This is a genomic window from Streptomyces jeddahensis (genome assembly GCF_001642995.1).
Taxonomy (GTDB): Bacteria; Actinomycetota; Actinomycetes; order Streptomycetales; family Streptomycetaceae; genus Streptomyces; species Streptomyces jeddahensis.
This window is the reverse complement of sequence record NZ_LOHS01000058.1, coordinates 1-106,521: the sequence shown is the minus strand read 5'-3', so window position 1 is coordinate 106,521 and position 106,521 is coordinate 1. Positions and strand designations below refer to the sequence as shown.

The following is a 106,521-nucleotide window of genomic DNA, read 5'->3' as shown; positions in this document are numbered from 1 at the left end:
TTGACTGGTACTAATAGGCCGAGGGCTTGTCCTCAGTTGCTCGCGTCCACTGTGTTGGTTCTGAAACCACGAACAACCAATGCCACGGTGTGTGGCCTGCCTGGTTGAGAGTTTCATAGTGTTTCGGTGGTCATAGCGTGAGGGAAACGCCCGGTTACATTCCGAACCCGGAAGCTAAGCCTCACAGCGCCGATGGTACTGCAGGGGGGACCCTGTGGGAGAGTAGGACGCCGCCGAACAATCTTTGAGTGAGCTGGTCCCCCGACTTCGGTCGGGGGACCAGCTCCTTTTTGTTTTGCGTCATCTTGCGTTCACGTTGCGCGGTCAGCATCGCCCCATGGGGACAGTTGGATTGCTGAGGGCCGCGGGCATCGGACCCGGTGACGAGGTCGTGGTGCCGGCGTTCGGGAACGTCGAAGTGGCCGAGGCCGTGGTCCTGGCCGGAGCCGTACCTGTCTTCGGTGACATAGACCCGGTTACGTACTGCCTCGATCCCGCCGCCGTTGCGGCCGTCATATCGCACCGTACGGCGGCGGTCGTCGTCGTCCATCGCTTCGGGCGGCCCGCTGACGTCGACGCTATGCGGAGCCTCGGTCAGCGGCACGGTCTTCTCGTGCTGGAGCACAGCGAGTTGGACGCGCCACTGAGTGACGGGGTGGCGCAGCGGCGATCGCATGCCGCCTACCTCGACCAGCGCCTCAGCGGAGTCGTAACGCCCATCGGCAGTGAGCGGCACACCTATCAGCAGTACGTCGTCCGGGTTCCCGGAAACGGGCGGCCTGACCGGGACGCGTTCGCACGAGCCATACGCGCCAGGGGAGTTGACGGCCGAGTGCCCGTCAAGACGCCTCTGCACCGCATTCCCGGATTCCGGCGTGATGTGTGTCTGCCGGAGACCGAGCGGGCTGCCGACGAGACTCTGGCACTGCCCGTCGACGCCTCTCTTTCGCGGCGCGAGATGCACCGGATCGTCTCGGCCTGCAATGCGCTCGGCGGTCTGCTGCAGCCTGCGTTCTGAGGCCGTGGGCGTCGGTTCGGAGCACACGTGAGTTCGGGGTATGATTTATTTCGTTGCCGCGCGGGAAACCGCGTAAGGCGGCCGGCCCCTATAGCTCAGTCGGCAGAGCGTCTCCATGGTAAGGAGAAGGTCAACGGTTCGATTCCGTTTGGGGGCTCCACAGAACAAGGCCTCCGCCCATCGGGCGGAGGCCTTTTTGTTTCCCAGCCGGGGCTCAGTCCTTGTGAAGGCCCGGTACCCGCATCGCCAGAATCGCCATGTCATCCGAGGGCGCGTCTGACGCGAAGCGCTCCACGGCGCGCATGATGCGGGCGGCGACCGCCCCGGCCGTGAGGCCCGTGCAGGTGGTCAGGACGTCTGTGAGGCCGTCGTCGCCGAGCATGCGCGAGCCTTCGCGGCGCTCCGTGACGCCGTCGGTCACGCACAGCAGGACATCGCCCGGGTCGAGGACGACCGTCTGCTCGTACAGCTCCAGATCCTCCATGACGCCAAGGAGCGGTTGCGGTTCGGCAGCGGGTTCCACGGTGCCGTCCTGGCGAAGGCGGAGCGGCAGAGGGTGGCCGGCACAGACGACCTTCAGGACGGCCGAGCCGTCCTCCTGGGGCCACAACTCGCCGTACAGGAGCGTCAGAAAGCGGCTGCGGGCGCCCTCGTCGAGGATCGCGGCGTTGAGACGTTCCAGGACGGCAGGTCCGCCGAAGCCCTCGCGTGCCAGCAGGCGCAGGGCGTGCCGGGCCAGGCCCGTGACGGCCGCCGCCTCCGGTCCCGTGCCGCAGACGTCGCCGATCGCGAAGCCGTACGCGCCGTCGCGGATGGGGAACAGGTCGTAGAAGTCGCCGCCGACCTCGTTGCCCTCGCCGGCCGCGCGGTAGATGACCTCGACCTCGACGCCCGGTACGTGGGGGAGCTCCGGCGGGAGCAGACTGCGCTGGAGGGACTGGCTGATCGCCGTGCGCTCCGAGTACAGGCGGGCGTTGTCGAGGGCGAGGGCGGCCCTGCGGGAGAGGTCCTCGGCGAGTTCGAGGATCTCCTGGCGGAAGTGTTCGTCGGAGGGCTTGCCGAGCGTCAGCATGCCGATGACGCGGTTGCGGGCCACCAGCGGCAGGACGACGGTCTCTCCGCCGACCGCGGACGCGGTCGCCAGCGTCGTACCGATGCCGGAGCTCACGCTGGCCGGCTCGCCCAGGCCCAGGCTGCGCATCGAGGTGCGCAGCGCCGCCTCGTGGGCGGCCTCGGTGGGGGTGTTCCACACGCGTGCGCCCGGTGTCGGGACCGGGTCGGGCGGGGCGATGCGCGACAGGAGCGCCTTGAGGCCGTCGATGCGCTCCTCGTCCTCGTGCAGGACGTACGAGAGGTACGGCTCGGATGACTGGTCGGCGATCGTGTAGACCGCGCACCACGTGGCGAGGGTCGGGACCGTCATCTGGGCCATGAGCGCCAGGGTCTGGTCGCGGTCCAGGGTGCCCGCGAGGAGGTCGGAGGCCTCTACGAGGAAGGACAGGGAGCCGCGGCGCAGCCTCTCCAGCTCGCCCAGGCGCGCGGACTCCACGGCCAGGGCGATGCGGTCGGCTGCGAACTGCAGGCGCAGGGCCTCCTCGTTGGAGTACCGGTCGGGCGCTTCCGCCGCTACGCCGAGGGAGCCCGTGAGGCGCCCCTCGACCTTCAGCGGGACCGTGACGACGGAGCGCATGCCCGTGCCGTTGAGGAGCGGCACGGCGCCGGGGACGTCCGCGAGGTCTTCATGGACGGACGGCATGCGTGCCGAACCGTAACGGCCGGGCCCGGCCTCGACGGGGACGCGGGCGAAGCGCTGGCGGGCCGACGGCAGGCCCGTGGAGGCGCGGACCTCCAGCTCCGTCTCGTCGTCGGTGGCCAGCAGGAGGAACGCGGCGTCGCCGTCGAGCATGTCCCGGGCGCGCTCCACCGTGCGCTGCAGGAGCCCGTCCAGGTCGTCCGGTGCGGGTGAGCCGATGAACACCTCGAAAGGGTCCGCGGCATGGCCTTCGGTCAGATGTGCGGGGTCCGGGTGGGCGGGGCCACGCAGCGGGGTCTGCAGGACGGCGCGCTCGTGGTCGCGTACGAGAAGGCAGACGGTGGACGGGTCGCCGTCGGTGTCGCGGACCCGTAGATGCGAGGCGTAGACAGGCGTCACGCGGCCGTCGGCGCCGCGGATGCCGTAACTGCCCTCCCAGCGGGAGAGTTGGAGGGCCTCGGCGATCCCGGTGCTGGTGCCGGGGGTGTGCGGCCAGGCCGCGAAATCCGTGAGGGGCTTGCCGGTGACCTGCTCCGCGGCGTACCCGAAGAGTTCCTCGGCGTCCTCGTTCCAGGCGGTGACGGTGGTGGTGCGGTCGATCTGGATGACCGCGACCCGAACGCGGCCGTCGGCCAGCGGCAGCAGGTCGGTGGGGAGCGAGGGGCTGGCGGTATGGATGCCCACCGGGCGTTCCGGAAGGTCGAGTTGGAACCAGACCTGTTTGTGCGTGGCGGTGTACTCGACGCCCCAGCGGGAGGCGAGGGCCGCGCACAGCTGCAGTCCCCTGCCGCCCTCGCGGTCAGGGCTGCCCATCGTCGCGAGCGACTGCTGGAGAGGAATCTCACGCTCCGGGTAGCGGTCGGCGACTTCGATGCGTGCGCCGTCGTCGGTGCGAAGACAGAGGACCTCCGCGGCGGTGCCGGCGTGCACCACGGCATTGGTGACCAGTTCGCTGGTGAGGACCACCGCGTCGTCGACGATGTCGGTGAACCCCCATCCCTGGAGGGTGTCGCGGACGAAGGAGCGGGCAGTCGCTACAGAACGCCCGACGGGGTCGAAGGTGGCAGCCGCGCGCGCGGTGATCACAGAACTCCTCGTCCGAGTGTCGACGCCCAGGTCTCCTGTGGTCATACTGAGGCCGCCCCTCCGTTTTGCCCGTTCGTTCCGGCCACCAGCCCAGGCCGGGCGGACCGGGGTGGTTGGACAGCCGCATGCAAGGTTACTTACCTTCACCGTCCATGCGGATGCCGGTCGCGGTGTTTCCGCCCGGAGGGTGTGCGGACGGTGTGCGAAGCTGCCGAACTGTTATGGCCTGGTTCCGGCATGGTGAAACACTGGGCAGGCTTGAAGAGACAGCCCGGCAAGAGGTCGACCCCTGCGGGAGGGACACAGTGGAGTCTGGCGCAGCGACGCGGAGCACTAAGACGCGCGCGAAAGGCGGACAGTCCCTGAACAAGCAGCGCACACCACGCAACGGGACCACCGCGGTGGACACCGCGGCTCTCAACCGGCTCCTCGCGGCGCTGGTGTCGATGCGGGACGGTAACTTCCGCAAACGGCTCACGGTCTCGGGTGACGGCGTGATGTCCGAGATCGCGGCGGTTTTCAACGAAGTCGCCGACCGGAACCTCCATCTGACGGGAGAGCTCTCCCGGGTGCGCCGCGTCGTCGGCCGTGAGGGAAAGCTCACAGAGCGCCTCGAGGTGGGCGCCTGTGAGGGGTCCTGGGCGGCGGCGATCGACGCGTCGAACGCGCTCGTGGACGACCTCGTACGGCCCGTGTCCGAGGTCGGCCGGGTGCTGTCCGCGGTGGCGGAGGGCGACCTCCAGCAGCGCATGGAGCTGCGCTCACAGGGGCCGGAGGGCAGCGGACATCCGCTGCGCGGCGAGTTCCTGAAGGTCGGGCGCACCGTCAACAACCTCGTGGACCAGCTGTCCACGTTCACCGACGAGGTCACGCGCGTCGCCAGCGAGGTCGGTACGGAGGGCAAGCTGGGCGGGCAGGCCCGGGTGCGCGGTATGTCCGGTTCGTGGAAGGACCTCACGGATTCGGTCAACACCATGGCGTACCGGCTGACGGCGCAGGTGCGTGACATTGCTCTCGTGACGACCGCGGTCGCGAAGGGTGATCTGTCGCGCAAGGTGACCGTCCATGTCGCCGGCGAGATGCTCGAACTGAAGAACACCGTCAACACGATGGTGGACCAGCTGTCGTCCTTCTCCTCCGAGGTGACCCGTGTCGCGCGCGAGGTGGGCACGGAGGGCGAGCTCGGCGGGCAGGCGCAGGTGCCTGGTGTGGCGGGCGTGTGGAAGGACCTCACCGATTCGGTGAACCTCATGGCCGGCAATCTCACCGCGCAGGTGCGGGGGATCGCTCAGGTCACCACGGCCGTCGCCAACGGCGACCTGTCGCAGAAGGTCACGGTCAGCGCGCGTGGCGAGGTCGCACAGCTGGCCGAGACCATCAACCAGATGACCGCGACGCTGCGCACGTTCGCCGACGAGGTCACGCGCGTGGCGAACGAGGTCGGCGCGGAGGGGCGGCTCGGCGGCCAGGCGAACGTGCCGGGCGCGGCGGGTACGTGGAAGGACCTCACCGACTCGGTGAACACGGTCTTCCGCAACCTCACCACTCAGGTGCGCAACATCGCCCAGGTGACGACGGCGGTGGCGAACGGCGACCTGTCGCAGAAGGTCACCGTCGACGTCTCCGGCGAGATGCTCCAGCTGAAGAACACCGTGAACACGATGGTGGACCAGCTCTCGAGTTTCGCCGACCAGGTCACGCGTATGGCGCGCGAGGTGGGCACCGAGGGCCGGCTGGGCGGTCAGGCCCGCGTGGACGGCGTCAGCGGCACCTGGAAGGAGCTGACGGACTCCGTCAACTTCATGGCGGGGAACCTGACGTCGCAGGTGCGGCAGATCGCGCAGGTCACCACGGCGGTGGCGCGCGGTGACCTGTCGCAGAAGATCGACGTGGACGCGCGCGGCGAGATCCTGGAGCTGAAGAACACCATCAACACGATGGTCGACCAGCTGTCCGCGTTCGCCGACCAGGTGACCCGGGTGGCCCGTGAGGTGGGTACGGAGGGCCGGCTCGGCGGTCAGGCCCAGGTGCCCGGCGTCGCAGGCGTGTGGCGTGATCTCACGGACTCCGTGAACGGCATGGCCGGCAACCTCACCGCGCAGGTCCGCAACATCGCGCAGGTCGCGACGGCGGTGGCGCGCGGTGACCTGTCGCAGAAGATCGACGTGGACGCGCGCGGCGAGATCCTGGAGCTGAAGAACACCCTCAACACGATGGTGGACCAGCTGTCGAACTTCGCCGAGCAGGTCACGCGCGTGGCGCGCGAGGTGGGTACGGAGGGTATCCTCGGCGGCCAGGCCGAGGTGAAGGGTGTCTCCGGCACCTGGAAGGACCTCACGCAGTCCGTGAACGGCATGGCGAACAACCTCACCATGCAGGTGCGCAACATCGCCGAGGTCACGACCGCGGTCGCGCGCGGCGACCTGTCGAAGAAGATCACCGTCGACGCCAAGGGCGAGATCCTCGAACTCGTCACCACCGTCAACACGATGGTCGACCAGCTGTCGAACTTCGCCGAGCAGGTGACCCGGGTGGCCCGCGAGGTGGGCACCGAGGGCCAGCTGGGCGGCCAGGCCCGGGTGCCCGGCGTCACGGGCATCTGGAAGGACCTCAGCGACAACGTCAACCTGATGGCCAACAACCTGACCACCCAGGTGCGCCAGATCTCCCAGGTCACCACGGCGGTGGCGAACGGCGACCTCACCAAGAAGGTCACGGTCGAGGCGAGTGGCGAGGTCGCCCAGCTCGCGGACACCGTCAACACGATGGTGAAGACGCTGGGTTCGTTTGCGGACGAGGTCACGCGCGTGGCGCGCGAGGTGGGCACGGACGGCATCCTCGGCGGCCAGGCGCGCGTGCCGGGCGTGTCCGGAACGTGGAAGGACCTCACCGAGTCCGTGAACTCGATGGCGTCCAACCTGACGGGCCAGGTCCGCAACATCGCGATGGTGACCACCGCCATCGCGAAGGGCGATCTGACGAAGAAGATCGACATCGATGCCCGCGGTGAGATCCTCGAACTGAAGACCACCATCAACACGATGGTCGACCAGCTCTCCAGCTTCGCCGAGCAGGTCACCCTGGTGGCCCGCGAGGTGGGTACGGAAGGCCAGTTGGGCGGCCAGGCACGCGTGCGTGACGTCGATGGAACCTGGCGCGACCTCACCGAGTCCGTGAACGAGATGGCCGGCAACCTGACCCGTCAGGTGCGCGCCATCGCGGCCGTGGCCACCGCGGTGACCCGCGGCGACCTCAACCTCAAGATCGACGTCGACGCGGCCGGCGAGATCCAGGTCCTGCAGGACAACATCAACACGATGATCGCGAACCTGCGCGACACCACCCTCGCCAACAAGGAACAGGACTGGCTGAAGGGCAACCTGGCCCGTATCTCGGGTCTGATGCAGGGACGCCGCGACCTCGAGGACGTCGCCTCGCTCATCATGAGCGAGCTGACGCCGGTGGTCTCCGCGCAGCACGGCGCGTTCTTCGTGGCGATGCCCATGGACGACGGCAAAGATCTGGGCGCCGCGACCCAGGAGGACGCGTACGAGCTGCGCATGCTGGGCAGTTACGGCTACTCGATGGGCTCCATGCCGACCTCCTTCCGGCCCGGCGAGACCCTGATCGGCACCGCGGCCAAGGAGAAGCGGACGATCCTGGTGGAGAACGTCCCGCCCGGCTATCTGAAGATCGCCTCCGGGCTCGGGGACGCGCCGCCCGCGCATGTCATCGTGCTGCCGGTGCTCTTCGAAGGAACGGTCCTCGGTGTGATCGAGCTGGCGTCGTTCCAGCCGTTCACGCAGATCCAGAAGGACTTCCTCAACCAGATCGCCGAGATGATCGCGACGAGCGTCAACACCATCAGCGTCAACCAGAAGACCGAGTTGCTGCTCAAGCAGTCGCAGGAGCTCACCGAGCAGCTCCGGCTGCGCTCGGAGGAACTGGAGCAGCGGCAGAAGGCACTTCAGGCCTCCAACGCCGAACTGGAGGAGAAGGCCGAGCTGCTGGCTCGTCAGAACCGCGACATCGAGGTCAAGAACACCGAGATCGAGGAGGCGCGCCAGGTCCTCGAGGAGCGTGCCGAGCAGCTCGCGGTCTCGATGCGCTACAAGAGCGAGTTCCTGGCGAACATGTCGCACGAGCTGCGCACGCCGCTCAACTCGCTGCTGATCCTGGCCAAGCTGCTCGCGGACAACGCCGAGGGCAATCTCTCCCCGAAGCAGGTCGAGTTCGCGGAGACCATCCACGGCGCCGGTTCGGATCTGCTGCAGCTGATCAACGACATCCTCGACCTGTCGAAGGTCGAGGCCGGAAAGATGGACGTCTCTCCGACGCGTATCGCGCTCGTCCAGCTCGTGGACTACGTGGAGGCGACGTTCCGGCCGCTCACCGCGGAGAAGGGTCTCGACTTCTCCGTACGCGTCTCGCCGGAGCTGCCCGCGACGCTGCACACGGATGAGCAGCGGCTGCTGCAGGTCCTGCGCAACCTGCTGTCCAACGCGGTGAAGTTCACCGACTCGGGAGCCGTCGAGCTGATGATCCGTCCGGCCGGCAACGACGTGCCCATCGCCATCCGGGAGCAGCTGCTCGAGGCGGGGTCGCTGCGTGATGCGGACGCCGATCTGATCGCGTTCTCCGTCGCCGACACCGGCATCGGCATCGCGGCCAGCAAGATGCGTGTGATCTTCGAGGCGTTCAAGCAGGCCGACGGCACGACGAGCCGCAAGTACGGCGGTACGGGCCTCGGGCTGTCCATCAGCCGGGAGATCGCGCGGCTGCTGGGCGGCGAGATCCACGCCCAGAGCGAGCCGGGACGCGGCTCGACGTTCACGCTCTATCTGCCGCTGTACCCGACCGAACTGCCGCCGCAGGGCTACCCGCAGCTCGCTCCGGTGATCGAGCCGGGCGACACGGCGGCGTCCGTGCGCGAGCTGACGGCCTCCGCGGCCGAGACGCCCGCCGAGGTCAAGTCGTACCGCGACACGCAGAACGGGCCCGCAGCGATGTTCAGGCGTCGGCGCCGGGCTGTGGCGGCCGCCGACCAGCGGGCCGCCCTGCCGGGCCAGTCGGCGGCGCAGGACGGCTGGGCGGGCGGCGCCGGACAGGAGCCGACGCCCCAGGAGCACCGCGGCCTGCAGTTCGACGGCGAGAAGGTGCTGATCGTCGACGACGACATCCGCAACGTCTTCGCCCTGACCAGCGTCCTGGAGCAGAACGGACTGTCCGTGCTGTACGCGGAGAACGGCCGCGAAGGCATCGAAGTCCTGGAGCAGCACGACGATGTGACGGTCGTACTGATGGACATCATGATGCCCGAGATGGACGGATATGCGACGACGACGGCGATCCGCAGGATGCCCCAGTTCGCCGGACTGCCGATCATCGCGCTCACCGCGAAGGCCATGAAGGGCGACCGGGAGAAGGCCATCGAGTCCGGGGCTTCCGACTATGTGACGAAGCCGGTCGATCCGGACCATCTGCTCTCCGTGATGGAGCAGTGGATGCGCGAGGAGTGACCGGGTGGCGGACGGGCGCTGTCCACTTGCTGACTGACTGTGCCCGAGGTCGTGTAGAAGTGCGGGATTCGGGGAACCTTCTGGTCCCCCACCGCGTTTCTGCTACGTGCACAGTGACATCGCGGTGACAGGGTGTGGCGACAGGCGGGGTGCGGCTACCATGACCGGCACAAGGGCGGACGGCGCTAGGGAGTCGTCCCCTGGGGCGGCGCCCGGTGCACTGCCGGGACGAGGAGGGCGGGCCATGGTGCAGAAGGCCAAGATCCTCCTGGTCGATGACCGGCCGGAGAATCTGCTGGCGCTGGAGGCCATCCTCTCTGCGCTCGATCAGACGCTGGTGCGGGCATCGTCCGGGGAGGAAGCGCTCAAAGCACTGCTCACGGACGATTTCGCGGTCATTCTGCTGGATGTTCAGATGCCGGGCATGGACGGTTTCGAAACCGCCGCGCACATCAAGCGGCGGGAACGGACCCGGGACATCCCGATCATCTTCCTCACCGCCATCAACCACGGCCCGCACCACACCTTCCGGGGCTATGCGGCGGGCGCGGTGGACTACATCTCCAAGCCGTTCGACCCCTGGGTGCTGCGCGCCAAGGTCTCGGTGTTCGTCGAGCTCTACATGAAGAACTGTCAACTGCGGGAGCAGGCCGCCCTGCTCAGGCTCCAGCTCGAGGGCGGCGGCAAGTCCGCGGTCGGCGACGCCAAGGAACCCGCCGGACTGCTGGCCGAGCTCTCCGCGCGGCTCGCGGCCGTCGAGGAGCAGGCCGAAGCGCTGTCGAAGCAGCTCGACGACGACTCCGCGGACGCGGCAGCGGTGGCTACCGCCGCCCATCTCGAACGCAAACTGACCGGCCTGCGCAGGGCCCTGGACGCCCTCGAGCCGGGCACGGGGACGGGCGCGCCGTCGCTGCCTTCGCAGAACTGAGCCCTCTGGGACGCGTACCGAACCCCTGAGGGGCCGTCAGGTCACCGCCGCACCATGGGCGACACGAACGGGTGAAGCGGTGGGCACACGTGTCCCCTGGGGTCCCCGACGGTAACCTCACACCCATGGCCTCACGTCAGTCCGCAGCCAAGAAGTCGCCCGCGAAGAAGGCGGCAGCTCCGACGAAAGCTGCGGCGAAGAAGGCCCCTGCGAAGAAGTCGCCCGCCAAGAAGACGGCAGCGAAGCGGGCGCCCGCGAAGAAGGCGGCAGCCAAGCCCGCGCCGAAGCCGGCCCCCAGTCCGACCGGGGGCGTGTACCGGCTCGCGCGCGCCCTGTGGCTGGGCGTCGCACACGCCGTGGGAGCGATGTTCCGCGGCATAGGGCGTGGCGCGAAGGGGCTCGACCCGGCGCACCGCAAGGACGGCCTCGCGCTCCTCCTGCTCGGCATCGCGCTGATCGTCGCCGCCGGCACCTGGTCGAACCTGCGCGGTCCGGTCGGCGACCTCGTCGAGCTCCTTGTGACCGGCGCCTTCGGCCGTCTCGACCTGCTCGTGCCGATACTGCTCGCCGGTATCGCCGTACGCCTCATCCGGCACCCTGAGAAGCCCGAGGCGAACGGACGCATCGTGATCGGCCTGTCCGCGCTCGTCGTCGGCGTGCTCGGACAGGTCCACATGGCCTGCGGCGCGCCGGGGCGCGGCGACGGAAGCGCGGCCATAAGGGACGCCGGCGGGCTCATCGGATGGGCCGCGTCGACCCCGCTGATCTACACCATGGGCGAGGTCCTCGCCCTCCCGCTGCTCATCCTGCTGACGGTCTTCGGTCTGCTCGTCGTCACGGCCACACCCGTCAACGCCATCCCGCAGCGCCTGCGGCTGCTCGGCACGAAGCTCGGGGTCATCCAGCCGGCGGCCGAGGACGGCGCGTACGGATCCGAGGACGACGAACGGTACGACGACCAGTGGCGCCAGGCCCTGCCCACCCGCTCCCGGCGGCGCGGGCCGTCCTCCCCGGAGGCGTACGACCCGGAGCAGGCGGAGGAGGAGGCCCTGTCGTCCAGGCGGCGCAGGCCGCGCAGGGCCCCGGTGCAGCCCGCACTGGACCGGCCCATGGATGCCGTCGATGTGGCCGCGGCCGCGGCGGCCGCGCTCGACGGTGCCGTCCTGCACGGTCTGCCGCCCTCGCCGCTGGTCGCCGACCTCACGCAGGGTGTCGCGGCGGACCGGGCCGAGCGCGAGCAGTCCGTGCCGGTACCGAACGCACGTACCAAGGATGCCGAGCGGGACGCTGCCAAGGCCTCGGTGAAGGACGCGGCTCAGAGCGGTGCCGCGCAGGCGGCCGAACGCCTGTCCGCCGTGCCCGACCTGACCAAGGCCGCTCCCGAGGCGCCGCGCGAGCTGCCGCCCCGCGCCGAACAGCTCCAGCTCTCCGGCGACATCACGTACGCGCTGCCCTCGCTGGACCTGCTCGAGCGCGGCGGGCCCGGCAAGGCGCGCAGCGCCGCCAACGACGCGGTCGTCGCCTCGCTCACCCAGGTGTTCTCCGAGTTCAAGGTCGACGCCGCCGTCACCGGCTTCACGCGCGGCCCGACGGTCACGCGCTACGAGGTCGAGCTCGGCCCCGCCGTGAAGGTCGAGCGGATCACGGCTCTGACCAAGAACATCGCGTACGCAGTGGCCAGCCCGGATGTGCGGATCATCTCGCCGATCCCCGGCAAGTCCGCGGTCGGCATCGAGATCCCCAACACCGACCGTGAGATGGTCAACCTCGGTGACGTGCTGCGCCTCGCGGACGCCGCCGAGGACGACCACCCGATGCTGGTCGCGCTCGGCAAGGACGTCGAGGGCGGCTATGTGATGGCGAACCTCGCGAAGATGCCGCATGTTCTCGTGGCCGGTGCGACCGGTTCCGGAAAGTCGTCCTGCATCAACTGCCTCATCACCTCGGTCATGGTGCGTGCGACGCCCGAGGACGTCCGGATGGTCCTGGTCGACCCCAAGCGCGTCGAGCTCACCGCGTACGAGGGCATCCCGCACCTCATCACGCCGATCATCACCAACCCCAAGCGGGCCGCCGAGGCGCTGCAGTGGGTCGTGCGCGAGATGGACCTGCGCTACGACGACCTCGCGGCCTTCGGGTTCCGGCACATCGACGACTTCAACCAGGCCGTCCGCAACGGCAAGGTGAAGCTGCCCGAGGGCAGCGAGCGCGAGCTGCAGCCGTACCCGTATCTGCTGGTCATCGTCGACGAGCTCGCGGACCTGATGATGGTGGCGCCGCGCGACGTCGAGGACGCGATCGTGCGCATCACGCAGCTCGCGCGCGCCGCCGGCATCCATCTCGTGCTGGCGACCCAGCGGCCCTCGGTCGACGTCGTCACCGGCCTCATCAAGGCGAACGTGCCGTCGCGGCTCGCCTTCGCCACCTCCTCGCTCGCTGACAGCCGCGTCATCCTCGACCAGCCGGGCGCCGAGAAGCTCATCGGCAAGGGCGACGGGCTGTTCCTGCCGATGGGCGCGAACAAGCCGACGCGTATGCAGGGCGCCTTCGTGACCGAGGAGGAGGTCGCGGCCGTCGTCCAGCACTGCAAGGACCAGATGGCGCCGGTCTTCCGCGACGACGTCACCGTCGGCAGCAAGCAGAAGAAGGAGATCGACGAGGACATCGGCGACGACCTGGACCTGCTGTGCCAGGCCGCGGAACTCGTGGTCTCCACGCAGTTCGGGTCCACCTCCATGCTCCAGCGCAAGCTGCGCGTCGGCTTTGCAAAGGCGGGCCGGCTGATGGACCTGATGGAGTCACGGAACATCGTCGGGCCCAGCGAGGGGTCCAAGGCGCGTGACGTTCTTGTGAAGCCGGATGAGCTGGACGGAGTGCTCGCGGTGATCCGTGGGGAAGCTCAACCGTAGGACGACAGAAAACGTCAATCGCAGGACGACGGAAAGCAACCGTTTCCCTTCCGCATACGTCAAGTTGAGGAAGGGAAGGCACCATGTCCCACCATCGGCATGTCGGTCCATGCTGTTGGCGTACAAACGGCGACCGCCCGGTTGCCCCACCCTTTTGTACCCCCCCTAGACTGAACATCCAGCAGGTGGCTACACGCTCGAAAGGCGCCCCCGTGTCCATCGGCAACTCCCCACACGACGACCGCCCGTCGGAAGACGACCGCCTGTTCGCAGACGAACGTCCCTCCATCGGCCGGATCCTCCAGCAGGCGCGCATCGACGCCGGACAGACCATCGAAGAAGTCAGTACTGTCACGCGGGTGCGCGTCCCGATCGTGCATGCGATCGAACAGGACGACTTCACCCGCTGCGGCGGCGATGTGTACGCGCGCGGCCACATCAAGACGCTGGCGCGTGCGGTCGGCATCGATCCGGCGCCGCTCCTCGAGCAGTACGCGGCCGAGCACGGCGCGCGGCCCGCTCCGACCCCGGCCGCACCGATGTTCGAGGCTGAGCGCATCCGGCCCGAGCCGCGCCGCCCCAACTGGACGGCGGCCATGGTCGCCGCGATCGTCGCCGTGATCGGCTTCGTCGGATTCACGCTGTTCAGCGGTGGGGACAGCGAGGGCGGGTCGACGCACGTCGCCGAGGGATCGACGGCGGGCAGCGGCAAGCCGACGCCCAAGCCCAGCCCCACCAAGACCGAGGAGACCAAGCCCGACCCGTCGGACAGTGCGATCGCGGCGGCGCCCGCGGACAAGGTCACGGTCATGGTGAGCGCGGCCGGCGGCCGCAGCTGGATCTCCGCCAAGGATGCCAACGGGCGGCTGCTGTTCGACGGAACTCTGGAGCAGGGGCAGACGAAGACCTTCGAGGACAAGCAGCAGATCGACCTCGTACTGGGCAACGCGGGCGCGATCCAGCTCGCCGTGAACGGCAAGCCCATCGAAGACAAGTTCGAAGCCGGACAGGTCGAGCGGCTGACGTACACGAAGGGCGACCCCGAGGCCGGGTGAGCAGCGGGCGGCGGGAGGGCGACCATCGGGCGATCTTGAGGTAACCCTCCCGGCGGGGGCTGTCGGCGGGACGAAGTAGTCTGGGGTCCATGCCCGAACGCCGCACCGTCGCCCTAGTCACGCTTGGCTGCGCCCGTAACGAGGTGGACTCGGAGGAGCTCGCAGGCCGCTTGGAGGCGGACGGCTGGGAGCTCGTCGAGGACGCCGCGGAAGCGGACGTGGCCGTGGTCAACACCTGTGGTTTCGTGGAGGCCGCGAAGAAGGACTCCGTGGACGCCCTCCTCGAGGCCAACGACCTCAAGGACCATGGCCGCACCCAGGCGGTGGTGGCGGTCGGCTGCATGGCCGAGCGGTATGGCAAAGAGCTCGCCGAGGCGCTGCCCGAGGCGGACGGCGTGCTCGGCTTCGACGACTACGCCGACATCTCCGACCGCCTCCAGACCATCCTGAGCGGCGGCATCCACGCCGCGCACACCCCGCGCGACCGGCGCAAGCTGCTGCCGATCACCCCGGCGGAGCGGCAGTCCGCCTCCGGTGTGGCACTTCCCGGGCACGGCGAGTCCACCGAGGTCCCGGACCTCCCTGAGGGTGTGGCTCCAGCCTCCGGGCCGCGGGCGCCCCTGCGGAGGCGGCTCGGCGGTGCGAGCCCCGTCGCCTCGGTGAAGCTCGCCTCCGGCTGCGACCGACGCTGCTCGTTCTGCGCCATCCCGTCGTTTCGCGGATCGTTCATCTCGCGGCGCCCCTCCGACGTGCTGGGCGAGACGCGCTGGCTCGCCGAGCAGGGCGTCAAGGAGATCATGCTGGTCTCCGAGAACAACACCTCGTACGGCAAGGACCTCGGCGACATCCGGCTCCTGGAGACGCTCCTGCCCGAGCTCGCCGCCGTGGACGGGATCGAGCGTGTCCGCGTCAGCTATCTGCAGCCCGCCGAGATGCGGCCCGGGCTGATCGACGTGCTCACCTCCACGGAGAAGGTCGCGCCCTACTTCGATCTCTCCTTCCAGCACTCCGCGCCCGGCGTGCTGCGCGCCATGCGGCGCTTCGGCGACACCGACCGGTTCCTGGACCTGCTCGACCAGATCCGCGCCAAGGCCCCGGCGGCCGGTGTACGGTCCAATTTCATCGTGGGCTTCCCCGGTGAGACCGAGGACGACCTGGCGGAGCTGGAGCGGTTCCTCATGGGCGCCCGGCTGGATGCGATCGGTGTCTTCGGGTACTCCGACGAGGAGGGCACGGAAGCGGCGACGTACGAGAACAAGCTGGACGAGGACGTCGTCGCCGAGCGGCTCGCGCACATCTCGCGGCTCGCGGAGGAGCTGACCTCGCAGCGGGCCGAGGAGCGCATGGGTGAGACCCTCGAGGTGCTCGTCGAGTCCGTCGACGGCGAGGAGGGCGTGGTCGGCCGGGCGGCGCACCAGGCGCCCGAGACCGACGGCCAGGTGGTGTTCACGAGCGGCGAAGGCCTGCGCGTCGGACTTATGGTCGAGGCGAAGGTGGTCGGCACCGAGGGTGTCGATCTGGTCGCCGAGCCGCTGCAGGGCTCTCGCGCGTGTACCGAGGAGGCGGGCAGATGACCGGAGTGCCGGCGTCCGCGGCAGGCGGCTCCGGCGCACCGGGCGCTCAGGGGACGAAGCCGGTGCGCGGTGGAAAGCTGGGCGCCGCGGCCGTCAACGAGGCCAGCATCTGGAACATCGCCAACCTCCTCACCATGGCCCGGCTGCTGCTGGTGCCCGCGTTTGTGATGCTCATGCTCGCCGGCGGCGGATACGACCCCGCGTGGCGGTCCCTCGCCTGGGCGAGCTTCGCCATCGCCATGATCACCGACCTGTTCGACGGCCATCTGGCTCGGACGTACAACCTCGTCACGGACTTCGGGAAGATCGCCGACCCCATCGCCGACAAGGCGATCATGGGTGCGGCTCTGATCTGCCTCTCGGGCCTGGGCGATCTGCCTTGGTGGGTCACCGGGGTGATCCTCGGGCGCGAGCTGGGGATCACGCTGCTGCGCTTCTGGGTCATTCGGTACGGGGTGATCCCGGCCAGCCGCGGCGGCAAACTCAAGACACTGACCCAGGGCGTCGCCGTCGGGATGTACATCCTGGCTCTGACCGGGCCGCTCGCCACGCTGCGGTTCTGGGTGATGGCCGCGGCGGTCGCGCTCACCGTGGGGACCGGCCTTGACTATGTGAAACAGGCCGTGGTCCTGCGGCGACGCGGAAAGGCGGCAGAGGGGGAGACGGCAGAGCGGGGAGCGGCCGAGCGGGAGACGGCGGAGTCCTCCGTGGGCGATGACCGTGCCCCGGGCGAGGGCTCCCCGGACGACCGTTCCCTGGACGACGGCTCCGCCGACCGCGCCGTTGACGAGCGCGCGGGGGCCAGACGGGCGGCGGATGACAGGTCGGGGCGCGAGGGGTCCGAGGAGTCCGAGGAGTCCGAGCGGTGACCACCGCGGCTGCCGAAGTGGTGCGGCTACTGAGGGTGAGGGGCGAGACGCTCGCCATCGCCGAGTCGCTCACCGGCGGCCTGGTCGCGGCGCAGGTCACGGGAACACCCGGGGCCTCCAAGGCGTTCAGAGGGTCGGTGACCGCGTACGCCACGGATCTCAAGCAGAAGCTGCTGGGCGTCGACGGCGCCCGATTGGCCGAGTGCGGAGCTGTGGATCCCGAGGTGGCCCTGCAGATGGCGGCCGGCGTGCGCGATGCGCTCGGTGCGGACTGGGGCATCGCGACGACCGGCGTTGCCGGGCCCGAACCGCAGGACGGTAAATCTGTCGGTACGGTTTATGTGGCGGTTCGCGGACCCGTCGGCAGCGGCAAAGTGGCCGCACTGCGATTGAACGGCGACCGCGCGGAAATCCGTATGGAGAGTGTACGGAGCGTACTGGCGATGTTGCTCGAGCAGCTCGTCGGCGAACAATCCGGGAATGCGCGGGCACAGGATACGGAAGAGAACGGGGGGACTTGATGTTTGCAGCCCTGAGTGAACACGACATCGCTCCCCGCACGGCCGCGGCGCAAGGCGGTACGGTGGGGCGTGAAGGATGCGGCTACACGGTCCGAGGAGGGAGCCACCGATGATTCTGCTCCGTCGCCTGCTGGGTGACGTGCTGCGTCGGCAGCGCCAACGCCAGGGCCGTACTCTGCGCGAAGTCTCCTCGTCCGCCCGAGTCTCACTCGGCTATCTCTCCGAGGTGGAGCGGGGGCAGAAGGAGGCTTCCTCCGAGCTGCTCTCCGCCATCTGCGACGCGCTTGACGTACGGATGTCCGAGCTCATGCGCGAGGTGAGCGACGAGCTCGCCCTCGCTGAGCTGGCCGAGTCTGCAGCAGTCAGCGAGCCGGTGCGCGCACCGGTACGCCCGATGCTCAACTCCGTCTCGGTGACCGGTGTGCCACCGGAACGGGTGACGATCAAGGCGCCGGCGGAGGCAGTGGACGTCGTCGCCGCGTGACGCTCACGCTTGTGTGGAAGCCCCGGCCGGGGCTGTTCGGGAGTTCGTCCCGGATGTGCTTCTCGGCCGGGGCTTTCGCTGTATGGGGGCGTCAGGGTCCTGATTCGGCAGCATCAGAGATCTGTTCTGATGTGACCTAATTCATCCGCTTATGCCATGGTTGTGGCAGCTGGGTCTTTGTGGCCGCTGCTCCTGGTGGAGTAGCGGTCATTCGGAAACTCGGGGATTCCGCGCATGTGCCGGTCCGGACCTGAACGTACGCGCAGCCGTGCGATCGGTGAGTTCAGCGAGACGCTCCAGATACCCGAGATATGGAGGAATTTCGGATGTACTCCGTGAAGAGCCCCTTGTCGGAGGCGGAACTGAAGACCGTGTCCGAGGCGTTGCAGGGGGCGCTCGTCGACCTCGTGGATCTCTCCCTCATCGCGAAGCAGATCCACTGGAACGTGGTCGGCCCGCGTTTCCGCTCCGTGCATCTGCAGCTCGACGAGGTCGTGGACACGGCACGCCTGCACTCTGACACCGTGGCGGAGCGGGCCTCCACGCTCGGCGTACCGCCCGACGGGCGAGCGGCGACCGTGGCGGGCAGCAGCGGAATCGGCGCGGTGCCGGAAGGCTGGATCAAGGACACGGAGGCGGTGGGCGCGCTCGTGGAGGCCCTGGGTGCCGTGATCACGCGTATGCGGGAGCGGATCGCCGCCACCGGTGATGCGGATCCCGTGAGCCAGGACGTCTTCATCGGCATCACGGCGGATCTCGAGAAGCATCACTGGATGTTCCAGGCAGAGGACGGCGGAGAGCGGCTGGGCGGCTGACTGGGCGGCGCCTGACTGGGCACTTGATGCGCGGGGTGAGGCGCAGCGCCGGGCACCGGCATCTGGCGGTCGGCGGCATACGAGGCGCCGGCCGGCGTCGGCTGGAGGTGGCGGCCATGGCAGGGCGGATCGTGCGCTGGGCGCCGGCTCTGGGGCTGGGCGCGCTGTGGTGGTGGGCCGTGCTCCGGCTCACGCTCGTGCCGGACGCCGGGGCGCTGGAAGCCGCCGTGGCCGTGGGCGGCTGGGGACTCAGCCTGCTGCCGGTGCACTGTGTGCCCAAATCGCGAGCGACGAGGGTCGTAGGGGCGGTGCACTTGCTCGCACGTCTGAAGCGCCGGCAGCCGCGGCATCGGGGGCCCCGGCCCGCCGGTTCGGGTGGCCCCGGCTCCTAGGCCTTGCAGTATGCCGGTTCCTAGGCCTTGCAGTATGGCGACAGAGGGCGGAATGCGGGCTACCAGGGCATGGCGACGCCGCCGTTCGGGCGGAGAATCTGACCGGTGGTGAAGGACGAGGCGTCGGAGGCCAGGTAGAGGACCGCATGGGCGATGTCCTCCGGTTCTCCCACGCGGCCCAGCGGAGACATGCGGGCCATGAGTCCCTCGGTGCGGGCCTGGCTGCCGGCGTCATCGCGGTCGGTCATGGGTGTGCGGATCCAGCCGGGGGCCACGGCGTTCACGCGGATGCCGTGCGGCCCCACCTCCGTGGCGAGGGTCTTGGTGAGCTGGACGACCGCCGCCTTCGCCGCCCCGTAGCAGAGCAGGCCGGGGCCGCCGGTGTCGACGGCCCCCGACGCCATGGTGACGATGCTGCCCCGTGTGCCGGTCGCGATCATGGAGCGGGCCGCCTCCTGGCACGCGTACAGCACGCCCTTGAAGTTGACGCTCAGGACGCGGTCCAGGTCCTCGTCGCGCGTCTCCAGGACGGGGCTGCGATGCATGATCCCGGCGATGGCGGCCATGACGTCGAGTTGGCCCGCTGCCGCGACGGCCCTGGCCAGCTGCGATTGGTCCGTCACGTCGAGCGGGTGCGTGTGGGCGGTGCCGCCCCCGTCCTTGATCAGGGCGGCTGTCTCGTCGAGGCCCGAGATGTCGCGGTCCGCGCAGTGGACGGCGGCCCCGGCCGCCGCGAGGAGCACGGCGCTGGCTCGCCCTATGCCGCTTGCGGCGCCGGTGACGAAAGCGGTTCGTCCGGTGAGGTCGTACGCGTTCACGGAGTTGACGGACATGAAACGACGGTACGAGTATTTCTGACGACCCGTCAATTACTCGCGATGCCGCTGCTTCGTAAGACCAACCGGAACGCGGGCCTTCGCTGCCCTAGCGGGGTGTGGGCCCGCGTTGGCAGGCCGGACACCAGTAGGTGGGGCGTTCCCGGCCTCCGTCGCCCTGGTCGGCCAAGCGGATGGGGGTGCGACAGCGCAGGCAGGGACGTGGCGCACGGCCGTAGACGTACAGGCGCTGGTCGCGGTGGCCCGTGGTGGAGCGGGACAGCCGGTCGCGGTTGGCCTCCAGGAGCTTCTTGGCGAGCATGGGCAGCTTCGTGGCGGCGTCATCGGTGAGCTCGCCGACGGGAAGCCAGGGCGTGACACGCAGGAGGAAGCAGAGCTCGCTCTTGTACACGTTGCCGATGCCCGCGAGGTTGCGCTGGTCGAGCAGTGCCTCACCGATGGCGCGGGCCGGGTCCCGGAGCAGGTTGCGCAGGGCGAGGTCGGGATCCCAGTCCGCCCCGAGCAGGTCGGGGCCGAGATGGCCGACGGCCTTGTGCTCGTCGGTGGTGCGGAGCAGTTCCAGTACGGGGAGGCGGTAGCCGACGGCCGTGCTGTGGGTGGTGCCGAGGATCGCCCGGATCTGGTGTCCGGGACCGCCCCGCCAGCGTTCACCCGGGGCGTACACCCGCCAGGAGCCCTCCATACCGAGGTGCGAGTGCAGGGTCAGCCCGCCCTCGACACGGGTGAGCAGATGCTTCCCGCGCGGGGTGACGTCCAGAACCGCCCGGCCCGTGAGGTCGGCCGTAGCGTACCTGGGTACGCGCAGGTCGGACCGGATCAGCACATGGTCCGCGAGGGCGGCGTGCAGCTGATGGGCGGTCTGCCAGACGGTGTCTCCTTCGGGCATGGGTCAAGGGTGGCATGGTCGGGTGGTGGGGCTGGTGCGGTGGGGTGGTCTGGGCCGCGGGTACGGGTGGGCGCGCACGAGAAGGACCGTGGGTGCCCACCCGTCAGGCCCGTATGCGCAGGCCGCGCGGCGTCGCGTGGAAGCCTGCTCCTTCCAGGAGGGGTGCGAAGGGGGATGTCAGAGCCGAGCCGCCGTTGATCCGCTCCACCGTGATGGTGCCGAGTGAACCGGCCCGGGCCGCGGCAGCGAGGGACTCGGCGGCCGCGCGCAGGCGCGGATCGTCCGCGGCGTGGTCGTCCGCGGCGCCGGGCCAGGCCAGCAGCGTCTTGCCGCCGCGCTCCATGTACAGGGCCAGCTCGCCGTCGACCAGGACGACCAGCGAGCCGGCCTTGCGCCCGGGCTTGTGCCCGGCACCCGCCGGTGGCTCGGGCCAGGACAGGGCCGCGCCATAGGCGTTCGCCGGGTCGGCGGCCGCGAGGACCACGGTCCGAGGACCACTCGACCGCGAGCGGGCGGGGGCCCATCCTGGGGCGGCCGGCCCGCCGCGGTAGCCGTCCGGGAAGGCGCCCGGGTCGCTCGGGAACACCGCCGCGTCGGGGCCGGGTATGGTCTCGCCGCGCTCCTGCGCGGTGGCCGCGGCGCGCAGCCGGTCCACCGCACCGTCCATGGCGAACTGCGCGGCGCCGAGCCCCTCGACGACATACCCGCGGCGCGCCTGACCGCTCTCCTCGAAGGCCGACAGGATCCGGTACGTCGCCGAGAAGCCGCCTTCCACGCCCTCCGCGGCGACCGCGCCCCGGGTCACGACACCGTGCCGGTCGAGGAGGACACGCGCGAGGGCGTGAGCGCGCAGCGTCGGGTCCGGCTCGCGCGGAGGGAGCAGCGACCAGCGCCCGGCCACGGTGGGCGGGCCGGAGCGGGAGGCGGGGCGGGCGGCGGCCGTCAGCGCGCCGTAGCGGCCGCGTGGGATGGAGCGCTTGGCCCGGTGCGCCGTGGAGCCGGCGGTGCGACCCGAGCCGAGGAGCGAGCGCATCGGGGTGAGCGTGTCGTTGGTGAGCCGGCCCGACCAGGCGAGGTCCCAGATGGCGTCGGCCAGTTGGGGATCCGTGACGTCCGGGTGGGTGGTGGCCCGGACCTGGTCGGCGATCTGACGGAAGAAGAGTCCGTAGCCTCCCGAGAGGGTGTTCAGGACGGACTCGTGCAGGGCGGTCAGCTCCAACGGGTGGGGCGGCGGGAGCAGCAGGGGAGCCGAGTCGGCCAGGTAGAGGGAGACCCAGCCGTCCTTGCCGGGGAGTGCTCCGGCGCCCGCCCACACGACTTCGCCCGCGGCCGTCAACTCGTCGAGCAGCGACGGCGTGTAGTCCGAGACCCGGGAGGGCAGGACCAGCTTCTCGAGAGCGGACGCCGGCACCGACGCGCCCTGCAGCTGCTCGATGGCCCGCACCAGTCCGTCCACACCACGCAACCCGTGCCCGCTCAGGTGCTGCCACTGCGGCAGGAACTGGGCGAGCGCGGCAGGTGGCACCGGCTCCAGCTCATGGCGCAGCGCCGCGAGGGAACGGCGGCGCAGCCGACGCAGCACCGCCGCGTCACACCACTCCTGGCCGATGCCCGCCGGGTGGAACTCGCCTTGTACGAGACGGCCGCTCGCGGCCAGGCGCTGCAGGGCGCCCTCGGTGACCGCGATTCCGAGGCCGAAGCGGGCTGCTGCGGCCGTCGAGGTGAACGGGCCGTGCGTGCGCGCATACCGGGCGAGCAGATCGCCGAGCGGATCCTTCACCGGCTCGGTGAACGCCTCGGGGACGCCTACGGGGAGTGCGGTGCCCAGCGCGTCGCGCAGCCGGCCCGCATCCTCGATCGCCGCCCAGTGGTCCGCTCCCGCGACACGGACGCGGATAACGCGGCGGGCGCCCGCCAGCTCCTGCGCCCACTGCGGCTCGGCGCCCCGCTCGGCCAGCTCGCCGTCCGTGAGCGGGCCGAGGAGACGCAGCAGGTCGGCGACGCTCTCGACGTCCTTGGCGCGGCGGTCCTCGGTGAGCCACTGCAGCTCCCGCTCCAGCTCGGTCAGGACATCGGCGTCCAGCAGCTCGCGCAGCTCGGCCTGGCCCAGCAGCTCCGCGAGGAGACGCGAGTCCAGCGACAGGGCTGCGGCGCGCCGCTCGGCCAGCGGCGAGTCGCCCTCGTACAGGAACTGGGCGACGTATCCGAACAGCAGCGAGCGCGCGAACGGTGACGGCTCGGGCGTCGTGACCTCGACGAGGCGGACCTTCCGGGACTCGAGGTCGCCCATCAGCTCCGCGAGGCCGGGGACGTCGAAGACGTCCTGGAGGCACTCCCGAACCGCCTCGAGGACGATCGGGAACGAGCCGAACTCGCTGGCCACCTGCAGCAGTTGCGCCGCCCGCTGGCGCTGCTGCCACAGCGGGGTGCGTTTGCCGGGATTGCGGCGCGGCAGCAACAGAGCGCGGGCCGCGCACTCGCGGAACCGCGAGGCGAACAGGGCCGAGCCGCCCACCTGGTCGGTGACGATCTGGTCGACCTCGTCCTTGTCGAAGGCGACATCCGCGGCGCCTACGGGTGCCTGCTCCGCGTCGTACTCCGTGCCGACGTTCATCGGCTCCTGGTCAAGCAGGTCGAGGCCCATCAGGTCGGCGTCCGGCAGGCGCAGCACGATGCCGTCGTCGGCGTGCATGACCTGCGCGTCCATGCCGTACCGCTCGCTGAGCCGTGCGCCCAGCGCCAGCGCCCACGGGGCGTGGACCTGGGCGCCGAAGGGGGAGTGGACGACGACTCGCCAGTCGCCGAGCTCGTCACGGAACCGCTCGACCACGATCGTGCGGTCGTCGGGCACATGACCGCAGGCCTGGCGCTGCTCGTCGAGATACGCCAGGACGTTGTCCGCGGCCCAGGCGTCGAGGCCGGCGGCCACCAGCCGGAGGCGGGCGTCGTCCTTGGGCAGCGAACCGACTTCGCGCAGGAACGCGCCCACCGCACGGCCCAGTTCGAGAGGGCGCCCCAGCTGGTCGCCCTTCCAGAACGGAAGCCTGCCAGGGACGCCTGGCGCGGGTGACACCAGCACGCGGTCACGCGTGATGTCCTCGATGCGCCAGGACGTGGTGCCCAGCGTGAAGACATCGCCCACCCGCGACTCGTACACCATCTCCTCGTCGAGCTCGCCGACCCGGCCGCCACCCTTCTTCGGGTCCGACCCGGCGAGGAACACCCCGAAGAGCCCGCGGTCCGGAATCGTGCCGCCCGATGTGACGGCCAGCCGCTGAGCGCCGGGACGGCCCGAGACCGTGCCGGCGACCCGGTCCCACACCACACGCGGGCGCAGCTCAGCGAAGGCGTCCGACGGATAGCGGCCCGCCAGCATGTCGAGCACGGCCGTGAACGCAGACTCCGGCAGCGATGCGAAGGGCGCCGCACGGCGGACCATGGCCAGCAGGTCGTCGACCTGCCATGTGTCCATCGCCGTCATGGCGACGAGCTGCTGCGCCAGCACGTCCAGGGGGTTGGCCGGGACGCGCAGGGACTCGATGGCGCCGGTGCGCATGCGCTCGGTGACCACGGCCGCCTGCACCAGATCGCCCCGGTACTTCGGGAAGACCACGCCCGTGGAGACCGCGCCCACCTGGTGCCCCGCACGGCCCACCCGCTGCAGACCGGAGGCCACCGACGGCGGCGACTCCACCTGCACGACGAGGTCCACCGCTCCCATGTCGATGCCCAGCTCCAGACTGGACGTGGCGACGACGGCGGGCAGCCTGCCCGCTTTGAGGTCCTCCTCGACGAGCGCGCGCTGCTCCTTGGACACCGAGCCGTGGTGCGCGCGGGCGATGACCGGCGGGGCGCCCTGGGCCGCACCCGAGCCGCCCATCAGCTCGGCCGGTCCGTGCGCCTCCTCCAAGGGCTCGCCCGTCGCCCGTTCGTACGCGATTTCGTTGAGCCTGTTGCACAACCGCTCGGCGAGGCGGCGCGAGTTGGCGAACACGATCGTCGAGCGATGGGCCTGCACGAGATCGGCGATGCGCTCCTCGACATGCGGCCAGATCGACGGCCGCTCGGCGGCCTGACCGGCCTCGGCGACAGGGGAGCCGCCCAACTCGCCCAGATCCTCGACGGGGACGACCACCGAGAGGTCGAACTCCTTGCCCGACTCCGGCTGGACGATCTCCACCTTGCGTCGCGGCGAGAGAAAACGGGCGACCTCGTCCACCGGGCGCACCGTCGCGGACAGGCCGATACGCCGAGCCGGCCGCGGCAGCAGCTCGTCGAGCCGCTCCAGAGTCAGCGCCAGATGCGCGCCGCGCTTGGTGCCGGCGACCGCATGCACCTCGTCCAGGATCACCGTCTCGACGCCCGTCAGTGCATCGCGCGTCGCCGACGTGAGCATCAGGAACAGCGACTCCGGCGTCGTGATCAGGATGTCCGGGGGGCGGGTGGCCAGCGCCCTGCGCTCGGCCGGCGGGGTGTCGCCGGAGCGGATGCCGACCTTCACCTCGGGCTCGGGCAGCCCCAGACGCACCGCCTCCTGGCGGATACCGGTCAGCGGGCTGCGCAGATTCCGCTCCACATCGACGGCGAGCGCTTTGAGCGGGGAGACGTACAGCACGCGGCAGCGCTTCTTCGGATCGGCCGGCGGCGGGGTGGACGCCAGCTGGTCCAGGGCGGCGAGGAACGCGGCCAGCGTCTTGCCGGAGCCGGTCGGGGCCACCACCAGCACATCCGAACCCTGCGCGATGGCACCCCACGCTCCGGCTTGGGCGGCCGTGGGCGCGGAGAAGGCCCCCGTGAACCAGCCGCGGGTCGCGGGGGAGAAGCCGTCGAGGGCGCCGTGCGCAGACCTGACCATGCCCCAATCCTGCACCCCGCCACTGACAACGGCCCGGACCTGCGGGAATACCGTGGCGCTGACCTGCGCGGACACGCTGACGGGCAGGTGCCCGGACCCCTCGGCGGCCGCGCCTGGCCCACGACGGGTGGCGCAGAATGGAGCCCATGGCGGGTTCCGAGGAGCGGGAGGAGCGGGCACGGCACTGGCAGTACGAGGAGCTGCCCGGCGTCGACCTGCTGCGAGCCCGCTACATCCACAAGACCTTCGTCCGGCACACGCATGAGAACTTCGTGATCGCCGCCATCTCCGACGGCGTCGAAGTCTTCCACCACGGCGGGGCCGATCAGTACGCGGGTCCCGGGGCGCTCGCCCTCGTCAATCCGGACACCCCGCACACCGGCCGCGCAGGCGTCCCGGAAGGCTGGCGGTACGGCGCGGTCTATCCGGCCCCGAACCTCGTGGCCGCCATCGCCGCCGAGACGACCACGATCCGCGGCACCCCCGGCTTCGTGGAGCCGGTGCTCGACGATCCGTACGCGGCACGGCTGGTCCACCAGGTGCTGCGCGCAGCCGAGGAAGGCAACGCGCTGGCAGCCGACACCCTGCTGAGGGTGGCGGTGACGCGGCTGCTGCGGCTCAACGGCGGCCCGCTCCGGCAGCGGACCGTGCGCAGTGCCGGGGGCCGCCTCGCCGCACGCGCGCGTGCCCAGCTGGAAGAGCGGCTGGCCCATCCGCCGTCGCTGGAACAGCTCGCCGACAGTCTCGGCACCAGCTCCTTCGCGCTCCTCCGCGCCTTCCGTGCCACCTACGGCATGCCGCCGCACGCCTGGCTCACCGACGCGCGCGTACGCGCCGCCCGGCGGCTTCTCGACGCCGGAACGCCGCCCGCCGACGCGGCCGTCGCCGTGGGCTTCACCGACCAGCCGCACCTCAACCGGCACTTCACACGCATCGTCGGGGTTCCTCCCGGGGCGTACCAGCGTGAGCGCAAGAACGTACAAGACCCTGGCAGGGCGCTCCTCGTACCGTCCGAGGCGTGGCAGAACACACAGCATCCCCACCCGCAGACATAACCGGCACAGGCGACGGTGGTGCGTCCACGCCGGAGAGCCCCGCCAAGTCCGACCGGGCCGTCGTCCGGGACGCACTCGGTGTCGGCGTCGCCGTCGGGCTCTCCGGCTTCGCCTCCGGTGTGACCTCGGCAGGCAGTGGCCTCAGCCTGCTGCAGACATGTGCGCTCAGCCTGCTCGTGTTCACCGGAGCCTCGCAGTTCGCGCTGGTCGGAGCGTTTGCGGCCGGAGGCAACCCGCTCACCGCCGCCGCCGGGGCCTTCTTCCTCGGCGTACGCAACGCCTTCTACGGGCTCCGTCTGTCACAGCTGCTCGCGCTCCCGCGCGCGGTGCGCCCGTTCGCCGCCCAGTGGGTGATCGACGAGACCACGGCTGTCTCGCTCGCCCAGCCCACGCGACGCGGGGCACGCATCGGTTTCGCCGTGACCGGGCTCACCCTCTACGTGTTGTGGAACCTCACCACACTGCTCGGCGCCATGGGCGCCGACGCCATCGGCGACACCGACGCGTGGGGCCTCGACGCCGCTGGGCCCGCGGTCTTCCTCGCGCTGCTGGCACCCATGCTCAGGACGACGACGGAGCGTGCCGTCGCGGGCATCGCGGTCGTCCTCGGGCTCGGTCTCCTGCCGCTGCTGCCCGCGGGCGTCCCGGTCCTGGTGGCGGCGCTGGCGGCGCCACTGGTCCTGTGCGTGGAGGGGTACAGGTCAGGCCGCACCGGGGGTGGCGCCGGGCGCACCGGAGAGGCCGGGAGCAACGGACAGAGGCACAGCGCAGAGGCGGAGAAGGAAGACCGTTGAACATCTGGATCGCCATCGCTGTGACGGCGGTGGGCTGCTACGCCGTCAAACTCATCGGGCTGCTGGTGCCGGCAGGAGCGCTGGAGCGACCCGTCGTCAAACGGCTCGCCGCCTTGCTGCCGGTCGCGCTCCTCGCCGCGCTCACGGCCCAGCAGACGTTCGCCGACGGGCAGGCCCTGGTCCTGGACGCCAAGGCCGCCGGGCTCGCCGCCGCGGCCCTCGCGCTCCTGCTGCGAGCGCCGTTCCTGCTGGTGGTGGGGGTGGCCGTGGTGGTCACGGCGGCGGTGCGGGCGATGACGGGCTGACGTTTCCCGGCGGCACGCGCGGCGGGTCTGTTCCGGCACGCGCGCGTTGGCACGGTGCCGGCACGCGCGGGGACTGTTCCGGGACGCGCGCGTCGCGGCAGGTGCCGGCACGCGCGCGCGGGCTGCCACAGTGCGCGCATGCTTGGCAGCGCACCCACAGCGGCGGGAGCCGGGCAGGAGCCCCGGCGTCAGACGATGGTGCGCCCGTACGCCCGCAAGGTGAGCAGCGCCTCGATCGTCACGATCGGACGCGACTCGAGGGCCGTGCCCGGTGCCCACTGCCGCCAGCGGATCGGCCAGCCGCCGTCACCCTGCTGCTGGCGTTCCAGGAAGTCCAGAGAGCGCTCCATCTCCTCGTCGGTGAACCACGCGCGGGCCAGCGACTCAGGAACCTTCGCGTAGTCGTACGGGAAATGGTGTTCACCCGGCGCGTAGCCGGGAGAGACGGGGAATGAGTCGAGCTGGTCGGGGTCCAGCACGGCGAGCCGCTGCTCCCGCACCATCCGGCCGAGCCGGTCGGCGGCCGCCTCCGCGCGCGGGCGGTCCGGTGCGTTGTCGAGGAAGACGACGGCCGCCTCGACCTCGTACGGATGGGACTTCTCCAGGGACTCCACCGCCTGCCAGCAGAAGTCGGTGGCCCGGAAGAGCCACGCGTGCCAGACCTCGTTGCGATGCAGGAGACCCACCACGGGACCGGTGGCGAGAAGGCTGCTGGGCGGGTCGTCCATGACGGGCACGAAGGGCGCCGACGGATAGCCGCGCTGGCTGGGGTGGATGGCCGGAAGTGCACCTTCCGGTGTCGAGACCGACGACAGATAGCGGCACGCGCGCTCCACACGCTGCCCGCCGCAACGCCCGATCGAGTCCAGCACACGCAGCGCGTGTCCGGTGTGCAGCGGCTGGCTGACCGGGCCGCGCAGATCGGGTTCGAGCGCGTGGCCGTACCCGTCGTCCTCATTGAGGTAGGCGGCCAGGGCGGTATCGACCGGGTCGGCGCCGCCGTTCAGGAAGTGGTACGCGAACCGCCGCTGCTCGAGCACGCGCGCGGTGAGCCAGACGAACTGCTCGGCACGGGAGAGCGCGGAGGAGTGCGGGGAGCGGGGAGAGAGCGGTGACGTGGACGGGGGGAGTGGGGATGCTCCGGATTCGGCCATGTTCCGACCGTAGGACGGAAAGCGGTACCAGCAAGCCTCCCGGACACGGCTGCACTCTCAGGGGCGGGATACTGGAAGCATGCGGTTGACGGTCTTCTGGCAGCGAATGGTCGAGCACTTCGGCGAGGCGTACGCCGACTCCTTCGCGCGCGACCACGTGATGTCGGAACTCGGCGGGCGCACGGTGCATCAGGCCCTGGACGCCGGCTGGGAGGCCAAGGACGTGTGGCGCGCGGTCTGCAGCGCGATGGACCTGCCGGCCGAAAGGCGCTGACCGGCCGGGCTGCGTTGACTGGACCTTGGGAGGGGCGCTGACAAGCCAGAAGAAGACGGGCCCGGAGCCGATTGTCGGTGGCTTGGGCGACACTGGCTCGGTGGCATCGACGGACGACACCGCACAGGTGGACACGGACACGGCTGCGCTCGGCACGCCCCCGCACGAGACGGCGGGGCGCCCGGCCGGGCGCGCCAGCATGCCGCGCTGGCTGCCGCGCGCCATGGTGCTCGCCCTGGCTCTTGTCGCCTGCTTCCAGCTGGGTACGTGGGCGTTCCACCAGCTGACCGGACTGCTGATCAACATCCTGATCGCGTTCTTCCTGGCCCTTGCCGTGGAGCCCGCGGTGAGCTGGATGGCCGGGCACGGCATGCGCCGGGGCGCGGCCACCGGGCTGGTCTTCCTCGCTGTGCTGATAGCGAGTGCCGGTTTCGTTACGCTGCTCGGCTCGATGCTCGCCGGCCAGATAGTGAGCATGGTCGAGGAGTTCCCGAAGTATCTCGACTCGGTGATCAACTGGATCAATTCGAGCTTCAATACGGACCTGAGCCGGGTCGAGATACAGAACAACCTGGTCCACTCCGACTGGCTCCAGAAGTACGTGCAGAACGGCGCGAGCGGCGTACTGGACGTGTCCGCGCAGGTGCTGGGCGGCCTCTTCCAGCTGCTGACCATCCTGTTGTTCTCGTTCTACTTCGCCGCCGACGGGCCACGGCTGCGGCGCGCGCTGTGCTCCGTACTGCCGCCCGCCAAGCAGGCCGAGGTGCTGCGCGCCTGGGAGATAGCCGTCGACAAGACCGGCGGCTATCTGTACTCGCGCGGCCTGATGGCACTGATCTCCTGCATCGCGCACTACATCCTGCTCGAGGTGCTGGAAGTGCCCTACGCGCCCGCGCTCGCGGTCTGGGTGGGGCTGGTGTCGCAGTTCATCCCGACGATCGGCACGTACCTCGCCGGTGCCGTGCCGATGCTGATCGCCTTCACCGTCGACCCCTGGTATGCGCTGTGGGTGCTGGTCTTCGTGGTGTTCTACCAGCAGTTCGAGAACTACCTGCTGCAGCCGAAGCTGACCGCGAAGAGCGTGGACATCCATCCGGCCGTCGCCTTCGGCTCGGTCATCGCCGGCACGGCGCTGCTCGGTGCGGTCGGCGCGCTGATCGCCATCCCGGCGGCGGCGACGCTGCAGGCCTTCCTGGGGGCGTATGTGAAGCGGTACGCCGTCACGGACGACCCGCGCGTGCACGGCCACCGACGCCGCGGCTCGGAGCTGGTCCCCACGCGCGTGTGGCGGTTGCTGCAGCGGCAGAGCGGGCCGGTGGGACCGAGGGGACGTACTGAAGGGGCGACTGCGGCGGACCCGGCGGAGCCGCCCACTGCGTCGGCGAGTGGGAGGGGGCCGGAGCATTGACGGGCGCGGGAGTGGCGTGAGAGGCGGGGCGCGGCCGTAGCGCCCGGGGCGGCGCCGGGCTCGCTGCGCAGACGACGGGCTTCGGCCGTGGCGGGGCGCGGTGAGACCGGGCTTGTGGTGTCCGGTTGGCCGGGTCAGCGTGCTGGGCGGTTCGAGCTCGCTGTTGTCCTGTGTCACCGAACGTTGAGCGCGTGTCACCGAAGTTTGAGTGGCCTGGGTCACTCTGAGGGACGGGCGACGTCCTGCTCGCGGTCGAATTGCGCGAAGTGGTAGCGAATTGCGCCTTCAGTGGTTGGAAAGTCCTCATCTGGGCTGCGCCTGGCTGATCGAACGCGGAGTCGCAGTCCCCGCCCGCCGACTCCTGTCGCCGCCTCAGTGGCTGCGGTGGGCCCGGTGGACTCAGTGGAGGCAGAGGCAGAACGGATGGCCGGCCGGGTCCGCGTAGACCCGCCAGTTCGCCTCCGGGCGAAGCTGGTCCGTCCGCTCCAGCACGGTCGCGCCGAGGGTGAGCGCCCGCTTCTCCTCCCCGTCGAGGTCGTCGACGTCGAAGTCCAGGTGGAGCTGCTGCGGGTGCTGCTGGCCGGGCCATTCGGGCGGCCGGTAGCCGTCCACCCGCTGGCAGGCCAGCGGCGTTCCCTCGAACCCGTGCACCTCGACCCAGTCGGGATCTTCCGGGTCCGCGACCACCCGGCCGCCGAGCAGATCCGCGTAGAACTCCGGGAGCCGTACCGGATCGGCGCAGTCCAGCGCGACCGCCTGCAGCTTTCGAATCACTTCCGACACCCTCGTTCCTGTCGCTTCCGCGACTCCCCCGTACGGGAGGGTCGTACCCGCCGCCGCGGCGGGCATGCGCGGCGGTGCGCCGGTCCGCCGCCGGGCTGCCGCGTGGCGAGTGGTGCTCGGTCATGGTGGCCCGACCTGAGAGACGCGTTCTGGCCTGTCAACGGCGGTCCGCGTGTCTCATCCCACCTCCTGATAGCGAACCTGCCGTTCGTGCCACTCGAGCTTCGCTGACACGGACTCGCATCCATCAAGGTTCGCTGGCGCACGCTCAAGGTTCAGTGGCACAGGACAGCTGCGCCGGCGGCGGGCCGCGGCGTTGCGCTTGACACCAAAATCGAACATCCATTCTTATGGAGTGCCCGGCGGTGCTAGCTGGGGCGAAATCCCGGCGGATTCCCGCGGATTCACCGAAGTTATCCACAGGCCGGGCAGGCGTCGGAGCGCATTGTCAGTGGCAGGCGTTAGCGTCTTTGACGTGAAGCGATCGACTCAAGCAAACCGGGTGGAACCCATGGCAGGAACCGACCGCGAGAAGGCGCTCGACGCCGCGCTCGCACAGATTGAACGGCAATTCGGCAAGGGCGCCGTGATGCGCATGGGCGAGCGGTCGAGGGAGCCCATCGAGGTCATCCCGACCGGGTCGACCGCACTCGACGTGGCCCTCGGCGTCGGTGGCCTGCCGCGCGGCCGAGTGGTGGAGATCTACGGACCGGAGTCCTCCGGTAAGACGACCCTGACGCTGCACGCGGTGGCGAACGCCCAGAAGGCCGGCGGCCAGGTGGCCTTCGTGGACGCGGAGCACGCCCTCGACCCCGAGTACGCGAGGAAGCTGGGCGTCGACATCGACAACCTGATCCTCTCCCAGCCGGACAACGGCGAGCAGGCCCTGGAGATCGTGGACATGCTGGTCCGCTCCGGCGCGCTCGACCTGATCGTCATCGACTCCGTCGCGGCCCTGGTGCCCCGTGCGGAGATCGAGGGCGAGATGGGCGACTCGCACGTGGGTCTGCAGGCCCGTCTGATGAGCCAGGCGCTCCGGAAGATCACCAGCGCGCTCAACCAGTCGAAGACCACGGCGATCTTCATCAACCAGCTCCGCGAGAAGATCGGTGTGATGTTCGGCTCCCCCGAGACGACGACGGGTGGCCGGGCGCTGAAGTTCTACGCCTCGGTGCGTATCGACATCCGCCGCATCGAGACCCTGAAAGACGGCACGGACGCGGTCGGCAACCGCACCCGCTGCAAGGTCGTCAAGAACAAGGTCGCGCCGCCCTTCAAGCAGGCCGAGTTCGACATCCTCTACGGCCAGGGCATCAGCCGCGAAGGCGGCCTGATCGACATGGGCGTGGAGCACGGCTTCGTCCGCAAGGCGGGCGCCTGGTACACGTACGAGGGCGACCAGCTCGGCCAGGGCAAGGAGAACGCCCGCAACTTCCTGAAGGACAACCCCGACCTCGCCAACGAGATCGAGAAGAAGATCAAGGAGAAGCTGGGCGTCGGTGTGAAGCCGGAGGAGCCGACGGCCGAGCCGGGTACGGACGCCGCGGTCACCGCAGCCGCGGACGAGGCCTCGAAGTCGGTGCCCGCCCCGGCTGCCAAGGCCGCGAAGTCCAAGGCCACGGCGGCCAAGAGCTGACCCGTGACCCGGAGGACCGACTGGCCTGAGCACGCCGATTCCACAGGGCCGGACGATCCGGCGGGCCGGGGCGGCGGGGGCGCCGGCCCAGGTGGCGGCGGTCCGAGCGGCGGCTTCGGCGAAGGCAGCCGCCGCGATGGACGATCCGTGGGCGGCGGCCGTCGGAGGCGCGGCGGATCCGGTCACCAGGACAGCGGCTCCCCGGCCTCGTCGAGGGCCGAGAACGGGGGGCCGCCTGGGGACCCGGCTGAGCAGGCGCGGGCGATCTGCCTGCGCCTGCTCACCGGGACTCCGCGCACGCGCAAGCAGCTGGCGGACGCCCTGCGCAAGCGGGAGATCCCGGATGACGTGGCGGAGGAGGTGCTGTCGCGGTTCGAGGAAGTCGGACTGATCAACGACAGCGCGTTCGCGGACGCCTGGGTGGAGTCCCGGCACCACGGCCGTGGACTCGCCCGGCGGGCGCTAGCGCAGGAGCTGCGGACCAAGGGCGTGGACTCCACGCTGATCGAGGAGGCCGTCGCCCAGCTCGACTCCGAGCAGGAGGAGGCCACCGCACGTGAGCTCGTCGCCCGCAAGCTGCGCACCACGCGCGGTCTCGACCGCGACAAACGGCTCCGACGCCTTGCGGGCATGCTCGCCCGCAAGGGATACCCCGAGGGAATGGCCCTGCGAGTGGTCCGGCAGGCGCTGGAGGAGGAGGGCGACGACACGGAGTTCCTCGAGGACGAGGGGTTTTAGGCTCCCGACGAGGTCGCCGGCAGCGCCCTACGACGTCACCGGGAGCCCCGCCGCCTTCCACGCCTGGAATCCGCCGACCAGATCGGTGGCCCGGTGGAGCCCCAGCTGGTGCAGGGACGCGGCCGCCAGGCTCGAGGCGTAGCCCTCGTTGCAGATCACCACCACCCGCAGGTCATGGCTCTCGGCCTCGGGGACGCGGTGGCTGCCCTGGGGGTCAAGCCGCCACTCCAGTTCGTTCCGCTCGATGACGAGCGCGCCGGGGATCAGTCCGTCGCGCTCGCGCAGGGACGCGTACCGGATGTCGACCAGCAGGGCCTCGCCCAACTGGGCGGCGTCGTACGCCTCCCGGGCCTCGATCCGCACGTAGCCCGCGCGCACCCGCTGCAGCAACTCGTCGATGCCGACCGGCACTTGCACTTCTGGCTCTTCGATCGCGTCGCTCACTTGGGTCGCTTTGCTCACTTCGGTCGCGTCGCTCACTGCCAGTCCTCCGGGCGCTCGACCTGCTCCAGGCGCAGCACCTGTCCCGTACGGCTGTAGCGGCGGATCTGCGGCAGGGGTGGATAGTAGGCGTGGACGGAGATCGCGTGCTGGTCGGTGGACTCGTTGAGCACCTCGTGCACGTGGTGGCGGCCGAAGGCACGGCCTTGCCCGGTCGGCAGCCGCCGCTCCCGGTCCACGCCGTCGGCGAGCTCGAGGGTCTTCCATCCGTCCGTGGGGAGCCGGGCGGCGAGCGAGTTCTCCTTGAGCTCGCCCGACGCTGTCAGGAACGCGCCTACCGAGTCGGCGTGGTCGTGCCAGCCGGTGCCGGTGCCCGGCGGCCAGCCGATCAGCCAGGCTTCGCTGCCACCGGGGCCCTCCAGGCGCACCCAGGTGCGCCCCTCCGGGTCGAGCGGGAGCGAGGCGATCAGTTCGGCGTCGGCGGCCGTACGCCGTACGAAGTCGAGGAGGTCCGCCTGCGTGGGGGCCTGGGCGCGGGCTTCAATCTGGGCGTATGCGGCAGAGGCAGAGCCCACGGCAGAGCGGGAGTGGGAGGGGGAGATAGAGCGGGAGACAGACACGGGCACCGTCCTGGTGAGCGTTCGCGTGGAAGCGCGCGGCAGCCCATCAGCGGGGCGCGCGCGTAAGAGGAAGGCGAATTCAGCAGGACGGACGACACACGCAGCCCGCATAGCGGACGAGGTCCATGTGGACCCTCCGCCACAGGCGCACATCGGTGTCGGTCACGCCCCGGAGTAGACCATGGCTCCCCGGAGCGGTCAACTCACCCAAACCATGTGGACGCGTGATGACGTCGGGCTCAGCGCGGTCCTGCCGCCGCCCCGTCGGTCTCGTCGGTCGCCTTGGTCTCGTCGGCCTCGGTCCTCGCCGGCCCGCCGAGGCGCGGCCCGCCCACCGTCGCCTCCGCCGCCGCATACAGCTCGGCTGGGCGCACCCCGCCCAGCGCCGTGACCAGGTGTCCGTCGGGGCGGATCAGCAGGACGGTGTGGGCCGCCGCGCCCGGATAGCCCTCACCGACCAGGAGTTCTGCAGGATGCGGCAGTGCCGTGACCGCGGCGGCGAGGCGGGGCATGATCCCGGCCGTCATCCAGTGCCGCCGTTCCCACACGCCCGTGCCGGGTGCGACCAGCAGGACGAGGAGCCGGTTGCGGCCGAGGCGCTCCCGCAGCCGTACGGATGAGCCGTCCTCCGCGGTGACGCGCACATCGGCCACAGGCGTGCCGACAGCCGTGTCCACCGCCACCTCCGAATCGGAGGGCGCGGGCGCCAGCGGCGAGGCCGCATAGGATGCCGGCGCACCCAGCGGGCCGCGGCCGAGGTGACCGTCCGTCAGCAGTATGTCGTGGCCGCGCGCCGTCCCCGGCAGATGGGCGCGCAGACCCCCGCCGCCGCGCAGTATCGGCAGCGACTGGTCGGCGGCCCGCAGCCGGGCGGCGACGACCGCGCGCCGCTCGGTCTGGTAGCTGTCAAGGAGCGCCTCGTGCGGCCCGTGGTGCCAGGCGAGCGCCAGCTTCCAGGCGAGGTTGTCCGCGTCCCGCAACCCCTCGTCCACACCCTGCGTGCCCAGCGCGCCGAGCAGATGCGCGGCATCCCCCGCGAGGAAGACACGGCAGCTGCGCCACCGCCGCGCGAGGCGGTGGTGCACCGTGTGGACTCCCGTGTCGAGCAGTTCGTACGCCGGTGTGCTGCCACCGTTCCAGCCCGCCAGAGTCTCCCGGATGCGGGCCACGAGGGACTCGGGTGTGACCAGCTCGCTGCGCTGCGGGAGCAGCCAGTCCAGGCGCCAGGCGCCCACGGCGAGGGGGCGGGCGGTCACCTCGCTGCCAGCCAGCCGCCACGGTGGCATCCGGTGCAGCAACGCCTCACCCGGCCAGGGAAGCTCCGTACGCAGCGCCGCGACCGCATGCCGCTCGACGGCCGTACGACCGGCGAAGCGGATGTCGACGAGTTTGCGCACCGTTGACCGCGGCCCGTCGCAGCCGACCAGATAACTGCCGCGCCACCACGTGCCCTTGGGCCCCTTGGTGTGCGCCGTGACGCCCGCGGTCTCCTGCTCGAGGGAGTCGAGCCGGCTGTCCACCGCCACCTTCACGAGCGGCTCGCGGGCGAGGGCGCCGCGCAGGGCGGAGGTCAGCACATGCTGCGGCAGGTGCAGCGGCGCTGGATCCTCGGGGCCGAAGGTGATCTGCCGCATCACCTGCTTGCGCCGCAGTGACCGCCATCCGGACCAGCGGACGCCGGTCTCCGCGAACGAGACACCGGCGAGCCGCTCCACGAGATCGGCGGTGTCCTCGCGCAGGACGACCGTCCGCGCGGCCCGCGGTTCGTCCTTGCCGGGCCCCTCGTCGAGTACGACGGAGGGGACCTCGTGACGCGCGAGGGCCAGGGCGAGCGTCAGCCCGACGGGCCCCGCTCCGACGACGATCACCGGGTCCACGGCGCGGCGCCCCCTGCCCCGGAAGACTGGTGTGAAGTGGGCATCGTAAGGAAACTGGCAGATGGAGCGGGGTGCGCGGTCACAGAACGTATGCAACCCATTGCCGGTGCTTGCGTCAAGTGACGGAGGCAGTGGCGATCATGCCACTGCCTCCGACTGTTCACGACTCGTCAGGTTCTGTGCAGAGCCGCTGTGTTCCGATGTGCTCCGGGGCCGGGCGGCTCAGCTCTTGCCGAGGTCCGGCCCGCCGGGCTCACCTGGCGCATCCGGCCCGTCCGCGGCAGAGGAACCGGGGACCTCGTCGGCCGGTGCGGCCGGCTCACCGGGCGCCTCCGGCGCGGCGGCCACAGGACCCAGCGGGCCCTCCGTGGCGTCCAGCACACCCGGTGCCTCGGCCGGCTCGGCGGCCGCGGCGACCGCGATACCGGTCTTCGCGCGGCGGCCTCGCCGCTCGATCCACGTCGCGAGCGAGGACAGGGCGAGGCACAGCAGGATGTAGATGGCGCCGACGACGATGACGACCGCGGTGATCGGGTTCTCGCCGTTGACGATGATGTTGTTGGCCATCGTCCGGGCGGCGTAGAGCAGTTCCGCGTACGTGATGATGTAGCCGAGGGAGGTGTCCTTGAGGGTCACCACGAGCTGGCTGATCATCGTCGGGAGCATCGAGCGGACGGCCTGCGGCACCAGCAGCATGGTCATCACCTGGGTCTTGCGCAGACCCAGGGCGTACGCGGCCTCGACCTGCCCGCGGGGGACGGCGTTGATACCGGCCCTCAGGACCTCCGCCTGCACACAGCCGTTGTAGACGGTGAGGCCGATGACGAGGGCCCAGAAGGCGGTGTTGTCGCCGACGACGCCCAGGTCGTCCTTGTAGCTGAGGAAGAGCACCCACAGGGCGTAGATCGTGATCAGCAGCGGGACGGCGCGGAAGAGCTCGATGAAGCCGGTCGCCAGCCAGCTGACGGGCTTGTGGTCGGAGAGCCGGGCGACGGCCAGCAGCAGGCCGAGCACGAGCGACAGCACACCGGCCAGCGCGAAGACCTTCAGCGTGCTCAGCACACCGTCGCGGATGTTCGCCCGGACACCAGCGTTGTTGAAGATGTCCCACACCTCGGGCTCGAGCACGCCCTTGATGTTCAGCCGGTAGATCGCGAAGACGATCAGGCCGAGGACGGCCGCCGAACCCACGACGGTGTAGACGACGTTGCGGACGCGGGCCTTGGGGCCCGGGGCGTCGTACAGGACGCTCGAACTCATCGTGCGACCCCCATGCGCCGCTCGAGCAGCCGGAAGAGACCGCTGATGGTGAAGGTGATGACCAGGTAGCCGAGGGCGACCCACAGGAAGATCCAGGCGATCGCGAAGCCCTTGTCGCTGAGCAGCTTCTGCACACCGAACAGCTCGGTGACGCTGAACGCACCCGCGATCGCCGAGTTCTTGGTCAGTGCGATGAAGATCGAGCTGAGCGGCGGGATCACGGTGCGGGTTGCCTGCGGCAGGACGATCAGCCGCAGCGTCTGGAAGAAGGTCATGCCGATGGACCGGGCGGCCTCGGCCTGGCCGAGCGGCACCGTGTTGATGCCGGAGCGCACGGCCTCGCAGACGAAGGCGGAGGTGTAGAAGCCGAGGGCCAGCAGCGCCTTGGTCCACGGGTTGAGGCCCGGGGCGAAGATCACCGGGACGACGAACCAGGCGACCAGGAAGAGCAGCGTCAGCGGCGTGTTACGGAAGAGAGTGACCCAGGCGGCGCCGAAGAACCGGAGCGGGGGCACGGGCGAGACCCGGAAACCGGCTATGACGACACCCAGCACCATCGCCAGGAGCCCGCTGGCCAGGGTCAGCAAGACGGTGCCTATGAACCCCTCCCGGAACTCCGGGAGATGGTCGAGCAGTACGTTCACGGGAGAGTCCTCGTGGGCGGCAGCGGACGGGCAGAGGGGACCGCGTCCCGTACGCACCGGCAGCGGTGCGTACGGGACGGGCGGTTCACTGCCGAAGGATCAGACGGGCGCGAGGTGGGGGCGCCTCCCAGGCCCTTGAGGCACTGGGGAGGCCGCGGGCTTGCGGCCCGCGGCCCACTCCGGAGCACTTCCAGGGGCTTCGGGGGTCCCGCGGATCAGTAGCGCTCGAGGGCCGGCGGCTCGGTGTACTCGGAGCCGGACAGGCCGAGCGTCGCGTCGTACGCCTTCTTGTAGTCGCCGTTCTTCTGGTGCGCCTCGAGCGCGTCGTTGACCGCGTCGCGCAGGGCCTTGTCGTCCTTGGCCATGCCGACGCCGTACGGCTCCTTCGTGAACGGCTTGCCGACGACCTTCAGCTTCTCCGGGCGCTGCGCGGCGTAGCCCTTGAGGATCGCGTCGTCGGTGGTGACCGCGTCGACCTCGTTGTTCAGCAGCTGCTGGACGCACTCGGAGTACTTGGCGAGCTCGACGGTCTTCGCGCCGTACTTCGGCCTCTTGATCTCCTGCAGCGGCGTAGAGCCGACGATCGAGCAGACCGTCTTGCCCTTGAGGGTGTCCGGGCCGGTGATCTCCGTCTCGTCCTTGCGGACGAGCAGGTCGGCGCCCGCCATGAAGTACGGGCCCGCGAAGCCGACCTGCTTCTTGCGCTCGTCGTTGATGGTGTACGTGCCGACGTACAGGTCGACGTCGCCCTTGGAGATGGTGGTCTCGCGGACGCCGGAGTCGACCGTCTTGAACTCGATCTGGTCGGCCGAGAAGCCGAGGTCGGCCGCGACCATCTTCGCGATCTCGATGTCGAAGCCCGAGCGCGTGCCGTCGGTGTCCTCGAAGCCGAGGAACGGCTGGTCGTTCTTGGCACCGAAGACGATCTTGCCCGCCTTCTGGGCGCGCTCGAGCGTCGGCGAGTCGATCTGCACGTCCTTGGCCACGGTGTAGGTGGGCAGCTTCGGCGCGTTCTCGCCGGTGGCCGGGTTACTCGGCTTGTCACCCGCGGTACCGGACTCGCCGCCGCAGGCGGTGGCGGTGAGCGAGAGGACGGCGATCGCCGCGACGGCGGCGGACTTGCGGAGCTTCATGGTGAACATCCTTTGATTCGGCAGGAACAAAAGGGACGCGGGTGTCGGCCGTGCGTCAGTGGTGAAGGATCTTCGACAGGAAGTCCTTGGCCCGGTCGCTGCGCGGGTTGCTGAAGAACTGCTCCGGCGCGGCCTCTTCGACGATCCGGCCGTCGGCCATGAAGACGACGCGGTTGGCCGCGGACCGGGCGAAGCCCATCTCGTGGGTGACGACGACCATCGTCATCCCGTCCCGGGCGAGCTGCTGCATGACGTCGAGGACCTCGTTGATCATCTCCGGGTCGAGCGCCGAGGTCGGCTCGTCGAAGAGCATGACCTTCGGGTCCATGGCCAGTGCCCGGGCGATCGCGACGCGCTGCTGCTGGCCACCGGAGAGCTGCGCGGGGTACTTGTCGGCCTGGGTGCCGACGCCGACCCGGTCGAGCAGGGCGCGTGCCTTCTCCTCGGCGGCCTTCTTGTCGGCCTTGCGCACCTTGACCTGGCCCAGCATCACGTTCTCGAGGACCGTCTTGTGCGCGAAGAGATTGAAGGACTGGAAGACCATGCCGACGTCGGCCCGGAGCCTCGCGAGCTCCTTGCCCTCCTGGGGCAGCGGCCGTCCGTCGATCGATATGTCACCCGAGTCGATGGTCTCCAGGCGGTTGATGGTGCGGCACAGGGTCGACTTTCCGGATCCGGAGGGCCCGATCACCACGACGACCTCGCCGCGGGCGATGGTCAGGTCGATGTCCTGGAGCACATGCAGCGCGCCGAAGTGCTTGTTCACGTTCTTCAGCACGACGAGTCCGTCGGCCGCTGGTGCGGTGTCCTTGGCCACCGATACTTCGGTCATCGGCTTCTTGCTCCGTCCTCCTCGGTTGGGAGGACAGTAATAACGGCGTAAAGCCAGCGCATTACATCTGAGGGGAAATTGAGGATAACGATCCGGTAGCGAGCCGATACTGTGCGTGCAAACGCTCCACGCGCGCGTACCGGCTGGATAACGGAACCCGCCGGTGGCCCGATCCAGCTTGACGGGATCCTTAGCGATCCGAATGGATGCATAGGTGCGCACCCGCGCGTGTAGAGGCCGTGACCGAACAACTGGTGAACCGGAGGGGGCCGGTATGAGACTGCTGCTCGTCGAGGACGACAACCATGTCGCCGCGGCCCTGTCGGCGGTCCTCACCCGGCACGGCTTCCAGGTGGTGCACGCGCGCAACGGCGAGGAGGCCCTCCGCGCACTGCTGCCTGCCGACGCCGAGCCCTTCGGTGTCGTCCTCCTCGACCTCGGCCTGCCCGACCAGGACGGATACGAGGTGTGCGGCAGGATCCGCAAGCTGACCAGCACTCCCGTGATCATGGTCACGGCCCGCTCGGACGTGCGGTCGCGCATACACGGCCTCAACCTCGGCGCCGACGACTACGTGGTGAAGCCGTACGACACCGGGGAACTGCTCGCCCGTATCCACGCGGTCAGCCGGCGCACCCTGCCCGGCGACGGCACGGCACCGGCCGAGACCGAGGTGCGGCTCGGGCCCGTGCTCATAGAGCTGCCCACCCGCCAGGTCAGCGTGAGCGGTGTCGTCGTACAGCTGACCCGGAAGGAGTTCGATCTGCTGGCGCTGCTCGCGCAGCGGCCGGGCGTCGTCTTCCGCCGGGAGCAGATCATCAGCGAGGTGTGGCGCACCAGTTGGGAGGGGACGGGCCGTACGCTCGAGGTGCACGTGGCCTCGCTCCGCTCCAAACTGCGGATGCCGGCTCTCATCGAGACCGTGCGCGGCGTGGGCTACCGGCTCGTCGCCCCGGCGTCGTAGCGGGTCCGGGTGCGTGCTCGACTCCTCCCGCTGCTCATCGTCCTCATGGCGGGCGTGCTGCTGGCGCTCGGGTTCCCGCTCGCGGTGAGCGTGGCCGCCGCACAGCAGCAGAGAGTGGTGATCGACCGCATCGACGACACGGCGCGCTTCGCCGCACTCGCCCAGTTCGTCACGGAACGCCCCAGCGGGTCACGGCGGACGGTCAAGGACGAACGGCAGGAGACCCTGCAGAGCGAACTCGAGCGCTACTGGGAGGTCTACGGGATCAAGGCGGGCGTCTTCTACCGGGACGACGAGCCCATGGCGCACGCTCCCGCCGACTGGTACCTGTCCAAGTCGGGCGACGTCCGCAGGGCCTTCGAGGAGGCGCTGCTCTCCCGGCCCGGCCACGACCCGAAGCAGGTGTGGCCCTGGCAGGACGGCCGCCTGGTCGTGGCCTCGCCGGTCATCCGCGACGGTGACGTCATCGCCGTCGTCGTCACCGACTCGCCCACCGCCAAGATGCGTTCGGAGACCCTGCGCGGCTGGCTGCCCATCGCTCTCGGCGAGGCCGCCGCGATGCTCATGGCCGTGGGAGCGGCGCTGCGCCTCACCGGCTGGGTGCTGCACCCGGTACGCATCCTCGACGCCACCACGCACGACATAGCGACCGGCAGCCTCAAGTCCCGCGTGGCCGTGGCCGGCGGGCCGCCGGAACTGAGACGGCTGGCCCGGTCGTTCAACGAGATGGCCGACAACGTCGAGGCCGTCCTTGAGCAGCAGCGCGCCTTTGTCGCCGACGCCTCGCACCAGCTGCGCAACCCTCTGTCCGCGCTGCTGCTCCGCATCGAGCTGCTCGCCCTCGAACTGCCCGAGGACAACGAGGAGGTCGCCTCGGTCCGCACCGAGGGCAAACGCCTCGCCCAGGTCCTCGACGACCTGCTCGACCTGGCCCTGGCCGAGCACGCCGCGGCCGATCTGCAGCTCACCGACATCGGCGCGCTGGCCGCGGAGCGCGTCGCGGCCTGGCGCCCCCTCGCCGACGAGAAGGGCGTACGGCTGCGCGAGGAGTGCCCGGCCGTCACGGCATGGGCCGATCCGGTCGCGCTGTCCAGCGCCCTGGACGCGGTGATCGACAACGCCCTGAAGTTCACCCCCGAGGGCGAGGAGGTCACGGTCACGGTCTTCGCGAACGGCGAGAAGTCGACCATCGTCATAGCGGACCGCGGGCCCGGCCTGGCCGAGGAGGAACTGACCCGCATCGGCGACCGCTTCTGGCGCAGCAATCGCCACCAGAACGTCAAGGGCTCCGGTCTGGGGCTGTCCATCTCCCGCGCCCTCCTTGCCGCAGCCGGCGGCACCATCGCGTACGCGCACCATGAACCGCACGGGTTGCGGGTAACGGTGACGGTGCCGCGGTCGGAGCCGCCGGGGGTGTGAGGCCTCGCGGGCCTCTGGCACCGGTGCGGGTCGTGGCTCGCGCCAGCAGGGCTGGGGCCTTCGGCCCTGGCCGCAGGCGTGGGACTCCGGTGCGCTACGGCTTGACCGACTGGTAGTAGCGGCGGGCGCCCTCGTGCAGTTCGAGCGGGTCTGTGTACAGGGCCGTTCGCAGGTCCACCAGCTGGGCCGCGTGTACCTCGCCGCCGATGTGGTCGCGGTTGTCTATCACCGTGCGGGTCAGTCCCTTGGTCAGCTCCGGGTCCGTGCGGTCCGTCGTGACGAGCAGATTCGCCACCGCGAGCGTCGACACCGCGGTGCCCTGGTGGGTGTAGGTGTCGGCCGGCATCAGGGAGGCCCGGTAGTAACGGGAGGGGCCACCCTGCTCGTGGAGTTCGTCGACGAGGTTCCCGAGCTCCACGAACCGGATGTCGAAACGCTTTGCCAGTTGCCCCACGGCAGTCGTCGGCAGGCCGCCCGACCAGAAGAAGGCGTCGATGTCGCCGCGCTTCAGCGCCTCGGGCATCTTGTTGATCCCGATGCTGCGCGGCTCGATGTCCTTGTCGGCGTCGAGGCCCGCGGCCTCGAGGACCCGGTCGGCGATCAGCCGTACGCCCGAGCCGGACTGGCCCACGGCCACCCGCTTGTTCCGCAGGTCCTTGACGGAGTGCACGTCCGACGACCGCGGGACCACGAGCTGGACGTAGTCGTCGTAGAGCCGGGCGCAGCCGCGCAGCCTGCCGGCGCCCGGCCTGTCCTCCAGCTGGTATGCCCGGACGGCGTCGGCGGCCGCGATGGTGAAGTCCGCCTTGCCCGTCGCCACCCGCTCCAGGTTCTCCTGCGAACCCTCGCTGCTGCGCAGCGTCACGTGCAGATCCGGGAGATCACGGGCGAGAGCCCGCTCCAGGAGCTCTCCGTATTTCTCGTACACCCCGGACTTCACACCCGTACTGAAGGTGACACGGCCACCCGGCGCATCCTCGTCCAGCGGCAGCAGCCACCACAGCAGCAGCCCCAAGGACACGAAGGCCGCGGCTGCGCCCGACAGCGCGCGGCGCCTGCCGATATGCGGGAGTGGCGGGAACATGCGAGCGATCCTGCCAGGTCACTCGCCGTGAAGACCAGGCCGGTTCGGTGACCGCTACTCCGGCTCGCCGTCCTCCACCTCGTAGACCTTGGTGAAGGTGGCACCGCACCGGCAGCGGGAGAGCTCGACGAGTCGGCCGTCCTCCGACACACCCATGCCGTTCGGGAGGCGGACGTGCACGTGCTCGCTCATGAGCTGCCGCTTTCTGTCGTCGGTGGATTGCTCCTCATCGTTGCCATATGCCGCCAGTGTCCGCAATGACCCAGGCCACAGGGGGAGCGCTCGCCTTCGCCGGCTGGTTCCGGCTCCGGCGTCCGGGGATGTCCCCGTCACCGCCTACCCTTGTGGCATGAGCAGGAGCGACCGGAGTCAGGCAGTGGACGTGCAGCACGCGCAGACCTACGAGATCCGCACCTACGGGTGCCAGATGAACGTCCACGACTCCGAGCGGCTTTCCGGGCTGCTGGAGGAGGCAGGCTACGTACGCGCGCCCGAGGGCACGGCCGAGGGCGAGGCCGACGTCGTCGTGTTCAACACGTGCGCAGTCCGTGAGAACGCCGACAACCGGCTGTACGGCAACCTCGGCCGCCTCGCCCCCATGAAGGCCAAGCGCCCCGGCATGCAGATCGCGGTCGGCGGCTGTCTCGCGCAGAAGGACCGCGACACCATCGTGAAGAAGGCGCCCTGGGTGGACGTCGTCTTCGGCACGCACAACATCGGCAAGCTGCCGGTGCTGCTGGAGCGCGCCCGCATCCAGGAAGAGGCGCAGGTCGAGATCGCCGAGTCGCTGGAGGCGTTCCCGTCGACGCTGCCGACCCGCCGCGAGAGCGCCTACGCCGCGTGGGTCTCCATCTCCGTCGGCTGCAACAACACCTGCACCTTCTGTATCGTCCCGGCGCTGCGCGGCAAGGAGAAGGACCGCCGGCCCGGCGACATCCTCGCCGAGATCGAGGCCTTGGTCGCCGAGGGCGTCTCCGAGATCACGCTGCTCGGCCAGAACGTCAACGCCTACGGGTCCGACATAGGCGACCGCGAGGCCTTCAGCAAGCTGCTGCGCGCCTGCGGGCAGATCGAGGGGCTAGAGCGCGTCCGCTTCACCTCGCCGCACCCGCGCGACTTCACCGACGACGTGATCGCCGCGATGGCCGAGACGCCGAACGTCATGCCGCAGCTGCACATGCCGCTGCAGTCCGGCTCGGACACGGTCCTGAAGGCGATGCGCCGCTCGTACCGGCAGGAGCGGTACCTCGGGATCATCGAGAAGGTGCGGGCCGCCATCCCGCACGCGGCGATCACCACCGACATCATCGTGGGCTTTCCCGGCGAGACCGAGGAGGACTTCGAGCAGACCCTGCACGTCGTCCGGGAGGCCCGTTTCGCGCAGGCCTTCACCTTCCAGTACTCCAAGCGTCCCGGCACGCCGGCCGCGACCATGGACGGGCAGATCCCCAAGCAGGTCGTGCAGGCGCGCTACGAGCGGCTGGTCGCCCTCCAGGAGGAGATCTCCTGGGAGGAGAACAAGAAGCAGGTCGGCCGCACGCTCGAGCTGATGGTCGCCGAGGGCGAGGGCCGCAAGGACGGCGCGACGCACCGTCTCTCCGGCCGCGCACCCGACAACCGCCTGGTGCACTTCACCAAGCCCGACGAGGAGGTGCGCCCCGGCGACGTGGTCACGGTCGAGATCACGTACGCGGCCCCGCACCACCTGCTCGCCGAGGGACAGGTGCTGAACGTGCGCCGCACGCGCGCGGGCGACGCCTGGGAGAAGCGCAACGCCGCCGAGGCCGCCAAGCCGGCGGGCGTGATGCTGGGCCTGCCGAAGATCGGTGTGCCGGAGCCCCTGCCGGCCGCCACGGGAGGCTGCTCCGCGCACTGAGCGTCGCGGCAGTAGTCTGCCGATCATGCTCGTTGCCGCCGCAGTCTGCCCCTGCCCCCCGATGCTCGTACCGGAGGTCGCCGCGGGCGCCGCTCCCGAGCTGGATGCCGCGCGCACCGCGTGCACGGACGCTCTCGGGGTGCTCGCCGCCGCCCGGCCCGACCTGCTGGTCGTCGTGGGACCCGCCGAACAGAGCGGACGCGGAGTGCATCCCGAAGGGGCGCAGGGGTCGTTCCGCGGCTTCGGCGTGGACGTCGACGTCCGCCTCGGACGTCCGGCTCGCGACCTGCCCGAGCGGCCGCTTCCGTACTCGCTAGCGGTCGCGGCCTGGCTGCTGGAGCGCACGGGCTGGTCGGACGCCCCCGTCGAGGGACTCGGTGTCGGTGAAGCCCTCGAGCCGGAGCGGTGCGCCGAGGTGGGACGAGAACTCGCGGTGCAGGCCGGCCGCGTCGCGCTGCTCGTGATGGGCGACGCCAGCATCTGCCGCACGGTCAAGGCCCCGGGCTACCTCGACGAGCGGGCCGCGGGATTCGACGCGGAGGCCGCGCGTGCGCTGGGGAGCGCGGACGTGGCGGCGCTCAAGGTGCTGGACGTGGAACTCGCCCATGTACTGAAGGCGTCGGGCCGCGCACCGTGGCAGGTACTCGCGGGCGCGGCCGAAGACGCCGGGCTGGCCGGCCGCTTGCTCTACGAGGACGCGCCGTACGGCGTGGGGTACGTGGTCGCGGCCTGGTCGTAGCCGCCGGCCGGCCGTCGCGGCGACGCAGACAGACGGCGACGCAGCCTGACGGCCACGCAGACTGACGGCGACGCAGACATACGCGGACGGCCGGGGAGTCTCTGCTCCACGGCCGTCCGCCGGTGTGTGTGCTGCTGCGGTTCAGGAAGTCGGAGGGGGTGGCGAGTCCTGGGGCGGCGGGGGCGGAGTGGCACCGCGGTCGGGAGCGGCACCGCGCTCGCCTTCTGGTTCCTTGGGCCCCGTTTCCCTGTGCGCAAGTCGGTCCAGGGCGTCCTTCGCCTTGTCCGTGCCCGTGTGGATCTTCTCGCTGTACTTGCCCTTGGTCCTGTCGTCGACCATTTTCGCAGCCTTGTCCAGACCTCTGTCGATCTTGTCCTCGTGCTGCTGCGCGAAGTCCGAAACCTTTTCCCTGGCCGGGGCGAGCTTGGTCTTCAACGTCTCCAGGATGCCCATGGATTCACCTTCCCTCGCGGAGAGCCTACTTGCGGGCGCCCTCGCCGGCCTCGTTGTCGGCCGCTTCATCCGCGGACTGCTGCTTCGGGATCTCCACGCTCTCCGCCGTGTTCTTCTCGGCGTCCGCCGCCGCTGTCGGCTCGGCCTCGGCCTTGGTCCCGGCCGCGGACGAGCCCTTCGCCTCCTCCGCATCCGGTCCGGATTCGGCCGTCGGCGATTCGGTCGGCACCTCGACGGTTGACGCCTCCTCCTTGCCCTGTGACCTGCGGAGAAACCGTGCAAAAACGCCCATAACTACTCCATACCCTACTCGTGCGAGCGAAATCCCGCGCCGCCCGGTGCGTCTCATTGCGCCGCCCGGGGCACCGGTTCTCGAAAACCGGCGGCCGGAACCTCGCAACAGGCAACGACCTCCCATCTGTGGCGTCACGTAGCTCGTTCGGGCAACGGCCTGGGGTTTGCGAGACTGGGGCCGTGAGAAGTGCAGCTCCCGCGCCGCGGGTCATCGCCGTCGTCGGGCCCACCGCGGCAGGAAAGTCCGATCTGGGTGTCCATCTCGCCCAGCGGCTCGGAGGAGAGGTCGTCAACGCCGACTCCATGCAGCTCTACCGGGGGATGGACATCGGCACCGCCAAGCTGACGACGGAGGAGCGCGGGGGTGTCCCGCACCACCTCCTGGACATCTGGGACGTCACGGAGACCGCGAGCGTCGCCGAGTACCAGCGGCTCGCACGCGCGGAGATCGACCGGCTGCTCGGCGAGGGGCGCACACCCGTCCTTGTCGGCGGATCCGGGCTGTACGTCCGCGGGGCCGTCGACCACCTCGAGTTCCCCGGCACCGATCCCGCCGTACGGGCCGTCCTTGAGGAGGAGCTCGCGCTGCGCGGGTCCGGTGCGCTGCACGCGCGGCTGGCCGCCGCCGACCCCGAGGCCGCGCGGGCCATCCTGCCCAGCAACGGCCGCCGTATCGTGCGCGCCCTCGAGGTCATCGAGATCACCGGCAAGCCCTTCACCGCCAACCTCCCCGGCCACGACTCCGTCTACGACACCGTCCAGATCGGCGTCGACGTGCCGCGCGCCGAGCTCGACGAGCGCATCGCCACGCGCGTGGACCGCATGTGGGAGGCCGGTCTGGTCGACGAGGTACGCGAGCTGGAGGCGCAGGGCCTGCGCGAGGGCCGTACCGCATCCCGCGCGCTCGGCTACCAGCAGGTGCTCGCGGCGCTCGCGGGAGAGTGCACGGAGGACGAGGCGCGCGCCGAGACCGTACGCGCCACCAAGCGTTTCGCGCGCCGCCAGGACTCGTGGTTCCGTCGCGACCCGCGCGTGCACTGGCTGAGCGGTGCCGCGACGGATCTCACGGAACTTCCGGAGCGGGCCCTGGCCTTGGTCGAACGACCGGTTACAGCCTGATCACGTGATGGCATCGGGACGCTCCGCCCGCGGTCCGGCCCCCTGACGCCATGCCATCATCGTCCTTCGATCGACCAGAGAGTCCTGAGTTGGGAGGGCGCGTGGCGATGGAGGCCGGCCCTCGCGACACCGCACACGGTGGGGAACACGACACCGCACGTCGCGGCGGGCACGACACGACGCAGGGCGAGGGCCGACTGAGCTCCGACGGCCCTGACGAGACGCCGGTCGGCGTGACGGCCGACGGGCCCGACGCGGACGAACTCGCCGCGCCAGCCGAGGTCGAGGTGGAGCTGCGCCCGCAGCGCCGGCTGCGGATCTGGCAGCTCGCGCCCATCGTCAGCCTCGCCGCCGTCGGCTCCCTGATGTTCGCCTTCCCGCTGGCCTTCGAGTTCGGCGACGGCGGGGCCGTCGTCGCCATGCTGGGCCTGCTGATCAGCTCCTGCGCCGCGGGCTGGGCCATGATGGCCGCGCGCCGCGTGGGCCACACATGGCCGGGACTGCCCCAGCGGGGCTCCGGCCGCCGCCCGGACTGGCGGGTGATCGCCGCATACGCGGTGGTGGTCGTGGGCGTCGTGGCGCTCGCGGTATGGCGCGTGGCCCGACTCCGCTGACACCACGGCCCGGTCTCAGCCCGTGGCCGGCTCCGCGGAGTGTCGGAGCCACCCCGTACGATCGAGGAATGAGCTCGCGGATCGCCTTCCTCAAGGGTCACGGGACCCAGAACGACTTCGTGATCGTTCCCGACCCGGAGAACGCCATCGACCTGTCCCCGGCCGCCGTCGCCGCGCTGTGCGACCGCCGTGCGGGCATCGGCGGCGACGGTCTGCTACATGTCGTGCGTTCCGCCGCGCACCCCGAGGCCAGGGAGATGGCGGCGCAGGCGGAGTGGTTCATGGACTACCGCAACGGCGACGGTTCGATCGCCGAGATGTGCGGCAACGGCGTGCGTGTGTTCGCGCGCTATCTCCAGCGATCCGGCCATGTGGGCGAAGGTGATCTCGCGGTCGCCACGCGCGCAGGAGTGAAGCGCGTGCACATCGCCAAGGCCGGGTCCGACAGCGGCTCCGCTGCGGGGGACATCACCGTCGGCATGGGCAAGGCCGTGTTCCCGGACGGCCCCGCGGAGAGCGTCTCGGTGAGCGTCGGAGCCCACAGCTGGCCCGCGCGCAACGTGAACATGGGCAACCCGCACGCGGTCGCCTTCGTGGACGACCTCGACCAGGCGGGCAACCTGTGGGCACCACCGCCCGTCGCCCCGGCATCCGCCTATCCGGACGGTGTGAACGTCGAGTTCGTCGTGGAGCGGGGTCCCCGGCACGTGGCGATGCGCGTCCACGAGCGCGGCGCCGGCGAGACCCGCTCGTGCGGCACCGGCGCGTGCGCCGTCGCCGTGGCCGCGGCCCGCAGGGACGGCGCGGACCCGGCGGTCATGGGCACCCCCGCGACGTACGTGGTCGACGTGCCCGGCGGGCGCCTGGTGATCATGGAGCGCCCGGACGGCGAGATCGAGATGACGGGACCGGCCGTGATCGTCGCCGAAGGCGAGATCGACGCCGCGTGGCTGCACGAGCACGTCGAACCCGCGCGCCCCTGATCCTTCTCGGCGCACCCCTGATTCTTCGCTCGAATGGGTGATCCGTTTCACGCTCGGCGAGAGCCGGTCAGCGGCGCGTGATGGGCTCGGTAGCATCAAGCACCGGCCCGGACGGGGGAACGATCACCCTCCCCTGGGGTGAAGGCCCGGGGTGCCCCCTCCGCTTCGCCGGTCGACGCTGCCGGAGGTGCCCATGAGTGCGGAGGCCGCAGACCACCCGACGCCGGGCGCCGGTGCGGGTTCCCCCGCTCGTGGGGGTCCCCCTGCTCGATCGACGTCGAGAGTGGGGGAGGACGCGAGCGTGGGGGAGCCCTCGGTGCACCGCAGGCGCGGCCGCCCCCGGATCGACCTGCGCAGACTGGGACGGGCCGCACTGCTCGGGCCCGCTGCCCGCGACCGGCTGCCCGACGCCATCGGACATGTGGTCGAGGCCCATCGCGCGCACTTCCCGGATGCGGACATCGAACCCCTGCGCAAGGCGTACGTTCTCGCCGAGTCCTCGCACCGCGGACAGATGCGCAAGAGCGGCGAGCCGTACATCACGCACCCGCTCGCCGTGACGCTGATCCTCGCGGAACTCGGCGCGGAAACCACGACCCTGACGGCGTCCCTCCTCCACGACACGGTTGAGGACACGGACGTGACGCTTGATCAGGTCGGCGCCGAGTTCGGCGAGGAAGTGCGCTATCTGGTCGACGGAGTCACCAAGCTCGAGAAGGTCGACTACGGAGCGGCGGCCGAACCTGAGACCTTCCGCAAGATGCTCGTCGCGACCGGCAACGACGTCCGCGTCATGTCGATCAAGCTCGCCGACCGGCTGCACAACGTCCGCACGCTCGGTGTCATGCGGCCCGAGAAACAGGTGCGGATCGCCAAGGTCACCCGGGACGTCCTCATCCCGCTCGCCGAGCGCCTCGGCGTGCAGGCCCTCAAGACGGAACTCGAGGACCTGGTCTTCGCGATCCTCCACCCCGAGGAGTACGACGAGACCCGCGAGCTCATCGCCGCCAATGCCGCGCGCGGTACCGACCCCCTCGCGGACATCGCCGAAGAGGTGCGGTCCGTGCTGCGTGAGGCGGGCATCACCGCGGACGTGCTCATCCGGCCGCGGCACTTCCTGTCCGTGCACCGGGTCCGGCGTAAACGCGGAGAGTTGCGCGGCGCGGACTTCGGGCGGCTGCTGGTCCTGGTGAACGAGGTCGCCGACTGCTACGGCGTGCTGGGCGAGCTGCACACGTGTTTAACGCCGGTCGTCTCGGAGTTCAAGGACTTCATCGCCGTACCGAAGTTCAACCTCTACCAGTCGCTGCACACCGCGGTCGCCCTTCCCCAGGCACGAACGGACGTGCACGGCGGGATCCCGGCTGCCGTCGAGGTCGCCGAAGTCCTCATCCGCACCCACCAGATGCACAAGGTGGCCGAGGCCGGCGTCATCGCCCTCGGCAATCCCTACGCCCCGGCGGCCGAGGACACGGCCGACGGGGAACGGCCCGAGGGCGAGCGCGCCGACCCCACCAGGCCCGGCTGGCTGTCCCGGCTCCTCGAATGGCAGCAGGCGGCCCCCGACCCCGACACGTTCTGGTCCACGCTCCGCGAGGACCTCGCCCAGGACGGGGAGATCACCGTCTTCCGTCCCGACGGGGGCAGGCTCGGACTGCCCGCGGGCGCCAGCTGCGTGGACGCCGCGTACGCGCAGTACGGCGAGGACGCGCACGCGTGCATCGGGGCACGCGTCAACGGCCGTCTGGCGACACTCAGCACGGTCCTGCGCGACGGCGACACGGTGCAGCTGCTCATGGGACAGGACCCGTCGTCCGGGCCCTCGCGAGAGTGGCTGGACCACGCCCGCACGCCCGCCGCGCGGATTGCCATCAGCCGCTGGCTGGCCTCGCATCCGTCTGCCGCCGGGGTGCTTCCCGCGATGTCCACCGGACGGCTCCGGCCCGCGGCTCAGGCAGCGAAGAGCCGAACGGCAGCACCCCGCACGGCCGCCGACGCGACGCCCGCCGTGCGGCCCGCCGCGGCGAACGTGGTCGTCGACCAGGCGGGCGCGACCGCGCGGCTCGCGGGCTGCTGCACCCCTGTACCCCCGGACGCGGTGACCGCCTTCGCCGTGCGCGGCGGCGTCGTCACCGTGCACCGCGTGGAGTGCCCCGCCGTGGCGCAGATGAAGGGAGTGGGGCGCACCGAGGTCGGAGTGCGCTGGGGCGACACGGCGGAGTGCCGGGTCACGCTGATCGCTGAATCCTTCGGTCGGCCGCACCTGCTGGCCGACCTCACCGAAGTCATCGCCCTGGAGGGCGCTGCGATCGTCTCGGCGACCGTGGAGCCGCCCAGCCAGCAGCGCGTACGCCACACCTACACGCTCCAACTGCCGGACGCCGCCCACCTGCCGGGGCTGATGCGAGCGATGCGCAACGTGCCCGGCGTGTACGACGTGAGCCGCGCACAGCACCCGGCGACGGCCACGTCGTAGGCGCACACGTTTGCGGAAGGCACCGTTCGGGTGGGCACGGCGCGCGCCGTCCGGGCTTGGACGGCGCGCGCTGGTAGCCGTGGTCCATGCTGTTCACCCCTTGGACCAAGGCGCCGCGACCGAAGGCTGCCCGGACCTTCCCGAGCTCCCGGACTTCCCGGGCCTCCCGGATCGGGACCGTGCTGCTGGCCCCGGCGGCCTGCGCCGGCCTCATCGCCGCGAGCGCCCCCCTGCCCGTCTCCGATACTCCCGGCTCACCGCGAGCGGAGGCACCCCCCGCGCTCGGCGTCGGCGACCGGCTGTTCCCGCAGCTCGGGAACCCCGGGTACGACGTGGCGTCGTACGACATCTCCCTCACCTATCGCGGCGACAACAGCAAGCCGCTCGACGCCGTCACCAGGATCGCCGCCCGGGCGACGGACCGTCTCGGACGCTTCAACCTCGACTTCGCACACGGCACGGTCCGGTCGGTCGAGGTCAACGGCGCGCCGGCCCGCTTCGCCAAGGCCGGCGAGGACCTGGTCGTCACACCGGCCCGGCCGCTGGCGCGGGGCGGCGCGATGCGGGTGACCGTGCGGCACACCAGCAATCCGATGCCGCCCGACCAGCAGGACGGCGGCTGGGTCCGCACCAGGGACGGCCTCGCCATGGCCAACCAGGCGGACGCCGCGCACCGGGTGTTCCCGTGCAACGACCACCCCTCGGACAAGGCACTGTTCACGTTCCGCATCACCGCGCCCTCGGACGTCACCGCCGTCGCCAACGGGGTCCCCGCCGGCAGGGCGCGTGCGGGCTCCGCCACCACGTGGGCGTACCGGACGCTGCACCCCATGGCCACCGAGCTCGCCCAAGTGTCACTCGGCAAGTCGACGGTGCTGTACCGGACCGGCCCGCACGGACTCGTCGTACGCGACGTCGTGCCGACCAAGGACCGCAAGGCCCTCGAGCCGTGGCTCAGGAAGACCCCGGACCAGATCGCCTGGATGGAGCGGAAGGTCGGCCGCTACCCCTTCGAGACATACGGCCTGCTGGTCGCCGACGCCCAGACGGGGTTCGAACTGGAGACACAGACGCTCTCTCTCTTCGAGAGAGAGCTCTTCACGGACCGCGGCCACCCCGGCTGGGCGATCGAGTCGATCATGGTGCACGAACTGGCGCACCAGTGGTTCGGCGACAGCGTGAGCCCGCGCACCTGGTCCGACCTGTGGCTCAACGAAGGACACGCCACCTGGTACGAGGCCCTCTACGCCGCCGAGAAGGCGGGGCCGTCGCTCGACGAGCGGATGCGCGAGGCGTACCGCCAGTCGGACGCCTGGCGGGCGTCCGGCGGACCGCCCGCCGCGCCCAAGGCCCCGGATGCCGGCCAGAAGATCAGCATCTTCCGCCCCGTCGTCTACGACGGCAGCGCGCTCGTGCTCTACGCGCTGCGGCAGGAGATCGGGCGCGCGGCCTTCGAGCAGCTGGAGCGGTCGTGGGTGGCCACGTACCGTGACGGAACGGCGACGACGGCGGACTTCGTCTCCCTGGCGTCCCGCATCGCCAGGCGTGACCTGCGGGGATTCCTCCAGCCCTGGCTGTACGGAGCGAAGACGCCGCCGATGCCGGGCCACCCGGACTGGCGCAGCGAACCCGCCGGTAAGCCCGCGGGCTGACCCGAAGTCCGGCGGATAACCCGGATGACGAGGCGGCCCGCGCCGTGCAACCATCTTCACGTCGGCGGCGCGGCCGCTCCGGAGCTCCGCCCGGTGACAGCCGCGACGGCCCGGCTGTGACGCGGGGAATCCCAGGACGGCCCCGATCGTTGACCACGATGACGGCTCACGTCCGTCACCGTTTCACTCCCGTATCGACGTAAGGATCCAATGACCTCCTCTTCTTCCCCTTCCCAGGACGAGCAGCGCTTCGCTCAGAACTACCCCGAAGGTCTTCGGGCCGATGCCCTGATGGAAGAGGACGTCGCCTGGAGCTACGAGATCGACGGAGACCGGGACGGAGACCAGTTCGACCGTCACGACCGCGCGGCCCTGCGCCGTGTGGCCGGGCTCTCCACCGAGCTCGAGGACGTCACCGAGGTCGAGTACCGGCAGCTCCGCCTGGAGCGCGTCGTGCTCGTCGGCGTGTGGACCTCTGGGACCGTGACCGACGCGGAGAACTCGCTCGCCGAGCTGGCCGCGCTGGCCGAGACCGCCGGCGCGATGGTGCTCGACGGCGTCATCCAGCGCCGCGACAAGCCCGACCCGGCCACCTACATCGGCTCCGGCAAGGCCCAGGAGCTGCGCGACATCGTGCTGGAGACCGGGGCCGACACCGTGGTCTGCGACGGTGAGCTCACCCCGGGCCAGCTGATCCACCTCGAGGACGTCGTCAAGGTCAAGGTGGTCGACCGTACCGCCCTGATCCTCGACATCTTCGCCCAGCACGCCAAGTCCCGAGAGGGCAAGGCGCAGGTCTCGCTCGCGCAGATGCAGTACATGCTGCCGCGGCTGCGCGGCTGGGGTCAGTCGCTGTCCCGGCAGATGGGTGGCGGTGGCTCAGGCTCCTCGGGCGGCGGTATGGCCACCCGTGGTCCCGGTGAGACCAAGATCGAGACGGACCGGCGTCGGATCCGCGAGAAGATGGCCAAGATGCGCCGGGAGATCGCGGACATGAAGACCGGCCGCGAGATCAAGCGCCAGGAGCGCCGGCGCAACAAGGTGCCCTCGGTCGCCATCGCCGGATACACCAACGCGGGCAAGTCCTCGCTGCTCAACCGGCTCACGGGCGCGGGCGTGCTGGTGGAGAACGCCCTGTTCGCCACCCTCGACCCGACCGTGCGCCGGGCCGAGACCCCGAGCGGCCGGCTCTACACGCTGGCCGACACCGTCGGATTCGTCCGGCATCTGCCGCACCACCTCGTCGAGGCGTTCCGCTCCACGATGGAGGAGGTCGGCGACGCCGACCTGATCCTGCACGTGGTGGACGGCGCGCACCCCGCGCCGGAGGAGCAGCTGGCCGCCGTGCGCGAGGTCATCCGCGACGTGGGCGCGACCGACGTGCCCGAGATCGTGGTGATCAACAAGGCGGACGCGGCCGATCCGCTGGTGCTCCAGCGGCTGCTGCGGATCGAGAAGCGCTCGATCGCCGTGTCGGCCCGCACCGGTCAGGGCATCGACGAGCTGCTCGCGCTCATCGACAACGATCTGCCGCGGCCCGAGGTCGAGCTCGAGGCCCTCGTGCCGTACTCGCTGGGCCGGCTCGTCTCGCGCGCACACGCCGAGGGCGAGGTGATCTCCGAGGAGCACACCGCGGAGGGCACGCTGCTCAAGGCGCGGGTGCACGAGGAGCTCGCGGCCGAGCTGGCACCGTATGTGCCGGCGCTGCCGGGGGCCCGGTCGGCCGGGCACTGACATGACGGACTGCTCGGCCAAGCCGAGCAGAAAGGCGAGGGCCCGTCCCCTGACAGGGGGCGGGCCCTCGCCGCGTCGGCTCCGAAGCCGACGTACGCGTCACTGCCCGGCGAACTTCTCGCTCACCGCGTCATAGATGCCCTTGGCCTCCTTGCCCAGCCGCGGGCCCGCCAGCCAGCCCGCCGTCACCGGGCCGATCGACGTGTTGGACACCAGCGCCGGCCTCCCGTCCGGCCCCTGCGCGATCCAGCCGCCGCCGGACGAACCGCCGGTCATGGTGCAGCCGATGCGATACATCGTGGGCGTGGACCCGGACAGCGAGAGCCGGCCCGGCTTGTCCGTGCACTGGTACAGCCGCTGACCGCCGTAGGGCGGCGCCGCTGGGTAGCCGATCGCCGACAGGCTCTGCAGCTCGTTCGCGGCCGGTGCGTCGAAGTCCACGGGAAGAGCCGAACCCACCGTCTCCTCGAGGGACTTGCCGCCACTGCCCTTCTCAGGCGTCACATGGATGACGGCGAAGTCGTACGGCGCGCCCTGCCCGCCGGTCGGCCCGCCCTGCTCGATCCACTCGTCGGAGGTCCCCGCCCAGTCGCCCCACCAGACGCCGTAGGGAGCGACCTCCTCCTTGGTGGCGTTCTGCAGCTCCTCCTCCGATTTGCCGTCGTTGTTGTACGACGGGACGAAGGCGATGTTGCGGTACCAGCCGCCGTCCTTGCCCGCGTGCACGCAGTGGCCGGCGGTCCACACCAGGTTCGACTTGCCGGGGTGCGCCGGATCCTCGACCACGGTCGCGGAACACACCATCGAGCCCTCGGGGCCGTCGAAGAAGACCTTGCCCGCCTCGGCCGCGTTGTCGTGGTACGGCGTCTTCACCGTCTGCGCCTTCACGGGGTCGGGCGTCGGGTCGGTGACGCCCTGGCCGCCGGCGAGGTCGTCGTCGACCCCCGTGTCCGGCTCCTCGGCGTCGCGCATCCGGTCCGGGTCCCAGAGGTCCTCGATGATCGGGTTGACGAAGTCCTTGGCCTCGCGCAGCCAGTCGTCCTTGTCCCAGTTCTTCCATGCGCCGTTCCGCCACTTGTCCAGGTCGATCCCGTGCTCCTTGAGCCGGTCCTGGATGTCCTGCGGAATCTCGAACGTGCCGTCGTCCGCCTGGGAAGGGGAGGCCGACGGCTCACCGCCCGCGTTGTCGTCGGCCGAGCCCTGGCAGGCCGTGGCGGTCAGCGCCAGTACGGCGCCGAGGGCGATCGCACCCGTCACCGAGGTTCTGCGCCGCGAGTTCCTCCCGCGACGCGGGGCTGGGATCGGGCGGATGGCTCGCATGGTGTGACTCCCCCTGGATCTCTGCCAACTGATCGGCCTGTCCGGCCGAACGGCACCACACAACTATGCCGGTGCCGTTGGGGACGGCGGACGCAGCGGCAACGGTTCCGTCACGGCAAGGATCTTCCCCGCACCCGTGATCCTCCGGCCCCGGCGTCGTTGGAAACCTACGGGGCAGTCGCTCCATGCGTTCAGCCCCCGTCAACTCGCCTGCGCACAGCGGGAACCCGCCCAGCCCCAGCGGGAACTCGCCCGGCACGGGGCGGGATTTCGCCAGGGAACAGCGGGAGGACCGACAGTCGTGGCCGTGACCGAGCCTGCGCCCGCGGCGGCGCCCGTCGCATTCGAAGGCATTCTGCGCCGCCAGTCGGCGCGCGAATCAGCCGCGCGCACGTATGCCCGCGCGCTGCCGATCGTGCCCGTGCGGGCCCGCGGCCTGACGATCGAAGGGGCGGACGGGCGGCGCTATCTCGACTGCCTCTCCGGCGCCGGGACGCTGGCGCTGGGACACAACCACCCGGTCGTGCTCGAAGCGATCAGAAAAGTGCTCGACTCCGGTGCGCCGCTGCACGTCCTGGACCTGGCCACACCGGTCAAGGACACCTTCACGACGGAGCTCTTCCGCACGCTTCCGCCCCGCCTCGCCGACCGGGCCCGTATCCAGTTCTGCGGCCCGGCGGGCACGGATGCGGTCGAGGCCGCACTGAAACTGGTGCGCACGGCGACCGGGCGGAGCGACGTACTGGCCTTCACCGGTGCGTACCACGGCATGACGGCCGGGGCGCTCGACGCGTCCGGTGGCGCGACGGGCGTACGGGTGGCGCGACTTCCGTACCCGCAGGACTACCGCTGCCCGTTCGGCATCGGCGGCACCCGCGGCGCCGAGCTTGCGGCGCGCTGGACCGAGAACCTCCTCGACGACCCCAAGTCCGGTGTACCGGGACCCGCCGGGATGATCCTCGAACCGGTGCAGGGGGAGGGCGGCGTGATCCCCGCCCCCGACGACTGGCTTCGGCGCATGCGTGAGATCACCGCGGCCCGGTCCATTCCGCTGATCGCCGACGAGGTGCAGACCGGGGTCGGGCGGACCGGGACGTTCTGGGCGGTCGAACACAGCGGCATCACACCGGACGTGATGGTGCTGTCCAAGGCGATCGGTGGCAGCCTGCCGCTGGCCGTCGTGGTCTACCGGGACGATCTCGACGCCTGGGGACCGGGCGCCCACGCCGGCACTTTCCGCGGCAACCAGCTCGCCATGGCGGCAGGCGCGGCGACGTTGTCGTACGTCAGAGAGAACCGTCTCGCGGAGCGCGCCGCGGTGCTCGGCGCCCGTATGCTCGGCCAACTGCAGGGACTGGCCGCCGAGTACGCCTGCGTCGGCGACGTGCGCGGCCGTGGACTGATGATCGGCCTCGAGCTCGTCGATCCCGCGGCCGAGGCCCCCACGTCCCCCGGCCCGCCCCCGGCCGCACCCGAACTGGCCGCCGACGTCCAGCGCGAGTGCCTGCGCCGCGGACTGATCGTGGAACTCGGCGGCCGGCACTCCAGCGTCGTACGCCTCCTTCCTCCGCTCACCCTCACGGACGAGCAGGCCTCCGCGGTTCTCGACCGTCTCGCCGACGCGCTGGCCGCAGCGGTGCACCGACACCACCTCGACTAAAGCCGATCAGCTGCGACCAAAGCCGAGCCGCGTCGAACAGAGCCGATCCGAAACGTCACAGACCGCCGAGAGCCGCCTCGGTCCCTCCCCGTACGAGCCCGAACGACCCCGTGAGGAAGCCCCTTGAACGCCAACTCCGAACAACAAGGCCGCTCCCACCTGCCCCTGTGCAGCGCAGGCGGCACGCAGGCGCCGCTGCTGGCGGAGCCCCGCTCCGTCCCCCGTCAGCAGGAGGGCGGCCAGGCGACCGAACGGCTGCACGGCGCAACCGCCGATCTGCTGGAACACCCTGAGCCAGGGATCGCCGCGCAAGGGGCGGCCGTCGAGAACCTGCTGCGCTGCTGGGTACGGGAGAAGAATCTCGCCGCACCGGAACAGGGCACCTTGCGTATTCCGCTCGAGGCCAGTTGCACCGCACTTCTCGTGCCCGTGCACTACTGGTCGGCCTGCGGATGGCACCGGTTCGGCCTGCCGTACCTCGAAGACGGCCCGGACAGTGCGCCTTCGGTGGACGCGGTCACGGTCGCGGCGCTCCTCGCGCGCGAGTGCCTGAGGGAGACGGCCGGCGCGAAGGCCGATGTGGCCGCAGACATGGGGGATGACGGGGGCGAGGAATCGGAGGACCCCGGAGGCACCGTGGCCGAGGGCACCGGCGCACTTCCCGGAGCGACCGCCGAGGCCGCGGAGGACGTGTCGGCCGAAGGGGACCTTCCGGTGGTCGTCGAGGACGTCCCGGCTGCACGAGATGCTCCCGGTGTGGAGGAGGTGCCCGGTGTGGCGGAGCTGCCGGCTGTGGACGGTGTTCCGGCCGCCAAGGACATGCTGGCCGTGGACGGTGTTCCGGCCGCCCAGGACGTATCGGACGTCCGGGAAGCGCCGGTGGACGAGGACTTGCCGGCCGTGCAACTCGGCGACGGTGGCGACCTCGTGGGGCGGGTCGCCGATTCGGTGCGGCGTACCGCCATGTTCATCGCCGACCGCAGGCGGAGCCCCGGCGACGCAGCGGACCTCTTTCTGGCCGCCGAGCAGGCCCTGCTTCTCGGCCACCCCCTGCACCCGACCCCGAAGAGTCGCGAAGGACTGACCGAGGCCGAATCGCGGCTCTATTCACCGGAGCTCAGGGGCGCCTTCCCGTTGCACTGGATGGCTGTGGCCCCGTCCGTCCTCGCCACCGACTCGGCATGGACCGAGCGCGGCCGCGCCGTCCCGGCCGCACAACTCACCGCCTTTCTGGCCGGTGACGGACTGCCGCTGCCCGACGGATACACCGCCCTGCCGATGCATCCGTGGCAGATGCGTGAGGTCACCCACCACGCGGAGATCGCCGCGCTCCTCGAGGCCGGCCTCCTCCAGGACCTCGGTCCCCACGGCGCCCTGTGGCATCCCACCTCCTCCCTGCGCACCGTGTACCGCTCTGGCGCACCCGCGATGCTCAAACTGTCGCTCGGGCTGCGCATCACCAACTCCCGCAGGGAGAACCTCCGCAAGGAGCTCCACCGTGGCGTCGAGGTCCACCGCCTGCTGCGCAGCGGCCTCGCCGAGCAGTGGCAGAAGGCGCACCCGGGCTTCGACATCGTGCGCGACCCGGCCTGGCTCGCCGTCGACGCACCCGACGGCGCACCGGTACCCGGGCTCGACGTCATGATCCGGCACAACCCCTTCGCCCCGGGGGACGATGTCTCCTGCATCGCCGGGCTCGTATCGCCGCGGCCGCCGGTTCAGCCCGCCGGACAGGACCGCACGCCCATGCGGTCCCGGCTCACCGAGCTCGTGACCAGACTCGCGGGACGGACGGGCCGCCCCAGGGGAGCCGTCGCCGCCGAGTGGTTCCTGCGCTATCTGCAGCAGGTCGTACGCCCCGTGCTCTGGCTCGACAGCGAGGCGGGCATCGCCCTGGAAGCCCATCAGCAGAACACGCTCGTGCTGCTGGACGCCGACGGGTGGCCCATCGGCGGCCGCTACCGGGACAACCAGGGGTACTACTTCCGCGAGTCCCGGCGCGACGAACTCGACAAGCGCCTGCCCGGCATCGGCGAACTCAGCGACACGTTCGTCTCCGACGCGGTCACGAACGAGCGCTTCGCCTACTACCTGGCCATCAACAACGTCCTCGGTCTCATCGGAGCCTTCGGCTCCCAGCGCCTCGCCGACGAACAGCTGCTGCTCGCCGCGTTCCGCAAGTTCCTTCGCGACGTCGCCTCGGGACCTCAGGGTCTGCGCAGCCCGCTTCCCGAACAGCTCCTCGACTCGCCCGTGCTGCGCTGCAAGGCCAACCTGCTCACGCGCGTGCACGGTCTCGACGAACTCGTCGGTCCGGTCGACACCCAGTCCGTCTACGTCACGATCGCCAACCCCCTTCATTCCTGAGGTACATGCCCCACCCACACTCCGAGAGAGGAGCAGCACCGTGGCTCCCACCGATGCGAGCACCGACGCCGGTGCCCCCACCGCCACCGAAGCCCGTCCAGAGGCCGGCACGGAGACCGACCCGGCCAGCGGGACCGAGACCGGCACGGGTACGGGCACCTGTACGGAGCCCGGCTCGGGTACCGGCATGGGCTCGGAACCCGGCTTGAACCCCGGACCGAACGACCTGGACAGTGCGGACACACTCGACCTGCGTCTGCCGGACGAGCTCATCGCCCTCTTCACCGAGGCCGCCGAGACCGAGGCGTCCGAAGGCGACGAAGCAGACGACGCCGACGAGCCCACCGGGGCGGCAGAGGGCACCCCACACCGCGCCCGTCGGCAGTCGGCGGCCGCGACGGCCACCGGCGCCTCGACGCCTGCCGAGACGTACGCCGACCCGCATGCCCCCGCGTATGACCACACCGACACGCATGCCGACACCCGGCTCATGGCGGATCCCATGCCCGCCGACCTCGCCGCCTTCGCCGACGACGATCTGCTCGACAACCTCCCCGAATGGAGGCCCACCAGCACACCCGCGGGCGTCTTCAGGCTCGTCCCGGTACGCGTCGAACGCGATCTGCCGCTCATCACCCGCTGGATGAACGACCCCGCCGTTGCCGCGTTCTGGGAGCTTGACGGCCCCGACACCGTGACGGAAGCCCATCTGCGTCCCCAGCTCGAGGGCGACGGACGGAGCGTGCCGTGTCTCGGTGTGCTCGACGGCGCCCCCATCAGCTACTGGGAGATCTACCGCGCGGACCTCGACCCCGTCGCCCGCTACTACCCCGCCCGTCCGCACGACACCGGAATCCACCTCCTCATCGGCGGTGTCGCCCACCGCGGACGGGGGCTCGGCACAACGCTCCTGAGAGCCGTCGCCGATCTCGTGCTCGACCACCGCCCCCGGTGCACTCGCGTGATCGCCGAACCCGATCTGCGCAACACCCCCTCCGTCTCGGCGTTCCTGAGCGCGGGCTTCCGCTTCTCCGCGGAGGTCGAGCTCCCCGGCAAGCGGGCCGCACTCATGGTCCGCGACCGGGTCCTGCGCCATCTGCTTCATCCCGGTCACTCTCAGTAACGTCGCTCATCGCGACCAGGTTCCCTCTCGAGGAGTCCTCGTGCCCAATCCGCCCGCCAGCCCGACTTCCGGAGAGCCGTTCGCGCTGTACGATCCGCCCGAACTGACCCGGGACCGCTGGGACCGGGCCGGGCGGCGCCTGCTGGCCAAGATGATCGGCGAGTTCGCGTACGAGGAGATCATCCGTCCCGAGCGCGTACTCCAGGGCGGGCCGACCGCCTCCCCGCCGGGCGGCAGCGGGTCACACGCACAGGAACGCGCAGGTCAGCGCTACACGCTGCGCCTCGACGAGAACGAGGGACTCCTCACCTTCCGAGCCCGTCGCGGCGCCTACGGAAGCTGGCGCATCGACCCTGCCTCGCTCACGCTGACCGCGCCCGCACCATCGGGGGTATCCGGTATGAGTACGACCGCTGACCCGGCACCCGAACCGCAGCCGACCCCCTTCGGGGACCCTCTCGAATTCCTCACCCGCGCCCGCCGGACCCTCGGCCTCGACGGCGCCACACTCGGGCACCTCATCCGCGAACTGACCATCACCCTCGCCGCCGACGTCCGCCTGGACCACACAGCCCGCTCCGCGGCCGAACTCGCCGAACTCGGCTATGCGGAACTCGAGGGCCACCAGACGGGCCACCCCTGGCTCGTCCTCAACAAGGGCCGCCTCGGGTTCTCCGGCACCGACGCCGCGCGCTGGGCCCCCGAGGCCCGCAGGGCGACGACCCTGCCGTGGATCGCCGTCCGCACCGACCTCGCCGCGTACCGGGGCGTCGTCGGCCTCGCCACGGCTGAACAGCTCTACGCACGCGAACTCGACGCGAGCACACGGGAGTGCTTCGCCGCCGCCCTCCGCGCACGCGGGCACGACCCGGCGACGTACCTCTATCTGCCGGTACACCCCTGGCAGTGGGACGACATCGTGCTGACCCTCTTCGCGCCTGCCCTCGCATCCGATGCCATCGTCCCCCTGCCCACCGACGGTGACCTGCGGCTGCCGCAGCAGTCCATCAGGACGTTCCTGAACACGTCTCATCCTGACCGGCACACGGTGAAACTCCCGCTGTCCGTTCTCAACACGCTGGTCTGGCGCGGACTGCCGACCGAGCGCACCCTCGCGGCCCCGGCCGTCACCGCCTGGATGCACGGCCTACGCGACGCCGATTCCTTTCTGCGGGACGACTGCGGCGTGATCCTGCTCGGCGAAGTGGCCTCGGTGACCGTCGAGCACCCGGTGTACGACGGGCTCCACGAGGTGCCGTACCAGTACAAGGAGCTGCTCGGGGTGATCTGGCGTGAACCGATCACTCGCCACCTCGCCCCGGGAGAGCGCGCCCGCACTCTCGCCGCACTCCTGCATACCGATCCACAGGGACGTTCCTTCACGGCGGAGCTGGTCGCCCGCTCCGGCCTGGCGCCCCGGTCCTGGCTGCGACGGCTCTTTGCGGCCCTGCTGCCGCCGCTGCTGCACTTCCTCTACCGCTACGGCACCGTGTTCTCTCCGCACGGCGAGAACGCCATCGTCGTCTTCGACGACCAGGACGTGCCCGTCCGGCTTGCGGTGAAGGACTTCGTGGACGACGTCAACATCAGCTCGCAGCCGCTGCCGGAGCATGCGTCCCTGCCCGACGACGTGCGCGGCGTGCTGCTCACGGAGCCTCCGGCCTTCCTGACCCAGTTCATCCATTCGGGTCTCTTCATCGGAGTCTTCCGCTACCTGGCACCGCTGTGCGAGGAGCAACTCGGCGTCCCGGAGGCCGACTTCTGGTCCCTGGTGCGCGCGGAGATCCTCCGCCACCAGGCCCGCTTCCCGGAGCTCAAGGAGCGATTCGAGACGTTCGACCTGCTCACGCCCTGTATCGAGCGGCTCTGCCTGAACCGCAACCGGTTGCACCTGGATGGTTACCGGGACCGCTCCGAGCGCCCGCACGCCGCCGTGCACGGCACCGTGCCCAACCCGCTGCACCAGCCTTGACCAGCGCTCCGCGCCGGCCTGGCCCAGCCTTGATCGCCGGACTGTCAGTGGCGCGCCGTAGGGTGGAGGCCCTATGACGAAGCCCTCACTCCCCGAGCTCCTGCACGCCGCCGTCACCGCAGTCGGCGGCATGGAGCGGCCTGGCCAGGTGGCCATGGCCGAAGCCGTCGCCCAGGCGATCGACGACGGCTCGCATCTGCTCGTCCAGGCGGGCACCGGCACCGGTAAGTCGCTGGGCTATCTGGTGCCCGCGCTGGCGCACGGGGACCGGGTCGTCGTGGCGACGGCCACGCTGGCGCTTCAGCGCCAGCTCGTGGAGCGGGATCTTCCGCGTACGGTCGACGCGCTGCACCCGCTGCTGCGGCGGCGCCCCGAATTCGCCATGCTCAAGGGACGCTCGAACTATCTCTGCCTGCACCGCCTCCACGAGGGCATGCCGCAGGACGAGGAGGAGGGCCTCTTCGACCAGTTCGAGGCGGCCGCGCCCACCAGCAAGCTGGGCCAGGACCTGCTGAGGCTGCGGGACTGGTCGGACGAGACGGAGACCGGCGACCGCGACGACCTCACCCCGGGCGTCTCGGACCGGGCCTGGTCGCAGGTGTCAGTGTCTTCCCGGGAGTGCCTGGGCGCCTCGAAGTGTGCGTACGGCGCGGAGTGCTTCGCCGAGATGGCGCGCGAGCGCGCGAAGCTCGCCGAGGTCGTCGTCACCAACCACGCGCTCCTCGCCATCGACGCCATCGAGGGCGCCCCGGTCCTTCCGCAGCACGAGGTCCTGATCGTCGACGAGGCCCATGAGCTGGTCTCCCGGGTCACCGGCGTTGCGACCGGCGAGCTCACGCCGGGCCAGGTCAACCGTGCGGTGCGCCGGGCGGCCAAGCTGGTGAACGAGAAGGCGGCCGATCAGCTGCAGACCGCCGCCGAGGGCTTCGAGCGGCTGATGGAGCTGGCTCTGCCGGGCCGTCTGGAGGAGATCCCCGAGGACCTCGGCTATGCCCTGATGGCACTGCGCGACGCCGCCCGCACCGTCATCTCGGCCCTCGGCAGCACCCGTGACAAGTCCGTCCAGGACGAGGACGCGGTGCGCAAGCAGGCCCTGGCGTCCGTCGAGACGGTTCATGACGTGGCGGAGCGGATCACCAACGGCTCCGAGTGGGACGTCGTCTGGTACGAGCGCCATGACCGCTTCGGCGCCTCGCTGCGGGTGGCCCCCATGTCCGTGTCCGGGCTGCTCCGCGAGAAGCTCTTCGCGGACCGTTCCGTGGTCCTCACCTCGGCGACGCTGAAGCTGGGCGGCGACTTCAATGGTGTGGGCGCCTCTCTGGGCCTCGCTCCCGAAGGCATCGCCGGGACGGCGGGCAGTGAGAGCGAGGATCTGCCCGTATGGAAGGGCATCGACGTGGGGTCGCCGTTCGACTACCGCAAGCAGGGCATCCTCTACGTCGCCAAGCATCTGTCCCGCCCGGCCCGCGACGGCGAGCGCGGAGACATGCTCGACGAGCTGACCGAACTCATCCAGGCCGCGGGCGGGCGTACGCTCGGCCTGTTCTCCTCCATGCGCGGCGCCCAGTCCGCGGCCGAGGCGCTGCGGGCCCGCATTCCGGAGTTCCCGATACTGCTGCAGGGGGAGGAGACCCTCGGCGAACTGATCAAGAACTTCGCGGCCGATCCGAAGACCTGCCTGTTCGGGACGCTGTCGCTCTGGCAGGGGGTCGACGTGCCGGGAGCCAGCTGTCAGCTGGTGGTCATGGACAAGATCCCCTTCCCGCGCCCCGACGATCCGCTGATGAGCGCCCGCCAGAAGGCAGTCGAGGAGAACGGCGGCAATGGCTTCATGGCCGTCGCGGCCACCCATGCGGCGCTGCTCATGGCCCAGGGTGCAGGACGTCTCGTACGGGCGTCGGGGGACCGCGGAGTGGTCGCCGTACTGGATCCGAGGCTGGCCACGGCCCGCTACGGCAGCTATCTGAAGGCCTCCCTGCCCGACTTCTGGTACACGACGGACCGCAACCAGGTGCGCCGCTCGCTGGCAGCGATCGACGCGGCAGCCAAGGCCGCCACGGCTGCCGAGACGGAGGCGCAGTAGGCCCGGCCCGTTCCGGCGGCGGCCGTGGCCGCACATGCGGAGGGCCAGTGGCCCATGGCCGCATAGGCGGGGCGCCATACCGGCGAGAGCGGCGGCGGTTCAGCCGCAGAGAACGGCAGGGCCCCGGGACCGGCGCAGTTGGTCCCGGGGCCCGGTCAGGGGGCGGAGTGTCACACCCGCCGCAGCACCGCCACCACCTTGCCGAGGATCGTCGCCTCGTCACCGGGGATCGGCTGGTACGCGGAGTTGTGCGGGAGGAGCCACACGTGGCCGTCCTCGCGCTTGAAGCGCTTGACCGTCGCCTCGCCGTCGAGCATCGCCGCGACGATGTCGCCGTTCTCGGCCACGGGCTGGCGGCGGACCGTCACCCAGTCCCCGTCACAGATGGCGGCCTCGATCATGGAGTCGCCGACGACCTTCAGGACGAACAGCTCGCCGTCACCCACCAGCTGCCGGGGGAGCGGGAACACGTCCTCGACGGACTCCTCGGCGAGGATCGGGCCACCGGCCGCGATACGGCCGACCAGCGGAACGTACGACGCGGCCGGCTTGCCCGCGGTGTCGGTGGGCTGGACGGTTGGCTGGTCGGCGCCGCGGACCTCGTAGGCACGTGGGCGGTGCGGGTCGCGGCGCAGGAAGCCCTTGCGCTCCAGCGCCATCAGCTGGTGGGCCACCGAGGAGGTGCTGGAGAGGCCGACGGCCTGCCCGATCTCCCGCATGGACGGCGGGTAACCACGCCGCTGCACCGAGTCCCTGATGACCTCGATGACCCGTCGCTGCCGGTCGGTGAGTCCGGAGCTGTCCGCCCGGATGCCTGGAGGTCGGCCCGGCAGGGAGCGGGCGGGCTTCGGCCCCTCCTGGTTTGCGATTGCGTCGTTCATGGCATGCACCGGCTCGAGTCGGCCCTGGGAGCGGTCCTGGGCAGTGATGGTGGCACTGTCTGCGGTGGTGGTCACGTCGGTCGGCCCCTCTCGAGATGTTCTCCCTAGCTGGACAACGGTAGTTGCTTTCGAAAGGTTGCGCCAAACACACGTTCGAGTGAAATATCGCGGATTGCCGCACTTGATCATGAGTCCGGGTGTATGGCTGTCGCCCGCCGTGTCAGGCATTTGGGTTCAATCCGCTACGATTCACCGCCGGGATCGAGCGCCCCCTGCGGGGTGCCTCCAGTCTGCCATCCGGGCACCGGCGGGCAGTGCATCGACCCGGGCTTCGCTCGGGCTGCCATGCGAATCCGGCTGCGATACCGGCGGTGCGTGGGGCGGTTCTGAGGTCGGGTACCTGGCGGACCTGCGTGAACACCGATCTCTCCAGGGCGCGACACGCGATGGTGTCGAAAGTGCGGCCAAACCCCAGATCTAGTGGTTGGATTGCAGTCGTAGCCCAGAAGTTGTGGTCCCCCGGTCCTTCGGACCCTCCGGCATCGCCTATGCTTGGGGCTGCTTCGAGGGGCGTGTGACGCCTTTTGGGGCTATTGAGTCTGCTGTGAAGGAGGGTTGGAAGTCATGCACTGCCCCTTCTGCAGGCACCCCGACAGCCGAGTCGTCGACAGTCGTACGACCGACGACGGCACGTCGATCCGCAGGCGCCGCCAGTGCCCCGACTGCTCCCGGCGGTTCACCACCGTGGAGACCTGCTCGCTGATGGTGATCAAGCGCAGCGGGGTGACGGAGCCCTTCAGCCGTACCAAGGTCATCAACGGCGTGCGCAAGGCATGCCAGGGACGGCCTGTCACCGAGGACGCCCTCGCCCAACTCGGCCAGCGAGTCGAGGAGGCCGTGCGCGCCACCGGCAGCGCCGAGCTGACCACCCATGACGTGGGGCTGGCCATCCTCGGCCCGCTGCAGGAGCTCGACCTTGTCGCCTACCTGCGCTTCGCGTCCGTGTACCGGGCGTTCGACTCGCTCGAGGACTTCGAGGCCGCCATCAAGGAGCTGAGGGAGAACCCGGCACAGCAGCCCGCCGCGGACGAGCGGTGCGCGGGCGCAGGACGCGAAGCACACGACCGCGGGTCCGGAGGGACTGCCGAAGTCCCCGTGCCCGCCGCTGCCGCCGACTGACCTGCAGGCCCGGACCGGGCGGACCGGCCCGGCCGGAGATCGGCGGCGATCAGAGACCTGTTGCGGGCGGCAAGAGCGGCGCCCGCAATACCAGACAGACACCGTGCCACGGGAAGATCGAGGCACTTCAGGGCGTTTTAGCCCGATACAGGGAGGCGGCATGACAGAGACGGCGAGCGGCCCGGCAGCACGAGGTTCCCGCGCCAAGGGAGCCAAGGCGAGCAAGGGGCTGCGCATCGAGCGCATCCACACCACCCCCGGCGTGCATCCGTACGACGAGGTGGTCTGGGAGCGCCGTGACGTCGTCATGACCAACTGGCGCGACGGCTCGGTCAACTTCGAGCAGCGTGGCGTCGAGTTCCCCGACTTCTGGTCGGTGAACGCGGTCAACATCGTCACCAGCAAGTACTTCCGCGGTGCCGTCGGCACCCCGCAGCGTGAGACCAGCCTCAAGCAGCTGATCGACCGCATCGTGAAGACGTACCGGAAGGCCGGTGAGGACTACAAGTACTTCGCCTCGCCCGCCGACGCCGAGATCTTCGAGCACGAGCTGGCGTACGCCCTCCTGCACCAGATCTTCAGCTTCAACAGCCCTGTCTGGTTCAACGTCGGAACCCCGCAGCCGCAGCAGGTTTCCGCGTGCTTCATCCTGTCCGTCGACGACTCCATGGAGTCGATCCTCGACTGGTACAAGGAAGAGGGCATGATCTTCAAGGGCGGCTCCGGTGCCGGCCTGAACCTCTCCCGTATCCGCTCCTCCAAGGAGCTGCTGTCCTCCGGCGGCAACGCCTCCGGCCCGGTGTCCTTCATGCGCGGCGCCGACGCTTCCGCCGGAACGATCAAGTCCGGTGGTGCGACCCGTCGCGCGGCCAAGATGGTCATCCTCGACGTCGACCACCCGGACATCGAGGACTTCATCGAGACCAAGGTCAAGGAAGAGGAGAAGATCCGCGCCTTGCGCGACGCGGGCTTCGACATGGACCTGGGCGGCGAGGACATCACCTCCGTCCAGTACCAGAACGCCAACAACTCGGTCCGTGTGAACGACGAGTTCATGAAGGCCGTCGAGAACGGCGAGAAGTTCGGCCTGCGCGCCCGTATGACCGGCGAGGTCATCGAGGAGGTCGACGCCAAGGCGCTGTTCCGCAAGATGGCCGAGGCCGCCTGGGCGTGCGCCGACCCGGGCATCCAGTACGACGACACCATCAACCACTGGCACACGTGCCCGGAGTCCGGCCGGATCAACGGCTCGAACCCCTGCAGCGAGTACATGCACCTGGACAACACGTCCTGCAACCTCGCCTCGCTGAACCTGATGAAGTTCCTCAAGGACGACGGCAAGGGCAACCAGTCCTTCGACGTCGAGCGCTTCGCCAAGGTCGTCGAGCTCGTCATCACAGCGATGGACATCTCCATCTGCTTCGCTGACTTCCCGACGCAGAAGATCGGCGAGAACACGCGCGCCTTCCGCCAGCTCGGCATCGGCTACGCCAACCTCGGCGCCCTGCTGATGGCGACCGGCCACGCGTACGACTCGGACGGCGGCCGCGCGCTCGCCGGTGCGATCACCTCCCTGATGACCGGCACCTCGTACAAGCGTTCCGCCGAGCTCGCCGCGGTCGTCGGCCCGTACGACGGCTACGCCCGCAACGCGCAGCCGCACCTGCGCGTCATGAAGCAGCACGCCGACGCCAACGACAAGGCCGTCCGCATGGACGACCTGGACACGCCGATCTGGGCCGCCGCCACGGAGGCCTGGCAGGACGTGGTCCGCCTCGGTGAGAAGAACGGCTTCCGTAACTCGCAGGCGTCCGTCATCGCCCCGACCGGCACCATCGGTCTCGCGATGTCCTGCGACACCACCGGTCTCGAGCCCGACCTGGCGCTGGTCAAGTTCAAGAAGCTGGTCGGCGGCGGCTCGATGCAGATCGTCAACGGCACCGTTCCGCAGGCCCTGCGCCGCCTGGGCTACCAGGAGGAGCAGATCGAGGCGATCGTCGCCCACATCGCCGAGCACGGCAATGTGATCGACGCCCCGGGTCTGAAGCACGAGCACTACGAGGTCTTCGACTGCGCCATGGGCGAGCGCTCCATCTCCGCGATGGGTCACGTCCGCATGATGGCGGCCATCCAGCCGTGGATCTCGGGCGCGCTCTCCAAGACGGTGAACCTGCCCGAGTCGGCCACCGTCGAGGACGTCGAAGAGGTCTACTTCGAGGCGTGGAAGATGGGCGTCAAGGCGCTCGCGATCTACCGCGACAACTGCAAGGTCGGCCAGCCCCTCTCCGCCAAGAAGAAGGAGCAGGAGAAGGCCGAGGTCACCGAGAAGGCCGAGGAGACCATCCGGGCCGCGGTCGAGAAGGTCGTCGAGTACCGCCCGGTCCGCAAGCGCCTCCCGAAGGGCCGTCCCGGCATCACCACGTCCTTCACGGTCGGCGGTGCCGAGGGCTACATGACCGCCAACTCCTACCCCGACGACGGTCTCGGCGAGGTCTTCCTGAAGATGTCCAAGCAGGGCTCCACCCTCGCGGGCATGATGGACGCCTTCTCCATCGCCGTCTCGGTCGGTCTGCAGTACGGCGTGCCGCTGGAGACGTACGTCTCGAAGTTCACCAACATGCGCTTCGAGCCGGCCGGCATGACGGACGACCCGGACGTGCGGATGGCGCAGTCGATCGTGGACTACATCTTCCGCCGCCTGGCGCTGGACTTCCTGCCCTTCGAGACCCGCTCCGCGCTCGGCATCCACTCGGCCGAGGAGCGCCAGCGCCACCTCGAGACCGGTTCGTACGAGCCGGCCGATGACGAGGTGGACGTCGAGGGCCTGGCCCAGTCCGCACCGCGGGCGCAGGAGCTGAAGGCCGTGGCCGCCGCGCCCAAGGAGGAGGCGGCCAAGCCCACTCCGAAGCAGGCGCACACCAGCGCCGAACTGGTGGAGATGCAGCTGGGCATCCAGGCCGACGCCCCGCTGTGCTTCTCCTGCGGCACCAAGATGCAGCGCGCCGGCTCGTGCTACATCTGCGAGGGCTGCGGGTCGACCAGCGGCTGCAGCTGATCGAACAGAGCCCGTGAGGGGCGGTGCGGCGAACGGCCGCGCCGCCCCTCACGGCGTTCCCCGAGGGATCAGGAACGGCTGCCCATGACGGTGGCGAAGGACTCCGGGTTCCCGTCGAAGCCGCGCAGGGCCTCATGGAGCTCCCACTCGCCTGAGGCGTCGCGGGTGAACTCGGCGACGGTGGCCGCGGTGGAGTCGGCGACGCGGGCGAAGTCGTCCGCGGCCAACTCCATAGGGCCTTCGGCGATCACCACGCGCGGGTTGGCGATGTCCTGGAAGGTCCTCTCGCCGCTGCGCTGCTGGATGACCACACCGACCACCACGCGCGCGTACCCGGCCGCCAGCCGTTCGAGCTCCAGGACCATCACCTCGTCGGAGCCGAAACCCTGACCGGTCCGGCTGTCCCGGCTGAGCGTGATGGTGCCGTCGGGCGACCGGCTGCCGAAGTGCACGACGTACGACGGCTTTCCATACGGCTCGTCGGCCGTGTACGTCGCGGCGACGATGTCGAGGTCGTGCGGCGGCCGGCCCAGTGGACTCGGATCCCACCGGAGCCGTACGTCGACCTTCTTGAGTCCCTTGTTGAGACTGGCCAAGAGACCTGCCCTCCCCGGATTCGTGCCTGCTTCGGTATGCGTCCGTCTGTTCGGTCTGCTGCCCAGTATGGTTCCTCGGCGGAGAGGGCGCGGTGCCCAACGGCCAGAGAAGTCATGGTTGTTGGAGGGATCCTCCGACCGAGGGAGACCGGCGCCGCGCCGCCTGGCCTTACGATGGCGCGGTGCTGGTCAAGTGGATTCGCTGCACCGTGGTGGACCGCCGCGGTTTTGAACGGGGGCAGCGGAAATGGGCGGGGCTTCCGGGGGAGCCGGGTTTCCGTGGGCAGGGCGGGGGTTGGAGTCGCTTGCGGCCCGGGGTGGCCCATGTGTTCGCCTTCTGGGAGAGCCGGACCTTCTACGACTCGTTCATGGCCCGCTCCCACGACCGGCTCGCCGCAGCGCAGTCGGGCACCTTCAAGGATGCTCAAGTCAAGCTCTTCGACCACCGGTTCGATGTGAAGACCGGCTTCGAACCCCGCTTCACGGACGCCGATGTGGTGCGGGTCGCCCACTGCCGCGTCCATCCGGACCGCGTCGAGAATTTCGCGCTCATGCAGGAGAAGGTGTGGAACCCCGCCATGGCCGGCTCTCCGGGAATGGTGCGGGGGCTGTTCGGCGAGGCACCCGACCACGAGTTCCTGGTGCTGTCGATGTGGCAGTCGGCGGCGGAGCACGGAAAGTACCGGGCTGAACGCGTGGAGCGGCTTGCCCTGCGGGCCCAGACGGACGCGGATGTGGCGGCTCTGGCCGGAGACGTCGTGGAACTGGAGCCCTCGTGGACCGTGTGACCGGTGTTCCGGGGGTGCGTGATGTCACGCAAGCCGGATGGTCCGTACGTGTGCTCGACCGCCGGAGAGCGCTCTAGGGTTTGACCATGGCACGACCACGGCGCATCGTCCTCGTCCGGCACGGGGAGTCGGTGGGCAACGCCGACGACACCGTGTACGAGCGCGAACCGGACCACGCACTCGCGCTCACCGAGACCGGGCGGCGCCAGGCCGAGGAGACCGGGAACAGGCTGCGGGAACTGTTCGGCCGGGAACGCGTCAGCGTGTACGTGTCGCCGTACCGCCGCACCCATGAGACCCTCCACGCCTTCCGGCTGGACCCTGAGCTGGTGCGGATCCGCGAGGAGCCGCGGCTGCGCGAGCAGGACTGGGGCAACTGGCAGGACCGTGACGACATACACCTGCAGCAGGCCTATCGCGATGCCTACGGGCACTTCTTCTACCGCTTCGCCCAGGGCGAGTCGGGCGCGGATGTGTACGACCGGGTGGGGGCGTTCCTGGAGAGCCTGTTTCGCAGCTTCGAGGCGCCGGACCATCCTCCGAACGTGCTGCTGGTCACCCACGGGCTGACCATGCGGCTGTTCTGCATGCGCTGGTTCCACTGGACGGTGGCCGAGTTCGAGTGCCTGTCGAACCCCGGGAACGGCGAGACGCGGATGCTCGTTCTCGGGGAGAACGGCAAGTACACGCTGGACCGGCCGTTCGACCGCTGGCGTGAACCGGAGCCGTACGGGATCACCGGATAAAGTGGCAGCGAGATGACCGCTGACTCCTCTCCCGACGCGCGCCTGGGCCGCGCTCTGGCCAGCCTGCGCGGACTCGCTGTCGGAGACGCGCTGGGCTCGCAGTTCTTCGTGCCCGCGAACTATCCGCTGCTGGGGCGCCGTGAGCTGCCGTCCGGCCCCTGGCAGTGGACGGACGACACCGAGATGGCCTGCTCCGTGGTGGCCGTCCTGGCCGCGCACCAGCGGATCGACCAGGACGCGCTCGCCTGGTCGTTCGCGGAGCACCACGACTTCGACCGCGGCTACGGGCCCGCGGTGAACCGGTTGCTGCGCCAGATCCGCGAGGGCGGCGACTGGCGCGAACTCGCCGCCGCGCTGTTCAAGGGGCAGGGCTCCTGGGGTAACGGCGCCGCGATGCGGGTCGCTCCCCTCGGCGCCTGGTACGCGGACGACCCCGAGCAGGCCACGCACCAGGCGGAGATCTCGGCCTACCCCACCCATCAGCACCGTGAGGCCGTGGTGGGCGCCATGGCGGTCGCCGCCGCGGCAGCGCTGGCGGCGGATCCCTCCGGACCGCCCACGCCCGAGTCGCTGCTCGACGGCGTCATCGCCCTGGTGCCGCGCAGCGCCGTCGGGGCGGGGCTCCGGCGGGCCCGGGACATGCTCGACTACGGCGACACGGCGACGGTCGCCGCGGTGCTGGGCTGCGGGCGCCGTACGTCGGCCCATGACACGGTGCCGTTCGCGCTCTGGTCGGCGGCACGGGGCCTCGGCGACTACGAGAGCGCGTTCTGGAACACCGCCCAGGCGGGCGGTGACGTGGACACGACCTGCGCCATCGTCGGCGGAGTGATCGCTGGCGGCAAGGCGGGGGCACCACCGGCAGAATGGCTGAACCGTACGGAGGAATTGCCGGCCTGGGCGACGGGCGGGACGGCCTGAGGGCGGCTGGCTGCTGAGGCCGGGATTTCTCCGTCGGGCGATGACGCCGTGCCGGCGTGCCGGCGGCGGCCGGATCCGCCCGCCCCTCCAACTGTCACGGTCATGCCACAGAGCTGAGGGCGCCTCTCCTTTCGGTCGCTGTGCGGCTAGCCTGTCCGCCACGCCGCCTGTTGATCATGTCGGGCGTGCGCCGAACGAGACACCGGTCGCCGACTGACGCCGCCACGCGCGCGTGGGCCTTCGCGACCGGTCGGGAGGGGGTCCCGTGTCCGACAGACCGTCCACACCATCCCAGTCGGAGCCGACGCAGGAAGGGCAGCCGGCCGATGAAGCGAAACGAGCGGATGGAGACGCATTCAGCGCCGACGACTCGCACGACGAGGCCGTCGCGAACGAACCGAATGGCGCGAACAAACCGAGCGACCTGAACGAACCGAGTGAAACGAACAACTCCGGTGACGTGACCCGTGCCGACGCCCCGAAGTGGGACGACCCGCTCCCCGGCAGCGGTCCGCGGCTCGAGACCCTGCACGGCGAACCTCCTGCGCGTATCCGTGTAGCGACGCTCTGGTCGGTACTGGCCACCGGCGTAGTCAGCATGCTTCTGCTGGGCGACGGGCTGGCGCTCAACCTGCTGATCGTCGCGATCCCGGCCGCGCTCGGCGCGTTCTTCGCCGCCGGGGCCGCGGGCCGCCGGCCGCGCCCATGGACTCTGCTGTGGGCCGTCGGCGGGCTGGCCCTGCTGCTGGTGCCCGCCCTGCGCGACGCCGGCTGGCCGTCCTTCCTGGCCGTCGTCTCCGCCATGGCGCTGGGCTCGCTCGCGCTGCACGGCTCGCGCACCTGGCCAGGGGTGCTGCTGGGCCCGTTCGGGGTCTTCGCCTCACTCCTCACGGGTCTGTCCTGGGGTTGGCGCGGCCTGCGCGACCGGACAGGCGGCTCCCGGGGCAACCTGGGCTCAGTGGTGCGTGCCGTCGCCGTGACCGCGGGTCTGCTGCTGGTCTTCGGGGCGCTGTTCGCCTCGGCCGACGCCGCCTTCGCGGATGTGCTGGGTGATCTGATGCCCGACGCATCCGTCGCGGACGGGCCCTGGCGCCTGCTGCTTCTCGCCCTCGGTGTGGTCGGCGCGCTGGCGGCCGCCCACACGGCCGCCGCACCCCTTCAGTGGGACCGGATCGAGGTGGCCCCCGGCCGGCCGCGCGGCCGCGTCGAGTGGGCGCTGCCGCTGATCGTGCTCAACGTGCTGTTCGCGGCCTTCAACGCCGTCCAGCTTGCCGTGCTCTTCGGTGGATACGACGCCGTACTGAAGAAGACGGGCCTGACGTACTCCGCGTACGCACGGCAGGGGTTCTGGCAGCTGCTCATCGCCACCCTGCTCACGCTGCTCGTCATCGTGTTCGCACTGCGCTGGGCTCCGCGCAGGGCACCGGGCGATCGAGCGCTGGTGCGTGGCGTGCTGGGAACTCTCTGTGTTCTCACGCTCGTTGTCGTGGCGTCGGCGGTGCGGCGCATGGACATGTACGTGGAGGCGTATGGACTGACGCGGCTGAGGATCTCGGTGGTGGCCGTGGAGCTCTGGCTCGGCCTCGTCATCGTGCTGATCATGGCGGCCGGCGTGTGGGGCGCCCGCTGGCTGCCGCGTGTCGTCGCGGCGAGCGCCGCGGCGGGTGTGCTCGCCTTCGGGCTGCTGTCTCCCGACGGCCTGATCGCGGAGCAGAACGTCCAGCGCTATGAGGACACCGGCAAGTTCGACCTCCAGTATGCGCGAGAGCTGTCCGCCGACGCCGTACCGGCCCTCGACCGGCTCGAGGAACCGCTGCGCTCCTGCGCGCTGCAGGACATCGCCAAGGACCTCAGGGACGACGACGGCCCCTGGTACGCGACCAGCTGGGGCGAGGCACGCGCCCAGCGGATACTCGATGACCAGCCGCTGACCGATGACGGGGAGACCTGTTACAAGGTGCGACAGGACCTCATGTACCGCTGAGGAACGGGCTGTAGAGGCGCCGGCCGCTCAGGGTTCGCCTTAGTCGTTGTAGCGCCGGGGAGTCGCTGTACCTCAGAGGAGTCCGCAGGTGCCGGACCGGTCCCGCCGTCATGGCCGGCCCGGCACCACGTTCCAGGGTCCTCGTTCGAGTGGGGAGCTGCCTCAAGACCGCCTCGGTCAGCCTCCCGAGGGCCCCGCCGCCCCGGCCGTGCCGGACAGCGCTTCCAGGTCGCTCTTGCGTACCCGGATCACCAGCGTCGCCGTGAGCAGCGCCAGTACGGCCATCGCGACGGCCGGGATGAAGGCGGTCGAGATGCCGTGGGCGAGCACTTCGTGGCCCCACGGCGCGGGCAGCTGACCGGAATTGGCGAATGCGGCCTTCTGTTCCGCCGAGCCGTTCGCCATGAAGTCCGGGAGCTGGGCCTTCGCCTCGTCCCTGCTCGCCGTACCGAACACCGTGGTCAGGATGGACAGACCCAGCGAACCGCCCACCTGCTGGGTCGCGTTGAGCAGTCCGGATGCCGCGCCCGCCTCGTGTTGGGCGACGCCGGAGACCGCGGTGAGCGTCAGCGTGACGAAGTTCAGCCCCATGCCGAAACCGAAGATCAGCATCGGGCCGAGCACTCCGCCGATATAGGCGCTGTCAGGGCTGATGAACGTCAGCCAGCCGAGCCCGAGCACGACGAGCGCCGAGCCGGTCATCATGAACGGCTTGGGGCCGAGCACGGGTAGCAGGCGCTGCGACAGGCCCGCGCCCGTCACGATGGCGACCGTGATGGGCAGGAAGGCGAGACCCGCTTGGATCGGCGTGTACCCCAGCACGTTCTGCACGAAGAGCACGATGAAGAAGAACATGCCGAACATCGCCGCAGCGAGACTCAGCATGATCACATACGTGCCGGAACGGTTGCGGTCCGCGAACATCTTCAGCGGGGTGATCGGTTCCCTGGCGCGGCTCTCGATGACGCCGAAGGCCAGGAGCAGCACCACCGCAGCCCCGAAAGACCCCAGCGTGAGGCTGTCGCGCCAGCCCTCCTCGGCGGCCCGGATGAACCCGTACACGAGGGAGGCCATGCCGACTGTCGACGTCAGCGCGCCCGCGATGTCGAAGCGCCCCGGATGGCGCTCGGACTCGTTGATGTACATCGGGGTCAGGACGGCGATCAGCACACCGATGGGCACGTTGACGAAGAGCACCCAGCGCCAGTCGAGCCACTCGGTGAGCATGCCGCCCGCGAGCAGTCCGATGGCGCCGCCGCCCGCGGAGACCGCTGCGAAGACGCCGAACGCGCGATTCCGCTCCGGTCCCTCGGGGAACGTCGTGGTGATCAGGGCCAGCGAGGTGGGCGAGGCGATGGCGCCACCCGCGCCCTGCAGGGCGCGCGCGGCCAGCAGCTGCCAGGGTTCCTGCGCGAATCCGCCGAGCAGGGAGGCGACGGTGAAGAGAAGGATGCCGGTCATGAAGACCCGGCGCCGGCCGAGGATGTCGCCCGCACGGCCGCCGAGGAGCAGCAGCCCGCCGAAGGTGAGCGTGTACGCGCTGACGACCCAGGTGAGATCGGTCGTCGAGAACTCGAGCGCATTCTGGATGTGCGGGAGCGCGATGTTCACAATCGTCGCGTCGAGTACCACCATGAGTTGGCAGGCCGCGATGACGGTCAGGGCTATGCCGGGGCGCCCCTCCCGGCGAGCCGCCCCTGGCTTCTGGTCGTGGACTAACTGAGAGGTTGTCATGGGTCCCCCCACAAGAATGTCAGTGAACGGTCGCGTTCACTGTCGCGTCAACGGTAGTGAGTCCCCGACAGTGAACGCAACCGTTCACTGAAGATGCTGCCCAGGCGCTGCTTGCGTAGGCTCCTGCACCCGCACATCGGAGAGATGGACATGGTTACTTCGCGCTGGACGGCCGCTCCCGCTCAGGCGGCCTCCCCGGCGACCCCCCTGCGTCGGCGTGGGCCCGTGCTGGAGCGGGCGATCCTCGATGCCGCCCTGGAGCAGCTCAGTACGGTCGGCTGGAGCGGCCTGACGATGGAGGGTGTCGCCGCGGCCGCGCAGACCGGAAAGGCGGCCGTCTATCGCCGCTGGCCGTCCAAGGAGGACCTGGTCGCGGACGCCCTCCAAGCGGCGCTGTCGACGTTGGGTGCTGTGCCGGACCACGGAAGCGTCCGCGAGGACCTGCTGGAACTGTGCCTTCAGTTGCGCGAGGCGATGTACTCGCCGCCCGGATTTGCTCTGCGTTCGATCATTCACGAGTGTGATGGAGTCGCCGCCGAGCGGTTTCACGGCCTGATCCTGGAAGGTGTCGTGCAGCCGACGGCCGGCCTCATCAAAGAGGTGCTGTGCCGTGGAATCGAGAGGGGGGAGGTCCGCTCCGGAGCAGCCGACGACTACGTGTGCGATGCCATCCCGGCGATGATGATGTACCGCTCCAAGATGTGCGGAAGCGAATGGGAAGAGCGTGACATCGAAGAGATGATCGACCGGCTGATGATGCCGCTGCTGCGCCCGGACGGAGGGTGACGCGGCTCGGCGCTCGTCGGTCGGTTGTGGGACGGGTGTGCACACGAAGGTGAGCGGGCCCCTTCCTCGCGTGCCGCCGCGGAAGCCGCGTGGTGTGCCTGCACCCGGGCCGTTCCGTTTCCCTGACCTGGGTGTTGCGCGGCCATCCGGGCGGCGTACGCTTTGTGCGCCATGCCCTACGAACCACCCACCCACCGTGTCGAGCGCTCCCTGAGAGCCACCACCGGAGCGAAGATCGTCGCCGGTGTCGACGAAGTCGGGCGCGGTGCATGGGCCGGGCCGGTGACCGTCTGTGCGGCGGTCACCGGGCTGCGTCGCCCACCCGAAGGGCTGACCGACTCCAAGCTGCTCGCTCCCAAACGGCGCGCCGAGCTCGCCGCTGAGCTGGTCTCGTGGGTCACGGCCCATGCTCTCGGTCACGCCTCCCCGGAGGAGATCGACGATCTGGGGATGACGGCGGCGCTGCGGCTCGCGGCAGGACGTGCCCTCGAGGCGCTGCCAGTCCGGCCCGACGCGGTCATTCTCGACGGGAAGCACGACTATCTGGGCGCTCCCTGGCGGGTCCGCACGGTGATCAAGGGCGACCAGTCCTGCGTGGCCGTCGCTGCCGCATCCGTGATCGCCAAAGTTCGGCGCGACAAAATGATGGCCGAACTGGGTGTCGACCATGCAGACTTCGACTTTGCGGCCAATGTCGGTTATCCGTCCCCGGTGCACCGCGCTGCGCTGGAGGAATGGGGCCCCACCCCCTACCACCGGCTTTCGTGGGCGTATCTTGATGCGTTGCCCCGGTGGCGACACCTCAAGAAGGCCCGCACCTGGGCGGAAGGAAGCGTTCCAGAGATCGAGGGGCAGCTCGGCTTCGATTTCTGACGATTCCGTTCGCACTCATGTGCCACCCGCCGACGCGAGCCGCAACGGCGTTTGATAAACATCAGCCCATGCCTCTCATTCCCGAGGAGCCTCAGATTCACGAGAGTGCCCAGGGTCCCCGCGCCTCTTCGGCCAGCAGCCGTACCGCGCCGACCCCCCGCCCCGTACCCGGCCCGCGCCCCGCGGCTGCGCCGCGCCCAGGTCGCCCGGGCCCTGTCCGGCCGATGCCGCCCGCGCAACGCTCGTCACGCGACTCGTCGGCCGCCAAGCCGGGGCCGTCAGCCCCGTCGCCGTCGCCATCTTCTCCCTCCGTTCCTGCGCCTTCCACGACGCCGCAGATCCAGCTGATCCCGGCCTCGGCCGAGGGCGCGCTGGACGCTGCGGAGGAAGCCGTCGACCTGCTGCTGGAGTCGGGCCGTACGCCCGGGGACATCCTCGTGATCACCACGGGTGATCCGCATCCGTGGGCCGCCCACGAGCTGTCCTTCGGCGAGGCCGCGTACTGGGCCCAGCACGACGCCGGTGACGACGTCTTCTACGCCGACGCCTTGGCCGCCGGTCGGGTCGCGTCGCGCCCGGTCGTCATCGTCGCCGTCAACGGCGGTTCCGACGAGGACGCGGCAGTTGCCCTGCCGCTGGCGCATGGCCGGGCCGGCGCCCTGCTCATCGTGTGCGGTGACCCACAGCGGATCAACTCGGTTCTGGGCGCCGCGGTCTGACGAGTCCGGCCCCGACGCCTGACCGCAGCCGCGGCGGGCAGCCCGTGCGGGATGTCCATGCGCGGTGACTCGATGGCGCGGCCTCCGTCCGGCTTCGGCGTTGGATGGCTGGTCGCAGCGAAGGGGCGATGCGGCAAGCGCGCCGGGCGGGCGTGCAGTGAGCGAGCCGACTGGCGGGCTGTGGCGCGCGGGAATCGGCGGTTCCCCCACAGGCCGCCGCCTCCGTCGCCGTTGCCTCCGGGCCTGTTGCCCCTTGCGGGCCTATGGCCCCCTGGGTGACGACGACGGCGATGCTCCCTGCCGGTCAGAGGTGCGGTGGCACCGTGCCCCTCGGCGTGGTGCGTGGTGCCGCCTCAGCGTGCTGCTGCCCGGCGGAGTACATCGGACGCCGCGCCACCGGTGCGCCGTGCCGGCGGCTCCTCGGCGAACGTCGTCGGCGCCGAGGTGGTGTTGGGCCGACGGCCGCCACGACCCTCGCCCAGTACCTGCCAGCCTTCACGCGTCAACGTGATGTACGCCCCGCACCGCAGCCCGTGCAGCGTGCACGCGTCGCGCAGCCCCCACATCCAGGCCCCGTCCTCCTCCGTCCAACGGGCATCGCCCTCACGGCAGTAGAGCAGCACGGCGGTACGGACAGGTGTGCGCAAGCGGAGATCATGTGGAATGACGCGGCGCAGTTGTGAGAGCAGCGCATTGCGAAACACCCAGCCGTCCGTTGCGGATGCGCTCCGGCTGAAGGAGGCGCTCGCCCTGAGCCGTTCATCGGGGTCCAGCACGGCCACCACCGCGGTCGCGGGCGTCAGTCGGTGCCGGGCATGCAGACCATTGACGACTTCCCGTGGATTGCGCAACAGCGGTATGCCTGCCGATGCCCATTCGGCGGGCTCCAGCATCCGGGCAAGTCGGCTGGCGGAGTCGACGGCCATCGCGGCAGACGCCGCAGCGGGACTGGACGGAGCGAATCCGAAGGTCACGATCCTCCCTTCGGCTACGCCCACACGGGGCGGGGGTGGGGGTCGGGCTTGGGGGAGCGCACCGCGGAAAGCCCCTTCAGAGCAGAGAGGGCTGTGCGGGAGCGATTCCAATTCTTCCCGGCGTAGTGCCTTGCGGCAACGAGCAATTGAGACCGCTGATCGAAATGTGCTGATTCGCTTCTTATATCCCTGGCCAGGGCTGCGAAACGCTGCCACGGTCACCCCTGTACGGCAAGGACGAGCGGCAAAACGCTTTCGGCACCTGCTCGCCGCAGGAGCCGGGCGGCCGTCGCCAGGGTCCAACCGGTCTCCGTCACATCGTCGATGAGCAGAACAGGACCGCGAGCCTCAGCGAGAGTCGAAGCCAGTCCAGGGGGCACGGTGAGGGCGCCATTCAGCGCTTTCAGCCGCTGCGCGCTGTTGCTCCGCGACGCATGGAGAGTGTCGGCCGCGGGCGAGTATTCCACGGAACCCAGCAGCGGAAGGCGGCCGACCTCGGCGACCCGTATGGCAAGGGACTGGATCAACTGCGGCCGCGTGTGCGACGCCATGGTCACGACGCCGACGGGACGCGCCTGGGCGTCCGGGGCGCCTGACGCCCAACCGCCGGGCCCCTTCGCCCAGTCCGCCAAGACGCCCACCACGGCGTTCGCCACATCCTCCGGCACCGGTCCGTCCTGAGCACGCGGAGCGAGCATGGGTCGAAGCCGGTTGCCCCAGCCGATGTCCGAAAGCCGCCCCAGAGCCCGGCCGACGGCGGCCTGCTCACTTGCGGGGATGCGTCCCTTGAGGCTGATGCCCACTGCTTCGAGACCCGTCGGCCACATCTTCCTGGGCTCCACCTCGACACCTGCTCGCCCCAGTTCACCGCGCGCCGCGGCCAGTGCTGCCGGAGACACGACGTCGCTGAACCGAGCCCCGGCACAGGTGTCGCAGCGGCCGCACGGAGCCGCTTCCCCGTCGTCCAGCTGCCTCCTCAGGAACTCCATCCGGCACCCGGCCGTCGTGGCGTACTCACGCATCGCCTGCTGCTCGGCCTCCCGCTGCTTGGCGACCCACACATAGCGCTCGGCGTCGTACGTCCAGGGCGCTCCTGTGGAGATCCAGCCGCCCTTGACCCGTCGTACCGCACCGTCCACGTCGAGGACCTTGAGCATCGTTTCGAGACGGGACCGGCGCAGCTCCACGAGAGGTTCGAGAGCGGGGAGCGACAGCGGCCGGCCCGCGTCGGACAGGGCGTCGAGCGTGCGCCGTACCTGCTCCTCGGGCGGGAACGCGATCGACGCGAAGTACTTCCAGATGGCCTCGTCCTCCTTGCCCGGAAGCAAGAGCACCTCCGCATGCTCGACACCGCGGCCGGCGCGCCCGACCTGCTGGTAGTAGGCGATGGGGGAGGAGGGCGAACCAAGGTGGACCACGAATCCGAGGTCGGGTTTGTCGAAGCCCATGCCCAGCGCGGACGTGGCCACCAGCGCCTTCACGCGATTGGCGAGAAGATCGTCCTCGGCCTGCTGCCGGTCGGCGTTCTCGGTCTTCCCGGTGTACGAGGCGACCGTGTGGCCGCACTGGCGCAGGAAGGCCGTGACCTCCTCGGCCGCCGCGACCGTCAGTGTGTAGATGATCCCCGATCCCGGCAGCTCGCTGAGATGCTCGGCGAGCCAGGCCAGCCTGTGAGCGGCGTCGGGCAGCGACAGAACGCTCAGGCTGAGGCTCTCCCGGTCGAGCGGTCCGCGCAGCACCAGCGCGTCCGCACTGCCACCGGTACCGAGCTGTTCGGCGACGTCGGCCGTCACGCGCGCGTTGGCCGTCGCGGTGGTGGCCAGCACGGGGACACCCGCCGGGAGATCGCCGAGCATGGTGCGCAATCGTCGGTAGTCGGGTCGGAAGTCGTGCCCCCAGTCGGAGATGCAGTGCGCCTCGTCAACGACGAGCAGGCCGGTGGCCGCCGCCAGCTTGGGCAGTACATGATCGCGGAAATCGGGGTTGTTGAGGCGCTCCGGACTCACCAGCAGCACGTCGACCTTGCCCGCGGCGACTTCGGCCTGGATGGTGTCCCATTCCTCCGTGTTCGACGAGTTGATGGTGCGCGCGTGGATGCCTGCGCGCACGGCCGCCTCGACCTGGTTGCGCATGAGCGCCAGCAGTGGGGAAACGATGACGGTGGGGCCACCGCCCTGCCGGCGCAGCAGGGCGGTCGCGACGAAGTACACGGCGGACTTGCCCCAGCCGGTGCGCTGCACGACCAGAGCCCTGCGCTTGTCGGCGACGAGCGCCTCGATCGCCCGCCACTGGTCCTCACGCAGCCGGGCGTCTCCCGTCCGGTCGCCGACGAGACGGGCCAGAACGGCATCGGCCGCCGCTCGCAGTTCTTCGTTGCTCATGCCCCCATGCAACCCGATGGGTCGGACATCGCGCGAACGGGTCCGCCGGGCTGTGGACAACTTCTGTCGTGTTCCTGACCGGGTTCATCGAAGTTATCCACAGGTAAAACCGGAAGATTGAGATCCGCGGGAGAGTCGGCGCATGACGAATCACCACGACTCCACAGGCGCCGCCGAACCCGGCGACATCACGACTCCTTCGGGACACGGCGATCCCGTTCCGGTGGGACGCGGCGAGTCCGTTCCCTCGGGACACGGTGAGCCCGTCCGTTCCGAACACGGCGGGTCCGCCGCGTTCGCATACGGCGGGTCCCCGGATCTGGTCGCTGACCAGCAGATCACCCTGCGTACCGCGTCCGAACTGGCCGATGCCCTGCCGTACTTGCTCGGATACCGGCCGGAGGACAGCATCGTGCTGGTCGCGGTGCACGACCGGAACGGGCGCGGGCGTTTCGGCGCTCGTGCGCGACTCGGGATCCCTGAGCGCGAGGAGGACTGGCCGCCCGTCGCACAGCAGTTGGCGCAGTGCCTCGTGACGGGCAGCGAGCGGCGCGGTGCCCGGCCCGAGGGGATGGTGGTCTTCCTCTGCCAGGACCCCGCAGGGGCCGAGTCGGGACAGCAGGTCATGCAACGTCTGCGGCCGCTCGCGCAGTCGCTGCGCACGGCCTGCGGTGGCCTCGACGTCCCCGTGGTCGAGGCGCTGTGCATCTCCGGCGGCCGCTCATGGTCCTACTGCTGTCCGGGAGAGCGCTGCTGTCCCCCAGAAGGCGTCTCGCTCGGCCTTCCCGGCACCTCGGTCCTGGCCGCTGCCGCCACCTACGCGGGGATGCAGGTGCGCGGGACGCTGAGTGAGCTGAGGGCGAGGCTCGTTCCCTGGGGAACGCAAGCAGCGGCTGAGGATCAGGAGAGCGCCCTCGACGCCGCTGTGATGACGCTGATCCCGCGGATGCTGGACGAAGAGGACGGTGCCAAGGTCGCGGCGGAGACCCTCGATCTCGCCCGCCGGGTCATCGGCAGGCTCGCCGGCACCCCACCGGTCGGCGGCACGCACCGAGCCGATCTCAGGGATGACGAACTGATCGCACATGACGAGGCAGCGGCGCTGATCCTCGGGCTGCAGGACCGGAAGACGCGTGACCAGGCAGCCGAGTGGATGGAAGGCGACGAGGCACCTGCGGCACTGCGTCTGTGGAGGGCGCTGGCGCGCCGCTGTGTCGGTGCCTATGGCGAGCATGCCGCGGCACCACTGACGCTCGCAGGCTGGGTCGCCTGGTCGCTCGGCGACGAGTTGGAAGGCCGGGAGGCACTGGCCATGGCCCTCGGCGCGGACCCGGGCTATACGTTCGCCGTCCTGCTGCACCGGGCTTGCAACGAGGGCCTGGACCCGGAGTCCATCCGTAGCTGCCTGCGCAGCGAGCGCGCCGAACGGGAGGCCGCGGCACCGGACCACGATCAGGACCCGTCCCTCACGCCCGCCGCCCGCTCACCGCGCGGAACTCTCCGTGCGCAGCCCTCGAGCGTGGAGCGTCCCGCGCTGCCCATGGGACCGGACCGTCGGCGCCGTAGGTCAGGTCCCGGGGCCGGCCCGGGAGCGAAGGGCAAACGAGCCGGTCAGTCGAGCACCCGGCCCGCTGTCCGGCGACGCGTCGGACGACGCACTGCGCGCAGCGACCAATGAGCACGGGGCCGCGCGATCACGGAACCGTGCGATCACGAACCGTGCGATCGCGTGATCAAGAAGGCGCTTGATCACGAAACCGGCTGATCGCGAAACCGCGGATGGCGAAGCCGCTGATCACGGCGGCGGATCATGGCACCGCGGATCACGGCACCGCGTGATTCCGGCCGCCGCTGCAAAGGCCTGGGCGGCGATCCGGGATTCCGCCGGGAACGGTGACGCTCTGTGCCCCTGGCGCTGTCCAGTGGGTGAGGCCGGGCGGGGATCGAGGAGGAAGGCGTTGAACCGCGGATGGGGTCCGACCCGCCGGACCAGCGTGGACAGCACGGACAACACGCCATGGAAGGTCATGGGAGCGTGGTGGATCAGTCCTGGAAGGACCACGGAAGGGAGTGTTTATCGTCAGTGAGACGACTATGATCGCGGCATGCCCTACGACCCGTCAGCCTTCCCGCCTTTCGCCGTCACTGTCGACCTGGTCGTACTGACCGTGCGCCGTCACTCGCTGTGTGCACTGGTGGTGCGGCGGGGTGAGCCCCCGTTCCAGGGGCGATGGGCGCTTCCCGGTGGGTTCGTGAGGGCGGACGAAGATCTCGCCGCGGCGGCGGCCCGGGAGCTCGCCGAGGAGACCGGGCTGTGCGCACATGACCCTGCCACCCCGGCACAGGGCAACGGCGCCCATCTCGAGCAGCTCGCCACCTACGGTGACCCGAAGCGTGATCCGCGGATGCGTGTGGTCAGTGTCGCCCACCTTGTGCTCGCCCCGGACCTGCCCGCTCCCCGGGCCGGCGGGGACGCGCACAGCGCGCGTTGGGCACCCGTAGAGGCGCTGCTCAACCAGGGTGGCTACGGTCGTGAGGGCGAGCAGGCGGCCCCGCTCGCCTTCGATCACGCACAGATCCTGGCGGACGGCGTGGAGCGTGCCCGGTCGAAGATCGAGTACTCGTCGCTCGCCACCGCCTTCTGCCCCGCGGAGTTCACCGTCGGCGAGCTGCGCCGGGTGTACGAGGCGGTGTGGGGAGTCGCCCTCGACCCTCGCAACTTCCATCGCAAGGTGACCGGCACCGTCGGTTTTCTGGTGCCCACTGGCGGTACCACCACCCGCCAGGGAGGCCGCCCGGCGCAGCTGTTCCGGGCGGGTGGAGCGACGCTGCTGAACCCGCCGATGCTGCGCCCGGAGGTCTGACCGCACCACCCGCCGGGCATCAACGGGCCGGCTCGGGTCGGTTGGGCTCGGGTCGGTTGGGCTCGTTCCGCGTCGTCGCCAGGTGGGGCCGCACCAGGACCGTGCGGTGTTCGTCCTTGCCTGGACGAAAGGCCGATCGCCTTCACCGGTCTGTGTCCGTTCCGGGCGGCGAAACCGCGAAGCGGCGAACGGCGAAGTGGGCGAAACGGCGAAGCGGTGAACCGGCCGATCCGGACTGGTTACGGGCCATCGCGTGTCCGCACCGCCACGCCAACCACCCTCGATCCGCGGCTGCTGGCGGCCTGCGCAGCGGGTCATCAGACATTCCGATAAGGCGCCCACGGCGGTTCGCCCGGACAGTGCGCGGGGACCGTGTGTCGGATTGTCGGGCAACCACGGCAGACACCCACCCGGATCCCTGCCCGAAAAGGCGGGAATGTCGCGCTATCTTGCTGCGGTATCCGCGGCCCGTCCGTTCCGATCCGTGCGGCCCGTCCGTACTGATCCGGCGCGACGAGTCCAGGCCGCCGAGCCCCCGGCCGCCGAGCGGTCGCACCTCCGATGAGGGAAGCGATGATCCAGGCCATCGGACTGACCAGCAATCCGCGAAAGAAGCTGCCGCCTGCCGTCGACGACGTGACCTTCGAGGCGTTCCCCGGCCATGTCACGGCGCTGCTCGGTGGCCCGGCATCGGGCAAGACGACAACGCTGAGGCTGATGCTCGAGCTCCAACCAGGCCGCGGAATCACATACTTCAGAAACCGTCCCCTGCACTGCATGCCCCACCCCTTCCGAGAAGTGGGTGTCCTTCTGGGCGAGGTTGCGGGCCATCCGGCGCGTACGGTCCGCGGTCAACTGCGGATGCTCTGCGCGGCCGCCGGGGTGGCCGTGCAGCGTGCTGACGAGGTGCTTGAGGTGGTGGGGTTGGTCAGCCTCCGCGGCGAGCGGCTCGACACACTCTCCCGGGGCCTGGACCGCCGCCTCGGTCTGGCCTGTGCCCTGTTGGCGGATCCGCACACCCTGGTCCTGGACGCCCCTGCCGATGGTCTGTCCGCCCGTGAGAGCCGCTGGCTGCACGGGATCCTGCGCGCGCACGCCGCCAAGGGAGGTACCGTCCTGTTCAGTACGGACGATCCCAAAGAGGCTGCTCAGACGGCCGACCGCGTGGTGACCCTGGACGCGGGCAGAGTCGTCGCCGACCAGGAGGTTGCGGAGTTCGCCCGGACCCGGCTCCGTCCGCGCGTCGCCGTCCGTACGCCGTATGCGGCCAGGCTCGGCCTGTTGCTTACCAAGGAGGCTCGGGCCGGACAGCGTTCCATCGAAGTGATCAAGGAGGACGGCAACCAGCTCTCCGTGTACGGAAGCACCTGTGCGGACGTCGGCGAGGTCGCGTACCGGCACGGCATCCTCGTCCACCAACTCGCCGACGAAGTCGGCGACATGGGGCCGAAGGCCATCACGGCGGCGCCTGAGGATGCCGCCCGCCCCGACCACGCTCTTCCTTCGGAATCCGAGCCCGAACCCCCCACATCACCACCTGCTCCGGCCCCACAACAGGAGCCCCCGGCCCCCCGGCAGGAGGCCCGCCCTCCCACCACACGCGCAGAGACGGAACCGCTGCCCCAGCTCCCCCCTCCCATCACCGTCCGCCCCGTCCGCGGGCCGCTGCGGCCCCTGCGCTACGAGCTGTACCGAGCGACCGGAGTCGGCACGGGCTATGTCACGGCCGCCGTCGTCCTCGCCGTGTCCGCGTTCGTCTCCCTGTTCCTCGCCCGATCAGGGCACACATCGCAGTCGCGCATGCTCGCCGCATGGCCCCAGGAGCTCCCGTTGCCGCCGACCGCTCTCGGCGCCGGACTCCTGGGCGCCTTCGCCTTCGGCGACGAGTTCCGCCATCCTGCCCTCGCCGCGGACCGCGGCACCGTCCCGCGGCGCCTGGGACTCCTCTGCGCCAAGCTGGTCGTGGCAGCGGCCACCGCACTGGTCCTGGCGTTCCTGACCGTCGGCTGCGACGCCGCGCTGCTGCAACTCGTATACGGACCGGAACTGACGAGAGTTCCCGCGGACTGGCTGTCACTGAGCGCCAGTTGGTTCGGTGTCGTCGCGGGATGCGCCTGGGCCGGTGTGCTGGCTGCCGGCATTTTCCGGTCCACGACCGCCGGACTCGCAGCAGTGGTCGCCGTGCCGGTCGTCGTCGTACCACTCGTACAGAAGGCCCTGGAAGGCCCTTCCGCGCGCTCGGCGGCCGGTTTCCCGGGACGGCTGCGCGATCTCGCCCTTGCCCAGTGGCCGTTCGGTGGCGAGAGATACCTGGCCGCGGGCGTGCGGATGATCGGTCAACCGGTGGGCGGCGCGCTGACGTTGTCGTTGAGCGTCCTGCTGTGTGCTTATGGGTTCACGGCGCTGCGCAACCGGGTCCGCTGATCACCATCGGTGCGATCCGTTTCCGTGCTGCCCGCAACTTCCCGCAGAACGCTCATTTCTGTCCGATAAGGCGTCAATTGCGGCAGGGTAAGCGATCACCCTTTCGTGTGCTTTTCACCAAAGCCCTCAAGGGAGTTGGGGACCGCGCCGACAAAAGATCCGTGAGTACCCTTGCGCACACCATGATGACCGCCGCCCGTTCCGCCGACTCCGGCCTCGCCGGCCCGGGCGAACTCGACCGCTACCCCTACGCCGAGGCCCCTGCCGCCGACCGCGTCGGCGCCCCCGCCTGGGAGGGCGACCCGGAGCTGGGCCGTGTGGGCCGGCGCGCCGCAGGCAGCCGCGGCCGCGGGCTGCACGGCCAACTCGTACAACAGCTGGGTCAGATGATCGTCTCCGGCGATCTGGGCGCGGACCGCCCGCTGGTCCCCGAAGAGATCGGCCAGCGGTTCGAGGTCTCCCGCACCGTCGTCCGCGAGTCGCTGCGCGTACTGGAGGCCAAGGGCCTCGTCAGCGCCCGGCCCAATGTCGGAACGCGCGTGCGCCCGGTCAGTGACTGGAACCTCCTGGACCCGGACATCATCGAGTGGCGGGCCTTCGGGCCGCAGCGGGACGACCAGCGGCGCGAGCTGAGCGAACTGCGCTGGACGATCGAGCCGCTCGCCGCCCGCCTCGCCGCCGGGCACGGACGTGAGGACGTCCAGCAGCGCCTGGCCGACATGGTCGAGATCATGGGGCACGCCCTGGGGCAGGGGGACGCCGTCACGTTCTCCCGCGCCGACGCGGAGTTCCACTCGCTGCTCATCCAGGTCGCCGGCAACCGCATGCTGGAGCATCTGTCCGGCATCGTCTCGGCGGCCCTCCAGGTCTCCGGGGGCCCGGTCACGGGCTGTGACCGTCCGAACGAGGCGTCCCTCGCGCTCCACTCCCGCATCGTCGAGGCGCTCCCGGCCGGCGACGGAGCGGGCGCCGAGGCGGCCATGCGCCAACTTCTCACCGTCCACCCAGAGGTGGAGCGCGTGGTGCCGGCCCCTCGGGAGCACTGACGGAGGACCGGCGACCGCACGGTCAGTGCCCGGCCCGGCGACGCGAGGGTGGAGGCGCCGCCGGGCCGGTTTGTGGGCACAAGCAGGGCAAAGATGATCGACTTAGTCTGAGGCCTGATCGCATTTGACCGTTTCTAGGTGCTTTTGAGTGCTTACGTGGTGTGACTCGGGCCACGCAGATTGGGCGTAACGCTCCTGGGAACAGCGCGATGACCTAAGAGGTGACAGTCGAGGAGGGAATACAGCCGTCATGGACGGCGCTGTTCATCTCCCCGGCCCCCGCCCGCGCCCGTCGGCCCATCCCCAAGTCGGCGGTCGTCGGCTCCGGTCCACACGGGACGGGGCCGTAAGCCGTTTTCCAACGTTCCGAGAGGTTGTTCGTGTCGGCCAGCACATCCCGTACGCTCCCGCCGGAGATCACCGAGTCCGTCTCTGTCATGGCGCTCATCGAGCGGGGAAAGGCTGATGGGCAGATCGCCGGCGATGACGTGCGTCGGGCCTTCGAAGCTGACCAGATTCCGGCCACTCAGTGGAAGAACGTACTGCGCAGCCTCAACCAGATCCTCGAGGAAGAGGGTGTGACGCTGATGGTCAGTGCCGCCGAGCCTAAGCGCACCCGCAAGAGCGTCGCAGCGAAGAGTCCGGCCAAGCGCACCGCGACCAAGACGGTGGCGGCCAAGACGGCCACGGTCAAGAAGGCCACCGCCGCCGCCCCCGAGGCGCCGGCTGCCGACGACGCCCCCGCTGAAGAGGCTGCGGTCGCCAAGAAGCCCGCGGCCAAGAAGGCCGCGGCCAAGAAGGCGGTTGCCAAGAAGACCGTCGCGAAGAAGACGACGGCAAAGAAGACCACCAAGAGCGAGGACGAGGAGCTCCTGGACGACGAGCTCGTCGAGGAGACCGCAGGCGCGGGCAAGCCCGGCGCCGAGGAGCCCACCGAGGACGGCGCGCAGGGCTTCGTCCTGTCCGACGAGGACGAGGACGACGCTCCCGCGCAGCAGGTGGCGGCCGCCGGTGCCACCGCCGACCCCGTCAAGGACTACCTGAAGCAGATCGGCAAGGTCCCCCTCCTCAACGCCGAGCAGGAGGTGGAGCTCGCCAAGCGCATCGAGGCCGGTCTGTTCGCCGAGGACAAGCTGGCCAACGCCGACAAGCTGGCGCCGAAGCTCAAGCGCGAGCTGGAGATCATCGCCGAGGACGGCCGCCGCGCCAAGAATCATCTGCTCGAGGCCAACCTCCGTCTCGTGGTCTCCCTGGCCAAGCGCTACACGGGCCGCGGCATGCTCTTCCTGGACCTGATCCAGGAGGGCAACCTCGGTCTGATCCGCGCGGTCGAGAAGTTCGACTACACCAAGGGCTACAAGTTCTCCACGTACGCCACCTGGTGGATCCGGCAGGCGATCACCCGCGCCATGGCCGACCAGGCCCGCACCATCCGCATCCCGGTGCACATGGTCGAGGTCATCAACAAGCTCGCGCGCGTGCAGCGCCAGATGCTCCAGGACCTGGGCCGCGAGCCCACCCCGGAGGAGCTGGCCAAGGAACTCGACATGACCCCGGAGAAGGTCATCGAGGTCCAGAAGTACGGCCGCGAGCCGATCTCGCTGCACACCCCGCTGGGCGAGGACGGCGACAGCGAGTTCGGCGACCTCATCGAGGACTCCGAGGCGGTCGTCCCGGCGGACGCGGTCAGCTTCACGCTGCTCCAGGAGCAGCTGCACTCCGTCCTCGACACGCTCTCCGAGCGTGAGGCAGGCGTCGTGTCCATGCGTTTCGGTCTCACCGACGGTCAGCCGAAGACCCTCGACGAGATCGGCAAGGTCTACGGCGTCACGCGTGAGCGCATCCGTCAGATCGAGTCCAAGACGATGTCGAAGCTGCGCCACCCCTCGCGCTCCCAGGTGCTGCGCGACTACCTCGACTAGTCGCCACGTCAACCCAGCGACAGGCCCGGACGCCTCCTCCTTGAGGCGTCCGGGCCTTTCCCTTGGCCATAGCCTGAGCTGCTGCGCCATTTCGTGAGCCTGCGCGCACGTGCGAGCCATGCCGTCCTGGATCACTCTGGGTGTGCCGTAGCAACTCAGAGTAAGGAGCGTGTATGCGTTTTCCCCTTGCCAAGGCCCTGAGGGGCGGGCTGGCCATGGCGGCCGCGGCAGCCGTGCTGCCGTTGGCCGCGCCGACCCCCGCCGCGGCTGACGGCATAGTCGTCGGAGGCACCCCGGTCAACGTGGCCGACAGCCCGTGGGTGGTGGCGCTGTCCAGCCGTGACCGATTCGGGGGTACGCGCGCGGGGCAGTTCTGCGGGGGCGTGGTCGTCGGGCGCTCGACCGTGCTCACCGCGGCCCACTGCATGAGCGAGGAAGTCCTCGGCGGGCCGGCGAGCCGCATGGACGATCTGAAGGTCATCGCGGGCCGCAGCGATCTAGGTGATGCCAAGAACGGCCGGGAGATCCCGGTGCGCCGCGTCTCGATCAACCCCGGGCACAACAGCGTCACGAACGCGGGAGACGCGGCGGTCCTCACACTGGCCACACCGCTTCCGCAGAGCTACGTCATCCCCATGGCGCGGCAGGGGGACAGGGCGTATGCCCCGGAAACCAGGGCCACAGTCTACGGCTGGGGCGACACCACGGGCGCCGGCCAGTACTCACGCACGCTGCGCGCCGCGCAGATAAGGGTGCTGCCGGACGCCCTCTGCAGGAAGGCGTACCCGGGAACGAGTGAAGGGACCTATGTCGCCGCTTCCATGCTGTGCGCGGGGGAGCGTGCAGGGGGCCGCGACGCGTGCCAGGGGGACAGCGGAGGTCCGCTCGTCGCCAGGGGGCGGCTGGTCGGCCTCGTCTCCTGGGGGAGCGGCTGCGGATGGGCGGGCAGCCCCGGGGTCTACACACGGGTCTCAGCCGTGATCCGGCCGCTGGGTTTGGGCCGCTGACGGCCGTCGGGGTCGCTGACCGCGGTTGCCGCCGTCTACGAACCAGACCGGGCGGCTGCCCTGAGTACACAGGCAGCCGCCCGGTCACCGGCCTGCGCCGGAACTGGCTCGTCGTGGATGCGAGGTGTCAGCGTTCCTCTTCGGTGGCGGACGCCGGGGCGGTCGTCAGCCGCTCGGTCTCGTCCTGTATCTCAGCGGCGATCTTCTTGAGTTCCGGCTCGAACTTGCGCCCGTGGTGGGCGCAGAAGAGCAGCTCACCGCCGCTGAGCAGGACGACGCGCAGGTATGCCTGGGCGCCGCAGCGGTCGCAGCGATCAGCGGCCGTCAGCGGGCTCGCGGGGGTCAGAACAGTAGTCACGTCGCCTCTTCTCTAGCTCGACGAGCTGTCGTACCAGGGTCAACATCCAACCAGCCCCAAAACGTTCCCGCTCGTGGCTTTCCCTCGAAAAAATCTTTTGCGAGGCGGCTGTCTGCTGCCGGTTGGCGGCGAATGTGCCGTATTGCGTGTCTATGCGTTGTACGGGTTCGCGCTGTCTTTCAGGGTCCGCCCTCCCGGCTGGCTTGCCGGTTGTTCATGAGGACGTGCCCCGAGGCTAAATGGTTCATGCCTCGAAGGGAACGTGATGTGCGCTTCACTCCATCGAAGGATCGAACAGGTATGCGACTCTGGACTACCCTGAACTCGGTCTAGGGTGGCGTTACAACGGCTCTATCAGGCCTCGGTACCCTCTGACCGGCGACCGAAGCCGGCCCCTGGCCCACAAGGGGCCACCAGAAATTCAGCGAGGAGCGAACCGCGTGACCGCCGAGACGTCCGTGCCGTCCACAGCGCTGCTGACCGGAGCAGACCGGGACGGTTCCAACTACACCGCGCGGCACCTGCTCGTCCTCGAGGGGCTCGAAGCCGTCCGCAAGCGCCCTGGCATGTACATCGGCTCGACCGACAGCCGCGGCCTCATGCACTGCCTCTGGGAGATCATCGACAACTCCGTCGACGAGGCGCTCGGCGGCTACTGCGACCACATCGAGGTGATCCTCCACGACGACGCATCCGTGGAGGTGCGGGACAACGGCCGCGGCATCCCCGTCGACGTGGAGCCCAAGACGGGCCTCTCCGGCGTCGAGGTCGTGATGACCAAGCTCCACGCGGGAGGCAAGTTCGGCGGCGGGTCGTACGCCGCCTCGGGCGGTCTGCACGGCGTGGGCGCCTCCGTGGTGAACGCGCTCTCCTCCCGCCTGGACGTGGAGGTGGACCGGGCCGGAAGCACGCACGCCATCAGCTTCCGGCGCGGCGTTCCCGGTGCGTTCAAGGGCGAGGGGCCCAATGCCTCCTTCGACCCGGCGGCGCGCCTGCGCAAGGTCAAGAAGGTCCCGAGGGCCCGTACCGGCACGCGCGTGCGTTACTGGGCGGACCGGCAGATCTTCCTCAAGGACGCCAAGCTCTCCCTGGAGACACTGCACCAGCGCGCCCGGCAGACCGCGTTCCTGGTCCCGGGCCTGACCATCGTGGTGCGCGACGAGTACGGCCTGGGCGAGGACGGCAGCAAGGGCGAGGAGTCCTTCCGCTTCGACGGCGGAATCAGCGAGTTCTGCGAGTTCCTGGCGCCGGACAAGCCGGTCTGCGACGTCCTGCGGCTCTCCGGGCATGGCACGTTCAAGGAGACCGTCCCGGTCCTCGACGACCGGGGGCACATGACGCCCACCGAGGTGACCCGTGACCTCGGCGTGGACGTCGCGCTGCGGTGGGGCACCGGCTACGAGACCACGGTCAGGTCCTTCGTCAACATCATCGCAACCCCCAAGGGCGGCACCCATGTCACGGGCTTCGAACGCTCTGTGACCAAGACAGTGAACGAGGTGCTGCGAGCCCAGAAGCTGCTGCGCGTGGCCGAGGACGACATCGTCAAGGACGACGCCCTCGAAGGGCTCACCGCCGTCGTGACCGTGCGCCTCGCGGAGCCGCAGTTCGAGGGACAGACCAAGGAGGTCCTGGGCACCTCCGCGGCCAACCGCATCGTCGCGAACGTCGTGGCCAAGGAGCTCAAGGAGTTCCTGACGTCGACCAAGCGGGACGCGAAGGCGCAGGCCCGCGCAGTCCTGGAGAAGGCCGTCGCGGCCGCCCGCACGCGCATCGCGGCGCGCCAGCACAAGGAGGCGCAGCGCCGGAAGACGGCGCTGGAGTCCTCGTCGCTGCCCGCCAAGCTCGCCGACTGCCGCAGCGACGACGTGGATCGGAGCGAGCTCTTCATCGTCGAGGGCGACTCCGCGCTCGGCACGGCCAAGCTCGCGCGGAACTCCGAGTTCCAGGCCCTGCTGCCGATCCGTGGCAAGATCCTCAACGTCCAGAAGTCCTCCGTCTCGGACATGCTGAAGAACGCCGAGTGCGGTGCGATCATCCAGGTCATAGGGGCGGGATCGGGTCGGACCTTCGACATCGACGCCGCTCGCTACGGCAAGATCATCATGATGACCGACGCCGATGTGGACGGCTCGCACATCCGGACCCTGCTTCTGACGCTGTTCCACCGCTACATGCGGCCCATGGTCGAGTCGGGCCGGGTGTTCGCTGCGGTGCCGCCGCTGCACCGCATCGAGCTCATCCAGCCGAAGAAGGGCCAGGACAAGTACGTCTACACGTACTCGGACCGCGAGCTGCGCGACAAGCTCCTGGAGTTCCAGAGCAAGGGCATCCGGTACAAGGACACGATCCAGCGGTACAAGGGTCTCGGCGAGATGGACGCCGATCAGCTGGCCGAGACGACGATGGACCCGCGCCACCGCACCCTGCGCCGGATCAACCTCTCCGACCTGGAGGCGGCGGAGCAGGTCTTCGATCTGCTGATGGGCAACGAGGTCGCGCCGCGCAAGGAGTTCATCACCGGCTCGGCGGCGACGCTGGACCGGTCGCGGATCGACGCGTAGGACGCGTGCAGGGCACGGTGACGTACGGGCGTACGGCACCGTGCCCTTGCTTGTTCTTCACCAGGGCACGCGCAGGCCCGCATGGACCGCCGCAGGCCGTCCGATATGCCTATCGGTACGGACTCGCCGAGCCGCCGGTGTGCTGGCTCACCTGATGGGGTGAAGAGGCGGGATTGAAGAGCCCGCGATCTGACCGTTCTGTCCATCCTTGGGCACGTGGCCGAAAAGGCCCGTGGACAAGGAGAGTTCGGTGGACAAGTACGACGGCGGCGAGGCGGCGCGGCTCCGGCCCGACGATCCCTGGTACGACGCCCTCGCCTCCGGCTGGGGCGAGTTGGGCGGTGCGGGGTCGCGCGCGTCCGCCGTTCCGCACGCGCGCCGGGAGCCGGCGGACCGGACGGCTACCGCCGCCGAGATCTATCTGGAGGTGCAGCGCAGCCCGGCCTTCCAGGAGGTGCGCAGCCGGTACCGGAGATTCGTTTTCCCAGGGGTCGCCGTCTTCTTCACCTGGTACGTCGCGTACGTCGTGGCCGCGACGACGGCGCCCGACCTGATGGCGCGGCCTGTCGCGGGGGCCGTGAACGTCGCGATGCTCGCGGGCCTCGGCCAGTTTCTCTCCACGTTCCTGCTGACGTGGGCGTACGCCCGGCATGCCCGGCTGCGCAGGGACCGCGCGGCTCTCGAACTCAGGTGGAACACACAGGAGCTGACCCGGGAGACGGAGCGATGACGGACGATCATCAGACTCTGGCGCTGTTGCTCTTCAGCGGGTTCGTGGCGGTCACACTGGCGATCACGACCTGGGTGAGCCGCAGCCGGCATGGCTCGGCGGTCGAGTTCTACGCAGGCGGACGTCTGTTCAGCCCCATGGAGAACGGCTTCGCCATCGCGGGCGACTACATGTCGGCGGCCTCGTTCCTCGGAGTCACCGGCCTCATCGCGCTGTTCGGCTACGACGGACTGCTGTACTCGGTGGGCTTCCTGGTCGCCTGGCTCGTGGTGCTCTACCTGGTGGCCGAACTGGTCCGCAATTGCGGGCGGTTCACGCTCGCGGACGTCGTCGCCGCACGGATGACGGAACGTCCGGTCCGTATCGCGGCGGGAACCTCCTCGGTGACCGTGTGCGTTCTGTATCTGGTGGCGCAGATGGTGGGGGCGGGCAGCCTGGTCGCGCTACTTCTTGGCGGTACCAGCGGGGCGGCGCGGACCTGGACGGTGATCGGGGTCGGCGCACTCATGGTCGTCTATGTGTCGTTGGGAGGGATGCGAGCCACGACGTGGATCCAGATCGTCAAGGCGGTTCTCCTGCTGAGCGGCGCGATCACGTTGACCACGCTCGTCCTGGTGCGGTTCCACGGCGACGTCAACGCGTTGCTGAGTACAGCGGCCGAGCGCAGTGGCCACGGTGATGCCTACCTGGCACCCGGGCTGAAGTACGGCGCCGACTGGACCGCGCGGTTCGACTTCATCAGCCTCGGGCTTGCGCTCGTGCTGGGGACGGCGGGGCTGCCGCACATCCTGTCCCGCTTCTACACCGTGCCGACCGCGCGGGCCGCTCGCCGCTCGGCCGTCTGGGCCATCGGTCTCATCGGCAGCTTCTATCTGATGACGATCATGCTCGGCTTCGGCGCGGCGGTGCTGGTGGGATCCGATGCGGTGCGCGCGTCCAACGCGTCCGGGAACACGGCCGTGCCGCTGTTGGCGCTTGATCTCGGCGGCGGCGCGGACTCCACGGGTGGAACGGTTCTGTTCGCGGTCGTCGCCGCGGTGGCCTTCGCCACGATCCTCGCCGTCGTCGCCGGTGCCACGCTTGCCTCGTCGGCGTCCGTGGCTCACGACCTGTACGCGTCACTGCGCCGCCCCGGCGGGAAGCGGCGCAGCGAGGTGGTGGTCGCGCGCGTTGCCGCGGTCGGGATCGGCGCTGTCGCGATCGCCCTGAGCCTGCTCGCCCGCGACCTCAATATCGCGTTCCTGGTGGGCCTGGCGTTCGCCGTGGCGGCGTCCGCCAATCTGCCCGTGCTGCTGTACTCGCTGTTCTGGCGGAACTTCACCACGCGCGGCGCGGTGTGGTCGGTCTACGGCGGTCTGGTGCCGGCACTCGTCCTGGTGGTGCTGTCCCCCGTGGTCTCGGGGAGCCCGGACTCCATTTTCCCGGGTGTGGACATGCAGTACTTCCCCCTGGAGAACCCGGGGCTGGTGTCCATCCCGCTCGGCTTCCTTGCCGGCTGGCTCGGCACGGTCACGTCCCCGGAGGTGCCGGACGAGGCGAAGCACGCGGAGACGGAGGTCCGGGCGCTCACCGGAGCGGGGGCGGTGTGACAGCGCCGGCCCCAGTGCCGTACGGCTGAACCCTCCGTCGGCCTAGCGTGCGGCCGCCGCGTCCTCGACCGCCGCACCGTCAGACGCGGGCCGCCCAGACGTAGCAGTGCTGCGGACGGCCCGCGTCGCCGTATTTCAGCGTCAGCCTGGCCTGGCCGGTGCGCTCAAGGAGCTTCAGATAGCGCTGGGCCGTCTGCCGGCTCAGCCCTGTCTGGTCCGCGATCTCTTGTGCCGACAACGGGGCCTGGGCGCTCTCCAGCGCCCGGCGTACGAGCTCCGCGGTGTTGCGGGAATGGCCCTTGGGGAGCCCCGGCTCCGGACCGGCCGAGAGAGCACCGAAGATCCGGTCGACCTCGGCCTGCTCGGCCTGGCCGCCGGAGTCGAGAGTGCGGCGCAGCTCGGCGTACGCCTCGAGCTTGGCGCGCAGGCCCGCGAAGGCGAACGGCTTGACCAGGTACTGGAGCGCGCCGAGCCGCATCGCGGCCTGGACTGTGGAGACGTCACGGGCCGCCGTCACCATGATCACGTCGGTCTGGTGGCCGCGGCGCCGCATCTCGCGTACCACCGCAAGGCCCGTCTCGTCCGGCAGATAGTGGTCGAGAAGCACCAGGTCGAGCCGGGGGAGACTGTCCACCAGCTGCAGCGCTTCGGCTCCGGTGTGGGCCTCGCCCGCCACATGGAAGCCCGCGACCTTCGCCACGTACGCGGCGTTGACCCGCGCGACCCGGGCGTCGTCGTCCACGACCAGTACCTCGATCATCGCGACTCCTCCATCGTGGTCGCACGGGCCTTACCCGTACCGCTCGTGGCGTCCGCGGCCACAGTGTGCCCGGACTCCGTCGCCATGCCGGGCTCAGCGAGCGCCTCCGGCAGGACCACGGTGAACTCCGCGCCCCCGCCGACCGCCTCGCCGACCTGCGCAGTGCCGCCCTGCCGTTCGGCCAGCCGGCGTACCAGGGCGAGGCCGATGCCCCGCTTGCCGTGCGCCGGGGGCTTCTTCGTGGACCAGCCCTCCGTGAAGACCAACTCGCGCTTTTCAGCCGGGATTCCAGGCCCGGTGTCCCGGACGCGGAGGACAGCTGTGCGCCCCTCGGCGCGCAACTCGACCTCCACGCGCGCGTGCGGAGCACCCGCGACGGCGTCCAGCGCGTTGTCGACGAGATTGCCTACGACGGTGACCAGCCCCCGGGCGTCGATCAGCCGGTCGGGGAGCAGCGTGTCGTCCGAGATCCACAGAGCCACGCCGCGCTCCGCCGCGACCGTGGCCTTGCCGACCAGCAGGGCGGCGAGCAGCGGATCGTGGATCTTCTCGGTCACCTGTTCAGCGGTGGCCCGGTGATCGCCGACGACCTCGCCGACGAACTCCACCGCGTCGTCGTACATCTCCAGCTCCAACAGCCCGAGGAGCGTGTGCATACGGTTGGCGTGCTCGTGGTCCTGGGCGCGCAGGGCGTCGATCAGGCCGCGGGTGGAGTCGAGCTCGCGGCCGAGCTGTTCGAGCTCGGTGCGGTCGCGCAGGGTTGCGACGGCGCCGCCGTCATCGGTGGGCATGCGGTTCGCGACGAGTACGCGCTGGCCGCTCACCGTCAGCAGATCGGTGCCGGTGACGCGCCCGGCCAGCACATCGGTCGTACGACCGGGGCCGAGCGCCGTGTCCAGAGGCTGCCCGATCGCCTCCGTGTCGAGACCGAGGAGCCGCTGGGCCTCGTCGTTGAGCAGCCGGATCCGGCCGCCGCGGTCGAGGGCGACCACGCCCTCGCGTATCCCGTGCAGCATCGCCTCGCGTTCGGCGAGCAGCGCGGAGATGTCCGAGAAGGCCAGGTCATGGGTCTGCCGCTGTACCCGCCGGGAGATCACGTACGCGGCGAGCGCACCGACCGCCAGGGCCCCGCCCGCGTAGGCGAACAGTCCCGGTATGGCATTGATCAGCCGGGCCCGGACGCTGTCGTACTCGATGCCGACCGAGACCGCGCCGACGATCGTGCCGTCGGCGTCGCGCAGAGGGACCTTGCCGCGGGCCGAGCGGCCGAGTGTGCCGCTGTCGATCTCCATGACGTCGTGTCCGGCGAGCGCAGTGCTGGGGTCGGTCGAGACCGGCTTGCCTATCTCCTTGGGTTCGGTGTGCGACCAGCGGATCCCCTGCTTGTTCATGATCACGACGTACTCTGCGCCGCTGGCCCGGCGTATCCGCTCCGCCTCGACCTGCACGGGGCCGTCGGGCGTGGGCCGTGACGACTGCAGGTCCTCGGCGATCTGCGGCTGCGCCGCCGTGGTCTGCGCGATGGCGAGCGCGCGCCGCATCGCCTGGTCGTCGAGCTGGTCGCTGAGCGGAGCGAGGAAGAGCCCGGTGGCGAGCACGGCGACACCGGCGGCTATCGCCAGCTGCATGAGCAGCACCTGGGAGAAGACGCGCCGGGGCAGGCCGAGACGCAGTCGTCGGGCGGCGGAGGACGGGCTCATGGGTACGAAGGTACGGGGGCGGGCGGGCTTACGCCTAAGCCTCTGTGGCGCCTATCTCAGCGGGAGCCCCTGTTGCCGCCCCTATCTCAGCGGGCGAGGCAGACGGCGCGGGCCGCCGGACGGACCTCCCGCACCGCTACGACGTCCATCCTCGCCGGTGAGCCCAGCGGCGAACCGCAGCTTTCGGGGCGGGGCGGCAGGGAGGCCCCCTGCGCGACGGTCACCCGCCACCGGCGCCCGTCGGTGTGGGCGACGGTCACGTCCCAGCGCGGGGCGGTCCCCTCTGTCCGTACGACGGTGAGTGCCCCGGCGCGGTCCTCGCCCGTCGACGTACGCACCGCCAGCTCGGCCGCCTGCCCTGGCCGCTCCCAAGCGGAGTTCCCACGACACCTTTCGGTGACGATGCGGCCGTCCCGGACGCCTTCGAGGATCTCCTTCACGTGGTGAGCCGCGACCCGGCCGTACGCGTACCCGTACGGCAGTACCAGCAGCGTCGGGGAGAAGCGGTGGCCGCCGAGGTGGGTGACCTCCCAGACACCGTCGACTCCCGACGCCTCGAGCTCGGCGGCGAGGGGCCGGCCGAGGAGTGCGCAGCAACGGTCGCGCTTGCCGTTGGTGCAGACGAGGGTGAGCGGGCCGGTGTGGGCCTCGCCCTGGAGGACGCGGTCGAAGGTGTGGTGATCGCCCACGCCGAGGGCCTGGAAGTCGAGCGTGAGCAACTGCTCTAGGGACTCTGTTGTGGCGCTTCGCAGCCAGGTGGTGCCGGGGGTGGTGTGGGCTGCATACACCTGTCGGCGGGTGGGCGTGTGGCAGTCGGCGTGGCGGCCCGGGCGCCGGATGAGCGCCACGCGTACGCCCGTCCCCTCGGCGGCCGCCTCCAGGGCGCAGCCCAGCGCCGGGTCCAGGTGGCTGGACGTGAGCGCCTTGGCCCCCCACGGGCCCGGCTGCTCCACCAGCAGCCATGTCCGCGCCGTGGCGGCAGTCCCGACGAGGGGCTCGTCGAGGGCCTGGGAGGCGGTTGCGCATGTGCTCACGTAGGTGAGCCTAACCTGAATTGCCGCGCGAGGAATCTTGGGGCACCCGAGACCCGAAAACGCCTCGGGTCCCGCACCAGGGCGTCTGGGTGCCGGACCTGGAAGGCCTACGGGCGGCTAGGCGTCGGGGATGTCGGCCTTTGCGCGGACCTGGGTCTCGCGGCTGACCTTCACGATGCGCTCGTATTCCGCTCGGGCGGCATCGGGAGGCAGCTCGCTATCGCGGCTCTGATCGGCGGGGAGGCGGAGAGGAGGCGCACGGAGGGAAGTGCGGGTCGCGCATCCCGGCGCCTTGCCCAACGTGTGCCCAGCAAGTGCTGCTAACAATCGTTCACTTTGCCGCCGTTCTGGGCGCACATATTCTGGGGCGGCCCTCTGTCGTCGACCAAGAACCTCCGTACATCACCCGTCGCACAAGAAAGGTCGCCAGCTTGAGTGAGCGCCAGGTCCCGGTCGTCGTACTCGCGGGGTTCCTGGGAGCCGGGAAGACCACGCTGCTCAACCACCTCCTGCACAGCAGCAGAGGCAGCCGGATCGGCGCGATCGTCAATGACTTCGGGGCGATCGAGATCGACGCGATGGCGGTGGCGGGAGCGCTCGGCGACTCGACCGTCTCGCTCGGCAACGGCTGCCTGTGCTGCGCCGTGGATGCGAGCGATCTCGACCAGTACCTGGACAAGTTGACGCGGCCTTCCGCCGGTATCGACGTCGTCGTCATCGAGGCGAGCGGTCTCGCCGAGCCGCAGGAACTCGTCCGCATGGTTCTCGCCAGTGAGAATCCGCGTGTCGTGTACGGCGGGTTGGTCGAGGTGGTCGACGCTGCCGAGTTCGACAACACCCGGGAGCGGCATCCGGAGCTCGAGCGGCACGTCGCCATCGCCGACCTCGTCGTGGTCAACAAGGCCGACCGGGTGCCGGAGGGGCAGCGGGAGCGCACCATCGACCGGGTCCGCGGGCTTGCGGGCGGCGCGGCCGTCGTCCCCGCGTCGTACGGGCGGATCGATCCCGAACTGCTCTTCGACCGCAAGCCCGCCGAGGAGCGGATCGGGCAGCTTTCCTTCGATGACCTCCATGACCATGACGGTGCACACGGCGACGCCGACGATCACGGCGGTCACCTGCACGCCGCCTACGACAGTCTCTCCTTCACCTCCGACGTGCCGCTGAGCCCACGTCGGCTGATGGACTTCCTCGAGCACAGGCCCGAAGGGCTCTACCGCATCAAGGGGCATGTCGACTTCGGCGCGGCCGACGTGCGGAACCGGTACGTCGTGCATGCCGTCGGGCCGTTTCTGCGGTTCTACCCGGAGCCCTGGGCGGCCGACGAGACACGGCTCACCCAGCTCGTCCTCATCGGTTCCGGCATCGACACGGCCGCTCTTCACAAGGAGCTCGACGCCGTCCGCGACGGCTCACTCGGCGGCCCGGACGCCCCCCACGCCGACGAGCGCAGCATGTGGGGCGTCCTCCGCTACGTACAGGGACCAGAAGAAGCCGAGGTCCTGCAGGGAGCCGAGGGCTTGCGGGACCTCGACTACCTGCAGGAATCCGAGCAGGCGGACGCCGGCTGACCTACGCCGGCGGTCCCGCCACCACCGCCACCGGCTTGCCGAGCGACACGCCGGAGCCGTCCCGGCGCGGGTCGATCTCCGGCAGCTCCGTCGGCGCGCCGTTCTTCTGTGCCGCGCGGGCGGGTGTCGCGCCGGCCCAGGCGAAGCTCAGGCAGTCCTCGCCCTTCAGGAACCGCTGGCAGCGCACCCCGCCCGTCGCGCGGCCCTTGCGCGGGTACTGGTCGAACGGGGTCAGCTTCGCCGTCGTCTGGACCGAGTCGTCCAGGGTGCCGCGGGAGCCCGCGACCGTGAAGACGACAGCGTCCGCCGAGGGGTCGACCGCGGTGAACGAGATGACCTTCGCTCCCTCCGCCAGCTTGATGCCCGCCATACCGCCGGCCGGGCGGCCCTGGGGGCGGACCACGGAAGCCTGGTAGCGCAGCAGCTGGGCGTCGTCCGTGATGAAGACCAGGTCCTCGTCGCCCGTACGCAGCTCGACCGCGCCGACGATCCGGTCGCCCTCCTTGAGGGTGATGACCTCCAGCTCGTCCTTGTTCGACGGGTAGTCGGGGACGACGCGCTTGACGACGCCCTGCTCGGTGCCGAGCGCCAGGCCGGGAGACGACTCGTCGAGGGTGGTCAGGCACACGACTCGCTCATCGGCCTCCAGGGACAGGAACTCCGACAGCGGGGCGCCGCCCGAGAGGTTGGGCGACGGTGTCGACTCCGGAAGCTGCGGCAGGTCGATGACCGAGATGCGCAGCAGCCGGCCGGACGACGTGACCGCGCCCACCTCGCCACGCGCCGTCGCCGGCACGCACGACACGACCACATCGTGCTTGACGCGCTTGCCGCCGCCGTCCTCGAAGGGGTTGCCGTTGGGCGTACGCGCCAGGAGGCCCGTCGACGACAGCAGCACCCGGCACGGGTCGTCGGCGACCTGCAGCGGCACCGCGGCCGCGGGGGCGGCCGCCGACTCCAGCAGGACCGTGCGCCGTTCCGTGCCGAACTTCTTCGCCACGGCGGCCAGTTCGTTCGACACGAGCTTGCGCAGCTCGGCGTCCGATTCGAGGACGCGGGTCAGCTCCTCGATCTCCGCGTTCAGCCGGTCCCGCTCCGCCTCCAGCTCGATGCGGTCGAACTTGGTGAGGCGGCGCAGCGGCGTGTCGAGGATGTACTGCGTCTGGACGTCGCTCAGCGCGAACCGCCTCATCAGGCGCTCCTTGGCCTGCGCGGAGTTCTCACTGGAGCGGATGAGCTGGATGACCTCGTCGATGTCGATCAGGGCGACCAGCAGGCCGTCGACCAGGTGCAGCCGGTCGCGCTTCTTGCCACGGCGGAACTCGCTGCGGCGGCGCACGACGTCGAAGCGGTGGTCGAGGTAGACCTCGAGCAGCTCCTTCAGGCCCAGCGTGAGCGGCTGGCCATCGACCAGCGCCACGTTGTTGATGCCGAAGGACTCCTCCATGGGCGTCAGCTTGTACAGCTGCTCCAGGACCGCCTCCGGCACGAAGCCGTTCTTGATCTCGATCACCAGGCGCAGGCCGTGCGCACGGTCCGTGAGGTCCTTGACGTCGGCGATGCCCTGCAGCCTCTTCGAGCCGACCAGGTCCTTGATCTTGGCGATCACCTTCTCCGGGCCGACGGTGAACGGCAGCTCGGTCACGACGAGGCCCTTGCGGCGCGCTGTCACGGTCTCCACGGAGACCGTCGCGCGCATCTTGAACGTGCCGCGGCCCGTCTCGTACGCGTCCCTGATCCCCGAGAGGCCGACGATGCGGCCGCCCGTGGGCAGGTCCGGGCCCGGGACGTACTTCATGAGCGTGTCGAGGTCGGCGCCCGGGTGCCTGATCAGATGGCGGGCGGCGGCGATGACCTCGCCGAGGTTGTGCGGCGGCATGTTCGTCGCCATGCCGACCGCGATCCCGGACGCGCCGTTGACCAGCAGGTTCGGATACGCGGCGGGCAGGGCCACCGGCTCCCGCTCCTGGCCGTCGTAGTTCGGCTGGAAGTCGACCGTGTCCTCGTCGATGGACTCCGTCATCAGCGACGTGGCGTCGGCCATACGGCACTCCGTGTACCGCATGGCGGCCGGCGGGTCGTCGTTGCCGAGAGAACCGAAGTTGCCGTGGCCGTCGACGAGCGGCAGGCGCATGGAGAACGGCTGCGCCATGCGCACCAGGGCGTCGTAGATCGACGCGTCGCCGTGCGGGTGCAACTTACCCATGACCTCGCCGACGACGCGGGCGCACTTCACATAGCCGCGGTCGGGGCGCAGGCCCATCTCGTTCATCTGGTAGACGATGCGGCGGTGCACGGGCTTCATGCCGTCCCGGGCGTCCGGCAGGGCCCGGGAGTAGATCACCGAGTAGGCGTACTCGAGGAAGGAGCCCTGCATCTCGTCGACGACGTCGATGTCGAGGATCCTCTCCTCGAAGTCGTCGGGCGGCGGGGTCTTCGTGCTGCGGCGGGCCATCGCTGCGCGGCTCCTTCACACTGTCTGCCGGGCCATGGGGCACTGGGACATGAACGGATCTGACGCGGACCATTGTGGACCGCCCCACCGACAACTGTGGACCGGGCCACTGACAACGGTGGCCGCGGCCCTGTTTCTCCTGCGGGCTCCTGGGGCCACTCGACGGCAGAGGCGCACCCGCCGTCGTGGGTTGTGCCCACCCGTTCCTCCCCCAGACCCTTAAGGGCCTGGGGGCACCCCCCAGCGGAACGATTGCCCACAACGGTGGGGATCGGTTGCCCACAACGGTCGCGGCACGGCCGCCCACAGCGGACCGGCCACCGGCCGGGAAGCCGCCCACGCGCCGAAGGAGACGTGGCGGGGGGTGCGCCCGCAGCGGCTGGCGCAAACGTACGGCTCGCCGAACCATGACGGCTCGGCGCCGGACCGAGGACGTACATCCCGGCGCGGCCCCGACCCGGCCACCGGCAGGTGGCGCGCCAGCCGACCACGGC

The 106,521-nt window shown here is 70.2% G+C and carries 81 protein-coding genes, 1 tRNA gene and 1 rRNA gene; 54 read left to right on the top strand and 29 right to left on the bottom strand.

Annotated features, from left to right (window positions below):
* Positions 1-122 precede the first annotated feature (122 nt).
* The 3 genes from rrf to STSP_RS09795 all read left to right on the top strand — a co-directional run bounded on the left by rrf (position 123) and on the right by STSP_RS09795 (position 1,178).
* Positions 123-239 (top strand): 5S ribosomal RNA (rrf, locus tag STSP_RS09805).
* A gap of 98 nt (positions 240-337) precedes the next feature.
* Positions 338-1,018 carry a DegT/DnrJ/EryC1/StrS family aminotransferase gene (locus tag STSP_RS09800; protein ID WP_232789568.1) on the top strand — a complete coding sequence of 227 codons (681 nt, stop codon included), beginning with the start codon at positions 338-340 and terminating at the stop codon, positions 1,016-1,018.
* 84 nt (positions 1,019-1,102) lie between these two features.
* A tRNA-Thr gene (locus tag STSP_RS09795) sits at positions 1,103-1,178 on the top strand.
* Between the two features lie 54 nt (positions 1,179-1,232).
* Here STSP_RS09795 and STSP_RS09790 read toward each other — a convergent pair.
* Complete coding sequence (locus STSP_RS09790; RefSeq protein WP_232789567.1) at positions 1,233-3,902, bottom strand: SpoIIE family protein phosphatase; 2,670 nt, start codon at positions 3,900-3,902, stop codon at positions 1,233-1,235.
* A gap of 356 nt (positions 3,903-4,258) precedes the next feature.
* Between STSP_RS09790 and STSP_RS09785 the strand changes: the two genes are divergently transcribed.
* The 10 genes from STSP_RS09785 (at position 4,259) to STSP_RS36830 (ending at position 18,923) form a co-directional block, all read left to right on the top strand.
* A complete protein-coding gene (locus STSP_RS09785; protein WP_067274824.1) occupies positions 4,259-9,376 on the top strand; it encodes a HAMP domain-containing protein in 5,118 nt (1,705 codons plus the stop codon).
* A 244-nt stretch (positions 9,377-9,620) separates the two neighbouring features.
* Positions 9,621-10,304, top strand: coding sequence for a response regulator (locus STSP_RS09780; RefSeq protein WP_067274821.1), 684 nt, complete (start codon positions 9,621-9,623; stop codon positions 10,302-10,304).
* A 125-nt stretch (positions 10,305-10,429) separates the two neighbouring features.
* Positions 10,430-13,213 (top strand): DNA translocase FtsK, encoded by a 2,784-nt coding sequence (locus tag STSP_RS09775; protein WP_067274819.1) that lies wholly within the window; start codon positions 10,430-10,432, stop codon positions 13,211-13,213.
* A gap of 212 nt (positions 13,214-13,425) precedes the next feature.
* Positions 13,426-14,268, top strand: a complete 843-nt coding sequence (locus STSP_RS09770) for a helix-turn-helix domain-containing protein (RefSeq protein ID WP_067274816.1) — start codon at positions 13,426-13,428, stop codon at positions 14,266-14,268.
* Between the two features lie 89 nt (positions 14,269-14,357).
* Positions 14,358-15,842 carry a 30S ribosomal protein S12 methylthiotransferase RimO gene (gene rimO, locus STSP_RS09765; protein ID WP_067274813.1) on the top strand — a complete coding sequence of 495 codons (1,485 nt, stop codon included), beginning with the start codon at positions 14,358-14,360 and terminating at the stop codon, positions 15,840-15,842.
* The gene (pgsA, locus tag STSP_RS09760; RefSeq protein ID WP_078067024.1) at positions 15,839-16,711 is read left to right on the top strand and encodes a CDP-diacylglycerol--glycerol-3-phosphate 3-phosphatidyltransferase; all 873 of its coding nucleotides are present in this window, start codon (positions 15,839-15,841) and stop codon (positions 16,709-16,711) included. Before rimO ends, pgsA begins: the two co-directional genes overlap by 4 nt.
* Positions 16,708-17,232, top strand: a complete 525-nt coding sequence (locus STSP_RS09755; RefSeq protein WP_067274811.1) for a CinA family protein — start codon at positions 16,708-16,710, stop codon at positions 17,230-17,232. Before pgsA ends, STSP_RS09755 begins: the two co-directional genes overlap by 4 nt.
* 109 nt (positions 17,233-17,341) lie before the next feature.
* Positions 17,342-17,716: a helix-turn-helix domain-containing protein gene (locus STSP_RS09750; RefSeq protein ID WP_067274808.1), complete on the top strand. Its 375-nt coding sequence runs from the start codon at positions 17,342-17,344 to the stop codon at positions 17,714-17,716.
* Between the two features lie 326 nt (positions 17,717-18,042).
* A complete protein-coding gene (locus STSP_RS09745; RefSeq protein WP_067274806.1) occupies positions 18,043-18,531 on the top strand; it encodes a Dps family protein in 489 nt (162 codons plus the stop codon).
* A gap of 116 nt (positions 18,532-18,647) precedes the next feature.
* Positions 18,648-18,923: a hypothetical protein gene (locus STSP_RS36830; protein ID WP_157902801.1), complete on the top strand. Its 276-nt coding sequence runs from the start codon at positions 18,648-18,650 to the stop codon at positions 18,921-18,923.
* A gap of 59 nt (positions 18,924-18,982) precedes the next feature.
* Here STSP_RS36830 and STSP_RS09735 read toward each other — a convergent pair whose 3' ends face one another.
* The 3 genes from STSP_RS09735 to STSP_RS09725 all read right to left on the bottom strand — a co-directional run bounded on the left by STSP_RS09735 (position 18,983) and on the right by STSP_RS09725 (position 25,500).
* Positions 18,983-19,756, bottom strand: a complete 774-nt coding sequence (locus STSP_RS09735) for an SDR family NAD(P)-dependent oxidoreductase (RefSeq protein WP_067274803.1) — start codon at positions 19,754-19,756, stop codon at positions 18,983-18,985.
* A 91-nt stretch (positions 19,757-19,847) separates the two neighbouring features.
* Positions 19,848-20,645, bottom strand: coding sequence for a DNA-formamidopyrimidine glycosylase family protein (locus STSP_RS09730; RefSeq protein ID WP_067274800.1), 798 nt, complete (start codon positions 20,643-20,645; stop codon positions 19,848-19,850).
* A 103-nt stretch (positions 20,646-20,748) separates the two neighbouring features.
* Positions 20,749-25,500 (bottom strand): ATP-dependent helicase, encoded by a 4,752-nt coding sequence (locus STSP_RS09725; protein ID WP_067274797.1) that lies wholly within the window; start codon positions 25,498-25,500, stop codon positions 20,749-20,751.
* A 146-nt stretch (positions 25,501-25,646) separates the two neighbouring features.
* Here STSP_RS09725 and STSP_RS09720 point away from each other — a divergent pair, with 146 nt between their 5' ends.
* From STSP_RS09720 to STSP_RS09710, 3 genes are read left to right on the top strand one after another with little or no spacing between them, the layout of a single operon-like run.
* A complete protein-coding gene (locus STSP_RS09720) occupies positions 25,647-26,555 on the top strand; it encodes an AraC family transcriptional regulator (RefSeq protein ID WP_067274794.1) in 909 nt (302 codons plus the stop codon).
* Positions 26,519-27,349, top strand: a complete 831-nt coding sequence (locus tag STSP_RS09715; protein WP_408646255.1) for an AzlC family ABC transporter permease — start codon at positions 26,519-26,521, stop codon at positions 27,347-27,349. The genes STSP_RS09720 and STSP_RS09715 overlap by 37 nt, the downstream gene beginning before the upstream one ends.
* Positions 27,346-27,654, top strand: a complete 309-nt coding sequence (locus STSP_RS09710) for an AzlD domain-containing protein (RefSeq protein WP_067274791.1) — start codon at positions 27,346-27,348, stop codon at positions 27,652-27,654. Before STSP_RS09715 ends, STSP_RS09710 begins: the two co-directional genes overlap by 4 nt.
* Positions 27,655-27,842: 188 nt before the next feature.
* On the opposite strand, the gene STSP_RS09705 is transcribed toward STSP_RS09710, so the two are convergent.
* On the bottom strand, positions 27,843-28,808 hold the full coding sequence (locus STSP_RS09705; RefSeq protein WP_067274789.1) for a hypothetical protein: 966 nt from the start codon (positions 28,806-28,808) through the stop codon (positions 27,843-27,845).
* Positions 28,809-28,887: 79 nt separating this feature from the next.
* Between STSP_RS09705 and STSP_RS09700 the strand changes: the two genes are divergently transcribed.
* Positions 28,888-29,082 (top strand): DUF3046 domain-containing protein, encoded by a 195-nt coding sequence (locus STSP_RS09700; RefSeq protein ID WP_067274787.1) that lies wholly within the window; start codon positions 28,888-28,890, stop codon positions 29,080-29,082.
* Positions 29,083-29,281: 199 nt separating this feature from the next.
* Positions 29,282-30,490: an AI-2E family transporter gene (locus tag STSP_RS09695; RefSeq protein ID WP_078067028.1), complete on the top strand. Its 1,209-nt coding sequence runs from the start codon at positions 29,282-29,284 to the stop codon at positions 30,488-30,490.
* Between the two features lie 399 nt (positions 30,491-30,889).
* On the opposite strand, the gene STSP_RS09690 is transcribed toward STSP_RS09695, so the two are convergent.
* A complete protein-coding gene (locus STSP_RS09690; protein WP_067274842.1) occupies positions 30,890-31,264 on the bottom strand; it encodes a VOC family protein in 375 nt (124 codons plus the stop codon).
* Positions 31,265-31,784: 520 nt separating this feature from the next.
* Here STSP_RS09690 and recA point away from each other — a divergent pair.
* Positions 31,785-32,909, top strand: a complete 1,125-nt coding sequence (gene recA, locus STSP_RS09685; RefSeq protein WP_067274785.1) for a recombinase RecA — start codon at positions 31,785-31,787, stop codon at positions 32,907-32,909.
* Positions 32,910-32,912: 3 nt separating this feature from the next.
* On the top strand, positions 32,913-33,647 hold the full coding sequence (gene recX / locus STSP_RS09680; protein ID WP_067274783.1) for a recombination regulator RecX: 735 nt from the start codon (positions 32,913-32,915) through the stop codon (positions 33,645-33,647).
* A gap of 27 nt (positions 33,648-33,674) precedes the next feature.
* Here recX and STSP_RS09675 read toward each other — a convergent pair whose 3' ends face one another.
* The 8 genes from STSP_RS09675 to STSP_RS09645 all read right to left on the bottom strand — a co-directional run bounded on the left by STSP_RS09675 (position 33,675) and on the right by STSP_RS09645 (position 40,454).
* Complete coding sequence (locus tag STSP_RS09675; RefSeq protein WP_067274840.1) at positions 33,675-34,091, bottom strand: rhodanese-like domain-containing protein; 417 nt, start codon at positions 34,089-34,091, stop codon at positions 33,675-33,677.
* A gap of 32 nt (positions 34,092-34,123) precedes the next feature.
* Positions 34,124-34,663, bottom strand: a complete 540-nt coding sequence (locus STSP_RS09670; RefSeq protein WP_067274837.1) for a cupin domain-containing protein — start codon at positions 34,661-34,663, stop codon at positions 34,124-34,126.
* A gap of 124 nt (positions 34,664-34,787) precedes the next feature.
* A complete protein-coding gene (locus tag STSP_RS40945; protein WP_332835357.1) occupies positions 34,788-35,063 on the bottom strand; it encodes a putative leader peptide in 276 nt (91 codons plus the stop codon).
* Positions 34,948-36,585, bottom strand: a complete 1,638-nt coding sequence (locus STSP_RS09665; RefSeq protein WP_067274781.1) for an FAD-dependent monooxygenase — start codon at positions 36,583-36,585, stop codon at positions 34,948-34,950. Before STSP_RS09665 ends, STSP_RS40945 begins: the two co-directional genes overlap by 116 nt.
* Positions 36,586-36,807: 222 nt before the next feature.
* A complete protein-coding gene (locus tag STSP_RS09660; protein ID WP_078067022.1) occupies positions 36,808-37,845 on the bottom strand; it encodes an amino acid ABC transporter permease in 1,038 nt (345 codons plus the stop codon).
* Entirely contained in the window at positions 37,842-38,489 is a 648-nt protein-coding gene (locus STSP_RS09655; RefSeq protein WP_067274778.1) for an amino acid ABC transporter permease, read from the bottom strand. Before STSP_RS09655 ends, STSP_RS09660 begins: the two co-directional genes overlap by 4 nt.
* Before the next feature lie 215 nt (positions 38,490-38,704).
* Positions 38,705-39,622, bottom strand: a complete 918-nt coding sequence (locus STSP_RS09650) for a glutamate ABC transporter substrate-binding protein (protein WP_067274776.1) — start codon at positions 39,620-39,622, stop codon at positions 38,705-38,707.
* A gap of 55 nt (positions 39,623-39,677) precedes the next feature.
* Positions 39,678-40,454: an amino acid ABC transporter ATP-binding protein gene (locus STSP_RS09645; RefSeq protein WP_067274773.1), complete on the bottom strand. Its 777-nt coding sequence runs from the start codon at positions 40,452-40,454 to the stop codon at positions 39,678-39,680.
* Between the two features lie 274 nt (positions 40,455-40,728).
* Here STSP_RS09645 and STSP_RS09640 point away from each other — a divergent pair, with 274 nt between their 5' ends.
* Positions 40,729-41,418 (top strand): response regulator transcription factor, encoded by a 690-nt coding sequence (locus STSP_RS09640; protein ID WP_067274771.1) that lies wholly within the window; start codon positions 40,729-40,731, stop codon positions 41,416-41,418.
* A gap of 9 nt (positions 41,419-41,427) precedes the next feature.
* A complete protein-coding gene (locus STSP_RS09635; protein ID WP_067274768.1) occupies positions 41,428-42,837 on the top strand; it encodes a sensor histidine kinase in 1,410 nt (469 codons plus the stop codon).
* Between the two features lie 94 nt (positions 42,838-42,931).
* Here the strand turns inward: STSP_RS09635 and STSP_RS09630 are convergent, their stop codons facing one another.
* Together STSP_RS09630 and STSP_RS39540 are read right to left on the bottom strand one after the other, a co-directional pair.
* On the bottom strand, positions 42,932-43,921 hold the full coding sequence (locus STSP_RS09630; protein WP_067274766.1) for a TAXI family TRAP transporter solute-binding subunit: 990 nt from the start codon (positions 43,919-43,921) through the stop codon (positions 42,932-42,934).
* 54 nt (positions 43,922-43,975) lie between these two features.
* Positions 43,976-44,113: a hypothetical protein gene (locus STSP_RS39540; protein ID WP_198547301.1), complete on the bottom strand. Its 138-nt coding sequence runs from the start codon at positions 44,111-44,113 to the stop codon at positions 43,976-43,978.
* A 157-nt stretch (positions 44,114-44,270) separates the two neighbouring features.
* On the opposite strand from STSP_RS39540, the gene miaB reads away from it, so the two are divergent.
* Positions 44,271-45,797: a tRNA (N6-isopentenyl adenosine(37)-C2)-methylthiotransferase MiaB gene (gene miaB, locus STSP_RS09625; protein ID WP_067274763.1), complete on the top strand. Its 1,527-nt coding sequence runs from the start codon at positions 44,271-44,273 to the stop codon at positions 45,795-45,797.
* Between the two features lie 25 nt (positions 45,798-45,822).
* Positions 45,823-46,536 carry a class III extradiol dioxygenase subunit B-like domain-containing protein gene (locus STSP_RS09620; RefSeq protein WP_067274761.1) on the top strand — a complete coding sequence of 238 codons (714 nt, stop codon included), beginning with the start codon at positions 45,823-45,825 and terminating at the stop codon, positions 46,534-46,536.
* A 141-nt stretch (positions 46,537-46,677) separates the two neighbouring features.
* On the opposite strand, the gene STSP_RS09615 is transcribed toward STSP_RS09620, so the two are convergent.
* Both STSP_RS09615 and STSP_RS09610 read right to left on the bottom strand, forming a co-directional pair.
* On the bottom strand, positions 46,678-46,989 hold the full coding sequence (locus STSP_RS09615) for an antitoxin (protein ID WP_067274758.1): 312 nt from the start codon (positions 46,987-46,989) through the stop codon (positions 46,678-46,680).
* Between the two features lie 25 nt (positions 46,990-47,014).
* A complete protein-coding gene (locus STSP_RS09610; RefSeq protein WP_067274755.1) occupies positions 47,015-47,281 on the bottom strand; it encodes a hypothetical protein in 267 nt (88 codons plus the stop codon).
* A gap of 182 nt (positions 47,282-47,463) precedes the next feature.
* Here STSP_RS09610 and miaA point away from each other — a divergent pair, with 182 nt between their 5' ends.
* From miaA to hflX, 6 genes are all read left to right on the top strand, one after another.
* On the top strand, positions 47,464-48,402 hold the full coding sequence (gene miaA, locus STSP_RS09605) for a tRNA (adenosine(37)-N6)-dimethylallyltransferase MiaA (protein ID WP_067274753.1): 939 nt from the start codon (positions 47,464-47,466) through the stop codon (positions 48,400-48,402).
* 107 nt (positions 48,403-48,509) lie between these two features.
* The gene (locus STSP_RS09600; RefSeq protein WP_067274835.1) at positions 48,510-49,016 is read left to right on the top strand and encodes a hypothetical protein; all 507 of its coding nucleotides are present in this window, start codon (positions 48,510-48,512) and stop codon (positions 49,014-49,016) included.
* A gap of 68 nt (positions 49,017-49,084) precedes the next feature.
* The gene (gene dapF, locus STSP_RS09595; protein ID WP_067274750.1) at positions 49,085-49,999 is read left to right on the top strand and encodes a diaminopimelate epimerase; all 915 of its coding nucleotides are present in this window, start codon (positions 49,085-49,087) and stop codon (positions 49,997-49,999) included.
* Between the two features lie 193 nt (positions 50,000-50,192).
* Positions 50,193-52,475 (top strand): RelA/SpoT family protein, encoded by a 2,283-nt coding sequence (locus STSP_RS09590; protein ID WP_078067021.1) that lies wholly within the window; start codon positions 50,193-50,195, stop codon positions 52,473-52,475.
* Positions 52,476-52,561: 86 nt separating this feature from the next.
* On the top strand, positions 52,562-54,127 hold the full coding sequence (locus tag STSP_RS09585; protein WP_067274745.1) for a M1 family metallopeptidase: 1,566 nt from the start codon (positions 52,562-52,564) through the stop codon (positions 54,125-54,127).
* Positions 54,128-54,337: 210 nt separating this feature from the next.
* Entirely contained in the window at positions 54,338-55,861 is a 1,524-nt protein-coding gene (gene hflX / locus STSP_RS09580) for a GTPase HflX (RefSeq protein ID WP_067274742.1), read from the top strand.
* Between the two features lie 99 nt (positions 55,862-55,960).
* Here hflX and STSP_RS09575 read toward each other — a convergent pair whose 3' ends face one another.
* Entirely contained in the window at positions 55,961-57,181 is a 1,221-nt protein-coding gene (locus tag STSP_RS09575) for a trypsin-like serine peptidase (protein WP_067274740.1), read from the bottom strand.
* Between the two features lie 301 nt (positions 57,182-57,482).
* Between STSP_RS09575 and STSP_RS09570 the strand changes: the two genes are divergently transcribed.
* The 5 genes from STSP_RS09570 (at position 57,483) to STSP_RS09550 (ending at position 66,386) form a co-directional block, all read left to right on the top strand.
* Positions 57,483-58,841, top strand: coding sequence for a diaminobutyrate--2-oxoglutarate transaminase family protein (locus tag STSP_RS09570; RefSeq protein WP_067274737.1), 1,359 nt, complete (start codon positions 57,483-57,485; stop codon positions 58,839-58,841).
* Between the two features lie 123 nt (positions 58,842-58,964).
* Entirely contained in the window at positions 58,965-61,208 is a 2,244-nt protein-coding gene (locus tag STSP_RS09565) for an IucA/IucC family protein (RefSeq protein ID WP_067274735.1), read from the top strand.
* A gap of 40 nt (positions 61,209-61,248) precedes the next feature.
* The gene (locus STSP_RS36825; RefSeq protein WP_408646254.1) at positions 61,249-62,331 is read left to right on the top strand and encodes a GNAT family N-acetyltransferase; all 1,083 of its coding nucleotides are present in this window, start codon (positions 61,249-61,251) and stop codon (positions 62,329-62,331) included.
* Positions 62,332-62,371: 40 nt separating this feature from the next.
* Positions 62,372-64,303 (top strand): IucA/IucC family protein, encoded by a 1,932-nt coding sequence (locus tag STSP_RS09555; RefSeq protein WP_067274732.1) that lies wholly within the window; start codon positions 62,372-62,374, stop codon positions 64,301-64,303.
* A 73-nt stretch (positions 64,304-64,376) separates the two neighbouring features.
* Positions 64,377-66,386, top strand: coding sequence for an ATP-dependent DNA helicase (locus tag STSP_RS09550; protein WP_067274729.1), 2,010 nt, complete (start codon positions 64,377-64,379; stop codon positions 66,384-66,386).
* 170 nt (positions 66,387-66,556) lie between these two features.
* Here STSP_RS09550 and lexA read toward each other — a convergent pair whose 3' ends face one another.
* Positions 66,557-67,342 (bottom strand): transcriptional repressor LexA, encoded by a 786-nt coding sequence (lexA, locus tag STSP_RS09545; RefSeq protein WP_067274726.1) that lies wholly within the window; start codon positions 67,340-67,342, stop codon positions 66,557-66,559.
* A gap of 549 nt (positions 67,343-67,891) precedes the next feature.
* Between lexA and nrdR the strand changes: the two genes are divergently transcribed.
* Together nrdR and STSP_RS09535 are read left to right on the top strand one after the other, a co-directional pair.
* Positions 67,892-68,446, top strand: coding sequence for a transcriptional regulator NrdR (gene nrdR / locus STSP_RS09540; protein WP_067274723.1), 555 nt, complete (start codon positions 67,892-67,894; stop codon positions 68,444-68,446).
* A gap of 160 nt (positions 68,447-68,606) precedes the next feature.
* Entirely contained in the window at positions 68,607-71,501 is a 2,895-nt protein-coding gene (locus tag STSP_RS09535; RefSeq protein WP_067274720.1) for a vitamin B12-dependent ribonucleotide reductase, read from the top strand.
* Positions 71,502-71,569: 68 nt separating this feature from the next.
* Here STSP_RS09535 and STSP_RS09530 read toward each other — a convergent pair whose 3' ends face one another.
* Entirely contained in the window at positions 71,570-72,097 is a 528-nt protein-coding gene (locus tag STSP_RS09530) for a TerD family protein (protein WP_067274717.1), read from the bottom strand.
* Between the two features lie 182 nt (positions 72,098-72,279).
* Here STSP_RS09530 and STSP_RS09525 point away from each other — a divergent pair, with 182 nt between their 5' ends.
* The 4 genes from STSP_RS09525 (at position 72,280) to STSP_RS09510 (ending at position 76,536) form a co-directional block, all read left to right on the top strand.
* Positions 72,280-72,885, top strand: a complete 606-nt coding sequence (locus STSP_RS09525) for a YdbC family protein (RefSeq protein WP_078067020.1) — start codon at positions 72,280-72,282, stop codon at positions 72,883-72,885.
* Between the two features lie 86 nt (positions 72,886-72,971).
* Positions 72,972-73,631: a histidine phosphatase family protein gene (locus STSP_RS09520; protein WP_067274711.1), complete on the top strand. Its 660-nt coding sequence runs from the start codon at positions 72,972-72,974 to the stop codon at positions 73,629-73,631.
* A 12-nt stretch (positions 73,632-73,643) separates the two neighbouring features.
* Complete coding sequence (locus STSP_RS09515; RefSeq protein ID WP_067274709.1) at positions 73,644-74,552, top strand: ADP-ribosylglycohydrolase family protein; 909 nt, start codon at positions 73,644-73,646, stop codon at positions 74,550-74,552.
* 265 nt (positions 74,553-74,817) lie between these two features.
* Positions 74,818-76,536 carry a DUF4153 domain-containing protein gene (locus tag STSP_RS09510; RefSeq protein ID WP_408646253.1) on the top strand — a complete coding sequence of 573 codons (1,719 nt, stop codon included), beginning with the start codon at positions 74,818-74,820 and terminating at the stop codon, positions 76,534-76,536.
* 177 nt (positions 76,537-76,713) lie between these two features.
* Here the strand turns inward: STSP_RS09510 and STSP_RS09505 are convergent, their stop codons facing one another.
* A complete protein-coding gene (locus STSP_RS09505) occupies positions 76,714-78,270 on the bottom strand; it encodes an MFS transporter (RefSeq protein ID WP_067274706.1) in 1,557 nt (518 codons plus the stop codon).
* 150 nt (positions 78,271-78,420) lie between these two features.
* Here STSP_RS09505 and STSP_RS09500 point away from each other — a divergent pair, with 150 nt between their 5' ends.
* From STSP_RS09500 to STSP_RS09490, 3 genes are all read left to right on the top strand, one after another.
* The gene (locus STSP_RS09500; RefSeq protein ID WP_067274831.1) at positions 78,421-79,056 is read left to right on the top strand and encodes a TetR/AcrR family transcriptional regulator; all 636 of its coding nucleotides are present in this window, start codon (positions 78,421-78,423) and stop codon (positions 79,054-79,056) included.
* 171 nt (positions 79,057-79,227) lie between these two features.
* Entirely contained in the window at positions 79,228-79,929 is a 702-nt protein-coding gene (locus tag STSP_RS09495) for a ribonuclease HII (protein ID WP_067274704.1), read from the top strand.
* Between the two features lie 68 nt (positions 79,930-79,997).
* Positions 79,998-80,648 carry a hypothetical protein gene (locus tag STSP_RS09490; protein ID WP_078067018.1) on the top strand — a complete coding sequence of 217 codons (651 nt, stop codon included), beginning with the start codon at positions 79,998-80,000 and terminating at the stop codon, positions 80,646-80,648.
* 353 nt (positions 80,649-81,001) lie between these two features.
* Here the strand turns inward: STSP_RS09490 and STSP_RS09485 are convergent, their stop codons facing one another.
* Positions 81,002-81,622: a hypothetical protein gene (locus STSP_RS09485; RefSeq protein ID WP_067274700.1), complete on the bottom strand. Its 621-nt coding sequence runs from the start codon at positions 81,620-81,622 to the stop codon at positions 81,002-81,004.
* A 218-nt stretch (positions 81,623-81,840) separates the two neighbouring features.
* Entirely contained in the window at positions 81,841-84,003 is a 2,163-nt protein-coding gene (locus STSP_RS09480; RefSeq protein WP_067274697.1) for a RecQ family ATP-dependent DNA helicase, read from the bottom strand.
* Positions 84,004-84,145: 142 nt separating this feature from the next.
* On the opposite strand from STSP_RS09480, the gene STSP_RS09475 reads away from it, so the two are divergent.
* The 6 genes from STSP_RS09475 to STSP_RS09450 all read left to right on the top strand — a co-directional run bounded on the left by STSP_RS09475 (position 84,146) and on the right by STSP_RS09450 (position 93,266).
* Positions 84,146-85,681: a DUF4192 domain-containing protein gene (locus tag STSP_RS09475; protein ID WP_067274694.1), complete on the top strand. Its 1,536-nt coding sequence runs from the start codon at positions 84,146-84,148 to the stop codon at positions 85,679-85,681.
* A gap of 427 nt (positions 85,682-86,108) precedes the next feature.
* Positions 86,109-86,867, top strand: a complete 759-nt coding sequence (locus STSP_RS09470) for an NUDIX hydrolase (RefSeq protein WP_067274690.1) — start codon at positions 86,109-86,111, stop codon at positions 86,865-86,867.
* A gap of 573 nt (positions 86,868-87,440) precedes the next feature.
* On the top strand, positions 87,441-89,291 hold the full coding sequence (locus tag STSP_RS09465) for an ABC transporter ATP-binding protein (RefSeq protein WP_067274687.1): 1,851 nt from the start codon (positions 87,441-87,443) through the stop codon (positions 89,289-89,291).
* Positions 89,292-89,452: 161 nt separating this feature from the next.
* Positions 89,453-90,337 (top strand): FadR/GntR family transcriptional regulator, encoded by an 885-nt coding sequence (locus STSP_RS09460; protein ID WP_107441246.1) that lies wholly within the window; start codon positions 89,453-89,455, stop codon positions 90,335-90,337.
* 374 nt (positions 90,338-90,711) lie between these two features.
* A complete protein-coding gene (locus STSP_RS09455) occupies positions 90,712-92,259 on the top strand; it encodes an RNA polymerase sigma factor (protein ID WP_269801033.1) in 1,548 nt (515 codons plus the stop codon).
* A gap of 173 nt (positions 92,260-92,432) precedes the next feature.
* A complete protein-coding gene (locus STSP_RS09450; RefSeq protein WP_067274682.1) occupies positions 92,433-93,266 on the top strand; it encodes a S1 family serine peptidase in 834 nt (277 codons plus the stop codon).
* Between the two features lie 127 nt (positions 93,267-93,393).
* On the opposite strand, the gene STSP_RS09445 is transcribed toward STSP_RS09450, so the two are convergent.
* Complete coding sequence (locus tag STSP_RS09445; RefSeq protein ID WP_067274679.1) at positions 93,394-93,624, bottom strand: DUF7455 domain-containing protein; 231 nt, start codon at positions 93,622-93,624, stop codon at positions 93,394-93,396.
* A gap of 440 nt (positions 93,625-94,064) precedes the next feature.
* Here STSP_RS09445 and STSP_RS09440 point away from each other — a divergent pair, with 440 nt between their 5' ends.
* The 3 genes from STSP_RS09440 (at position 94,065) to STSP_RS09430 (ending at position 98,507) form a co-directional block, all read left to right on the top strand.
* A complete protein-coding gene (locus STSP_RS09440) occupies positions 94,065-96,188 on the top strand; it encodes a DNA gyrase/topoisomerase IV subunit B (protein ID WP_067274676.1) in 2,124 nt (707 codons plus the stop codon).
* Between the two features lie 250 nt (positions 96,189-96,438).
* A complete protein-coding gene (locus STSP_RS09435) occupies positions 96,439-96,918 on the top strand; it encodes a DUF485 domain-containing protein (protein WP_067274673.1) in 480 nt (159 codons plus the stop codon).
* Positions 96,915-98,507 (top strand): solute symporter family protein, encoded by a 1,593-nt coding sequence (locus tag STSP_RS09430; RefSeq protein ID WP_067274669.1) that lies wholly within the window; start codon positions 96,915-96,917, stop codon positions 98,505-98,507. Before STSP_RS09435 ends, STSP_RS09430 begins: the two co-directional genes overlap by 4 nt.
* Before the next feature lie 79 nt (positions 98,508-98,586).
* Here STSP_RS09430 and STSP_RS09425 read toward each other — a convergent pair whose 3' ends face one another.
* The 3 genes from STSP_RS09425 to STSP_RS09415 form a co-directional block, all read right to left on the bottom strand.
* Complete coding sequence (locus STSP_RS09425) at positions 98,587-99,267, bottom strand: response regulator (RefSeq protein ID WP_067274666.1); 681 nt, start codon at positions 99,265-99,267, stop codon at positions 98,587-98,589.
* Positions 99,264-100,967 carry an ATP-binding protein gene (locus tag STSP_RS09420; RefSeq protein WP_067274663.1) on the bottom strand — a complete coding sequence of 568 codons (1,704 nt, stop codon included), beginning with the start codon at positions 100,965-100,967 and terminating at the stop codon, positions 99,264-99,266. Before STSP_RS09420 ends, STSP_RS09425 begins: the two co-directional genes overlap by 4 nt.
* Positions 100,968-101,053: 86 nt before the next feature.
* A complete protein-coding gene (locus STSP_RS09415; RefSeq protein WP_067274652.1) occupies positions 101,054-102,001 on the bottom strand; it encodes a sucrase ferredoxin in 948 nt (315 codons plus the stop codon).
* 431 nt (positions 102,002-102,432) lie between these two features.
* Here STSP_RS09415 and STSP_RS09410 point away from each other — a divergent pair, with 431 nt between their 5' ends.
* Complete coding sequence (locus STSP_RS09410; RefSeq protein ID WP_067274649.1) at positions 102,433-103,572, top strand: CobW family GTP-binding protein; 1,140 nt, start codon at positions 102,433-102,435, stop codon at positions 103,570-103,572.
* 1 nt (position 103,573) lies between these two features.
* On the opposite strand, the gene STSP_RS09405 is transcribed toward STSP_RS09410, so the two are convergent.
* Entirely contained in the window at positions 103,574-106,027 is a 2,454-nt protein-coding gene (locus tag STSP_RS09405) for a DNA gyrase/topoisomerase IV subunit A (protein WP_067274647.1), read from the bottom strand.
* Positions 106,028-106,521: the final 494 nt, after the last annotated feature.

Excerpts from the sequence above, each read along its gene's own strand:
- STSP_RS09480 (WP_067274697.1), bottom strand. The coding sequence starts at position 84,003 with ATGAGCAACGAAGAACTGCGAGCGGCGGCCGATGCCGTTCTGGCCCGT.
- STSP_RS09500 (WP_067274831.1), top strand. The coding sequence starts at position 78,421 with ATGGTTACTTCGCGCTGGACGGCCGCTCCCGCTCAGGCGGCCTCCCCG.
- STSP_RS09725 (WP_067274797.1), bottom strand. The coding sequence starts at position 25,500 with ATGGTCAGGTCTGCGCACGGCGCCCTCGACGGCTTCTCCCCCGCGACC.
- STSP_RS09780 (WP_067274821.1), top strand. The coding sequence starts at position 9,621 with ATGGTGCAGAAGGCCAAGATCCTCCTGGTCGATGACCGGCCGGAGAAT.
- rimO (WP_067274813.1), top strand. The coding sequence starts at position 14,358 with ATGCCCGAACGCCGCACCGTCGCCCTAGTCACGCTTGGCTGCGCCCGT.
- STSP_RS09610 (WP_067274755.1), bottom strand. The coding sequence starts at position 47,281 with ATGGGCGTTTTTGCACGGTTTCTCCGCAGGTCACAGGGCAAGGAGGAG.
- STSP_RS09515 (WP_067274709.1), top strand. The coding sequence starts at position 73,644 with ATGACCGCTGACTCCTCTCCCGACGCGCGCCTGGGCCGCGCTCTGGCC.
- STSP_RS09520 (WP_067274711.1), top strand. The coding sequence starts at position 72,972 with ATGGCACGACCACGGCGCATCGTCCTCGTCCGGCACGGGGAGTCGGTG.
- STSP_RS09405 (WP_067274647.1), bottom strand. The coding sequence starts at position 106,027 with ATGGCCCGCCGCAGCACGAAGACCCCGCCGCCCGACGACTTCGAGGAG.
- STSP_RS40945 (WP_332835357.1), bottom strand. The coding sequence starts at position 35,063 with ATGCGGCGGCGGAGGCGACGGTGGGCGGGCCGCGCCTCGGCGGGCCGG.
- STSP_RS09735 (WP_067274803.1), bottom strand. The coding sequence starts at position 19,756 with ATGTCCGTCAACTCCGTGAACGCGTACGACCTCACCGGACGAACCGCT.
- dapF (WP_067274750.1), top strand. The coding sequence starts at position 49,085 with ATGAGCTCGCGGATCGCCTTCCTCAAGGGTCACGGGACCCAGAACGAC.
- STSP_RS09505 (WP_067274706.1), bottom strand. The coding sequence starts at position 78,270 with ATGACAACCTCTCAGTTAGTCCACGACCAGAAGCCAGGGGCGGCTCGC.
- STSP_RS09745 (WP_067274806.1), top strand. The coding sequence starts at position 18,043 with ATGTACTCCGTGAAGAGCCCCTTGTCGGAGGCGGAACTGAAGACCGTG.
- STSP_RS09695 (WP_078067028.1), top strand. The coding sequence starts at position 29,282 with ATGCCGCGCTGGCTGCCGCGCGCCATGGTGCTCGCCCTGGCTCTTGTC.
- STSP_RS09730 (WP_067274800.1), bottom strand. The coding sequence starts at position 20,645 with ATGCCCGAAGGAGACACCGTCTGGCAGACCGCCCATCAGCTGCACGCC.
- STSP_RS09620 (WP_067274761.1), top strand. The coding sequence starts at position 45,823 with ATGCTCGTTGCCGCCGCAGTCTGCCCCTGCCCCCCGATGCTCGTACCG.
- STSP_RS09490 (WP_078067018.1), top strand. The coding sequence starts at position 79,998 with ATGCCTCTCATTCCCGAGGAGCCTCAGATTCACGAGAGTGCCCAGGGT.
- STSP_RS09800 (WP_232789568.1), top strand. The coding sequence starts at position 338 with ATGGGGACAGTTGGATTGCTGAGGGCCGCGGGCATCGGACCCGGTGAC.
- STSP_RS09775 (WP_067274819.1), top strand. The coding sequence starts at position 10,430 with ATGGCCTCACGTCAGTCCGCAGCCAAGAAGTCGCCCGCGAAGAAGGCG.
- STSP_RS09630 (WP_067274766.1), bottom strand. The coding sequence starts at position 43,921 with ATGTTCCCGCCACTCCCGCATATCGGCAGGCGCCGCGCGCTGTCGGGC.
- miaB (WP_067274763.1), top strand. The coding sequence starts at position 44,271 with ATGAGCAGGAGCGACCGGAGTCAGGCAGTGGACGTGCAGCACGCGCAG.
- STSP_RS09585 (WP_067274745.1), top strand. The coding sequence starts at position 52,562 with ATGCTGTTCACCCCTTGGACCAAGGCGCCGCGACCGAAGGCTGCCCGG.
- STSP_RS09535 (WP_067274720.1), top strand. The coding sequence starts at position 68,607 with ATGACAGAGACGGCGAGCGGCCCGGCAGCACGAGGTTCCCGCGCCAAG.
- STSP_RS09450 (WP_067274682.1), top strand. The coding sequence starts at position 92,433 with ATGCGTTTTCCCCTTGCCAAGGCCCTGAGGGGCGGGCTGGCCATGGCG.
- STSP_RS39540 (WP_198547301.1), bottom strand. The coding sequence starts at position 44,113 with ATGAGCGAGCACGTGCACGTCCGCCTCCCGAACGGCATGGGTGTGTCG.
- STSP_RS09705 (WP_067274789.1), bottom strand. The coding sequence starts at position 28,808 with ATGGCCGAATCCGGAGCATCCCCACTCCCCCCGTCCACGTCACCGCTC.
- pgsA (WP_078067024.1), top strand. The coding sequence starts at position 15,839 with ATGACCGGAGTGCCGGCGTCCGCGGCAGGCGGCTCCGGCGCACCGGGC.
- STSP_RS09650 (WP_067274776.1), bottom strand. The coding sequence starts at position 39,622 with ATGAAGCTCCGCAAGTCCGCCGCCGTCGCGGCGATCGCCGTCCTCTCG.
- recA (WP_067274785.1), top strand. The coding sequence starts at position 31,785 with ATGGCAGGAACCGACCGCGAGAAGGCGCTCGACGCCGCGCTCGCACAG.
- STSP_RS09750 (WP_067274808.1), top strand. The coding sequence starts at position 17,342 with ATGATTCTGCTCCGTCGCCTGCTGGGTGACGTGCTGCGTCGGCAGCGC.
- STSP_RS09550 (WP_067274729.1), top strand. The coding sequence starts at position 64,377 with ATGACGAAGCCCTCACTCCCCGAGCTCCTGCACGCCGCCGTCACCGCA.
- STSP_RS09430 (WP_067274669.1), top strand. The coding sequence starts at position 96,915 with ATGACGGACGATCATCAGACTCTGGCGCTGTTGCTCTTCAGCGGGTTC.
- STSP_RS09425 (WP_067274666.1), bottom strand. The coding sequence starts at position 99,267 with ATGATCGAGGTACTGGTCGTGGACGACGACGCCCGGGTCGCGCGGGTC.
- STSP_RS09420 (WP_067274663.1), bottom strand. The coding sequence starts at position 100,967 with ATGAGCCCGTCCTCCGCCGCCCGACGACTGCGTCTCGGCCTGCCCCGG.
- STSP_RS09700 (WP_067274787.1), top strand. The coding sequence starts at position 28,888 with ATGCGGTTGACGGTCTTCTGGCAGCGAATGGTCGAGCACTTCGGCGAG.
- STSP_RS09660 (WP_078067022.1), bottom strand. The coding sequence starts at position 37,845 with ATGAGTTCGAGCGTCCTGTACGACGCCCCGGGCCCCAAGGCCCGCGTC.
- hflX (WP_067274742.1), top strand. The coding sequence starts at position 54,338 with ATGACCTCCTCTTCTTCCCCTTCCCAGGACGAGCAGCGCTTCGCTCAG.
- STSP_RS09495 (WP_067274704.1), top strand. The coding sequence starts at position 79,228 with ATGCCCTACGAACCACCCACCCACCGTGTCGAGCGCTCCCTGAGAGCC.
- STSP_RS09790 (WP_232789567.1), bottom strand. The coding sequence starts at position 3,902 with ATGACCACAGGAGACCTGGGCGTCGACACTCGGACGAGGAGTTCTGTG.
- nrdR (WP_067274723.1), top strand. The coding sequence starts at position 67,892 with ATGCACTGCCCCTTCTGCAGGCACCCCGACAGCCGAGTCGTCGACAGT.
- STSP_RS09575 (WP_067274740.1), bottom strand. The coding sequence starts at position 57,181 with ATGCGAGCCATCCGCCCGATCCCAGCCCCGCGTCGCGGGAGGAACTCG.
- STSP_RS09615 (WP_067274758.1), bottom strand. The coding sequence starts at position 46,989 with ATGGGCATCCTGGAGACGTTGAAGACCAAGCTCGCCCCGGCCAGGGAA.
- STSP_RS09465 (WP_067274687.1), top strand. The coding sequence starts at position 87,441 with ATGATCCAGGCCATCGGACTGACCAGCAATCCGCGAAAGAAGCTGCCG.
- STSP_RS09640 (WP_067274771.1), top strand. The coding sequence starts at position 40,729 with ATGAGACTGCTGCTCGTCGAGGACGACAACCATGTCGCCGCGGCCCTG.
- STSP_RS09645 (WP_067274773.1), bottom strand. The coding sequence starts at position 40,454 with ATGACCGAAGTATCGGTGGCCAAGGACACCGCACCAGCGGCCGACGGA.
- STSP_RS09720 (WP_067274794.1), top strand. The coding sequence starts at position 25,647 with ATGGCGGGTTCCGAGGAGCGGGAGGAGCGGGCACGGCACTGGCAGTAC.
- STSP_RS36830 (WP_157902801.1), top strand. The coding sequence starts at position 18,648 with ATGGCAGGGCGGATCGTGCGCTGGGCGCCGGCTCTGGGGCTGGGCGCG.
- STSP_RS09475 (WP_067274694.1), top strand. The coding sequence starts at position 84,146 with ATGACGAATCACCACGACTCCACAGGCGCCGCCGAACCCGGCGACATC.
- STSP_RS09600 (WP_067274835.1), top strand. The coding sequence starts at position 48,510 with ATGGAGGCCGGCCCTCGCGACACCGCACACGGTGGGGAACACGACACC.
- STSP_RS09590 (WP_078067021.1), top strand. The coding sequence starts at position 50,193 with ATGAGTGCGGAGGCCGCAGACCACCCGACGCCGGGCGCCGGTGCGGGT.
- STSP_RS09470 (WP_067274690.1), top strand. The coding sequence starts at position 86,109 with ATGCCCTACGACCCGTCAGCCTTCCCGCCTTTCGCCGTCACTGTCGAC.